Genomic DNA, 115,343 nt, shown 5'->3' with positions numbered 1-115,343 from the left:
TGGAGCTTGCTTGCCCGCAGCGATAAGTAAGGACCATCAGGAATCCGAATACATACTTTTGCAGCGGTCTGTAGTTCCTTGTCCGTGGCACTGGCAGCCAAAGCTCGCGAGCATACAGCTCGGACTGGTCTAGGCAGAGTCTGCTCATCAATATACTCCCACCCCCTAAGCTCCGACAGCCAGCTGTTTGCAGCGTCATTGCTTGATAGTGGCAGCAGCTGCTCGGACAATATGAGAATGCCAGGATCGTCATGAAAGGCAGCGCCCTCGCCATCTGGCAGCAGCAAGCTGGCTTTTTTTAAGGTGCGGGCCATGCTCGGCACTAAGGAAGCGATATATAAGCGCTCCTCTTCTTGAAAAAACGGCTCATTGAGCATTCTAAATAACGTCAAATACCCCCAGCAAGCTCCATCCACCGTAAGTGCTGCCCGTAGTTCGTCTCCAAAGCCGGCAGGCTGCAGCACCTTTGTATATTTGAGGCTGCGGCTTAAATCGCCCTCGGTTGCCCCGCTTAATGTAGCAACAGGCTCCGCAAGCTTGGCAAGCTCCTCATACGAGTTGAAATCTTCCCTTAAATATTCATATTCAAACAATAGATGATGAATGGCCTCTACGCCTTCCTCCGTAACTGCGCCAGTAGACAGCATCGTATGCGGATCGACAAGCGTACAGCATGCGGCTGCAAAAGGCATCGTCGTGCGCAGCTCTGCAAGCAGTCTCTCCCTGTATTCGCTAGAGCGGAGGTTAGCCTCTTCTAATTTGGCGAGCTGTTTCCGTACACGTTCTCTTTGCTTGTTCATTCCAGCTCTCCTGATTACCCACATTTATGGGATAGTGATTTTGAGGCGACCCGATATAATTAACATTAATTACAGCTTACATTTTACAGATTACCCGCTGAAATGAAAAGAGCGGACCATATACAGGTTGAAGGGAGTGCTGTACCAATGAATGAGAAGCAGCAGCAACAGAAGACGATGAGTTGGAATGATCCCCAAGTGGAGGGTTATGGACGAACGATTTCTTTGAAAATACCAGGCTATTTCATGCTGTATGATATGACGGACCGTTTAATGAACGCGATGCTTGGCCCTGAAAGGGAACAGGACATATTAGTCGTTGGCGCAGGCGGCGGGCAGGAGATTGTTACGCTTGGCGGTGCGCATCCAGCGTGGCGCTTTACCGGGGTTGATCCGTCTGCACGCATGCTGGCGATAGCAGAGCAGCGCATCCGAATGGAGCGATTAGAAGCGGGAGTAACGCTGCATGAGGGAACGGCAGACGAGCTGTCGAAGGACAAGCTGTACGATGCAGCGACTTCCCTGCTGGTATTGCATTTTATAAAGGGGCTGGATCAGAAAAGAGAGCTGCTGCGCAGTATAGCCGAGCGTTTGAAGCCGGGAGCGCCGTTATTTATTGCCGCAATAAGCTGTGATCGCCAGGAAGAAGCTTTTGCCGTGCAAATGAGCGCTTGGCAAAGCCACATGCTGGATAATGGCATTCCGCTTGAGGATTGGGAGCGATTTGCCGCGTCTCTTGGCGCCGAATCGGATCCTGTGCCACCAGAGCAGGTGGAAGAGCTGCTTCGGGAAGTTGGCTTTAAGCATGTTTCGAAATTTTTCGGTTCCTACCTTATTACAGGATGGTTTGCTGTCAAAGCAGATGGGGAGCACAACATAGAAGAGAAGAGGCAGGACAAATGAAACAAGACATCGTTGTTATAGGCGGCTACGGCCATGTGGGTGGAGATATAAGCAAGCAGCTCGGAGCAAAGTTTCCAGGTAAAGTGTATGCGGCGGGCAGAAGCCTAGAGCGAGCGAAGCAATTCGCGGACCAGACGGGCGGCCAGGTGAAACCAATGGCATTTAATTTAACCAACTGGAAGCAAGAGATGGATTTCGGACGAGTGAAGCTCGTTGTCATGTGCATGGATCAGACGGATGATGCCTTTGTACAGGCTTGCTTGAGGAGCGGCACGCATTATGTGGATATTTCGGCGTATGGTCCTTTTCTGACCAGCTTAGAGAAGCATACAGAGGAAGCAGCACAGGCACAGGCGACAGCGGTGCTGAGTGTCGGGCTAGCGCCAGGTGTAACGAATTTGCTTGCTCGCAAGGCGCAGCAGGAGCTGGATCAGCTGGATAGCGTAGATATCGCGATTATGCTTGGACTCGGCGATCAGCATGGCAAGGCGGCGATAGAGTGGACGGTAGACAGCATTGGCCGTGCATTTTCCATTGTTGAAAATGGCGGGGTCGCGCAGACGGTCAGCTTTAGCGGCGGCAAACGCACCGACTTTGGCAAGGAGCTGGGCAGCCGCATGGCTTACCGTTTCCCGTTCTCCGATCAGCAGTCGCTGCCAAGAACGCTGAAAGTGCCGACCGTATCGACAAGGCTCTGCTTCGATTCAGGTGTGGTGACCCGCTTGGTCGCATGGATACGCGCAACGGGATTATTCCGGCTGCTGAAGGTTAAATGGATTCGCTCTGCCGCTGTGAGCAGCTTTGGGATGATGCGATTTGGCTCAGACGGCTATGCGGTTAAAGTAGATGGCTGGGGAATGAAAAATGGTGCGAAGAAGCATGTTCAATATTTGGTGGACGGTTCCCATGAGGCGGCAGCGACCGCTAAAGTGGCGACCGCTGTTGCCACCGCTGTGTATGAAGGCGGCCTGCCAGGCGGTGTATTCCATACGGAGCAGCTATTTGAGCTAGTGAAGAGCGGCAAAGGCAAAATTGCCCTGCAAGCCGCTGCGGGCATTACGAAACGACCGCAGATCATTGAAGGCTTGAGATATGACAGCTGGGAGTAAGGCCAAGCTGTTATCACGGTCGTGATAATGAGTTCAAGCCCAAACGGCGCATATCGGCTTGTTGTTCGCTGATGAGCTGCAGTCCAGATTTTTCTGCTGTGGTTTCTGCTGCGCTAGCTTGGGTTCGTTTAGTGCTGGCAGAGGCGGCTGGCTTTGCTTGTTTCTTGCTTTTAGCAGCCGTTGTTGAGAAGGGCGTGTAACCGCGAGCATGCATTTTGCCGATTTTATAGCCTTTGGCGAGCGCAAGCTCGGTAGGGCTTAGCTGCTGCTCCTGCTCAAGCAATCTTGCTAAAATTAACGCTGCCGCTCTCGCATCATCAAGCGCATCATGGTGATTTAACGGAATTTGATAATGGCTAGCTAACACGTTCAAACGATAGGAAAGCATGTTCGGCAGCAGTTTTTTGCTAAGCTGATAGGTGCAGTAATAATGAAAGGCCGGATAAGTCAGGGCCGCATCATCTAGGCAATAACGCAGGACGCTCATATCAAAGGAAGCATTATGCGCGACTACCTGCTTATTTTTTAATAATGGCGCAAGTATAGGCCATAGCTCGGAAAAAGTAGGGCTGTCCGCCACCATAGCCGGAGTGATGCCGTGAATTTCGATGTTCATCCGGTCAAAATGCTGCTGCGGATTAATGAGCCAAACCTGCTCGAAAACGATTTTTCCGCCCTGCACCTCAACGATGCCGACCGCGCAGGCGCTGGAGCGATTGGAGTTGGCGGTTTCAAAGTCAATTGCCACAAAATCCATAGTGCATCCCCTTTAAATTGGTGTAAGTGTTTTAATTCTTACGTTGAATTATACAGGATGTCCGAAGCTTTTTGGACGTCTTCCAACCTTTTTCTTGTCGTGGAGGTATAAACATCCGCAAAACGGACAAAATAAAATTATCGGCGTCGCAAGATGTCGTAGACAACCGCGGAGAAGACTTACGTTCCCCATAAGCTCTTCGTCCGGTTTCTCCTCTCCCATGAATAGAGCGTCCCGAAAGGGGCGCTCGATTTTTTTGTTTTTCCCTTATGTATCAATGGGGTTTCGGGCTTCCTCGTTTTTGTAAAACTTCGAATTGACTACCGATTGACTACCAGATTATATTTTTGTTCCACAAACCACAATGAAATTCAGTTCTTAATGTCGTTGAATGCAGGGGCAGCAGCCTGATTTGTTTTAAATTATGGAGACGATTAAAATCAATCCAGTTTTTAGTGAACTATTGCGGAATATAGGGCATCCCGTCTGGATAGCAAAATATGAATAATGATTTTCCATCGTTCCATTTGTTATGTATTCCAGAGCGTTAGGCTTGTTGTAGTTCATATAATTTACGAAGCCAAACGAGCAGAGTTTCTTACAAAGTGTATTTCGTGTTTTTTTGTTTTTTGGTGGCTTAAGATGAGGAGAGTTAGCCTTCATTTTAGGCCTCATTTGAGCGACATATAGGTGCCCTGCAATAAATTACACGGACCATCCATCTCAGCGCGTGTAGTCCCGTTGTAACGGCTAAAAGAGTTTGTTTAGGAAAACCAATTGTCAAACAATTGGGTCGATATCCGTTGCTACTTCATTGGGACAAGGAAAAGTTGAAAAGGTTATTATTGAGAGTATCGGGGGCTTATTTAATAACAAGGTTTCAATTATTTAGAAGCAGTAAAAGACATGCCTGACGAGTGCAGATTAATTTGGAAACTCAAGAAATAGGTGTTGAATATGGTGGAGATAGGATCAATTAATTATTTGGAAAATAATAATGAAAGAGAAATTAGGATATTCGTCGTCAGAAGAAACAGTCTTTTTGTACTTAGCGATGTACTAGAGGAAAGGTAAGAAATAGAATTTTCCCACAACGAAAAATTGCTATCACCTAGAGAAATGTAATTAAATTCATCGATGAAACAAAAATGAGTACGAAGTAGCGCATTTAGGGGTGAGAGGCATGATGGCTTTGGAACTAGATAACGGTGAGCAATTAGAGTTGTTTCCTAGCGCTACAAAGGAAGATATCCAGGAAGCGAAGAAGCGACTCAATCAGTATCATAAGTGCCAAGCCGTGATTGCTGAATTTGAGCGTCGCGGCTTGGAGACACTTTCGATTCAACAGAGCGCTGTATACGATCAACTTAAAAATAGAGCACTGGATTTAAGCAGCGCAATAAATCTTATTATTGACGTAGAAGTGAAAGAGATAATAAAGTATCGTTATGTCGTAGGGAATAAGCATGCAGTAACGGTTGAACATTTTGCCGAAAGCATGGATGATCGAACCGTGGAGCGTAGGCTTCAAAAGGGTATTGAGTCGGTGGCAGAGTCATTGAAAATAATGAAGGTTATAAAAAGAGTGCAGTTAGATTTCAAGGGATATGACCTTGCCCTAACTGTACTCTTTTTTTGATAAGACAATCAATCACATTTTGAAAATAAAATATCGAAATAACTTGTCTTTATTAAAGTAATTCTATATTGTGGATAAAGTAAATAACTCAAGAAACAGGTGAGCTTTTTGAGAAAATTATTTTCGGGTTACTATAGGCCGCTAGACGAAGAAATAGAAGAATTGTGGGCAAATTGTATTTTTATATTCGATACCAATAGCTTATTGAATTTATATAGATACTCTAAAGAGTCGAGATCGACACTTATAAGTGTTTTGCAAATAATTGAGGATCGAATATGGATACCCTATCAGGTCGCACTAGAGTACCATAAAAACTTGCATAAGGAAATTTTGGATCAAAAGAATGAATACTCAGTTATTAAGAAAACCATTGTAGATTCACTAAATGCAATTGAAAAAGAACTGAATGGAAAAAGACATTCTAATATAAACGCGGAAGTTATCATTAAAGATTTGAAGGAATTCCAAGAAAAGGCCGAGATAGAGTTAAAATCTCAGGAGGAAAAGCATCCTGATCTTGAAAAAATTAAAGAACAGTTAAATGCGATTATCGGCGAAAAAGTAGGTGGAGAGTTTTCACAAGAAAAATTGAATGAAATATTTGCAGAAGGTACTAAAAGATACGATGCGAAGATACCACCAGGCTATATGGATTATAAAAAAGAAAGTAGATCATACTACAGCAATTTAGAATATGAGGATAAGTTTGGTGATTTAGTTTATTGGAAGCAAGTTTTAGAAAAATCAAAAGAAGAAGTTGTAAAATCAATTATACTTATTACCGATGATACAAAAGAAGATTGGTGGTACGAGGTAAAAGGAAAGAAAAAAGGCCCACATCCTCTGCTAGTTCAAGAATTTAAAAATGAAAGTGGCAATAAGCCTTTCTATATGTATAGGACAGAACAATTTTTGAAATGGGCCGAAAAATATTTAAGAATTAATAATATAGAACAGGTTGATAGAGCAGTTAGTGAAATTGAAAAGATTAAAGAAGCAAATGAGGAACATCTTATACAGCTAAGGCTAAATAATGATAATAAACCGTTTCACTCTATACTTTTGGAAGATTTCAAAATGAATCCGCTTGTATCATATAATTATTTGTATAGGGCTTTTTTGAGAATTAATAAGGACATTATTGCTAATAGCCATAGTGGTATTGAATTAGCAGTTAAAATGTTTATTAGTTCTGTTAGAGATTTTTATAATAATAATGAATTTGTTCTAACGTCTATCACTAATAAAGGCATCTCCGTTGAAATTCGTTTTATTACTAACTCAAGTTTAGGTAATACAGGTGATATTATGCGTAATATCGATGACTTAACTACAGTTTTTGATATTGTGTCTTTTGCACAATTGGTTGATAATAAATAATTTGATTTAAAATAATGACGGTAAAATGCCGTTATGTTGCCGCTACGAAAGAGTTTATATAAGGGTACAGTAGAATCACGATAGAGCGAGAAGCTCGGGTGATACCTACTGTACCCTTATTACATGTAGGACTCGGCTGTGCGGTGGGTCTTTGACCTTAGGCATGATTGCCAAACGTGCGGAGATGAGGTGGGGTTGGAAACCCCATGCCAAGAGAGATGTCTCTTGGTCAGTTGGCCGGATCGTTGTGTTCCGACCAACTGACTTATAGATAAAACTGAGGAGTCGCTTCGGCGGCTCTTTTTTGATAGGAGGCGAGCCGGTTGAGGTATACGCGCAAGTTGCCGACGGCGATAAACGATAAGCAGCAACCGGCTCAATGCCGGGGCTGCCCATGGGGTAGGTTCGATGGAGCAAAGCAATTCTGCTCCATGCCAAAATGCAAAAAGGAGGTTGAAGCCCTCCCACAGTGCTAATACTACATAAAACTAGGTTATGTTATAATATTAAAACAATAGAATAAATAACCTTAATAAGGGGAGATATAAATAATGTCAAGAGTTATATTTATTGCGCGTCCTGCAATAGGGGATTTTAAAAGAGAAACAGGAGTTAATGCGGATAGTTTTCCAGATACGTGTCCTGTTTGTAATTTCGCCGGAGAGAGTACATTGGTTTATGCTGTGGAGGTAAAACAATATTGTGGAGAAGCAGCATTTGTATGTAGTCGCAATGATTGTCGTTCTTTATTTATAGCATACTATAATATTCAAAAAGCTGTTCTTATGGATTCTTGGTTTCTAGAAAGAACATCACCAATTTCATATATTTCGCGTGAATTTGAAAATGAAATAACAGAAATTTCATCCGATTTTCCGCTAATATACAATCAGGCATTGAGAGCAGAAAAAGATGGACTTAATCATATTGCAGGTATGGGGTATAGAAAAGCATTTGAGTTTCTCATTAAAGATTATATCATTAATTATCTTAAGGTTGATCGAGATATTGTTGAGAAAAAGCAGCTAGGAAATTGTATTAACGATCATATAATAAGTGATAATGTGAAGTTAATTTCGAAAAGAGCAGTTTGGCTAGGGAATGATGAGACGCATTACGTACGTAAATGGGTAGATAAAGATGTAAATGATTTAAAAAGATTAATTGATGTAACGATTCATTGGATTGTTTCTGAAATAGTAACTAAACGAACAATCGAAGAAATGAAATAAAAAGAGGCTGAAACGCCTTTTTTAATCCAGCTTTAATTATCGTCAAAACCCCAAACGCTTGGGATTTTGACAGAAAAAAGAGCCGGGGATTCTTTCCTAACATAATTTTATTTGGGAGGTGAATCATTATGGAGGGCCCTGCATCAAAAATGTTGAATGATATATTGCCAATATTATGGATTGTTATTCCGATAGGGCTGGCGCGGTTCTTATTTAAGAAACGTCCAGTTCCTATTATAGTAGCAGCAGGTATAGGCATTGTTTGCTATTTGATTTTTAAATAAGGCACCTTAGGGTGCTTTTTCTTTTGCCCATTAGTCAATTTGAGGAGGGGGAGATCATGTGAATACAGTGCAGCCAATCACGGACCCTGAGCTGCTGGAGGATATTTTGGATTTTCTCCGGCAGACCAATTTGCGCAATTATATTTTCTTTTTGACTGGAATTAATACAGGATTTCGGGTGAGTGACTTTTTAAAGTTTCGAGTGCGCGACGTTACTGGCACTCATATTTCGATTAGGGAAAAAAACGGGTAAAGAAAAGAGAATTATGATCACGCCATAACTGAGACGGGCGATTAAAACTTTTGTGGAAGACAAAGAGCCGCATGAATATTTGTATCAGAGTCGTCAAGGAATTAATCGTCCAATTGGCCGGAGCATGGCCTATAAGATCATGCGCGGAATAGCGGAAGAATTTCACTTGGATGAAATCGGATGCCATACGCTCAGGAAGACATTCTGCTATTTCCACTATCGCCAATTTAAGGACATCGTTTTATTAATGCACCATTTCAATCATTCAGCGGAGAAGATCACTTTGTGATATATTGGAGAGCTTCAGGAGACTATGGATTCTTCAATGAAGCACTTCAAATTTCGGTGAAGTCGCCATATTGCGGATAGGTGTAACTCGTTTGATTGGCGTAGGCTCATTCTTACAGCCACAACGGGCTTAAGGTGCATAACGAGATTGACACTTTGTCCATTATGGGTAACTCATTCGTTCACAATTGCTGTAGTTGAGTAAAGGATATGAGAGGTGAAAATAGTGCCTTTAGCAGCTAAGAAATCATGTAGCAAAGTAGGGTGCAGCAATCTTACAAGAGAACGATATTGCGATGAGCACGCCAAGCAAGTACAGCAACGGTATGACAAGGAACGGGGAACAGCCGCACAGCGTGGATATGATAGCAAATGGCGTAAGGCGAGGTTGGGTTTCCTTCGCAAGCATCCATTGTGTGTGTACTGCTTCGCCAATGGGGATGTCATAGAAGCGACTGTAGTCGATCACATCAGACCGCATAAAGGCGACAAGGAGCTGTTCTGGAATCGTGCTAACTGGCAGGCGTTATGCAAGCTATGCCATGATTCTAAGACAGTAAGAGAAGATGGAGGATTTGGAAAAGGACATTTAGTAAAAGAAGGGAATAGACATCCTTTATAGAATACACATAAAACTAGAGTTACAAGTTGGGGGGAGCATTACTTATGAAGGAAATGTTCAAGGCATTTGATAAGCTAAACGATGAACAGTTTGACCAATTGTGGAGTGAATGCATATTTATTTTTGATGCAAATGTACTTTTAAATCTTTACCGATATTCGCTAAAAACAAAAGACACATTTCTTAAGCTAATTGAATTATTGAATTCAAGAATCTGGATACCCCATCAGGTTGCTTTGGAGTATTACTCCAATAGACATACTGTGATACTGGACCAAGTTTCAGCATATAAGAAAGTTAAATCTACAATTAATGCTGTTTCGAACCAGATTACTAATACACTGGAAGAGGAATTGAAAAATTATAAAAAGAGACATCCGATAATTGAAGTAAGCAGTATCGTTGAAAAGATAGCAAAATACATGCGTTTAGTCGATGATGAAATAAGTCTTTTGGAAAGGGAGCATCCCAACTACCTAGAAGAAGATGACGTACTAAAAAGTCTTGAAGTAGCGTTCGAAAGTAAAACTGGTAGCCCATACAATCAAGAACAACTAAATGAGATTTTCAAAGAGGGCGAAAAAAGATATAAAAATCAATTTCCACCCGGTTACAAGGATGCTAAGCGAAAGAAAGATGAGCGTAAATTCTATAAAGGTTTAATAATAGAAGACCAGTACGGTGATCTGATTGTATGGAAACAAATTATTGATAAGGCAGCAGCGGATCAGAGGCCAGTCATCTTTATTACGGATGACGCTAAAGATGATTGGTGGAGAATTGTGCACGGGAGAACACTTGGACCAAGAATTGAATTATTAGATGAGTTCTATACAATTACAAGACAACAAGTGTATCTTTATGAATCTTACAGGTTCATTGAATTTGCTCAACAATTTCTAGAACAAGATATTGATCGTGATGCGGTTCTGGAAGCTCAAAATCTTAAAGAAATTACGTTGCTTCAAAATAGTGAAGATGAAGAACCTGGACAATTGGATTTCTTCGAAGAGTGGGAGCAAGAACTACTTGAAGAAGTTTCAGATTACAATGAAAAGATGAAGAGTACTGGTAAGCAATTAGTTATGAAAAATATGGAGGAGTTTCACAAAGGTGATTTCCTCATGCATTCCAAGTTTGGCTTGGGACATGTAGGTAAAGTTGATGGAAAAGTGCCGGATCAAGTTATTCATGTTTCATTTGCACAACAATATGGGAGTAAACGGCTGTTAGTTGCTTTTGCTCCAGTAGTAAAATATAACCCAATTTCAATCTGAATGGTAAAGGGGCTGTCCAATAAGCCCCTAAAATAAAAAGTTGGGCGGAAAAACGCAATGTTTTCCGTCCAACTTTTTTGTTCTTTTGCTTTTGGTGGAAAATGGCGCGGCGGATGCCTGCCATCTTCAGTAAATTGTGGGCCAAAGCCACAATCCCAAACTCGGTGTGAACCTTCTCTAGTCCTCGCAAGGAGAAACGACGGAACGACCGATTGCCCTTGATGTGACCGAATACGCTCTCGACCTCGACTTTACGCAGAGCATAGATTGCCGTTTTTTCGTCACTTTCAAGGGCTTTGCTGGCTTTTACTTTCATTTCTTCCCATATCGTATTCCAGTGGACCTGGCGGTTTCCCTTTGCCTTGGTGCAGCTGGCCTTGAATGGACATTCCCTGCAATCTTCACATTCATAAACCTTGAAGCTTTGCTCCATGCCAGAAGCGTTCTTTTTCGTTTGGTATTTCTTAAAGCGAACGTAGCGGCCATTCGGACAAACGAACCGATCATCGTGCTCTTCATACGTCTAGTTCGAGGCATGCCGGATGTCCTTTTGGTAACGACGGGTTTTCTCGTTCATATAGGTACCATAAGGAATGAGAAAATCAAAACGCGGCTCTTTTTCTTCGCCCACTGCATACAAATAGTTCTCTTCGCTACCATAACCTGCATCCGCAATCACCGTTTTTGGAAACGGCAAAGAAGACGCGGCCAGTTGCTCCAGATGCGGGATGTAGCAGCGCGTATCTGTGGGACGTTGATGAAGACTGTAAAACAAAATGAATGGGTTCTCGGTTGCCATCTGCACATTGTAGCCCGGCTTCAGTTGCCCATTCTTCATGTGGTCTTCCTTCATCCGCATAAATGTGGCATCCGGATCGGTTTTGGAGTAGCTATTGCGCTCGCCAAAGCAGGCCTTCTGTTGCTCATATCTTGCGAGCCGGGGCAGAAAGCCCTCCCGGATCTGTTTCAGTGGCTGTTTCCAGGTACGACGCTCTTTACGTAAGGCTTTCCTCACTTCGTTGTCGGTTGCCCCAGCTATCTGTTCGGTTACGTTTGCCACTTTTTCTTCCAGTACGACGGCTGCTTCTTCGAGCTGACCCGTAAGCTCATCTGGATTCGCCGCTACGTATTCGCCAGCTTCTTGCTGCGTGAGGGTATGAATATGGGCAAGGGTCTCCTGCACCTTCTCTTTCAGCTTTGCTTCAAAGCGCAGTGTGGATTTTTTCCATACGAACGAATACTTGTTAGCGTCGGCTTCGATCTTCGTGCCATCTAAAAAGTAATGCTCCATCGTAATGTAGTTGTCCGCGATGAGCTTTTGAATCATCGTTTCAAACAACTCGTCCATGCATGCTTTCATACGCACTCCACGAAATTCGTTCAAGTTGCGGAAGTCCGGCTGCTGCATCGCCGACAGCCACATCGCCGGGAGGTTTTCGCGCAGTAGCTTCTCCATCCCTCGGCAGGAGTAAATCTTTTGCGAGTAGCCGTAGAGGATCGCCTTAAGCATCATTTTAAGATGGTAAGAGCTGCAGCCCCCGCCAACATAGTGAGTAAACAACTGCTCGTCCGGGATCGCTTCGATCATCTCATCAATGACACGCGCCACATGGTGAGCAGGGATAAATACCTCCAGATTCAAAATCATCTGAGCCTGCTTGTTGTCGTAGGGCTTGAAGGTAGGAGTCAGCTTTCGTTTCGACACCCTTTTTTCTTCAATATCCTCTAGAGGAAGTGAAAGCTGCATGGTATACTGTTCGGTAGTAGTCGTCAGATTACGCAAAAAAATCGCCCTTTCTGTAGTGGTTGTGTGGTAACTCCCATTCTACAAGATTTTGCGATTTTTTTTTGCTTATTTTTTACATGTCACGAAAATGGGGGGGACCAGAAGTCAGTTTTCACTGACTTTCTGGACAGCCCCTTGTTCTGTTTCTTGTTTTTCCTCTTGATTATCTTCTTCTTCTGGCGCTGATTTTTTTGGATATGAAAACTCCTTGTTAGCTATCCGAGGTTCATCGTCGTCAAAAGCAAAGCTATTAAACATTCTAATTTCCTCCTTTTCCCTTTTAAGCAACCGACACCAGTCTACTACATTAGCCATCTTTTGGCGATATGTGGAAGCGAACAAAAATAATACACGCTTTGAGTTGTTGTCCACCGATTGTCCACCAAATTCACAAAAAAGCGCCTAAAACCACCTAAAACCACCTAAAACCACCTAAAACCACCTAAAACCACCTAAAACCACAACAACCGTTACCCAATAAACCTAGTAAAACCGCACTACACCCACATGCACAATTAGGGTTTTGTGTCCTCTCCCATGAATCGAGCGTCCCGAAAGGGGCGCTCGATTTTTTTTGGCGTTTTATTTTACAGAAGCATCCTGCGCAATAAACCATACACCCGTTTCCTGCGAGGATTTAACGGTGTATACAATGCCATTGCGCTCGGCAGATTTATTTAAGTTATACATATCAACATTGCTGTCCATCATACCTAGCTCCTCAAAAATATCTCCGCTCTCATTGGTTTCCAAATCAGGATTAGTTGCTCCAATTAAAGCTCCGAATGACAGAATCAAATTAGCGCCCGATTGAGCAGTTCCATCACCAGAACCCATAATAAGAAGCTCTTTAATAGCTCCTGTTTCTTTATTTATAAACCCATTGAGGTAGATGGAGTCAGTAAGCTGATGCTGAAAGCCGGAACCTTCTATTTTCAAAGACTTAACGGTAAACTTGGCTCCAAGCGTTTCTGATGCTTTATTGAAAGCTTTACGGAAGCTCTCTACATCTTGAGCAACGACACCTTCAGCTTTTGCCTTTTCGGTCTTAGAAGTTTCTTCCTTCTTAGAGTCTGTTGCTTTGCTCGCTGTTTCAGATGCGGTTTTGGTTTCATTTTTGGAACTTTCTGCGTTTGTAGCAGCTGGAGTAGTGCTTCTATCTTTATTCAAATTACTTACACTTCCTACGATTAGGACGATGATTAACCAGAACCACCATTTTGTATAAAGCGGTTTTCTTTGCTGCATTTTAATTGCCCCTAAGATCTTTTTATACTTTTACAGCTATTCCGACTTGGACGATGCCTTATCGAGCTGGCTTTCATTGCTTTTCACCGAGGCGCTGCCTGCGGCATCCTCATCGCGCAGCTGGCCATTTACAAGACCGGCAAGCAGGATGACGGTGATTACCCAAAACAACCATTTTTTATAAAACGGCTGGCTCTTCATTGTTCATGCTCCTATCGTTTATTCATGTGTGCAGCCTCATTTATTTAACTGTTTAGCTGAAAGGTGACTTCCAGCTTTTTCGAACCGGTTTGGGCTTCGCCTGTACTCGTTAATGCCATTTTACCGGTAGCGAGCGTAGAGTGCGAAGTATCGTTCTGGACGACATCTACAAACACCGAATTGACGATCTGCGATTTAGTAAGTGCGATTGAGCAGGCATGCTGCACAAGCTTTTTAAGCTCTTGTTGATTGGCAGTCAGCGTACTGAGCGTAACATGCCAAATACCAGTGTCATCCATATGTTCATCCGTTATTTCGTAAACAGGCAGCTGCACTTCTGGAGAAGGGGAAAGGATGTCAGTTGCTCCGCACTCGTTGTTATTGAAGGGGGAGCTGGCACCTCATCCGCTATTTGCTGATCTTTATTCCCTGTATAAATGATCCCAACCATACTGCCTGCCAAGAGAGCGACAATGATAAAGCGGGTCTGATTGAATAATAGCTTTCTTCGTTTCAATTGTAACGACTCCTATACTAAAATTTACTTGAATTGCTCGCGAACCCCTTCAAAAGCGGCTTTCATATCATCGCTAGCTGCGGTTGAAATGAATCCAAAGCTGAATTTATCTTCTATAATAAGGCCGATAAATTCCTTATCCCCGTCCCCTTTTACCAAAGTCAGGGTACCCTTCGTTCCGTCTTTTTCATAGTCGACTGTCTCCACAACTTTCGGATTCAAAAAATGATCCTTCTCATCGATAACCGCAGATGCGGCAAATACAAATATGCTTTGAACATCAGGATGCATATGCTCCTGGGCAAATTTCTTTCTGGCTTCTACATCGGTTTCATTATAGTAGGAGTTAATATAACCAAGCGTAAGCTGCTCGCTTACGTTCAAGTCTTTTTCAGGCTCGGCGGTCGGTGCGGCAGTTGCCTCGGTTTCCGGTGAAGGAGATGCCGAAGCTTCAAGCATTGATGAAGGGCTTGGTGATGCAGTAGCCGCTTCTTCCGATGAGCATCCGCTCAGAACGCCAATAGCGACCGCCGTTATTAGGCCATAACTGATCTTTTTGTAAAATGTTTTTCTCGTTTGCAATGTGTCCGCTCCCTTTATCGTTGTTTCGACACCAATATACTACAAAAGTGATGTTTTGGCGATATGTGGAAGGGCGAATAGATAGACTAGCCTAAAATGCCATATAACCCCTTAGTATAATATGAATATTTTTATTTAAACAGTCTGTTTTTTTATGGAATTAAGCAATAAAATGACCTTATAAAACAGCGGGAGATGGTCATGTGAAGGGTTTATTAATTAATTTTACAAAAAGTTTGCTAATATTAAGCTTTCTGGTATCGTTTTTTGTTTTCGAAAAGAGTGCGTTTGCGGCGGTGCCAACAGATAATGGCTTGCTAAATTGTGTGCCATTGAGTCGAAGCACAAATGACAATGATAATACGGTGAAAATCACAGACCTGGCAATGAATGATAATGTTGAGACTGGAAATTCGTATAATGAGATTGGCCGCGATAGTAAAAAAGGCTTTGACATCGTCTGGTATGAATATTCGGAAGCAAAGAGAATTGATTCGTACTACTTAAAAACAAAAAATACTTCAGGTACATTAGCGATGAAGTTTATTGATACAAACGGCATAATTTATGAGATTACTAATTTGAACCGAAATGGTGTGAATACTGCATTTCCAACACCATATGAAAATATCAAAAAGGTAGAACTGATTAATAAAGACCTTGAAGAGGCAAAAATAGCTCAAGTGTATGAATGGGATTTATTCGGAACACCTGTGGCGAGCCAAAGCATTCAAGCGGTTGCTGAAGCAGATGGTATTCAAATATCTTGGGAAAATGTGACGGAAGGGGTTACTTATAAAGTAAATAGAAAGACTACCAGCAGTGGAGCCTATACAACAATTGCATCAGGCGTTGCTGGAACCTCTTATTTGGATACGAGCGCTGTGAAAAATACGATTTATTACTATCAAGTTGTTGCGGTACGTAGCAATGTGGAATGCTCCACCTCATTCGAGGTATCTGCCCAAACTTTGGGGCAAAGCCGTGCTATTCTTGTGATTACGATGACTAACGGTCTTGAGAAAGAATATGATCTGACAGTGGTAGAAGTAAATGCCTTCATTGATTGGTATGATGCGAAGGATGCTGGAGTAGGCAAAGAAAAATACTCCTTCAATAAAACATGGAATAAAGGGCCGTTCCTCAGCCGGACAGATTACGTTATTTTTGATAAAATCTTATTTTTCGATGTAAGTGAATATGAGGATACGACCATTTAAGAGGGGGCAACCCCTCTTTTTTTAATTTATGGGCGATCATCTAGAACGTTCTGCTGTGACCGTAACTCCTCTTTAATATCCCATGGCAATTATGGTACGATAGGCGAGGATAGCGAATAAAGGGGGCATTTGGCAGTGAGAGTCATTGCGGGCGCAGCCAAGGGACGACCGCTGAGGGCGGTGCCTGGCAACAATACAAGACCTACGACCGATAAGGTGAAGGAAGCGATTTTCAGCATGATTGGGCCCTTTTTTGACGGGGGCGTTGCGCTGGATTTGTTTGCTGGAACCGGAGGGCTTGGCATAGAGGCTTGGAGCAGAGGGGCCGAGCGGACGATTTTTATCGATCAGGAGAAAAATAGCATCGACATCATTCGCCACAATACGCAGGCGGCCGGTATGGGGCAGGAAGCAGAAATTTACCGCAACGATGCAGAGCGGGCATTAAAGTTGTTGGAAAAGCGTGGAATCGCTTTCTCGCTTGTTTTTCTGGACCCGCCATACCGAATCATAACGGCGGACAAGCTCATGACTTACATGGCTGACCACGGCATGCTTGAAGATGGGGCAACTATTGTCGTTGAACATGACGCAGCCCATACCTATGAGGAGCAGTGGAGCGGCTTTTTTCAACTGAAAAAAAACAAATATGGCGACACGGCGGTAACTATTTATCGCTACGAGCCGAATGAAGCTCAAAATGGAGGACTTAACGATGCAGACAAATGACCAGATTCGCGTAGCCGTATACCCTGGAAGCTTTGACCCTGTCACTTTTGGGCATTTGGATATTATCCGCCGTTCGGCGAAGCAGTTCGACCATTTAATAGTAGCGGTGCTGAATAATACAAGCAAGAACCCGCTTTTCAGCCTGGAGGAGCGCAAGGAAATGATCACCGAGCTGACATCGGATTTGACGAATGTTTCGGTTGAAAGCTTCCGCGATTTGCTCGTGCGTTTCATGAAGTCCCACAACGCCAACGTGATTGTACGGGGCATTCGCTCGGTAACCGATTTTGAGTATGAGCTTACGCTAGCATCGACGAACCGGCTGCTTGACGAGGACATTGATACGATTTTTATGATGACCGATCCGAAGTATTCTTATCTCAGCTCCAGTATTGTGAAAGAGATCGCGCAGTTTCAAGGTGCGGTGTCTGAGCTCGTTCCGCCCGCGGTGGAGAAGCGTCTGACTGAGAAGTACAAGTCGAAGCAGTAGATGTTAATTGCTCAGCAAAGCTATTTCTGTAGCTGAAACTGAGCATTATTTGGGTATGTCAGCCTCTCTTCGTGCTAGCATATACAGCGCTGCGAGCAGAAGCATGAGCAGCGCTGATGCAGCCAAAGTGTAGGGCCACAGATTAGGGAAATGCTGCGTGTGAAAATAGCCCGGAACCGGGCTGTTCATCCACGCCCCGTTTGATGAAACGGCTGGCAGCGCACTAGCGGCTAGCCGCCAAAAATCAAAAGGGGCGCTGGCGAGCAGCTGCTGCGCCGGCTTCCACAATAGCACCACGAACCAAGCGGCATGGGCGGCATGCAGCAGCTTGGCGCCAGCGAGCGGGAGGAGCTTAAGGTCTGTCCCGCTTGTAGAATAGCCTGCCTGCAGCAGGCCGCTGATGCCGCTCCAAGCGAGTATCGCGGCGGTGATAGCGGCGCTCAGCACAGGTGCGAGGCTCGGTGCTTCCAGCACGGCAGCTGTGTAGGTGCCGATATGGCTTTCCAGCAGCGCGGGCAGGAAGAGCGCTTCCCACCAGCTTCCTGAGCTGATAAAAAGCCAAAGCGGCTGCATAAGCCGGGCGATGACAGCGGTGAAAATAATCAGGCCGCCAATCAGCATCAGCTTCTGCACGCCGCCGGATACGGCTTCGCCGAGCGCCCGCCCGAAGCCGCGGCCGTCGCTTTCCCGCGCGGCGGTGATGGCCTTGGCCGCCCGTTCAATTAAGCGGCCTTCCAGCGCCTGGGCGGCGCGAGCCGGCAAAGCCTCGGACCTGCTGGTCAGCAGCAGCAGCCAGGCTGTCCAAAGCGCAGCCAGCCAGACTGCCGCTGCGATCAACAGCCCCAGCTCCGGCTGATGCATAAAGCCTGCGCCGAGAACGACAAGCATGAAGATGGGATTCGGCATATGTGAAAAGGCGAGCAGCCGCTGGCCTTCTTGGAGCGTAACCTGCCCATGCCTGCGAAGCACGGCTGTCGTTTCGGCACCAGCGGGAAAGCCGGATAGCCAGCCGAATAGCAGGGGGAGCGCTGCCTCTCCGGGAAGCCGGAATAAGCGGCGCATGAGCGGCTGGAGCAGCACGCCGATTCCATGTACGAGGCCAAAGGCGGTAATGAGCTCGAATAGGACGAGAAAAGGCAGCAGCCCAGGAAAAACAATATTCCACCATAGGGTCAATCCTTGAAGGGAAGCTTGAAAGGCTGCTTCTGACTGGTAGATAACAGCTCCGACCAGCAGAATGGACGCTAGCGCTGCGAGCAAGGTTTTAGCCACTGGACGATCAACTCCATTTCAGGTCATCGTAGGGAATTGCATGATTTCGATAAGTGCAAAAACACAAATTTTCAGCTGCGCGTATGGAAATACGGGCTATTTGCAGCGCCTGCATGCCCGTCAATTAGAGCTTTGCAATACAAAGGCTGCTTGAGAGCGCCGGGAAATTACAAATGGCAGCTAGTATAGCGGCTTGTACGATATGTATGCAGCCCCTTGGCCTGATAGAACAAGGGATGAAGAAGGTTTATGAGCAACGAAAGGGGCGCGATTTGTCCTTGAAATCGTCAGGAGTAAGGCAGTTAGGCTTTATTATGATGGCGACCGCTTTATTCATGTATATGCTTTTGTACGCACCAACACCTTATGTCATGTACGAGCCTGGGCTTGCTGCTCCGACGAAGCCAATGGTTCGTTTGGGTGAGGGAGCGGATGATGATGTAGCGGTGAAGCCCTCAGCAAGCCCATCGCCCGCTTCGAAGCCAGAAGAAGGTGCTTTTCTGATGACAGCTGTAAGGCTATCGGATGCGAATTGGTGGGAAACCCTGTCATCTGCATGGGATAAGGATATAGCGACTTACAGCCGCTCATCGATTTTGCGCGGCTATACAGAGCAGGAATACGCGGAGCGAATGACCGTCGTCATGCAAGGCTCGCAAAATCAAGCCATTGAAGCTGCATACCGCTTCGCCCATCTTTCCTATCAATCAGTGGTCGACAGCATTGCAGTGTCGGATGTGTTGCAGGGCAGTGATGGCAGCGGTTGGGAGCCCGGAGATGTTCTCGTTTCGTTAAAAGGCGGCAAGCCATTTGCGGATGCCGAGCAAATCGTCAGCGAGCTTGGTGCCCATAAGCCAGGCGATGAGGCCGTATTTACCGTAAAGCGGGCAGGAGCAGAGCAAGACGTTGCGATTACGCTGGGCGCCTATGAGGCTCCTCTAACGCCTGATAAGCTTCCTGTCGCGCTTGGCGGTGTTCAGCTTGCTGAGCTTCGCAGCCTGGAGCCGGACGATAGCCGCTTTAAGCTGCAAATCGATGCAGGAGCCATTGGCGGCCCCTCCGCGGGGCTGATGTTTGCTCTGCAGTCGCTTGATTTGCTGCTCGACAAGCAGGATTTGACGGGCGGAGCGATTATTGCTGGAACAGGTACAATCGCAGCCGATGGGACGGTTGGGGAAATTGGCGGCATTGCGTTCAAGGTCATTGCGGCAAGCCGCGAGGGAGCAGAGCTGTTTCTCGCCCCGTCCGCCAATTACAAGGAGGCTGCGGACAAGGCGAAGGACATCAAGGCGAGCATGAAGGTCGTCAGCGTGAATAGTCTCAGCGAGGCTAAGCAGATGATTGAGCAGTATATCAGCGAAAAATAGGCGGTTTGAATTATAGCATGATCGGCTTGGCATAATAGTCGCGAAATAAGGCGCCCGGCTGCTGGCCTCCAGCATGAGCGAGCATATAGGCAGCAGTAGCTTGCGTATCAAGCTCTAAATAACGGTAGGGCTGATCAGCAGCCGACGCGCTTAACAGGACAGGCAGCGTCGCGGTTGTGCGCATTTTTCGCAGCAGTCCTTTGCCTTTCTCGCTAAAGCCAAGCACGCGAATATATTGCAGTCCACTGCGCAGCTTGTCCGGTGTGAAATCCGACTTGGCATGTCCAAGCAAAATAGAGAGCAGAGACCGCTGAAGCTTCGTTCGGGTATAACGTTTCGTTTTGAGCTCTGTAAGCAGGTGCTCCACCTGAAGCTGCTTCAGCCGTGGCAGCGTTTTGCGAATGCGATGCTCTAGCCCCTCGGTTATTTCATGCAGTTCGGCCAGCTGCTGCGCTGAACGGGTGACGATGGCGTGCAGGAGAGGAGAAGCGAAGCTGTCCCAGCTTACGGGACTTCGCCCTGCATCCCATTCGCGCGCCAATACGTCATAGGTTGTGTCCGGCACGAAAGGCTTAATGCCTGCAAGCTGCCTCTCCAGCAAAAGCTGTTTGCGAATGGCGGTAGCGCTGGCAATGGCACTGTCCGTAACGTCCTCCTGATTATAAGCAGCTTTCTCGCGGCGAATGGTGAAAGGCTCCATTCGCCCGCCTAGACGCGCAAGGGCAATCAAATAGTGCAGCCCCAACGTATGATTGGGCATGGCAAAAGGAAACGCAGCAGCCTCTGGCTTTCCTATGCTGCCCAAATAAGCGGCTACCGCGCTGCTGTAGGCGCTCGGGTAGCTTATCCCCGTAGCCAGCCGCTCTTTTAGCTGCGAGGCGAAAGCGGGCGGCTCCTGCGCGATGACGGAGGCGGCATCCATAAGCGGAGCCAAATCGCCGCTTTCCGTACCGAAGCAGAAGCCATCGACGACGCCCGTTGCCTCCAGCAGCGCAACGGCGCCGTAGGAGAACCATTCCGCTGCCTGTGTTGCGTAGGCTACTGGCAGTTCAATGACGAGATCGCAGCCCCCGCGCAGCGCGGCTTCCGTACGGCTCCATTTGTCCATTACGGCAGGTTCGCCGCGCTGGAGGAAATGCCCGCTCATTACAGCGACAACGGCATCAGAGCCGCTTGCCAGCAGCGACTGCTCCAAATGATAGCGATGGCCATTGTGAAATGGATTATATTCAACAATTAATCCTACCGTACGCATATAACCGTGCTCCTCAATTGTAAAATGGTTGCATTACAAGCGTAAACGGCTTAAGCTATCCTTGGCGGCAAAGCAGCCGTTTCGCTGGTGGAATATAAGCCTACTATAAGTGTAAAACTTATCATTGCTTATATTTCAAGAATAACATAGCTATGATTAAGATAAAATCGGAGTCATCATTTTCAACCGTTGAAAGCGAAAAAAGCTAATCCTCTGTGAAAATGTTGACAAAACCCTTATAAAATAGCTATAATAAATTTTGTTTGTTTGAGGTGATAATATGCAGTTTCATGTAGAAGAAACGATGTCCAAGAGGTTAAAGCATACAATCAATGAATCCATTGATGTTGCTCCTCTATTTGAAGGACGGGCTGATGTGATTAACACAGGTCCGCTCCATGTCGCGCTTAAGGTAGAAGGAAATGCAGGATCCATCTTGGTTGATGGTGAAATGACTATCGATTGGGAGCTTGCTTGCTCCAGATGCTTGGAAGCCGTTCAGGAGCATACAGTCATTCCTTTCTCCGAGCAGTTCGAGCCTGCGCCGAAACGTGGCAAAGACGAGGATGAGCAGGAAGAGGACGACGACGACAGCGACTTCATTGCGGTATCCGGTGAAAGATTGAATTTGCAGCCTTATGTGGAAGAGGCGCTTCAACTGTTTATGCCGTTTGCCCCGCTTTGCAAGAGTGATTGTAAAGGACTTTGTCACACATGCGGACAAAACTTAAATGAACAGACATGCGGTTGCAACAACGAGAAGCTTGACCATCGTTTTGCAGCACTACAGGATTTGTTCAAGGATCAATAGTGTATCGCTTCGCGAATATTGTGAAGGAGGTGTTAAACATGGCAGTACCTCAAAGAAGAACGTCCAAAACTCGCCGCGACAAACGTCGCACTCACTTTAAGTTGGCTGTACCAGGTATGGTAAAATGCGAGCAATGCGGAGAGCTGAAATTGGCTCATCACGTATGCAAAGTGTGCGGATACTACAAAACGAAAGAAATTATTGCTCAATAATTTCCGGGATCTCACAATGGCACTTCATCGCTTGGTGAGGTGCTGTTTTTTTGCACACGTTTAGCTCCTTATAGCAGCGCTTACCGTTTCTTTGCGGGACGAAGCCGCCTTTAACCAGGCGGAAGTAACCGTCTAGGCTTGACTCGCTGCTTACAGAGGCTTTTTTTATAGAGAAGTTTAGTACCAGGTGATAATAGCAGACGTTGGTCTGTTGGGCCGACGTTTTTATAAAATATATGATTGGTCAAAAAGCATTTTTGCGCCTGCTTACACGCCAGTCCAAGGTGGTGCCGACGATCGAACGAATGCCCAAACGGCAGCGGCATCAGCTGCTTGCCAAACTAATGGAGGAAAATCCGTTCATGACAGACCGGGAGCTTACAAGGCATTTGAAGGTAAGCATCCAAACGATCCGCCTGGATCGGATGGAACTTGGTATTCCCGAACTGCGCGAGCGGCTGAAGCTGATGGCGGAGCGTTCGTACGATACGGTACGGTCATTGCCGCTTCATGAAGTTATAGGTGATATTGTTGATCTTCAGCTGAATAAAAGCGGAATTTCAATCTTTGAAATACGTGAGGAGCACGTTTTCTCGCGAACCGGCATTGCCCGGGGCCATCACGTTTTTGCCCAAGCCAATTCGCTGGCCGTCGCCATTATCGACAATCCCATCGCTTTAACGGTAACGGCGGACATTCGATTTATTCGCCCGGTAAAATTAGATGAAAAATGCATAGCGAAAGCCTATGTGAGGTCGATTTCCGGCGAACGCTCCAAAGCGAAGGTCGAAATTTTCACGTATGTTGGTGAAGAAATGGTTTTTCAAGGGAATTTTGTGATTTTCCGATCCGCGGGGGAGGCGGAGAATGAAGGAGGGGACGAACATGCGGATAGCCATTGATGCTATGGGCGGAGATAATGCGCCTGGCCTCATTGTGAAGGGCGTGCTTGAAGCCGCGCATGAGTGGCCGGATACGGAGCTCGTACTGGTAGGAGATACTGCCATCATCGAGCAGCTGATGGGCGGCAATAAGCCAGCCAATATCAGTCTGTGTCATGCCGATGAGGTCATCGGTCCAGATGATGAGCCGGTAAAGGCTGTTAGGCGTAAAAAAGGAGCCTCCATGGTCGTTGCGGGCCAGCTCGTCCGTGAAAAACGCGCAGACGCAATGCTGTCTGCCGGTAATACCGGAGCATTGATGACGACAGGACTGCTCGTTGTCGGCCGTCTGGATGGCATTGAGCGCCCGGCGCTCGCGCCTATGCTTCCGACGATGGACGATGTCGGCATGCTGGCGCTCGATCTAGGTGCCAATATGGATGCAAAGCCAGAGCATTTATTGCAATACGCAATTATGGGGAGCATTTATCGCTCCAAAGTGCATGGAATGGAAAAGCCGCGTGTCGGGCTGCTCAACGTTGGAACGGAAGCTCGCAAAGGCAATGAACTGACTAAGGCGGCGTACGATCTGCTTGAACATGCGCCGATTCATTTTATCGGGAATGTTGAAGCGAGAGATGTGCTAAGCCGCAGCTGTGATGTTCTTATTTGCGACGGCTTTGCCGGAAATATTATGCTGAAAGCGATGGAAGGCACGGCAGGCTCCCTGTTTGGCTTCATCAAAAACGCTTTTGGCGAAACGCTGCTTACCAAGCTGGCCGGAGCGATTATGCTGCCGAAGCTGCGCAAGCTCAAAAACAAAATGGACTATAAAGAACATGGTAGCGCACCGCTGCTCGGTTTGAACGGACTCGTCATGAAATGCCATGGCTCCTCCGACGAGGTAGCTGTCAAAAGTGCGATTCGCCAGGCGCGAATTGCCATTCAAGGCAAGCTGACCGAATCGATTGCAGCGGAAATAAGCGGGAAGTGAGTGTGTTGTGGTGATTTTGCATCCTGTAGGCATTATTGGTACAGGCAAATATGTGCCTGAACGTATTATAACGAATCAGCAGCTTGAACAAATGGTTGAAACGAATGATGAGTGGATCGTTACCCGCACAGGAATTAGCGAGCGCCGGATGGCTGCACCCGAAGAAGCGACGTCGGACCTCGCTTATGAAGCCTCCAAGGCTGCAATTGCAGCTGCAGGGCTTACGGTAGAGGATATCGATCTCATTATCGTGGCGACGATAACGCCAGACATGGCATTTCCATCGACCTCCTGTCTGCTTCAAGAGAAGCTAGGAGCCAAACAAGCGGCAGCATTCGATCTTTCCGCAGCTTGCTCGGGCTTTATTTATGGCCTTGCAACAGCGACGAGCATGATTTCTTCTGGCTTGTATAAGCATGTGCTTGTTGTTGGCGCGGAGACGCTTTCGCGTATTACGGACTACACAGACCGCAATACATGCATTTTGTTTGGTGACGGTGCTGGAGCGGTTGTGCTTGGCGAGGTAGCAGAAGGAAGAGGCTTTAAGTCTTTCCAGCTCGGTGCAGATGGCGGCGGCGGCGAGCTGCTGAAAGTAAGCGGCGGCGGTTCCCGCATGCCAGCTACGGAGGAAAGTGTCGCATCGCGGCAGCATTTTATCCATATGGCTGGAAATGATGTATTCAAGTTTGCAGTGCGCATTATGGGCAGTGCAGCAGAGGAAGCGCTTCGCAAAGCGGATATGACGAAGGATCAAATCGATCTGCTTATCCCGCATCAGGCGAATATCCGAATCATTCAATCGGCGCTTAACCGTTTGAATTTGCCAGAAGAGAAATGCATGATTAATTTGAACAACTATGGCAATATGTCGGCAGCATCGATTCCGGTGGCGCTGGCAGAGGCGGTTGAACAAAACCGGGTAAAAGAAGGAGACGCTCTCGTATTCGTCGGCTTTGGCGGCGGACTGACTTGGGGAGCTTCTGTATTGATTTGGTAACGGAGGGATTGCAGGATGGGTAAAACCGCTTTTGTATTTCCAGGACAAGGTGCTCAGGCTGTAGGGATGGGCAAGGATGTTTATGAAGCATTCGCGGATTGTCGCCAGATTTTTGAACAGGCGGATGAAGCGCTTGGCTTTAAGCTGAGCGATATTATTTTTGAAGGGCCGGAGGACACGCTCAAGCAGACGGCCAATACACAGCCTGCGCTGCTTACCGTAAGCGTCGCGTTGCTGCAAGCGCTAGAAGGCCGAGGCTTAAAGGCGGACTATGTAGCAGGCCACAGCCTTGGGGAATATAGCGCGCTAGTAGCTTCTGGCGTATTATCCTTTGAGGATGCCGTTCGTACGGTGCGCTCCCGCGGTCTCTTTATGGAGCAGGCGGTTCCGGGTGGACATGGCGCTATGGCAGCCGTGCTTGGCGCAGAGCGTGAAGCACTTGCCGAGCTATGTCGCATGGTGACGGCAGAAGGCCATGTTGTTGAGCTTGCGAACGTGAACTGCCCAGGGCAGATCGTCGTTTCCGGTTCCGCAGCAGGCGTTGGGGCCATTGTCGAGCGCGGCAAGGAAGCCGGATTCAAGCGGGTCATTCCGCTTGAGGTTAGCGGCCCCTTCCATTCATCGCTTATGAAGCCTGCTGCTGAGCAGCTTGACGGCGTATTGGCAGGCGTAAGCATGAGCGATGCAGCTGTGCCGGTTGTAACTAACGTTACAGCCAGTGCAGTTACGGATGCGTCGGCGCTTCGCGCCTTGCTGGTCGAGCAAGTTTACTCGCCAGTATTGTGGGAAGACAGCGTTCGTTATTTAATCGCTGAAGGTGTAGATACTTTCGTGGAAATCGGTTCAGGCACAGTGCTTGCTGGCTTGATCAAAAAAATCGATAGATCCGTCAAGGTGATTTCGCTTAACAGCATCGCAGCATTAGATGCTTTGCAAGCAGCCGAATAGGGGAGGTTTTATCATGTTCGCGAATTTGGAAGGCAAGAAGGCGCTTGTAACGGGCGCTTCCCGTGGGATTGGCAGAGCGATTGCGATCGCGCTGGCAGAAGCCGGGGCAGATGTTGCCATTAACTATTCGGGCAGCGAGGCGGCAGCCGCTGAGACAGCTCAAGCTGTAGAGGCGCTTGGACGCCGTGCCATTGTACTGCAGGCTAATGTAGGCAAGGCAGCTGAATTCGATGCTATGGTCAAGGATGTGCTGGAGCAGTTCGGTGCTATTGATATTTTGGTGAATAATGCCGGAATTACAAGAGACAACCTGATTATGCGTATGAAGGAAGAGGAATTTGACCAAGTTATTGAGACGAACTTAAAGGGCGTATTCAATGGCATCAAAGCAGTTACTCGTTCAATGATGAAGCAGCGTTCAGGCCGCATTATTAATATTTCTTCCGTCGTCGGGGTGCTTGGCAATCCTGGACAAGCTAACTATGTTGCTGCTAAGGCTGGCGTTATTGGCCTAACGAAAGCTAGCGCGAAGGAACTCGCTTCGCGTGGCATTACGGTCAATTGCGTCGCGCCAGGCTTCATTCAGACTGAAATGACGGACAAGCTTCCGGAAGAAATGAAGGAATCGCTTGTTGCTCAAATTCCGCTTGCGCGCCTTGGCAGCTCGGAAGATATTGCAGCAGCTGTACGTTTTCTGGCGTCTGATGCAGCAGGCTATATGACGGGTCAAACCGTTCATGTAGATGGCGGCATGTACATGTAATATAGGGCCGCAAGGGCTTTGCCGGGAATTAAAACGGTTACGTATGGCATTTTAGTTTTAATTCTCGTATAATACCAAAGAGGAGGTGAACCGGATGTCCGAAGTAATAGATCGCGTAAAACGTATCGTTGTAGACCGCCTAGGTGTAGACGAAGCGGAAGTAACGCTTGAAGCTTCATTTAAAGATGACCTCGGCGCTGACTCGCTCGATGTCGTGGAATTGGTCATGGAGCTTGAAGACGAGTTCGATATGGAGATCTCTGATGAAGATGCAGAGAAAATTACAACAGTAGGAGAAGTTGTTAAGTACATACAATCTCTTAACTAAGGAAGCCTGGGTCCCGTTGTCACAAACGGGACTTCTCTCCATCTAGGGCATGTGATTATTTAGAAGAATAAATGAGCGTAAGAGCTATTTATATATAAAAGATACAGCGCAGCAGAGTGTTATCTATATTGCAGTTCATAGAGGTGAATCGAAATGAAGCAAAGAGTTGTCGTTACAGGTATGGGAGTTATGACTTCCCTCGGATATGAGCTGGAGGAGTTTTGGGGCAATTTGCTCGCAGGCAAGTCCGGTGTGTCCGTTGTGGAAGCGTTCGATTTTTCGGAATACCCAACGTACATTGCCGCAGAAATCAAAAACTTCAGTCCGGAGGAATTCGGATTGGACAAGAAGGAAGCGCGCCGTATGGACCGCTTCGTGCAGTTCGCTGCTGTAGCCAGCCAATTGGCGGTTAAGGATGCGGATTTGAAAATCGGTGAAAATGCTGATGAGGAACGCGTTGGCGTTATGATTGGTTCCGGTATTGGCGGCCTGGGCACTTGGGAAGATCAGCATAATATTTTGCTGGAGAAAGGCCCGAAGCGCGTCAGCCCGTTTTTTATTCCAATGATGATCGCGAATATGGCATCTGGTCAAGTATCGATGCTTACAGGTGCGAAGGGCCCGAACAGCACAGCGGTTACCGCTTGTGCGACAGGTACTCATTCCATTGGTGATTCGTATAAAATGATTATGCGCGGCGACGCTGATGTCATGCTGTGTGGCGGTGCTGAGGCGACTATCCGTCCAACGGGCATGGCCGGCTTCTGCTCCATGCGCGCCATGTCCGTTCGCAATGATGAGCCGAGTAAGGCAAGCCGTCCTTTCGATATAGACCGGGATGGTTTCGTTATGGGCGAGGGCGCAGGCGTGCTCGTATTGGAGTCTCTCGAGCATGCTCAAAAACGCGGAGCACGGATTTACGCTGAAATTATTGGCTATGGCATGAGCGGCGACGCGCATCATATGACAGAGCCAGATCCAGACGGCGCAGCGCGCTGTATGGTGAAAGCGCTCAAAGATGCTGGAATTGCTCCTGAAGCAGTTGATTATATTAATGCTCACGGCACTTCAACGCCGGTAGGCGACCGTTCAGAGACGAAAGCGATTAAGAAAGCATTTGGCGACCACGCTTATAAAGTGGCAGTCAGCTCGACGAAGTCGATGACGGGACATCTGCTTGGCGCGGCCGGCGGAGTGGAAGCGGTTATTTTAGGCTTGACGCTGCAAAACGGTATCATTGCACCAACGATTAACTTAGACAACCAAGATCCGGAATGTGATTTGGATTATGTGCCGAATGAGCCGCGCAAAGCGGATGTTCGTATCGCAATGTCCAACTCCTTCGGTTTTGGCGGTCATAATGCGACGATCGTGATGAAAGTTTATGAAGCATGATTCCTTAAGCGAGCTGCAGTCGCGTCTGGGGCTACGCTTCAAACAACATAGGCTGCTGAAGCAAGCTTTCACGCATACGTCGTATGTAAATGAGCATAAGCATGGCACAATCGAGCATAATGAGCGTTTGGAATTTTTGGGCGATGCGGTATTGCAGCTGCTCGTCTCGGAGTTTCTGTTTCGCTCCTATCCACGCCGACCGGAGGGCGAGCTTACGCGTATGCGCGCCTCGGTCGTATGTGAACCGTCACTTGCCCTTTTTGCAGAGCGGCTTGCTCTTGGCGCCTACGTCCTGCTGGGACGGGGCGAAGAGCAGCTTGGCGGCAGACAAAGGCCGGCGCTGCTGGCGGATTTGTTTGAAGCGTTTGTCGGTGCGATTTTTCTTGATGCAGGTATGGACCGGGCCCGTGCTTTTCTCGAAGAGCATGTGTTTCCATTCATTGAATCGAACGATTACGGCCTGCTCGTGAAGGATTTCAAATCCAAGCTGCAGGAGCGCGCCCAGCATCATGGGCTCGGTACGGTAGAATACCGGATTACCGAGGAGCGCGGACCGGCGCATGATCGCGAGTTTGTCGTGGAAGTGATTTTGGGTGATGCCAGATGCGGCAGCGGCAGCGGTCGGACGAAGAAGGAAGCGGAGCAGCGCGCAGCGGAAGAAGCGTGGCACTCCCTTTCCGCTCAGCAGTAAAGAGGAAGCTTAAAGAAGAGGCTATTGGGATTGTTACAAATCCCGGTAGCCTCTTCTTTAAATATGACTATGTATAAGGTGCTAACAACCCTTTTAGATGACCTTCATTACGCTCCAACCAATTATCTCGCTCAATTAATTGATTCGCGATGTAAGCAAAAGCGGTAGAAATGTCCTTTCCTGCCCTATTTTGTCCAATATATATGTGTAGGACCGCAATATGGTACAAACGGGTTAACGTGCGTAGTTGGCTCAATTCCTCAGATGACAAGGTCCGAAACGATGCATACCCTTCAATAAACGCTGCCGCCATTTCAAGTGAACCGCCAGACATCTGGAGTACATGGTTGAGGCTAATTACAAATTCCAAAAATGAGATATCGACCGCCAGGAAATCAAAGTCCAAGACTCCCGTAATGCAGCGGTCTACGGATAATAAGTTGAATACTAATAAGTCGTGATGGACCAACTGCAGGGGTAAGGACAATAAAGCCTCACGATTTGTCTCAACTGAAATCAGTGCTTCGTTATAATAATGTTTTTGCTCGTCTGTAACGGGGAAAGGAGGTTTTTTCCAGAAAGAAGCTATAATTTCTTCCGTAGCAAGTGGATGTAGCTGATACAAGTTAGTAAATGGAATTCCATCATATTTAATATTCTTTGGTCGTTCATATTCACTAAGCCTTGCACTAACTTCACTGACGACGCGGCCAAATAAGTAAGCATCATCAGGTGTTTGAATTGGCGGAGCTGTTCCTTGAAGAAAGGTTACAAGAGCACCTAATGATCCGTCTGATAACGTCACATACAAGTGTCCATTTTGTGTTGGCAGAAACGAAGGGATATTAAAGGAAAGATTTGAGCGTAATAAAAAAGATGTCACATCCATTTCTAAGTGCAAGCTTTCTGGAGTCTTGGTATAAAGGTCATAATGACGTGCTACGTATTTTTGGTCGTTTACCGTTACGAAACAGGTTGTATTAGTTAGCCCGAAGGGCACGGGTTCCGTTTTTACAATATCTAAAGGGAAATAATGCTCGATAATGGCCTGCAATGCGTGTGTCATTAAAGTGACTCCTCCTATCTATATTCCTTATTATTCGACGTTGTATTTTTATATTCCTTGCTATCGTGGTAGGGAAACTGTGTCGGGCTTTTGTCCAGCACGATAGAACCAGACAGGTAAAAGGCAACGAAGCTTTGTCCAGCTTTGTTGTACCGGGGCGTCCATGCCCAAGAACGCATAATGATGTAAGTAAGGATCAATTTTTTCTGCCCTGTGCCTTATTTTCTCATAATGCAACGCGCCGCTAAAGGACGACTCCACCCGTCTCACTTTGGTTGGAAGGAGAGGATGGGGCTATGGAAGTGGAGAGCTTAAAGTGAGGTTATCCGGCGTCTGTATTTTGTGGTACAATAGCGGGTGAGGTGAAAGACAATTTATGTTCCTTAAGCGTATTGAACTAGCAGGTTTTAAATCGTTTGCCGATAAGACGGAGATGGAATTCGTTACGGGGATTACGGCAGTCGTCGGTCCCAACGGCAGCGGCAAAAGCAATATTTCCGACGGCATCCGCTGGGTGCTGGGCGAGCAAAGCGCCAAAAGTCTTCGCGGCGGCAAAATGGAAGATATTATTTTTGCCGGAAGCGACGCGCGCAAAGCAGTCAATTATGGTGAAGTGTCGCTGACGCTCGACAATACGGATGGAGCACTGCCACTGGAGTACAATGAAGTGACAGTAACCCGCCGTGTCCATCGCAGCGGTGACAGTGAATATATGATTAACAAGCAATCATGCCGGCTCAAGGATATTACCGAGCTGTTTATGGATACGGGAATCGGCAAGGAAGCTTATTCGATTATCGGACAAGGCCGAATTGAGGAAATACTAAGTACAAGGTCTGAGGACCGCCGTGGTATTTTTGAAGAGGCTTCCGGTATCGTTAAATATAAATCGCGCAAGCGGGAAGCGCAGAAGAAGCTTGATGAGACGGAGCAGAACCTGCTTCGTATTCACGATTTGGTTACTGAGCTTGAGGACCAGGTTGGTCCGCTCAAGGAGCAATCGGAGAAAGCGATTCATTATAAAGCGCTGCGAGAGCAGCTGCGTACGAAAGAAATTTCCATGTACGTTCATAACATTGATTCGGTCCATAAATCTTGGTCGGAGGCGAATGCGAAGCTTGAGATGCTCAAGCAAAGCGAGCTGGAACTGTCAACGGTTGTGAGCAAGCATGATGCGCATTTGGAGAAGGATCGCCTTGCGCTGCGCGCAATCGAGGAGAAGCTTGACCGTCTTCATGAAGCGATGCTGCAATACAGCGAGGATTATGAGAAATGCGAAGGCTACGGAGAGGTTTTGAAGGAGCGCAAGCGCAATCTGGAGCATAACAAGGCGCAGCTTGCGGAATCCGCCGCGTCTCAGGATGCCCGCATTGGCACGCTGATGCAGGAAGAAGCTGAATTCCGCAGCCGTGCGGCTGGTCTGGAGCTGCAGCTGGCCGATTTGAAAGCAAAGCTGACTGAGGAGGAAGACCGTCTTATTGGTGTTGTTGGCGGGGTTGCTCCTGATGCTGAGGAGACGCTGAAGGGCGAGCTGCTTGATGTGCTTAGCGCGATGGCGGAGCTGCGCAATGAAATTCGTTATGCCCAGCAGCAGAAGGAAGCTGTTGGCCGGCGCATGGAGCGCCTTGGCGAGGATGAGCTGAAGTGGAAAGAGCAGAAGCGGAAAAGTGGGGCTAGACGCGCGCAGCTGGAAGCACAGCTGGAATCGATTTTGAAAGATATCAATGGTGCTCGCAACAAATACATAGATGAGGCTGAAAAAGCGAAGCAGACTGGCCAGTATGTGGATGAAGCGGCTGCAGCGATTCGCAAATGGGAGCAAAAAATCGATGCCAGCATTTCCCGTCGCGATACGATGAAGGAAATGCAGGATGCACTCGACGGCTTTATGCATGGCGTTCGGGAAGTGCTCAAAGCATCGCGCCGCACATCCGGCGGCATTAGCGGCGTTCATGGAGCGGTTGCCGAGCTAGTGCGCGTGCCAGAGCGGATCGAGGTTGCGGTTGAAACGGCACTTGGCGGGGCACTTCAGCATGTAGTCATGGAGGATGAGAAGACAGCGCGTGCGGCAATCGCATTTCTGAAGCAGCGTCAGCTGGGCCGAGCTACCTTCCTGCCTCTCGATGTCATTCGCGCAAGGCAAGTGCCGGAGCATGACAGACGCTTGGCTGAAAACGCAGAAGGTTTTGTAGGAGTTGCTGCTGATCTTGTCTCGTGCGATCCGCAATATAAGTCTATTATTCAAAATTTGCTCGGCAATGTATTGCTTGCTGAAAATTTGGAGCAAGCGAACCGTATTGCCTCTAAATGCCAATATCGCTACCGGGTTGTAACGCTAGAGGGCGATGTTGTAAATGCCGGAGGTTCGATGACAGGCGGAAGCTTGCAGAAGAAAGGCGCAAGCTTGCTTGGACGGCAGCGGCAAATTGAAGGACTCGATCAGGAAATTACGGCAGCCGAGGTAACGATGAAGCAGCTTCGCGACAAGCTCAGCGATCTTCGCAAGGAGCAATCGATCCGATCGCAAAATATGGAGGAGCTGCGTTCTCGTTCGGAGCAATCGCGTATTGACGAGCAGCAGGTGCGGGCCGAGCTTCAACAGATGCTGTCTGAGGAAAAGCAGCTTAATGAGCAGGAACAGCTGTATTCGGCTGATCGCAGCAGCCATCTGGCGGAGCAGCAAACGATGCAGGCTACAACCGAGGAGGCGCAGGCCAAGCTTGAGAAGCTGGTAACAGACGAGGCTAGGCTGCAGGAGGCGATTAAGCTTGCTGAGGAGCGCCGCAAAGCGAGCGAAACGGCGAAGGAAGCGCTGCAAGGCCAGCTGACGGATTTGAAAATCAGCTCAGCCAAGACGGATCAAGAGAAACAGTCGTTTGAAGACCAAGCCGCCCGCGTTCGAGCTGATATTGTAAGGGCGAAGCAGGAGCTTGGCAATGTCCGTTCCCTGCTTGCACAGCAGGAAGAGGAGATTACTCGCCATGCGGAGGAAAGCGTTCAGCAGGTGGAGCAGCTAAATCATTTGAAGCTTAAGAAGCAGGAATGCTCGGAGCAGACGGATTTGCAGCGCTCGGCGAGAGCGGACAGAATCCGCGAGCTGGAACATGGCGAGAGCGAGACGAAGGAGCAGCGCACGCAGCTCCGGCAAATCGAGGAGCAGCTGCGCCAAAATGAAATCGCCGCGAATCGCCTTGATGTGGAGCTTGACAATTTGCTGCGCAAGCTGAGCGAGGAATACGAGCTGAGCATTGAGCTGGCGAGGGAGCAGTACCCTGTGCCTGAGGATGTCATCGGCACACAAAATCTGGTTCGTGATTTGAAACGTCAAATTACGATGCTTGGTGATGTGAATCTTGGCGCTATTGACGAGTATGAGCGCGTCAAGGAGCGTTATGAGTTTTTATCGGAGCAGAAGGATGATCTGGTGGAAGCGAAAACGACGCTTTATCAAGTTATTCGCGAGATGGACGAGGAAATGTCGAAACGGTTCAAGACGACATTTGAAGCAATTAGAGGCCACTTCAGCATCGTATTTGCAAAGCTGTTCGGCGGTGGCCGGGCAGATCTTGTTCTGGTTGAGCCGGATCGTGTGCTTGATACAGGCATTGACATTGTTGCTCAGCCGCCTGGCAAGAAGCTGCAAAACCTGCAGCTGCTCTCTGGCGGCGAGCGTGCGCTTACAGCAATTGCGCTATTGTTTGCTATTTTGCAGGTGAAGCCAGTGCCTTTCTGTGTATTGGATGAGGTAGAAGCAGCGCTTGATGAGGCTAACGTATCCAGGTTTGCCCAATATTTGCGTGAGTTTTCCGAGCTGACGCAGTTTATCGTCGTTACCCACCGCAAAGGCACGATGGAGGAAGCGGATGTGCTGTATGGCGTAACGATGGAGGAAGGCGGCGTATCGAAGCTCGTATCGGTGCGTCTGGAGGAGGAAGCGGAGCAGGCTACCGCGTAGCTTACGGCTTTAAGAATGAGGAAAGAATACAGGATAGTTACGAAGACGGAGGAGCAATCGCGATGAGTTTTTTCAAAAGATTGAAGGAAAGCATCGCTTCCAAGACGGAAGCGGTCACGACGATATTTAAAGAAGGGTTGTCCAAAACCCGTACAGCGTTTGTTGAAAAGGTAGAAGAGCTCATTACGCGCCGGAAAAAGATTGACGAGGAGTTTTACGAGGAGCTTGAGGAAATTTTGATCGGTGCCGATGTAGGCGTCAATACCGTGATGAAGCTGATTGACGAGCTGCGCGCGGAAGTGAAAAAACGCAAAATCGAAGATGCGGCTGATTTGCAGCCGGTATTGTCAGAAAAGCTGGTTGAGCTGCTCAAGGGTGATGACAATGAGAAAACTGCCCTTCGCATGTCAGGCAGCGGCATTACGGTTATTTTGTTCGTTGGCGTCAATGGCGTTGGTAAAACGACGACGATTGGCAAGCTGGCTCACAAGTTTAAAAATGAGGGCAAAAGCGTTCTGCTGGCGGCCGGCGATACGTTCCGCGCCGGCGCCATTGAGCAGCTTGAGGTGTGGGGCCAGCGCGTAGGCGTTGACGTCATTAAGCAGCAGTCTGGCTCCGATCCCGCGGCGGTTATGTTCGATGCGGTGCAGGCGGCGAAGCAGCGCGGCGTAGATGTTTTGCTCTGCGACACCGCTGGAAGGCTGCAAAACAAGTCCAATCTGATGGAAGAGCTCAATAAAATTTTCCGCGTCATTCAGCGTGAAATTCCGGATGCGCCTCATGAGGTGCTGCTCGTGCTCGATGCAACCACTGGTCAAAATGCACTCAGCCAAGCGAAGCTGTTCGGCGAGAAAAGCGGCGTAACCGGCCTCGTATTGACGAAGCTTGATGGAACGGCTAAAGGCGGCATCGTCATTGCTATCCGCAATGAGCTGAATTTGCCTGTCAAGCTGGTTGGCTTGGGCGAGAAGATGACGGATTTGCAGCAGTTTGATTCGGAGCAGTTTGTTCACGCTTTGTTTGCTGGTCTAATTAAAGATCAAGAAGAGCCGGAAGAGGCTGAAACGCAGCAATAAATCAGCTTTTTGAAAATATAAGAATGTATAAGTTTTCCCCTTATACTCCTCTTATATTTCACCGCGAAACGTTAGCTTTACCGCCAGAGGACGGTTTTCGGCCGTTTACGCTTGGCCTGAAATGCATGTATTTCGAGCTGACAAGGTTGAAAGCTTGACAGTGCCTGCTTCAATCGTGTAAGATAAGAGACGTTGCTTAAGGTGTAAAGGATTTACCCTTGACGGGAAGGAGCAAAGGTCATGAATGTTAGTGAACCAGACGCCCTTGCGAAGACGACCCGAATTAATTTATTATTTGACTTTTATGAGCCCTTGCTCACTGAGAAGCAGAGGACTTCACTTAAATATTATTTTCACGATGATTTCTCGCTTGGGGAAATTGCAGCGGAATCCGGCATTAGCAGGCAGGCGGTTTATGAGCATGTGAAGCGCGCGGTGCAGGTGCTTGAAGGCTATGAAGGCAAGCTTCGCTTGCTGGAGAAGCATGAAGCATTGCAGCAGCTTGCCGAACATTTGGGAAATAGCGTAACAGAGCTTTCCCTTGGAACAGCTGCTAAGCAGGGAATTCTAGATATAATTGAGCAATTAATAACGACGAACAACAGGTAAGGAAATAACGGAGGTGATGGATCATGGCGGCATTTGAAAGCTTGTCAAGCCGATTGCAAAACGTTTTTAGCAAGCTGAAGGGCAAGGGGAAAGTATCCGATGCTGATGTGAACGAGGCGATGCGTGAAGTGCGTCTTGCGCTGCTGGAGGCAGACGTTAACTTTAAAGTCGTCAAAGATTTTATCGCCAAAGTAAAGGAACAGGCTATTGGTCAGGAAGTAGAGAAAAGCTTTACTCCAGGCATGGTCATTATTAACATCGTTAATAAAGAATTGACCGAACTGATGGGCGGTACGCAAAGCAAGCTGGCGAAAGCAAATAAACCGCCAACGGTTATTATGATGGTCGGTTTGCAGGGCGCAGGTAAAACAACGACGTCCGGCAAGCTTGCCAAGCTTCTACAGAAGAGCAATCATAAGCCATTGCTTGTAGCCTGCGATATTTATCGTCCAGCTGCGATCAAGCAGCTGCAAGTGCTCGGCGAGCAAATCAATGCACCGGTGTTTTCGCTTGGCGATCAAGCTTCTCCGATAGAAATTGCGAAGCAAGGCTTGCAGCATGCAAAAGAAAATCATAATGACTATGTCATCATTGATACAGCGGGCCGGCTTCATATTGATGAAACGCTGATGGACGAGCTGAAACAAATTCATCAACTGGTTAAGCCTGATGAGGTGCTGCTCGTTGTCGACTCCATGACAGGTCAAGATGCGGTCAATGTAGCCCAAAGCTTCCATGAGCAGCTTGAACTGACCGGTGTCGTATTGACGAAGCTTGATGGCGATACCCGCGGTGGTGCGGCATTGTCCGTTAAAGCTGTAACGGGCCAGCCAATCAAGTTTGCTGCTATGGGCGAGAAGATTGATTCGCTTGAGCCGTTCTATCCTGACCGGATGGCATCGCGTATTCTCGGCATGGGCGACATGCTTTCTCTTATTGAGAAGGCCCAGATGAACATTGATGCAGACAAAGCTGCCGAAATGGAGCGCAAGATGCGCACGGCTGAGTTTACATTTGATGATTTTCTGGAGCAAATGGCGCAGGTGCGTAATTTGGGGCCGATCGATCAGCTGATGGATATGCTTCCAGGGATGGGCAAGGTTAAAGGGCTTAAAGATATGAAAATCGATGAGAAGCAAATCGGCCGTGTTGAGGCGATCGTGCGCTCGATGACGAAGGAAGAAAAGACGAAACCGGAAATTCTCAACCACAGCCGCCGGAAACGGGTTGCTGCCGGAAGCGGAACATCGGTTGCTGAAGTCAATCGACTGATCAAACAGTTTGATGACATGCGCAAAATGATGAAGCAGTTTTCGTCCATGATGGGGCCTAAAGGCCTTAAGGGCGGCAAGAAGGGCCTGAAAGGCATGCTGGGCAAAGGCATGAAATTTCCATTTTAATTTAAATAGGTTTATTAATTGAAGGAGGTGAATTTCACATGGCAGTACGTATTCGTTTGAAACGTATGGGTGCTCACAAAGCCCCTTTTTATCGCGTAGTTGTTTCTAACTCCCGTTCGCCGCGCGACGGTCGCTTTATCGAGGAGATCGGTACTTATAACCCGGTTGCACAACCGGCTCAAGTATCCATCAACGAAGAAAAAGCTTTGAAATGGCTGCAAAACGGAGCGCAAGCTTCGGATACAGCTCGCGACTTGCTTTCCAAAGCAGGCGTAATGAAAAAGTTCCATGAGCTTAAGCAACAGAAATAACTGTTGAACAGCGGAGGGCCTTTATAAATGAAAGAATTGATTCTTGTCATAGCAAAGGCGTTAGTGGATCATCCGGAAGACGTAAGCGTGAAGGAAAGAGACGATGACCGCGGCATCGTATATGAGCTGTCGGTTCATGCGGAGGATGTCGGTAAAATTATCGGCAAGCAAGGTCGCATTGCGAAAGCGATGCGTACAGTTGTGACCTCTGCAGCTGTCAAATCAGAGAAGCGGGTTATCGTGGACATCATATCGTAAAACGAATTCGGAGAGGGTTAGGGTTATTTATCCTAACCCTTTTTCAAAATATAAGAATGTATAAGTATGAAACTTATACATTCTTATATTTCTCGAAATGAAACGCGTGGCACCGCCAAAGGATGGCGACAGCCGTTTCACCTTGAAACATAAAAACAGAATGATATTCGTAATGGATATTTTTCTGTTTTACGCAAAACGGCTGCTGCCGCCTTTTTTCGGGCCGGCGTCAGCCGTTTATGCGTGTATCATGAGGATTTTGCATAAATGGCCTTGAATGGCAGATCAACAGCCTAATAGCATTCTGCATTTTATTGATTTATGCAAAATCCTGATCATAAAAAGAAAACTATATAAGTTGAACGAAAGAAAATTTCAACTTATATAGCAAAGAAAGGATACATGAATAATGAGCGGCAAATGGTTTACAGTTGGAAAAGTCGTTAATACGCATGGTCTGCGCGGCGAGTTAAAGGTGCTTTCCCAGACCGATTTTGGAGATTTGCGTTTTGCAGTCGGCAACAAGCTCGCTATGATACATGAAGAGCATGGCACCAAGCTGGATGTAGAGATTGCGGTTTCCCGTGAGCATAAGGGCAATTATATTCTTAAGCTTAAGGGATATAATGATATTAATGAAGTGGAGAAGTACAAGGGCTGGCTGCTGAAGGTAGCAGAGGAGCAGCTTGGTAAGCTGGATGAAGGGGAATATTATTTCCACGAAATTATCGGCTGCCGCGTTGTGACAGACGAGGGCGAGGAACTGGGCACCATTTCTGAAATTTTGCGACCAGGCGCCAATGATGTATGGGTCGTCGACCGTCCTAAAGGAAAAGGAAGCCAAGTGCTAATTCCTGTGATTGATGATGTGTTGCTTAACGTAGATATTGCTGCGAAGACAGTAACCGTTCATCTTATGGAAGGGTTGATTTAGCGTGAGAGTAGATGTGCTTACGCTCTTCCCTGAAATGTTCGATGGCGTGTTTGGCGCCAGTATTCTTGGCAAGGCACAGGAAAAAGGCATTGTATCGCTGAATGCCATTAATTTTCGAGCTTACTCCGGCAATAAGCATAATACGGTTGACGATTATCCGTATGGCGGTGGAGGAGGCATGGTGCTGAAAGCAGAGCCTGTGTTTTCGGCTGTTGAGCACTTGATGGAGCAGGTCGGAACAGGGGCACGTCCGCGTGTTGTTTTAATGTGCCCACAGGGGGAGACCTTCACCCAGCAGAAGGCAGAGGAGCTTTCGAAGGAAGAGCATCTAATTATGATTTGCGGCCATTACGAGGGCTATGACGAGCGTATACGCGAGCATTTAGTAACGGATGAGCTTTCGATTGGTGACTATGTGCTGACTGGCGGGGAGCTTCCTGCGATGGTTGTCATCGACAGTGTAGCACGCCTGCTTCCCGGTGTCCTTGGCAATGAAACGTCAGCAGTAACGGATTCATACAGCACAGGCCTGCTGGAGCATCCGCATTATACAAGACCTGCTGTATTTCGTGATATGGAGGTGCCGGAGGTGCTGATTTCCGGTCACCACAGCCGCATCGAGACATGGCGCCGCGAGCAATCGCTGCTTCGTACACGGAATAGACGTCCTGACCTGCTGGAGAAGGCTGAATTGACCGCCAAGGAGCGTAAATGGCTTGCTTCTTTGGACAAACAGCAGTGTTAAGCGATAATGTTGGCAAGCCCGGAAAAAGATGTTGAAATTTGGGTTTGAATATGGTATGATTTCAAATGTTGTTCGTATTAATCGGACGGTCCGCTAATGGTAATGACCCAATTTCAAATGGGAAGTTGGAGAGCTATTAAGAACGTCTATGGTGGAAGGAGTGAATCCAAGATGAATCTCGTACAAGCGATTACGCAAGAGCAGCTTCGCAAAGACCTTCCTAACTTTCGTCCCGGTGACACGTTGAAAGTATACGTTAAAGTTATCGAGGGATCCCGCGAGCGGATCCAGCTATTTGAAGGCGTTGTAATCAAACGTCGTGGCGGCGGTATTAGCGAAACTTTTACAGTACGTAAAATTTCCTACGGTGTTGGCGTCGAAAGAACTTACCCGTTGAACTCGCCTAAAATCGATCGTATCGATGTGGCACGTCGTGGTAAAGTACGTCGCGCTAAACTGTACTACCTACGTAACCTTCGTGGTAAAGCAGCTAGAATTAAAGAAATTCGTTAAGTCGAATAAACAAGAGGGGGCTTGGTTAAACAAGCTCCCTTTCGTTATTCTTACAGCTTGTCAGCAAGTATGAATTCGAAGATGGAAAGAAGGCGTTTTTATGGACCAGCAATCACGTAATGATGAAAATGAAGTTGAAATCACATCAGATAGCGCCGAAACGGCTACTCCATCTGCTGAGTCTGACAAAGCAGCGCCTAGCCAAAAAGCTAAAGCGATGAAAGAAACGGTAGAATGGATCAAAGCGCTTGCTATAGCGGTCGTGCTGGTCGTCATTATTCGCAGTTTTCTGTTTGCACCGTTCATGGTTGAAGGCGAGTCGATGCATCCAAACTTTGAAACCGGTGAGCGTCTCATTGTGAATAAAATATTGTACAAATTCCGTGAGCCTGACAGAGGCGAGGTCGTTGTGTTCCATGTTCCGGAACAAGGCAGAGATTTTATCAAACGCGTCATTGGACTGCCAGGAGATACAATCAAGGTTCAAGGCGATGATGTCTTCATTAATGATGTGAAATTGGAAGAGCCCTATATTGCGGATGCTATTAAGCAGGCTCAGGCAAATGGTCAGCTTTATAATAATGAATCAGATTTTCCTAATGAGCGAATAACGGAAGCGACTGTGCCAGAGGATACGATTTTCGCAATGGGCGACAATCGCAGCAACAGCCAGGACAGCCGCGCCCTTGGTTATATTTCGGATAAAGAGCTTGTAGGACGGGCGGAAGTTATTTTCTGGCCGCTGAACAAGCTGAGCTTTATTAAGCATTAATTGGCATTTGAATGAGGTGAGAAATTGACGATTCAATGGTTCCCCGGTCATATGACACGGGCAAAACGACAAATACAGGACAAGCTCAAGCTGATTGATGTAACGATCGAGCTGCTTGATGCGCGTATTCCAATGTCCAGCCGTAACCCAATTGTCGATGAAATTTTGGGTGGTAAGCCGCGGTTGATCGTGCTCAACAAGTCTGACCTAGCAGATGCTAAGGTGACGGAGCAATGGATTACGTATTTTAAGGGAGAAGGCCATGAATGCATCGCGGTCGATTCTTCAACAGGAACGCGTGTAAACGAGGTTCCGCTGAAAGCGAAAGAGCTGCTGCAGGAAAAAATTGACCGCCAAATCGCAAAGGGAATTAATCCGAGAGCGGTGCGTGGGCTCATTGTCGGCATTCCGAATGTTGGGAAATCGACGCTGATCAACCGTCTGGCAGGTCGCAATATTGCGCTTACTGGCGATCGTCCAGGTGTAACAAAAGGCCAGCAGTGGATAAAAGCAGGCAAGGACATGGAGCTGCTTGATACGCCGGGTATTTTGTGGCCGAAGTTTGAGGACGAGCTTGTCGGCTATCGCCTTGCGATGACAGGCGCGATTCGCGAGCAGGTATTGAATATTGAGGATATTGCATTTTTTGCGTTGAAGGAATTGGTTGATCGTTACTGGGGAAGTGTGAAAGAGCGCTTCGAAATCACGATGGAGCAGCCAGATACGAATGAGTCTGATGAAATCGTCAAGGTGATGGAGGAAATCGGACGCAAGAGGGGTTGTCTGCAAAGCGGAGCGCGTGTTGACCTGGAGAAGGTTTCGGGCATTATTTTGCGCGAGCTGCGTGCAGGCAAGTTCGGCCATATTTCGCTTGAAGCACCGTGGAAGCGAAATAACTAGATTTTTGATTGTATGAGTGTTCTCGTATGCCTGAGGATTTGAAGCGGGGGATAGGCGGATATGCTGGAGTATGAACGTAAGCTGTGGAGTGAAGGTTTCCAGGCGATTGCTGGTGTTGATGAGGTCGGTCGGGGCTGCCTGTTCGGCGATGTCGTCGCTGCTGCGGTCATTTTGCCGCCTGATCTGGTCATTGAAGGGGTAAATGATTCCAAGAAGCTCTCGGAGAAAAAGCGGGATCAGCTTTATGATATCATTATCGAAAAGTGTATCGCGTGGTCGGTTACCCGTGTAGACGCTGCTGAAATTGACCGCATTAATATTAAGCAGGCGGCTAGGCTTGCGATGAAGCTTTCCATCGAATCATTGGCGATAGAGCCTGATTATTTGCTCATTGACGCGGAGAAAGTGGATGTGCCAAAGCCGCAGCTTGCGATCATCAAAGGGGATGCCAACAGCCAGACGATTGCTGCTGCATCTATTTTGGCGAAAGTGACGCGCGACCGTTTATGCGTGGATGAATGGGAGCAGCAGTATCCAGAATACGGCATAGCGGTACATAAGGGCTACCCAACCAAGCTGCATCGCGAGCGTCTGCTAGAGTATGGTGCGAGCCCGCTGCATCGCAAAACCTTTCTTGGGAAAATATTTGCGGAGCAGCAGCAATTATTCTAAATGAACAAATCGAGTTGTTGATGATAGAATGAAGCGGTCTGGCGATTGCTTGACTTGCTTAGACAAGCGTAAGCGGCTGTTGCCGTCCTCTGGTGGCAACAGCCGCTTCGCGATGAAATATAAGCCGTTTTTTTAGGGGATATTTATAAATTCTTATATTTTAAAGAAAGACGGCGTGCTGCTGGTGCAGCGCATATGCCGTCTTTTTTTGTATAATTGAGGTTATACAAGGTGGATTGAGACGGCAGCATAAAAGCTGATTCATCATACGAAGGCGACTAGCCGATAAAGGTAATAAAGCATGTTTTGTTAGCGAAGCCGGATGAAGCCTGACAGGCTTAAGCTGAATTTCATCGTAAAACGGGAGCGATGGCAATGAATATTGGACAAATGATGAGAAGCATGCTGGGCGAAGCGTCGGGAACGGATATACGCTTGGCTGAGCTTAAGCCGGGACAAACGGTACGCGCCCTGGTGCTGCAGGTATCGGACAACAATGAGGCATTAGTGCAAATCAACGGCGTGCAGATAAGGGCCACGCTTGAGGTGCCGTTAGCTGCTGGACAAGCAGCGATGCTTCAGGTTGGAGCGCAGGCGGAAGGCGGCCTTATTATGCTGAAGCAAATAGACGCCGCGCTTGCCGAGCTGCCGGAGCAGTCAATCAAGGATTTGCTTAAGCAGTTTGCTTTGCCTGACCAGAAGTGGGCGGCGCAAATCATAAAGAACTTAAACCAGGAAGGCATCCCGCTGAATAAGGATGCCGCGCAGGTGTTTCAGCAAGCGGGGGCAGCTATGCCCGCCGGCGCGGATACGGAGCAATGGATGCAGGCGGCAGCCTCTGCATTCAAGCGTGGTTTGCCTGTGACAGCTGCCACGATTAGTGCGCTGCAGCAGGTGATGTTTGGTCCAGCGGCGCATGAGCTGCTGGACCAGCTGAGCCAGCTGGCGGCGACGGCAGCTGCAGCCGGCGGCAAGGAAGCCGCCGGTGGGCAGGCGCAGGCGGGCGGGAAGGAGGCCCAGCTGGCGCAGCAGCTGGGCAAGCTGCAAGCGCTGCTCGGCGAAGGCGCAGAGCTGCTGCGGGGGCTTGGCGGCGGCGAGAAGCCGGGAGCCGCCGCTGGCGAAGCCGGGCGCGCGAATGCGCTGCAGCCGCGCGGAGCAGAAGCAGGAGCCGCCGCAGCAAGAGCGGCGGAGACGGCAGGCAGTGGGCAGCCCGCGAAGATGAGCGGGGCTGAAGCGGCTGTGGCAGCGAGCAAAGGCGATGCTGCTGCTGGAAACAGTGCCGCCGCTCTGACAGGAGCAGGAGCGGCAGGCAAGGCAGAGGTCAGCCCGGCCAACTGGCTTGGCCAGATGATGAAGTGGCTCGGTGTCGATCACGAGCAGCAGCTTGGTAAGCAACTGCTCGGCATTCAGACACAGCCATCAGCAGGCTCGACTGAGCAAGGGGCCGCAGAACCAGAGGCGGGCGCTGCCAATCAGGCCCGTAGCGGAGCAGAACAGGCACTGCGTGGTGATAACGCAGCTGGGCGCAATGCAAGCTCGGCTCAGCTGCAAGAGCGTTCTGGGGCAGCTGAGCGTCCTCTAGCAGCAGCCCAAGCGCAGCAGCAGGCAGTAGCAGCGAGCGACAAGCTTCCAGAAGGCAGCAAGCTTAGCGCTGACTTGCTGAAAGCCGATTCTTCGGTGAATACGACGCAAGGGCAAAAAGCAGAGCCATTGCCGGCACTTGCTCAAGATCATAAGCAGAGCATTCAAGAATCGCTGAAAAGCGTGCTGCTCGCACTGTCCACTTCCGATGACGCGCCGGCCGCGCTTAAAGAGACGGCGCAGCAGCTGGTGCAGCATATTACAGGCCAGCAGCTGCTAATGTCGCCTGAGCGTAATGGCGCTCTTTTTAGCCATCTTACCGTCTTTGTTCCTTTTAAGGGGGATGACGGCAATCAGACGGCATCGGTTCATATTCAAACGCGCCGAGGCCGCAAAGGCGAGCTGGATGCGGATAATTGCCGGCTGTTATTTGATTTATCGATGAAAACGCTAGGAGATACGGTAGTAGATGTCCATGTTGTGGACAAAATAGTAAGCTTGACGCTGTGGAACAATCATCCGGCAATGGATGGACTAGCCCAGTCTTCCCGAGCAGAAGTAGCAGACAGCTTGAATCAGGCGGGCTACCAATTGCTGTCGCTGCGAACCTCCCCGATTGTTGAGAATGAAGCAAATGCAGCTGAGGGAGCAGCAGAAGGACATATAACTGCCCCGAGGACGTTTCTTTCCGGCCGTTATAAAGGGGTTGACCTGAAAGCATGAGCACAGAAGAAAACAAAAATAACAAGCCTGAACCGATACGGCGGGCGGTTGCGCTCAAATACGAGCCGGGCGTCGGAACAGCTCCTGTCGTCGTTGCGAAGGGCAAAGGGTATTTAGCAGAGCAGCTAATTGAAAAGGCGAAGGAAAACGGCATACCGATGCAGGAGGATGCTTCGCTTGTAGAGGTGTTGTCAAAGCTTGATATCGATCAGACGATTCCACCGGAGCTCTATACGCTGGTAGCGGAAATACTCAGCTTTGTTTATCGCTCCGATCGTAAGGCGAGGGATTTGAATGACTAATAGAAAGCCAGATCAGCCTGATCTAACGAGCAGCAAGCGGGCGGACAAGCGCAAATGGACCGGAAAGCTTGGGGAAGCTGCTGCAGAAGCCTATTTGCTGGATGCAGGCTATACGATTGAGGAGCGCAACTGGCGCTGCCGATCGGGAGAGCTGGATCTCATTGTATACGGGGAAGACAAGCTGGTGTTTGTCGAGGTGCGCACACGCCGGTCAGGCGGGCGGTTCGGGACAGCTGCTGAGTCGGTCGATTGGCGCAAGCAAAAACAAGTGGCGGAGACAGCGCAAGTCTATTTAAAGCTGACTCGGCAGCTAGAGCGCAGCATACGCTTCGATGTCATTGCTATTACGCTGGAGCACGATGATGCCATAAGTGAGCTGAAGCATATAATAGCGGCCTTTTAGTGGAGTATCGTTCAATTGAAATCATTTGATGTGGCGTGTGGGTCCCATCAATTAGTTACTGGAAGCCATTCCACTAAAAATGAAAAGGAGCATCACTGCGAATAGGCGGTGATGCTCCTTGTGTAGTTTGATTGATTACTTGTTTATGTAGGCGATACCCTTATATGCCTAACCCTATTTTGAAAATCTCATAAGCTGAGCTTTCGATATTGAATAGCTTCTGCTATATGCTCTATCTCGATATAAGGGCTGCCTTCAACATCAGCTACAGTTCGCGAAAGGCGCATAATGCGGTCATGGGCACGCATGCTGATAGGGAGCGTCTGGAGCGCGTGCCCAAGCAGCTCAGCAGCATCCTGACGAATCAGCATCGCCCGGTGCAGGGCTGAGCCGGACAAGCTCGCATCCGTGATGATTTTCAGCTGTGCAAAACGTTCCTTCTGCCGTTCACGTGCTTTTTCCACTTGATAGCGCATCACTTCAGAAGACAGAGGTTTTCGATTGCTATCCGTTATCGTGCTGCCAAGGTCAATGGGCTGCGGAACCTCAAGCTGAATATCGATCCGGTCGAGAAGCGGACCGGACAGCTTGGCTTTATAGCGGGCAATTACGGCGTCTGTACAAGTGCAGCGTTTATCTGATGTTTCATGCCCTGAAAATCCGCAAGGACATGGATTAAAGGACACAGCTAAAATCAGTCGCGCTGGAAAATGAAAGACGGCGCTAGTGCGGGCAATCGTCACAATGCCATCTTCCAATGGCTGCCTTAGCACCTCGAGCGTTTGGCGAGAAAACTCAGGCAGCTCGTCCAAATACAGCACCCCATGGTGGGCGAGCGTCACTTCGCCGGGCTTGGGCACAGAGCCGCCGCCTACAAGTCCACCTGCAGAAATCGTATGATGCGGGGCGCGGAAAGGAGCAGCCGCAATAAGGCCTTGATTGTCAGTAGAAAGTTTGCCGGCTGCACTGTATATTTTGGTCACTTCAATCGCTTCCTGCTCGGAAAGAGGCGGGAGAATGCTTGGAAGCCTGCGAATCATCATCGTTTTCCCGGTGCCTGGCGGGCCTGAAAACAGCACATTATGCCGGCCAGCAGCAGCAATAACAAGCGCACGCTTGGCTAGCTGCTGACCGATAACATCGCTGTAGTCGCCGCAGTCAGGCGCAAGCATAGGTTTATTTTCAGCCAACAGCCCTAAATAGCTCTTGCTGCCCTTCTGTTGTTCCGGAGTGTAGCGAATGGCCTCCAGTCCCTCGCCGCCTTGTGGACGCAAATCCATTAAATGCGTGATTCCAAACAGCTCCATACCGGTTATCCAGGCAGCCTCCGGAGCATTAGCGATAGGAAGCAGCACGCGGCGGATGCCTGATTTTTTGGCCTGTTCGATCATCGCAAGCACGCCCGTAACCGGCCTAATAGAGCCGTTAAGCGACAGCTCGCCGAGCATCATCGTGTGATGAAAGTGGGCTGCATTTAATTGTCCACTAGCCGCCAAAATGCCAGCAGCTATTGCAAGGTCGAACGCCGTGCCTTCCTTGCGTAAATCGGCCGGGGCGAGGTTGACGGTAATACGCTCCATCGGGAAGGTGAAGCCGCTGTTTTTAATGGCAGCCCGTACCCGTTCTACGGATTCCCGGACAGCGGGATCAGGCAGACCAACTACCGCAATTTGCGGCAGGCCGCTCGCAATATCAACCTCAACTGCAATTTCTTTGCCTTCGACGCCATAAACAGTCGCGCTCTGCATTAAGCTGAACATAACAAAAAGCACCTCCAATTAGTGGGATGAAGGTGCTTCCTTACGTCCTGCATGTTGCGTGTATGATTTTAAATGAAATGCCGCATTGAATGTTCTTATGGAGTAACAAAAGCCTGCTTGGTGCAAACTAATCATAATGGGCGCTGTCCATTTTTGTCAAATATTGAATGAAAGGATGGTGGAGGGGATCAAAAGGCTGTATATTAGCGGATTTTGACGTTTAATCTCAAATTGAGATTGAATCCATATCAAAAAAGCCGAAGTCTTCTTGCACGAATATAAGGTAACACCAGAGGAAAAATGCTATGATAATAGATGTTTGTGTACATACGACTGATTTTGGTCTATGAAATGGAGGATTTCAACAATGAATATCCATGAGTATCAAGGCAAAGCGTTATTGAAACAGTATGGTGTAGTTGTGCCTGAGGGCAAAGTTGCGTTCACCGTTGATGAAGCGGTTGCAGCAGCAGAAGAGCTTGGTACGAAAGTTGTTGTTGTAAAAGCACAAATCCATGCGGGCGGCCGTGGTAAAGCTGGCGGTGTTAAAGTCGCAAAAAGCTTGGATGAAGTTCGCGCATATGCAGGAGAAATCCTTGGAAAAGTGCTCGTTACGCATCAAACAGGTCCAGAAGGCAAAGAAGTTAAGCGCCTTCTTATTGAACAGGGCTGCGACATCAAGAAAGAATATTATATCGGTGCTGTTCTTGACCGTGGCACAGGCCGCGTCGTCATTATGGCTTCAGAGGAAGGCGGCACGGAGATTGAAGAAGTGGCCGAGCATTCCCCTGAGAAAATTTTCAAGGAAATCGTTGATCCAGCTGTAGGCTTGCAAGTGTTCCAAGCACGTAAGCTTGCTTATGCAATCAATATTCCAACTCCGCTTGTTAACAAGGCTGTTAAATTCATGATCTCCTTGTACAACGCTTTCGTTGAGAAAGATTGTTCTATTGCCGAGATCAATCCGCTTGTTGTAACTGGCGATGGTGAAGTAATGGCACTGGATGCGAAGCTGAATTTTGACTCCAATGCCCTATACCGTCACAAGGATATTGTCGCATTGCGCGATTTGGAAGAGGAAGATGCGAAAGAAATCGAAGCTTCCAAATACGATCTCAGCTATATTGCCCTTGATGGCAACATCGGCTGCATGGTTAATGGCGCAGGCCTTGCTATGGCGACAATGGACATTATCAAATATTATGGCGGCGACCCTGCGAACTTCCTGGACGTAGGCGGCGGTGCAACGAAAGAGAAAGTAACAGAAGCTTTCAAAATCATTTTGTCCGATGAAAATGTTAAAGGTATTTTCGTTAATATTTTTGGCGGCATTATGCGTTGTGACGTTATTGCGGATGGCGTTATCTCGGCAGCTAAGGAAATTGGCTTGGATCGTCCGCTTGTCGTAAGACTAGAAGGCACGAATGTTGATTTGGGTAAAAAAATGCTGAACGAGTCGGGACTGAACATCGTAGCAGCGGACTCTATGTCAGACGGCGCACAAAAAATTGTCGCTCTCGTGAAATAAATACGCGTATGAATTCATGGACGGGGATGTGAGATTCGATGAGCATTTTGGTAAACAAAGATACTAAAGTTATTACGCAAGGGATTACAGGTGCAACAGGCTTGTTCCATGCGAAAGGCGCACTCGATTACGGTACGCAAATGGTAGGCGGAGTAACGCCGGGTAAAGGCGGAACTAACGTTGACATTACTCTTGAAAACGGTTCAACGGTATCGCTTCCAGTGTTTAACACAGTTGAACAAGCGGTAAAAGCGACAGGCGCTACAGCTTCGGTTATTTATGTGCCGCCGGCATTTGCAGCTGATTCGATTCTTGAAGCGGTTGACGCTGGTCTTGATCTTGTTATTTGTATTACGGAAGGTATTCCGGTACTGGACATGGTCAAAGTTAAGCGTTATATGGACGGCAGCAAAACGACGCTGATCGGCCCTAACTGTCCAGGTGTTATTACACCAGATGAATGTAAAATTGGCATTATGCCAGGCTACATTCATACGAAAGGCCATGTAGGCGTTGTTTCCCGCTCGGGAACATTGACTTACGAGGCAGTTCACCAACTGACGACTCGCGGCATTGGACAGTCCTCTGCAGTCGGTATTGGCGGCGACCCAGTGAAAGGCTCCGAGTTTATCGATATTTTGAGCCGTTTCAATGACGATCCTGATACTTACGCGGTTATTATGATCGGTGAAATCGGCGGTACAGCAGAAGAAGAAGCGGCAGAATGGGTTAAAGCCAATATGAAAAAGCCGGTTGTAGGCTTTATTGGCGGCGCAACAGCGCCTCCAGGCAAACGTATGGGCCATGCTGGCGCGATCATTTCCGGAGGCAAAGGAACAGCTGCTGAAAAAATCGCTACGCTTGAAGCATGCGGAATTAAAGTAGCACCAACTCCTTCGGATATGGGCTCCACGCTCGTATCGGTGCTTGAAGAGCAAGGCCTGTTAGAAAAATGTACAACTGCTGCAAAATAATAAAGTTTTAAAAAAAGGTAAGCAACCTTTCGATTCCCGTTAGCGGGAGCTGAAAGGTTGCTTTTTTTTTTATGAAGATGAGAGGGCGACTTGCATTCTTCAGCCATGTAACGCACAATAGGAAAGAATGTAAGGGCGTGCCTCATTATAATGGAGGCCGATTTATATGGACCGTGATCATGACGAATGCAGACAAATTATAATTATGCTTAGCGAAGTGCCAGGCATTGGCTGGCGCACGATTCAGAAGGCAGTAGCCAGCGGCGCGTGGCGAGAGAGCGGCGGTCAGGATGAAGCAGCCTATGTTAAGGCTGGCTTCAGCACCCAGCAGGCACGATCGGCTGTTAAGAGAATAGGGCAAGGACTTGTTGCTCCAGGCTCTTCCTATGAAAAGGCGGCTCAGCTAGGAGCAGCAGTGATTACACCGCTTGATGCGGCCTATCCAAAATATTTGCTGCAAATTCCGCAGCCGCCGTGGGTGTTGTATGCGCTTGGCCGGTTGGAGCTGTTGAAGCGTCCAATTGTAGCAGTCGTCGGAACGCGCAATCCTACCGCATATGGGCGTCATACTGCTTCTATGCTCACTGAGCAGCTTTCGGCAGGCGGAATGACTATTGCGAGCGGTTTAGCCCGTGGAATCGACAGCAAGGCGCATGAAGCGGCTCTGCGTGGAGCTGGAAGCACGATAGCTGTGCTTGCATGCGCCGTAGATTGTTGTTATCCTTCAGAGAATAGAACTTTGTACCGCCAAATAGCGGAAGAGGGGCTATTGCTCTCGGAAACGCCAATCGGCACACCGCTGCATCCAGGCATGTTTCCGCTGCGCAACCGGATTATCGCAGGACTTTCTCTTGGCACACTCGTCATAGAGGGTGCAATTGGCAGTGGTTCTTTAATTACTGCGGCGCAAGCGCTGGATATGAACCGTGATTTATTCGCTGTGCCAGGTCCGATTTCTTCTCCCAAAAGCGAAGGGCCTAATGCGCTAATTCGCCAAGGAGCAAAGCTAGTTAGCGCGGCTGAGCATATTTTCGAAGAATACGCATGGCTTGGCGATGAATGGCTTAAACCTTCGGATTCTTCTGCCTCTTCACAGCGCCAATCGGACAAGGAATTGTCCGCTGATGAACGAAAAATTATCGCACTGCTGCGAGAGCGACCATTATCCATTAATGAATTACACCAGCTGATTGCGGTTCCTTTTGGACATTTAAGCGCTCTTCTGATAAATTTATGTATAAAACGTAGGATCGAGCAGCAGTCTGGATCGCTATATATAGCATTGTAGTAAGCAGTAGAGAGGGGGGCGCCTAACGTGGCAGACTCATTAGTTATCGTCGAATCACCAGCCAAAGCGAAAACAATAGGCAAGTATTTAGGAAGCAAATATATTGTTAAGGCTTCCATGGGCCATATTCGCGATTTGCCGAAAAGTCAGATTGGCGTCGAAGTTGAAAATGATTTCAATCCAAAATATATTACGATTCGCGGCAAAGGCAGCGTATTGAAAGAACTCAAAAGCGCCAGCAAAAAAGTGAAGCATGTTTATCTGGCGGCTGACCCGGATCGCGAAGGGGAGGCTATTGCTTGGCATTTGGCCCATTATTTGGAGCTTGATGCCTCGGATACTTGCCGCGTTGTATTTAATGAAATAACGAAGCAGGCGGTTAAGGATGCTTTTAAGACGCCGCGCAAAATCAATATGGATCTGGTTAACGCGCAGCAGGCCAGACGTATTTTAGATCGTCTTGTCGGCTACAAAATCAGCCCGCTTCTATGGAAAAAAGTCAAAAAAGGCCTTTCCGCTGGCCGCGTGCAGTCTGTATGCGTCAAGCTGATTATTGACCGTGAAAATGAAATCGATGAATTTGTGCCGGAAGAATATTGGTCGATTACTGCAAAGGTATCGCAAAACGGTGTTCCATTTGAGGCCAAATACCATTCCATCGGCGGCGAGAAGCGCGAGCTTGGCAACGAGCAGGAAATGCAAGCCGTGCTGGATGCGATGGAAAGCGGCTCCGATTTTAAAGTAGCGGAAGTGAAGGAAAAGGAGCGTTTGCGCAATCCTGCACCTCCTTTTATTACGAGCTCCCTTCAGCAGGAAGCCGCCCGTAAGCTTGGTTTCAGGGCATCTAAGACGATGTCGGTTGCCCAGCAGCTTTATGAAGGTGTAGAGCTAGGCAAGGAAGGTACGGTCGGTCTAATTACATATATGAGAACGGACTCCACTCGTATATCCCCGATTGCGCAGGAAGAAGCGAAGGAATATATTACGGAACGCTACGGCGCTCCCTATATGCCAGAGCAGCTTCGCGTTTATGCGAAAAAGAACAGCAATGCCCAAGATGCGCATGAAGCGATCAGACCAACGGCAATCATGCGTGACCCGGATACGATGAAGCCGTTTCTCAGCCGTGATCAGTTCCGGTTATATAAACTGGTATGGGAACGTTTCGTATCCAGCCAAATGTCCTCGGCCGTTCTCGATACGATGACCGTTGATATGTTATCTGGCGAAGTGAAGTTCCGTGCGAATGGATCGAAAGTCAAGTTTGCCGGATTCATGAAGGTATATGTGGAAGGCAATGATGATGGGGCAGAGGAAGAGCATAAGTTCCTCCCGCCAATCGAGCCAGGAGATATGATCCCAGCAGAAGCCATTGAGCCTAAACAGCATTTCACCCAGCCGCCGCCGCGTTTTACGGAGGCCAGACTCGTGAAAACGCTTGAGGAGCTCGGCATAGGTCGGCCAAGTACGTATGCGCCGACGCTGGAAACGATTCAGAAGCGCGGATATGTGGCGATAGAAGAGAAGAAATTTGTGCCGACTGAGCTTGGCGACCTCGTTATTCAACTGATGGAAGAGTTTTTCCCGGAAATTCTCAATGCTGAATTTACAGCCAACATGGAAGGGGATCTCGACCATGTGGAGGAAGGCTCGCAGGATTGGGTAAAAGTGCTCGCAACCTTCTACGACTCGTTCGAGAAGCGTCTGGAAGTAGCGGAAGAGGAAATGAAGGAAATTGAAATTCAAGATGAGGTTTCCGATGAAATTTGCGAAAAATGCGGTCTTCATTTGGTTTATAAAATGGGACGCTTCGGTAAATTCCTCGCATGCTCCGGCTTTCCGGATTGCCGCAATACGAAGCCGATCGTTAAGGATATCGGCGTGCCTTGCCCGAAATGTGAGGAAGGCAAAATTATTGAAAGACGCAGTAAAAAAGGGCGAATTTTCTACGGCTGTGATACGTATCCGGCTTGCGATTATGTTTCATGGGATAAGCCTTCAGGCAAACCATGTCCGAAATGCGAAAGCATGCTCGTAGAAAAACGCAATCGCAGCGGTGCAAAGCTGCAATGTCCTACATGCGATTATTCAGAAGAGCTGCAGGATGAAGAACAGGAAGATGCATAGAGCAGCATCATGATGCTGTGCACAGCTCCACATGTTAGTGGACCCGGTCCTCCCTGTATAGGGAGGACAGCTGTGTTTTATCCGTCCTGTAGGTTTGACCCGGAATTTCATGAAAAAAATGATATTTATTTGCGCAAAGCGCGTATTATGATTTGGAGGTAAGTTCATTGTCATCATCATCTTATCCAAAAGTCACCGTTATCGGAGCTGGTCTAGCCGGCAGCGAAGCGGCTTGGCAAATCGCATCTCAAGGCGTCCCAGTTGTACTCTATGAAATGCGGCCTGAGACGAAAACGCCAGCCCATCATACGAATCAGTTTGCTGAGCTGGTATGCAGCAACAGCTTGCGTGCCAACGGACTCGCAAATGCCGTAGGCGTGTTGAAAGAGGAAATGCGCCAGCTGGATTCGCTCATTCTTGGCTGCGCTGATCGTCATGCGGTTCCGGCAGGTGGAGCGCTTGCAGTTGACCGGGATGGATTTTCCGGCGAAGTAACGCGCCTTCTGCATGAGCATCCGCTTGTTGAAGTCCGCAATGAGGAAGTTACGGAAATTCCAACGGACGGAATCGTCATTATTGCGACGGGTCCGCTTACAGCTCCAGCCTTGTCCGCGCAAGTACGCGAGCTGCTGGGTGAAGAATATTTCTATTTCTATGATGCTGCTGCACCGATTGTGGAGAAGGATTCTATCGATATGAGCAAGGTTTATCTCGCGTCCCGCTATGATAAAGGAGAAGCCGCTTATTTGAACTGCCCGATGACGGAAGAGGAATTCGAAATCTTTCATGATGCGCTCGTTAATGCCGAGAAAGCGGAAATAAAAGATTTTGAAAAAGAAGTTTATTTTGAGGGCTGCATGCCCATTGAAGTTATTGCGAGCCGTGGCAAGCAAACGGTGCTGTTTGGGCCGATGAAGCCAGTTGGACTTGTGAACCCGCATACGGGCAAGCTGCCTCATGCCGTTATTCAATTGCGTCAGGACAATGCTGCTGGTACACTGTATAACCTGGTTGGGTTTCAAACGCATTTGAAATGGGGCGAGCAGAAGCGGGTATTCTCGCTAATACCGGGTCTTGAAAATGCCGAGTTTGTGCGTTTCGGTGTTATGCACCGCAATACTTTCATAAATTCGCCACGATTACTGGAGCCGACCTATCAGCTTAAAAATCGCCCTACCTTATTTTTTGCCGGCCAGATGACGGGTGTTGAAGGTTATGTAGAGTCAGCAGCTTCCGGTTTAATCGCTGGATTCAACGCTGCCCGGCTTGCGCGCAATCTTGAACCGCTTGTGCTTCCTGGTGACACGACGCTTGGCAGCATGGCGCAGTATATTACGACGGCGGATTTTAAACATTTTCAGCCTATGAATGCGAATTTTGGGTTGTTCCCGCCGCTTGAAAAACGCTTGAAGAGCAAGAAGGAAAAGAACGAAGCGATTGCAAACCGTGCGCTTGCTGGTGTTGAGAAATTTAAGCAGGAGCATTTCACGCATTTGGTAAACAGCTAGTTATGGTCACGTAGCTATTTTGAAGATTTTGATCAGTACAGGCGCATTTGCATAGAGGAGGCGAAGAGATGGAAATGGAATTTCATGCAACGACGATTTGCGCAGTCCGTCACGAGGGGAAAGGCGCGATTGCAGGGGATGGTCAAGTCACATTCGGCAACAGCATGGTGATGAAAAATAAAGCGAAAAAGGTACGCCGCTTGTATCGCGGGCAAGTCGTCGCAGGTTTTGCCGGCTCAGTTGCTGATGCAATTACGCTTTTTGAGAAGTTTGAGGCGAAGCTTGAAGAGCATCATGGCAATTTGCAGCGCTCAGCTGTAGAACTGGCGAAGGAATGGCGCTCGGATCGCGTGCTGCGCAAGCTGGAAGCAATGATGCTGGTTATGGATCAGACGGGACTTTTGCTAATTTCAGGAAATGGCGAAATTATTGAGCCGGATGACGGCCTCTTGGCCATTGGCTCGGGCGGCAGCTTTGCTTTGTCAGCGGCTAGAGCACTCAAGCGCCATGCCCCTCATCTGGATGCGAAGGAAATGGCACGTTCGGCTCTGGAAATTGCAGCAGATATTTGCGTCTATACGAATCACAATATTATTGTCGAAGAAATCGGCTCTTAAGCGGAGGAGATTAATATGGCAAATGCAGCGTTAACACCAAGAGAGATCGTAGCGGAGCTGGATAAGTATATTGTCGGTCAAAAGCCTGCCAAACGTTCGGTCGCAATCGCTTTGCGCAATCGTTATCGCAGAAGTCAGCTTGATGAAGCGTTGCGTGATGAGGTTGTGCCGAAGAACATTTTAATGATCGGGCCTACTGGTGTTGGTAAAACAGAAATCGCACGCAGATTGGCAAAGCTAGTAAAAGCGCCTTTCGTGAAGCTGGAAGCGACTAAATTCACCGAAGTAGGTTATGTAGGGCGTGACGTTGAATCCATGGTTCGCGATTTGGTTGAAACAGCGATCCGCATGGTGAAAACGGAAAAAACCGAGCAGGTTAAAGATAAAGCGGAGAAGCTGGCAAACGAATTGCTGGTGACGCTGCTTGTTCCTTCGAAAGCAAAGGAAAAGACGCAAAAAAATCCGTTCGAAATGTTGTTCGGTAATCAGCAAAACGACAATTTGCAAGCTGAAGAGCCGGAGCATGATCAGACGATTGTGCAGAAACGGGCTCAGGTGCAGGCAGATCTTGCTGCTGGCAAGCTCGAAAATGAAATGGTCGAGGTTGAGGTTGAAGATGCTGCTCCTAATATGCTGGACATGCTCGCAGGCGGTCAAGGCCCCGAAGGCATGGGTATGAATATGCAGGAGCTGTTCGGACAGCTGATGCCGAAAAAAACGAAGCGGCGCAAGCTGCCGGTTAAGGAAGCGCGTAAAGTGCTTATTCAGGAAGAAGCAAACAAGCTGATCAATATGGATGATGTGATTTCCGAATCGGTTACACGTGCTGAACAGTCAGGCATTATTTTTATCGATGAAATTGACAAAATTGCGAGTTCCTCGCGTGGCAATGGCCCAGACGTTTCGCGCGAAGGCGTGCAGCGTGATATATTGCCGATCGTTGAAGGCTCGACGGTTATGACAAAATATGGTCCGGTAAAAACGGATTATGTGCTCTTTATTGCTGCTGGTGCTTTCCATATTGCGAAACCATCCGATTTGATTCCCGAGCTGCAAGGCCGTTTTCCGATTCGGGTGGAGCTTACATCGCTTACGCTTGACGATTTTGTGAGCATTTTGAAGGAACCGAAAAACGCGCTGACTAAGCAGTACACAGCACTGCTGCAAACCGAAGGCATTGAAATCGAATTTTCAGATGAGGCCATTCATGAGCTGGCATCTATTGCCGCAGAAGTGAATCGAAATACCGAAAATATCGGAGCAAGAAGATTGCATACGATTTTGGAAAAGCTGCTGGAGGATCTGTCCTTCGAAGCGCCTGATATTACGCTGGACCATATGCTGATCACACCGGAATATGTTCGTGAAAAGCTGGGAAGCATTGCGCAAAATAAAGATTTGAGTCAATATATATTGTAGTTGGTATGAGTTTTAGGAGGCAATGGCATGACGCTATTAACAAAAACAAGGACGCTAAACCGCCTGCTGCAGCGGGCGGCTGGCAAACCGCTTATTTTCAGAGAAATGGCGGAGGTGCTGACCAGCACCATTCAAACGAGTGTATTTGTCGTAAGCCGCAAGGGAAAGGTGCTTGGCTGTGCGGCTGTGAATCCGCATGATCATGACTCGCTGCGTTCCATGTCGGCGGAAGAGCTGCGTTTCCCGCAGGAAAGCAATGAGCAATTTCTTGAAATGACAGAATCGGTTACGAATGTGGCGCCGGATGCTGGGGTTTATGAGACTTTTCCATCGCTGGGGCAGCAGGAAATTATGACGGTTGTTCCAATAACAGGTGGCGGAGATCGCTTGGGTACGCTAATCTTGACACGGCATCAAGGTGCTTTTGACGACGATGATTTAGTGTTAGCGGAATATGGATCTACGATCGTCGGTATGGAGATCTTGCGTGAGCGTTCGGTAGAAATTGAGCATGAGGCACGCAGTCGCGCCGTCGTGTCGGTTGCTATTGGTTCGTTATCGTTCAGTGAGCTTGAGGCAGTCGAGCATATTTTTGAACAGCTGGAAGGCAAGGAGGGGCTGCTTGTAGCCTCGAAAATTGCTGACAGGGTCGGTATTACTAGGTCTGTAATCGTAAATGCCCTTAGGAAATTAGAAAGTGCGGGGGTCATTGAGACTAGATCGCTCGGAATGAAGGGAACTTACATTAAGATATTAAATCACCAACTTCTTCAAGAGCTGGAAAAAATTAAATCTTGAAATATGAGTCTATACGACTAAAAAAGCCCTATCTTTTTATAAAGATAGGGCTTTTTTCTTATTGTAATAATTTGGAGAATTGATGAATATAAACATGTCGGCAAATATCGACAGCATGATCTCATTTTTTTAATAATTTAATGTCGAACAAAGCAGGAATGCTACGAAGTGTGTTGAATACCTTATATTAGGATCTTTTAATTATCGAAAGTGGTGATAATAAAGTGAACTTATTAAGCGGATCTTCATTCCAAAGGCTAGAGGGGGCAGTTCATGCAGCAGAAATGCGGCAAAGTGCCATTTCGAATAATATAGCCAATGTGGATACCCCGCATTTTAAACGGTCAGAGGTTGAATTCGAACAGCTTTTGGAACAACAGTTGAGTAATAGCTCACCTAAGCTGAAAGGAAAGCTTACGAATGCAAGGCATATTCCTATAGGTGGGCCGGTCAATCCAACGCCTCAAGTCATAAGCGATAAAGACACCGCCATGAACAATAATGAGAATAATGTGGATATTGATCGAGAAATGTCGTTGCTTGCGAAAAATCAGCTCAGCTATAACGCTTATCTGCAGCAAATCAATCATGAAATCAAAATGATGAGAACAGGAATAGAAGGGAGAGGCTAAAGAGTGAAAATTTCCAGCGGATTTGATGCGAGCGCCTCTGCTCTAACCGCACAGCGCCTGCGAATGGATGTTATTTCTTCAAATATTGCGAATGCGGAAACGACGCGTGCTGGTTATGAGAACGGACAGTTCGTACCTTATAAACGGAAGATGGTCGTTTTGGAGCCGTTGAAATCAAGCTTTTCCAATACGCTGAATGCAAAAATGGGAAAAAATACAACGACTGGTGGGGTAAAGGTCGCGAAAATTATTGATGACACAGCCCCAACGAAGCTTGTATATAATCCTACCCATCCTGATGCCGATTCAAACGGCTATGTAAATATGCCGAATGTAGACGTCGCGAAAGAGATGGTTGATATGATTTCGGCGTCGCGTTCTTATGAAGCGAACGTCACAGCCATTAATTCTTCTAAAGCGATGTTTGTAAAAGCATTGGAGATTGGGAAGTAGCAACAACCATTAAACATTAGTAGAGGAGGAATATAGTGATTCAAGCCATTTCAATGAACCAGGTGCAGCCTTTAAAGACGATAACAGCTGCCCCTGTTGAGCAAGCTACTCCGGCAGAACTTACAAAAACATTTAGCCAGTTTTTAAATAACGCAATTGAGGGTGTTAGTGCCCAAGAACAAAATGTACATAAGCTTAACGATAAGTTTTTAATTGGTGAAGTTGATGTTTCTCAGGTCATGATTGCTGGCGAAAGAGCGCAGCTTAGTCTTCAACTAACCTCACAAATCCGCAACAAGGTTGTAGAGGCATATCAAGAAATTATGCGGATGCAGGTATAATGAACGATAAAAAACCTGGCAAAGAATTTGGGTGAGGTGACAAGGTGAACGAGAAAATCGCCCAATTTAGACTGAGAATTTCGCAATTCTGGAGTCAAATGGGAAAAAAACAGAAAATAGGCTTGGGGGCTTCTGTAGGCGTACTGTTGTTATCTATTATTCTTCTGACTGTCATATTTACTAGAACAGATTATGAATTGGCTTTTCAAGATCTCGATACGACAGACTCAGCAGCGATTATGAACTACTTGGATAGTAATGGTATCCCTTATGAGCTAGGGAGCGGTGGAACTAGTATTTCTGTGCCAAGCGCAGTTGCGGAACGCACGAAAGTAACGATTGGCTCGCTTGGACTTGTGCAAAACGGATCAATCGGCTTTGAGGCTTTTACAAAGAGCTCCTCGACCTTCGGCACAACCGAAAATGAATTTAACGTCAAATATTTAAGTGCCTTAAATGGCGAGATTCAACAATTGCTAAATCGCATGCAAGGTGTGAAAAGCTCTAAGGTGCTTGTGAACTTGCCAGAAGAAAGCGTGTTTCTAACTCCCGAAGAGAAGGATAAAGCATCGGCTTCCATCTCAATGGAGTTTATGGCTGGCTATCGTCCAACTCAAAAGGAGATTGACGGTTATTACAATCTAGTAAAAACAGCAGTTCCAGGAACGACAGTGGACAGCATTACCATCTCTGGTCCGCAAGGTGAGCTTTTATCCTCTGAAGCGGGAGGCACGATTGCCGGTACCGCGGAAGCAGTTGACAGTCAGTTCCAAATTCAACGCAAATATGAAGCGGAATTGAAAAAGAATATTCAACAGTTTCTAGGACCGATAGTAGGTTCTGAAAATTTGGTCATCAGCATCGGAAGCAACTTGAACTTCGACAATAAGAAGACGGAGGAACAGCAGGTTGTGCCGCTTGCTGAAAATAACAATAACGGTATTATTGTAAGTCAAACGGAACAAACCAGTTCTTCTACAGGAGGCAGCTCCAGTGCAGGCGGTGTAGCGGGAACGGGAGAAACAGATGTACCGGGCTACACAGCAACAGATGGTTCTGGAAATTCCACCTCGGAAGAAAGCTCTTCTACTGTTAATTACGATTTTGGAAGAATTAATCGTACCACGATTTCAGGGCCTTTCGTAATTAAAGATCTATCCATTAGTATTGGTGTTGAAGCAAGTCGTCTCACTCCAGAATCTCGTACAGAGATTACGACATTTTTGACAGGTTTAGTGCGTGCACAGCTTGCAGATTCAGGTCAAGATGTAAATAATGACGATTTAATTAATAAAAAGGTTTCACTTATCGGACAAACATTTGCTGAAAGCACCGCTACAAACACGATTGGCGGCTTATCAATGGGATGGGCAATTGGAATTGGAGCAGCAGCACTTGCGATTATTGCCGGTTTGATCATTTTGCTCGTTCGCAGACGCAGACAGCAAGCGGCGGCAGCGGCAGCAGCTGAAGCGCAGGAAGCAGTTGTAGCGTCAACCGCTGTAGAATATCCTACCCTTGATTTTGATAGCTTAAGCAATGACAGCCAGGCACGTAAAAATCTTGAGACACTCGCCAAACGCAAGCCGGATGAATTTGTTAATTTACTTCGGACTTGGCTTGTCGATGAATAGAGGTCGTTTGCATGAGTAAATCGATGAATGGGCTATCCGGAAGGCAGAAAGCGGCAATACTGCTAATTACACTAGGCCCCGAAGTGTCAGCTCAAATTTTTAAACATTTAAGAGAAGATGAGATTGAGCAGTTAACTCTTGAAATTGCGAATGTGCGCAAAGTAGATAGCTCAGAGCGTGAAACGATTTTAGGAGAGTTCAATCAAATTTGTGTAGCTCAGGAATATATTTCGCAGGGTGGTATTACTTACGCCAGAGATATTTTGGAGAAGGCACTAGGCGAGAGCAAGGCGGCGGAAGTGATAAATCGCTTGACTGCTACCTTGCAAGTACGACCATTCGATTTTGCTCGCAAAGCAGAGCCGATGCAAATACTCAATTTTATTCAAAACGAGAACTCCCAAACGATTGCGCTCGTGTTGTCCTATCTCCAATCGGAGCAGTCATCGCACATTTTGTCCTCTCTTCCACAAGAGAAGCAGGCCGAGGTTGCCAGAAGAATTGCGCTTATGGACAGCACTTCGCCGGAAGTTATTTCTCAGGTGGAACGTGTGCTGGAGCAGAAGCTTTCAGCTACCGTCACTCAGGATTACACAAATGCTGGCGGTATTGACGCTATCGTTCAAATTTTGAATGGTGTTGACCGCGGTACGGAACGTACCATTCTCGATTCTTTGGAAATTCAAGATCCAGAACTTGCAGAAGAAATCAAAAAACGGATGTTCGTCTTCGAAGATATTGTCAACATCGACAATCGTTCGATTCAGCGGATTATCCGCGATATCGAAAATGCCGATTTGCAGCTTGCGCTTAAAGTTGCTAGTGAAGAAGTGCGAGATGCTATTTTCCAAAACATGTCGAAGCGCATGGCGGAAACATTCAAGGAAGAAATGGAGTTTATGGGTCCAGTCCGATTGCGTGACGTAGAGGAGGCCCAGACCCGTATTGTCGCAACCATTCGTAGATTAGAGGAATCAGGTGAAATCATTATCGCCCGTGGCGGAGGAGATGATATCATTGTCTAATTTGATTAAATCGACAAGCGTTGTTTCTATCGATCAACTAAGAGAGCTTTACTGGAAGAACAAGCATGCGGCACTCGCAGCAGATGTGAATGGCGATGCTGAAGCTCCAGAGGAAGAACAGCCTGATGAAGAAACGATTACGCTGCGGGATCAAATTATTGCTGATGCCAGGCAGTTTGCAGAAGAAAGATTACGGGAAACGGGCGCTCAATGTGAGCAAATGCTGACCGAGGCTGAAGCGAATGTGGAGGCTTGGTGGCTGGAGAAAAGGCTCGAAGATGAAGCGACGACAGAAGCTGCCCGTAGCGATGGCTATGAACGTGGTTTTGCGGAAGGCATCGAGCAAGCGAATATGCTGGCCAAGCAGGAATGGGAGCAAAAGCTGTTCGAAGCGAATTCGATTCTAGCTTCCGCTTATACGATGCGTGAGCAAATTATTCAGGAAGCAGAACCTTTTCTGGTCGAGCTAAGCTGCGCAGTAGCGGAAAAGGTAATCGGACAGCAGCTTGAGCAAGCTCCAGAAATGGTCATTGAGCTGATTAAAAAATCGCTTGCAAGAAGACGCGAGCAGGGTGTTATTACGCTGTGCGTCGCACCTGGTCAGTTAGCTTTCGTTCAGGCTGCTCAAGAAGAGCTGAATTTGGCGGTTGATTCTCAAGCCGAATTGCAAATTTTGCCGGATGCCACCGTTAAAGATTTTGGCTGCGTTATTCGTTCCGCATATGGAAGCATTGACGCCCGAATCGATACACAGCTATCAGAGTTAAAACGCGAGCTAGTCCAGTTCGCTCATCAATCAAGGGACGAGCGAGGACAGGCTGATGAGCAATAGTTCATTACAGGCAGGCAAATATGTCGAGCATTTGCAAGCAATTGATCCAATAAGAGTAAATGGGAAAGTCACACAGGTCATCGGGCTAACCGTTGAATCGGAAGGGCCGGATGCAAGTATCGGTGATGTGTGCTACATCTATCCGAATAAAGGCGCAAAGCCGATTAAGGCTGAGGTTGTGGGTTTTCGGAACAATAAAGTTATTTTAATGCCGCTTGGCGATCTACATTCCATCAGCTCAGGCTGTGATGTTGTAGGAACAGGCAAGCCGCTTAGTGTGCAGGTTGGCTCCGAATTGCTTGGAAAAGTGTTGGATGGCCTCGGTCAGCCACTTGATGGTTCTTTTTTACCAAGCCGAATGCAGCATTATTCTACTCATAATGAACCAAGCAATCCACTTATGCGCCCACGTGTTCTAGAGCCGCTGGGCATTGGTGTTAGAGCTATCGACGGTTTGCTGACCGTTGGTAGAGGCCAGCGTGTAGGTATATTTGCCGGATCGGGTGTAGGGAAAAGTACGCTGCTCGGCATGATTGCCCGAAACACCTCTGCTGATGTCAATGTCATTGCGCTGATCGGCGAGCGTGGCCGTGAAGTGCTAGAGTTTATTGAGAAGGACTTGGGACCTGAAGGATTAGCACGTTCTGTCGTCATTGTCGCTACCTCGGACCAGCCGGCGCTTATACGGATGAAGGGGGCACTGATTGCCACTTCTATTGCTGAATATTTTCGCGATCGTGGTCTAAACGTCATGCTTATGATGGACTCTGTTACACGTTACGCCATGGCTCTTCGTGAAGTAGGTCTTGCGATTGGCGAGCCGCCAGCCACGAGAGGGTATACGCCTTCGGTATTTGCGAATTTGCCTAAGTTGCTGGAACGAGCGGGGACAGGCCCGAAAGGATCTATCACCGCCTTCTACACTGTTTTAGTAGATGGGGATGATATGAACGAGCCGATCGCGGATGCGGTACGGGGGATTTTGGATGGTCATATCGTTCTGAGTCGTCATCTTGCGCATAAAGGACATTTTCCAGCCATTGATGTTCTGCAATCCGTAAGCCGGGTTATGAAAGAAATTATTACGGAGGAGCAGCAGGATGCGGCTAATCAGTTGAAGCGCCTGTTATCTATTTATAAGGATTCGGAAGACCTCATAAATATTGGGGCGTATCAACGTGGTTCTAATGAAGAAATTGATTTGGCGATGCAATTTATTGATTCGATTCATCAGTTCACGAGACAAAAAACAGATGAAAAAGTCACCTTGGAAGAAGCTCAGGAGCGGCTAATAATTGATTTTTACAGGAGATGAAGCGTTGAATGGGAGCTTTTCGTTATTCCTACCAGAAAATCGTTGATCTGAAGACAAGTGAAAAAACGCAGGCAGAATGGATTCTGTCCTCTTCAATTGGAGAGCTGCAGGCTGCCGAGCTTACCGTCGAGCAATTGCGTGAACGCCGTGAAGAATGGGAGCAGAAGCAGCATCAGTCTTCGCAATCCGGCGTTTCATTGGCTGAGCTTCAGACCATTCAACAATATGTGGATTATTTGGATTCATGTATTGAAGCTAAAATGCTTGAAGTGAAACGGGCGCAAAAGGTCGTCGAGCAAAATCGGATCAAGCTTTCGGACAAAATGCAGGATGAGAAAGTATGGTTGAAGGCAAAGGATAACGAGAAGGAACGTTTCCGGTATGCGATGCAGCTTAAGGAGCAGAACGAGTTGGATGAAATGGCAACTGTCCGTTTCATGGTAAGCGTGCCGTAAACATCCGGCTGCAGCGCAAGGTTAGAGGGAGTGAAATCAGTGGCAGATACAGATGTGGAGAAACAAGGATATAGTGGATTTGAGCGGGCTATGTTTTTTATGACCCCGGTGTTGTTTACGATTGTTGTGCTCGGTATATTGCTGATACTTCTTAATAGCGATATGCGAAATCAGGCGTTAACGATCGGAAATTCGATTCCATTGCTCAAAGATGTGCTGCCAAACCCGCAGTCAGCTAGCGGTGAAAGCACAGATGAAACGCTCAAGGCAGAAAATATGACTCGTAAAATTGCCGAGCTGCAAGCTCAACTGACGGAGAAAGAGGGCCAATTGACGGAGACGTCCACTCTTAAAACGGATCAGGAAAAGGAAATTGCCAGCTTGAAGAGTCAAATTGAGCAGTTGAAACAGTCAAATGCAACACAGGCACTTGAGGATGAGGCGTACACGGCCAAAATTAAAGAGCTCGCCAGCATGTACGCGCGAATTGCGCCGAATAAGGCGGCCCCTATTTTAGAAAGCATGACGCTTGATGAAATGGTGCTCGTGCTTGATGCGATGGCTCCTAATGATCGTGTGAAAGTGTTGGAGAAAATGACGCCGAAAACAGCGGCTGATGCGACGCTGAAGCTGAAGGATGCCGTTTCGGCGAAAGATTTGCAAATTGCGGCGCTGCAATCGCAGCTTAAAAATGCCCAGTCGACGACAGCAACAACGACTACCACGTCTTCTACACTGGATTCGACGCAGCTAGGTGCAACGTTTGCAGCTATGGATGCAAAAAGCGCCGCCAAGCTGCTGATGACGATGTCGGATGTAAGTGCCAGCAAGGTGCTGCGGATTTTGAACGCGGTAGATGACACAACAAGATCCAATATTGTTGGCGAGATGTCGACGTTGAATGATAAAGTAACAGCTCAAATCGTTTCGAAGCTGATGGCGGGTAAATAGAGGGGAGGTGAAAATAAATGGATGTTTTATCATCACCAGCAGCTTCACAGGCGGCGGCTCCTTCCGCTAGTGGGAATGCCCAAGTGAAGGGCACAGGAGATGCGGCTTTTGCCCAAACGCTGAACGGCCAATTAAATAATGGCCAAGCAGGAGCGGGAACAGGTACAACAGCTCTGGCAAACACTACAGATGCGGCAGCACTCGGAACGATTCGAATGACTACGCTAAATGTAGCCGGCTTGCTTGGAGAAACGAACAATCAGGATTTGCTTGCCGCTATTGATGGGCTGCTAGAGCAAATTGATGAGTTGGATACTGCTGATACGGATGAGGCTGCACAAGCCCAATTGGCAGATTTGCAAGCGATGCTGGAGCAGATGCAGGCATTGCTAGCGTTGTTAGGTTCCCCGCTTGTCACTTTGAAGCAGCCTGATGAGCAGCTTTCCTCAGAAGAGCTCGTTCAAGCAGCGGACGCAGGGAATGATCATGTTGCAGTAAAAGCACAAATTGCGCTTGTGAAGCATGATTTGGAAAATGCGTTGATTCAGCTGGCTAATGTGCTTGAGCAGGGATCTGCGAAACGCGTTCAGCAGCAAGAGCCATCGCAGCTGATTGCACAGCAGCTGGAAGCTTTGCAGAAACTGCTGCAGAAGCAGAAGGAAGCAGGCACGGCCGATCGCAATAACAGCAATGTTCAGGCCATATTTGAACCAGCCGCAGCGGATGAGTCTGTTCCACAGCAAACAGCTGCATGGCTTCAGCGTTTGAACCAGCAGTCACAGCATACTATCGCCTTGAAAAGCGCAGTAGCGGAAGCTTTATCAGCCGAAACATTGGTTGAAGAAACGGCAGATACAGCCGATGATGAGTCCGTTCTGGCAGGCAATTTAAATGCAAACTTTGCTCATTCGCTTAAGCAGGCAACGACTAGCGTGACAACGAGAGCAGTCGCTCAGCCTTTCGTACTAGCAGACCAATTTGCGGAATCCATGACGGGGCTTATCGTACAGAAGTTTGATATTTCTTCATTAAACGGGAAGCACGAAGCTAAAATCATGCTGTTCCCTGAACAGCTGGGCCAGGTCGATGTTCGAATCACGATGCAAAATGGTCAATTGACGGCGCTTTTCCATACGGATACGGTAATGGCCAAGGATATGCTGGACAACCAAATGTCGCAATTGAGACAGGCACTGCAATCCCAAGGGTTAACGATTGATAAGCTCGAAGTGACGCAGGGACAAGCTGCATCAGAGCTTTCTAACGGCGGGCAGGGACAAGGTTCCAATCAACAATTTACGAATCGGAACAATAATGGAAAAGGCGGAAGCAGATCGGATGAAGCTGCTTTTGAAGCAGATGTCATCGAGCAAATCGCCATTCAGGATATGGGCTACGGACGGGCGGTTAACGCTACAGTCTAAAAGAGATGTTAGGATCATGAGCAACCATTTGCGGGATGGAGGTGATGGAATTGGCAGTCGTTACGAATAAAGTGATCTGGCCGAATTATGATCAGACCAACGTTAAAATAGCAGGAAAGACCGAGGATGATAAAACATCGCTTAGTAAGGACGCATTTCTCGAATTGCTCGTCACACAGCTTAAAAATCAGGATCCATTAAGCCCGCAGAGCAACACAGAGTTTATTGCCCAAATGGCGCAGTTCACCTCAGTCGAGCAGCTGATGAATATGAATAAGCAGCTTACACAGCTGAACTCGGACATTGGCAGTGCATCTACAATGATTGGCAAGAGCGTAACATGGCAGGAGCTTGATGATAAAGGAAGCACCGTCATGTATACGGATGTTGTGAAGTCGATTGTAGCAACAGACGGGGTATTATATGCCAAGTTTGAAGATAACACGATGATTAAAGTAAGTGATATCGTTACCATTTCTGATCAGACTCCAGCAGAGACGGAGGAGCCTGAAACGGATGCTCCAGCTGAAAGTGCTGGTGATGCTGAAACGCCTGATAGCGAAGCCGCTGCTGACAGCGGGGAGGAACAAACCTCATGAGCGACAGCGTAAAGATTGGGCATTATTTTCCGCTCAAATCCTCGCCATTAAACAATGCGAAGACGGCGGGGCTAAAATCTCAGCAGCCAAGCGAATTTCAGGATTTGCTGGATTCGAAAGTATTGAAATTCAGCCATCATGCTGAAGTTAGGATGAAGCAGCGTGGCATTCAGCTTCAAGCCGATTCATTAACGAAAATTGTAAATGCTGTTGACGAAGCAGCATCTAAAGGCGCGATTGATTCTTTAATCGTTTTTAAGGATATCGCGATGATCGTGAATGTGCCTAGTCGTACAGTGGTTACTGCAATGGACGGCAAGCAAATGCAAAGCAATGTGTTCACGCAAATAGACAGCGCCGTTATTTTAAGCTAGAGCCGGACCAATACGGAGGCTCTTCGGGCTGCTGACCGACAGAGGCAGCCAACTAATCAAAAGGATAAACCTAAATTTAGGAGGGCTTAAATACTATGCTAAGATCAATGTACTCTGGTGTGTCAGGTATGCGTGGCTTCCAAACGAAGCTGGATGTCATCGGCAACAATATTGCGAACGTTAATACGGTGGGCTTTAAAGGCGGCCGCGTCATGTTCAGCGATATTTTGAGCCAAACAACAGCAGGTATTACTGCTTCAGCAGAAGGCGAGCAGGGTGGTGTGAATGCGAAGCAAATCGGACTTGGTGTCAGCATTGCTTCTATCGATACCATTCATACGCCAGGAAGCGCGATGACGACAAACCAACCGACAGATCTTCGCATTGATGGCGATGGATTTTTTGCGGTAACTGCAGCAGATGGTGGAGAAACATTTTTGACTAGAGCCGGCAACTTTACGCTTGATGCGAATCGCCAGCTTGTCAATGCAAACGGGATGTTTGTAATGGCTGCGGATGATGGCGGTATTATTCCTCCGCTTGATCCTGCCATCACATCGTTCACCATTGGTCAAGATGGCATGATTCTAGGTGTTACTGCCGATGGCATTGTGGAAGCGGGACAAATTGGCGTTGTTAAAGTAGTGAACCCAAGCGGTTTGCTGAAAATGGGTGGAAACCTGTATCGTATGACAGCTAACGCCAATCCAGACAGTGAGCTTGTAACTTCACCAGCGAATGATGAAGAAGTTGGAACAGGCGCAATCGTAGCTGGACAGCTTGAAATGTCAAACGTTGACCTGACAGGCGAGTTTACAGAAATGATCGTGGCTCAGCGCGGTTTCCAAGCGAATTCGCGTATCATCACGACTTCTGATGAAATTTTGCAAGAAGTTGTCAATCTGAAACGATAATCGCTAGGCATAACGCAGGTGGGGGGCCATAGCGCCTCCCCCGCGATGTGAGGGGGCAGTTTATGATTACAGTGACTCGTATTAATGGTACTAAGCTCATGATCAATGCTCTGTTGATTGAAGTGGTGGAGGAAGTGCCCGATACCATTATTACCTTGACCACTGGAAAGAAATTTATAGTGGTGGAACGCTCGGACGAGCTTTTGCTGCTGATCCAGAATTATCTTCGTACGATCGGCGTATATGCGGCGGCCCAGAAGAGTGAACAGACGGAGGGTCCTTAAAGATGAAAAAGATGTTGCCATGGTTAGTAACTATACTACTATCGATTGTATTAATTGCTGTTGTGGCCTGGTTTATGTGGCCCACAATAATGGGAAGTACAAAAGAAGGTTCGGCTAACAAAGAGGTTGAAGTCAAGCATCTTAGCGCCGATGAACGCGTTGAGGTGACGTCTGAGCTTAAAGAATTCAAGCGCAACTTGAAAGATTCGAACAAAGTCGTTGTCGTTAGCTTTGCTTTCCAACTGGACAGCAAGAAGACGAAGGAAGATTTTGATAAAATCATTGAAATCGAAGTTAAGCCGATTATTAACCGGGCACTTGCAGATATGACGGCTGAAGAGCTGAATGGCTCTAAAGGCGAGGATTTGCTGGAATCGAAGCTGCTCAATGAAATTAATCCGATTTTGGATAAAGAGCAGAAGCTGGTCAAGGTAGAAATAACAGCGTTTATCATGACCAACATTTAATGCTGGTTGGCGACATTCCTTGAAGGGGGTGAGAAAATTTGGTTGATGTTTTATCGCAAAATGAGATAGATGCGCTGCTGGCGGCCCTTAATTCTGGCGAGATGGATGCCGAGGATTTAAAAAAGGAAGAAGTAACGAAAAAAGTCAGAGTTTATGATTTCAAACGCGCTGTTCGATTTTCGAAGGATCATATTCGCAGCTTGACTCGCATACACGAGAACTTCGCGCGATATTTGACAACCTATTTCTCAGCGCAGCTTCGTACTTTCGTTCAAATCAGTGTAGTTCAGGTCGAGCAGCTTCCTTATGATGAGTTTATTCGTTCGATTCCGAAGATGACGATATTGAATATTTTTGAGGCGGAGCCGCTTGAAGGACGCATGGTGATGGAGGTGCATCCAAATATCGCTTACGCGATGCTGGATCGTATGCTTGGCGGGCAAGGCGTTGCGCCTTCAAAAATCAATAACTTGACTGAAATCGAAACGATTATTATGGAAAAGATTTTTAGCCGGACGTTTGAGAGTTTGCAAGAGGCGTGGAAAACAATCATTGATATATCACCACGGCTGGAAGCACTTGAGACGAATCCTCAATTTATGCAAATCGTATCACCGAATGAAACAATCGCGCTTATATCCTTAAGTACGAAAATCGGTGAAACGACGGGGATGATCAATCTTTGTATTCCCCACGTTGTCATTGAGCCCGTTATGCCTCGTTTGTCGGCGCATCATTGGTTCGTTTCGCAGAAAAAGGAGCGTATTCCAGAGGAAGTTGAAATGCTGGAGCAGCGCGTAAGCAAAGCGAAGCTGCCGATTGTTGCCGAGCTTGGTGAATCTTCCATTACGATACAAGAGTTTCTGGGTCTTAATGTTGGAGATGTCATTTCGCTCAGCAAGCCGGTAGGGGAAGGCCTGCATATTAAGGTAGGCGATAAATTGAAGTTCATCGGCAGTCCAGGCTCCGTGAAAGATCGGTTGGCTATTCAGCTTGATGAAGTTGTGAACGAAGGAGCGGGAGAAGAATATGACGAGTAAAGATTATTTGTCGCAGGAGGAAATTGATGCGTTACTAAATCAATCTTCTGGCAGTACGGATGCTGAACAGCCATCTGCCGATGATGTTCAGTTATCAGATTTCCTCTCAGCTATGGAACAGGATGCGCTTGGTGAAATTGGGAACATTACGTTCGGAAGCGCAGCAACTGCCTTGTCCACATTGCTAGGCGTGAAGGTGGATATTACGACGCCGGAAGTTACCTTTATTCGCAGAGATCAGCTGTCAGATGAATTTCCAAAGCCTCATGTTGCTGTAAGTGTTCAATATGTAGACGGCTTCCAAGGAATAAATTCGCTTGTCATTAAGACGAGAGACGCGCAAATTATTGCTGATTTGATGCTTGGCGGGTCAGGTAATCCTACAGATGAAGAGCTCAATGAGATTCATATCAGCGCCGTCCAGGAAGCGATGAATCAAATGATGGGGTCATCTGCAACGTCGATGTCTACCATTTTCAATCGTTTCGTTAATATTTCGCCGCCAGGCATCGATATTCTCGATGTAGACAACGGTGGGGGAATGGGCCATCTGCCTCCGGTAGATATATTCATTAAAATTTCATTCCGGCTTAAAATTGGAGATTTGATAGATTCGACAATTATGCAGCTACTGCCTGTTTCTTTTGCAAAGCAAATGGTTGCTATTCTTATGGGTGAAGAGACGGGCGAAGAGACTGCTGTAGCAGTCGAAGCACCGCCAGTAGTAGAAGCGCCTCCGGTTGCTCCAGTGCCGCCACAAAGTGCTCCTGAGCAGCCTACGGCTCCATCGTTGCAGAAGCAAGAACAACAACCGCCAGCGGGATATTATGAAGCGCCGATGATGCAGCCGCCTGGCCCAAATACATATGGCCATGCAGCCAATCGCAATGTGAATGTTCAGCCTGTGCAGTTTGCTAATTTCAATAATGTGCCATATATTCAAGGTGAAGAGACAAACCTCAATTTACTGCTCGACATACCACTGAAGGTTACCGTAGAATTAGGAAGGACCCAGAAGCAAATAAAAGATATTTTGGAATTGTCTCAAGGGTCTGTTATCGAGCTGGACAAGCTTGCTGGTGAGCCTGTAGACATTCTGGTTAACAATAAGCTGATCGCAAAAGGCGAGGTTGTCGTTATCGATGAGAACTTCGGCGTACGTGTAACCGATATCGTAAGCCAATGGGACCGAATTCAAAAATTACAATAGCATCCTAGGAGGAAGAAAAAGATGGCAAACCGTATTCTAATCGTAGACGACGCAGCATTTATGCGCATGATGATCCGCGATATTTTATCAAAAAATGGCTACGAAGTAGTTGGTGAAGCACCAGATGGCGCACAAGCAGTGGAAAGATTCAAGGAATTAAAGCCGGACCTTATTACAATGGATATCACGATGCCTGAGATGGACGGCATTGCAGCACTTAAAGAAGTTAAAAAAATCGACCCGAATGCAAAAGTCATTATGTGCTCTGCAATGGGACAGCAAGCAATGGTTATTGATGCCATTCAAGCTGGAGCAAAAGATTTCATCGTTAAACCTTTCCAAGCGGACCGTGTTATTGAAGCAATCAAGAAAACGCTGGGCTAACGGTTGTATGCGATGGTCAAACTTAAAGCTCGTGTAACGCTTATATTGTTTTCAGGAATGGCCGTTCTGCCTGCCGCCGCTTTAGCGGGAGCAGCTCAGACGAGCCAGCCTGAATCGCCATATACTAGCCCGTCCAACATGGCAGGTAGTGTGGTATGGGTTATATTTTCTTTATTGCTAATTATTGGGTTGATCATTGTTGTTATTAAATGGCTCTCGCGGCGCAACCGGGCGTTCGGAGGAACAAATCGTTCGCTTCGTTCGCTCGGGGGCATTTCCTTAGGTCAAAATCATTCGCTTCAAGTTGTTGAGCTTGCAGGCCGTCTATATATTGTAGGGGTTGGTGAGAACATTACCTTACTGGACAAGATTGATGATGAAACACAGGCTGAGGCAATTATTGAGGCAATGGAGAGGCAAGTGCAAGGTGGCTGGTCGCCTGGCGCTTTGACGGACTTGATTTCACGTTTTCGTCAAGGCTCTGGCGAGCAGGAACCACGGGATGAACAGTGGAACGACGCTTCTTCGTTTCAGAATGTGCTCAAGGACAAGATGAATCGTCAGGCGGATCGCAAGCAGCAGCTCGAAGCACTCCTCAAAGACCCTAACCCTAATGAACGGTTGAATGATGATCATGAAAAATAAATGGTGGATAGCTCTTGTTGCGGTACAGTTAGCCGGACTCATATTTCAATCGCATGCTTTTGCTGAACCGCTGCCGAACGTAGAAATTAACTTTGGCAGCACGGGTAGCGATCAGCCGAACCCTAGCGCATTATCGATTTTGTTGCTTATTACTGTACTAAGCATAGCACCTGCTATCCTAGTATTAATGACCAGCTTTACACGCATTATTATCGTGCTTAGCTTTGTTCGGACATCCCTCGGTACGCAGATGATGCCGCCGAACCAGGTACTAATCGGACTAGCGATGTTTTTAACCTTTTTTATTATGGCCCCTACCTTTGGTCAAGTAAACGAGGTAGCCTTGCAGCCATATTTGAAAGGGGAAATTTCCCAAACGGCAGCATTCGAGAAGGCGTCTGTGCCGATGAAGGCGTTTATGTTCAAGCAGACGAGGGAGAAGGACTTAAAGCTGTTTATGGACTACACGAAGACGGAAAAGCCGGCAACATTCGAGGATATTCCACTGACGGTTCTCATTCCGGCATATGCGATTAGCGAAATTAAGACAGCCTTTCAAATGGGCTTTCTAATATTCATACCATTTCTCGTCATTGATATGATTGTAGCGAGTACATTGATGGCGATGGGAATGATGATGCTGCCGCCAGTAATGATTTCATTGCCGTTCAAGCTTTTGCTGTTCGTCATGGTAGATGGCTGGTATTTGATAGTCAAATCCTTGTTATTAAGCTTCAATACCTGACGACTGTATAAGGGGGATGTTCAATGAGTGCCGATTTTATTATCGGTCTGGCCAGCGAGGCTGTATTTGTAGTCTTAAAAGGCAGCGCACCAATGCTCGCTATCGCTCTTGTTGTCGGACTATTGGTCAGTATTTTTCAAGCGACTACCCAGATTCAAGAGCAAACCTTAGCATTTGTTCCGAAAATCGTAGCGGTTTTTGCATCCGTTGTTTTGTTTGGGCCGTGGATTTTAAATACGATCGTCGATTTCACTTATAATCTGCTGGACAACCTGTATAAATATATCGGATAGGCGTGAATCGCAGCGATGGAGCTTATCGAAAAAAGTTTTCCTATTTTTTTGCTTATTTTTTGTCGAATTACATCATTTTTCGTCGTAGCTCCGATGTTTTCAGGTAAAATGGTGCCGAATATTGCGAAACTTGGTTTAGGTTTTTTTATATCCTTTATTGTGTTTCTCACTTATGGCGTGAACCAGACGGTGGCTACGGATGCAAGCTATGTGCTTTACATTGTACAGGAAATATTGATTGGCCTGCTGTTCGGATTTGTTGTTTATTTATTTTTCGTGGTGGTACAGACAGCAGGGGCATTAATGGATTTGCAGATTGGTTTTGCAATGGCGAACGTCGTCAATCCTTTGACAGGTACTTCGGCACCATTGCTGGGCAATTTTAAATACCTTATGCTCATTGTCATTTTCTTCTCCTTGAACGGTCATCATTATTTGCTTAGAGGGTTAATGGACAGTTACAAATGGATGCCGCTTGCTGGAGACTTTTTTGCGAGAATCAGCAGTGGCAGCATTAGCGAGTTTTTAACAAAGGCAGTTGGAAACACATTCCTTCTAGCTTTGCAAGTTGCAGCTCCGCTGGTCATTGCTATGTTTCTAACCGATGTTGGGCTGGGGTTTCTAGCCAAAACAGCGCCCCAATACAATGTTTTTGTAATCGGAATACCGCTCAAGCTCATTATCGGAATGATTTTGCTTGTGCTTTTAATGCCGGGACTTGCCGGATTATATGAACGTCTCTTTTCTATTATGTTCGATAATCTGGAGCAGCTATTCGTTATTTTCAAAGGGCCGGACGGGTAAAGGGGGCTGTAATCGTGCAAATGTATCGTTTAAAGCTCGACCTGCAGCTGTTCAGCCAAGAAAAAACGGAACCTGCAACCCCGAAGAAACGCTCGGAATCACGTCAAAAAGGGCAGGTTTCCAAATCGGCGGACTTTCCCAGTTCCTTTATTTTACTGTTTACGTTTGCTGGGTTTGCTATGTTTGGCGGCTATTACAAAAAGCGTATTATGACGATGTTCGATGATATATTCGAAAATTGGCTGCTGATGGAGCTGACCTCAGAAAATGTTTTCAACTTATTTTATACGCTAATAACCCAAATGTTGATGTTCTTGTTGCCGATATTTACGATAGCCATTTTGGTTGGCATTATCGGTAACGTTGCTCAATTTGGATTCCTGCTTACAGGAGAGCCGCTCAAGATGAAGATCAGCAAGCTTAATCCGCTCCAAGGATTAAAGCAGATATTCTCGATGCGCTCGATTGTCGAAATGCTTAAAAGCATGCTTAAGCTTGCAATCATTGGATTGCTGGTCTATCAGACGATTGCCAGTGATTGGAGCCGGTTGCTTTCGCTCTCAGATCTATCTGTTGAACAAATTTTTGCCTTTGCAGCTGGCTTGACAGTAAATATGGGGATTAAAATCGGTGCTGCACTTGTCATACTCGCTTTTGCCGATTATTTGTATCAGAAGTATGAAAATGAGAAAAGCATGAAAATGTCCAAGCAGGACATTAAGGATGAGCATAAGAAATCAGATGGTGATCCGCTTATTAAAGGCCGCATCCGTGAAAAGCAGCGTCGAATGGCCATCCAGCGGATGATGCAGCAAATTCCGAATGCAGATGTCGTTATTACGAACCCGACGCATTTTGCAATCGCCTTGAAATATGATTCCTCTAATATGGAGGCGCCCGTTATTATTGCCAAAGGCATGGATCATGTGGCGCTGCGCATTAGGGAAATCGCCAAAGAGCACGGCGTTATTACGATGGAAAATAAGCCGCTTGCCAGAGCATTATACGAACGCGCCGAAATCGGAGATGCCATACCGGCAGATTTGTTCCAGGCTGTGGCGGAGGTGCTCGCATACGTTTACAAGTTGAAAGGCCGTGTTAAATCATCGTAATTTAAGGGAGGAGGAAGCGTCATGAAACCAAAAGATCTTATCGTGTTAATCGGGATCATAGGCATCGTGCTCATGATGGTTATTCCCATCCCTATTCTTTTGCTGGATATTTTGCTTATTCTGAATATTTCAGTCGCTTTAATGATATTGCTTATCGCAATGAATACGAAGGAAGCGCTGGAGTTTTCCATCTTTCCCGCAGTTTTGCTTGTTACGACCTTATTCCGATTAGCGCTCAACGTTTCTACAACCCGGAACATTTTGCAGCATGCAGAAGCGGGGGAAGTTGTCGCAACATTCGGTAGATGGGTTGGCGGCGGGCAAATCGCGATCGGGTTTATCGTCTTCCTTATTCTCGTCGTCGTTCAGTTCATCGTTATTACGAAAGGATCTGAGCGGGTCGCCGAGGTTGCAGCAAGGTTTACGCTCGATGCGATGCCCGGCAAGCAAATGAGTATTGATGCCGACTTAAACGCGGGGCTCATTAATGAGCAGCAGGCGCGGGCCCGTCGTTCCAAAATTGAAAGAGAAGCAGATTTCTATGGAGCTATGGATGGTGCCAGCAAGTTTGTAAAAGGGGATGCGATCGCATCCATCATCATTCTCATTATTAACCTGGTTGGCGGATTTATAATCGGGATGGCCATACATGGTTTTCCCTTTGCCGAGGCACTCGAAACTTACTCGATATTAACGATCGGGGACGGTCTCGTCAGTCAAATTCCAGCATTGCTTATTTCGGTAGCAGCAGGCTTAATTGTTACACGAGCTGCATCGGACGGCAACCTGGCGCAGGATTTAACAGCACAGTTATTTAAATACCCTAATCTTTTATACATAGTTTCAGGAACAATAGCTTTGCTTGGTATCGTTTCGCCAATCGGCGTTATGCGTACGCTCCCCTTTGCGGCACTGCTCGCATTTGGAGCGTGGAGAATGAAGAAGCTGCAGGAGAAGCAAGTGGAGCAAGAGGAGATGCTTGTGGAAGAGCAGCAAATTGAAGAGGTTCGCAATCCGGAGAGCGTTATTGGCTTGCTGCAGGTGGATCCAATCGAGTTTGAATTTGGCTACGGCCTGATTCCACTGGCAGACACGCAGCAGGGCGGGGATTTGCTGGATCGTATCATTATGATCAGAAGGCAATGCGCGCTTGAGCTTGGTCTTGTCGTTCCCGTTATTCGAATCCGCGACAATATTCAACTAAGGCCAAATGAATACGTTGTTAAGATTAAAGGGAATACGGTTGCGAAAGGCGAGCTTCTGCTCAATCATTATTTGGCAATGAGTCCAGGCTTCGACGATGAATCGGTACTCGGTATCGAAACAACAGAGCCGGCATTCGGGCTTCCAGCCATTTGGATTGACGAGCAGATGAAGGAAAGAGCGGAAATGTCGGGATACACCGTCGTAGATCCGCCTTCGGTTGTCGCCACGCATTTGACTGAAATTATTAAGCGTCATGCGCATGAGCTGCTTGGCCGTCAAGAGACGAAGGCGCTTATTGAAAATGTCAAGGAATCGTATCCAGCGCTTATCGACGATCTCATTCCATCTGTTCTATCGATTGGCGATTTGCAAAAAGTGCTTGCCAAGCTGCTTCGTGAAAAAGTTTCGATCCGCGATCTGGTGACCATTTTTGAAACGTTGGCCGATCACGGACATTACACGAAAGATCCCGATGTGCTGACGGAATATGTCAGACAAGCGCTGTCAAGGCAAATTACCCAGCAGTTTGCGGCAACGGGAGACAAGCTTAAAGTGATTACAGTCGGGCCGGCGATGGAGAAGAAAATCGCTGAATCCGTGCAGCAGACCGATCAGGGGAGTTACATTGCGCTTGATCCGATCGTCACTCAACAAATTTATTCCAAGCTGAATGAGCAGGTTACCCGGCAAATTCAGTCTGGACAGCAGCCTGTTGTATTGACTTCACCTACAATCCGCATGTATTTGCGCCAGATTGTGGAGCGGACGATGCAGGAGGTTCCGGTCATTTCTTATAGTGAGCTTGAACCTAGCGTTGAAGTTCAGAGCGTTGGGGTGGTGAATTTATGAGAGTGAAACGTTATGTGGTCAATGCCCTTCCCGAGGCGCTGCCAATGATTCGAAGCGATCTTGGCAAAGATGCCGTTATATTGAATACGAAAGAAGTCAAAGTTGGCGGCTTCATGGGCATGTTCCGCAAAAAGAAGATGGAAGTTATTGCCGCCGTTGAGTCAAACGCAGCTGCTCCAGAAAATCCGCCCCAGAAGCGCAAGGCGCCGGATGATGTCAGTGCCGTTATGGCTGCCATTACGGAGACGATGCAGAAGCAGCAGCGTGTAGCAGCGGCAACCGCTGCTGCTACAGCTACGGTTGAACCGCCGGCAAGACCTGCGCCAGTTGCAGTGGCGTCTCCGGTCAGCGATCAGCTGATGGATGAAATTAAAGGGATTAAGCAGTCCCTCCTGCAGCTTTCTTCTCAGAAAGCAGGAAATTCATTTTCGGAAGCTGCACAAGCACTTCATGACCGTCTTCAAGAGCAGGAGCTGGAAGTGGAGTGGATCGACCAGCTAATGGCGATCATCTCTGAGCAGGAAGCGCAGCAAAGGGAGCCATTGACGCGTTCGCAAGTATGGGAGCTAGCCAAACGGCAGCTGCTCGAATGGATGGCTCCATATGCAGCTGGCATGATCGATGAACAGGCTAGAATCGTTCATTTTGTTGGTCCAACGGGCGTAGGCAAAACGACAACAATCGCTAAGCTTGCGGCTAATCAAACGATTAAGCATAACAAAAAAGTAGGCTTTATTACATCGGATACGTACCGAATTGCCGCCGTTGACCAACTGAGAACGTACGCGAATATTTTAAATATTCCGTTGGAGGTTGTTTTTTCTCCTATGGATTTGCCGAAGGCATTCAAGCAGCTTGAAGACCGAGAGCTCATCTATATGGATACGGCTGGCCGCAACTTCCGTAATGAGCTGAATGTGTCAGAAGTGAACAGTCTGCTTCAATCGCACGACCGAAATGAAACGGTGCTTGTGCTGAGTCTTACCGGCAAAACGAAGGATATGACATCAGTAGCCGGAAATTTTGTGAAATACGGCATCGAGAAGGTGCTGTTTACGAAGCAGGATGAAACGGCGGTGTACGGCTCTATTTTCAACCTTGTGCTGAGGTTTGGTTTAACACCGACTTATGTGGCAAGAGGGCAGACGGTGCCGGATGATATCGATCGTTTTGACGCTGCTGCTTATATGAATGACTTGCTGGGGGAAGCGTACGATGAATGATCAAGCTGAAGCGCTGCGACATCTGGTAAAGGCAAGCAGCAGCGAAGGCGGCAAGCGCGAAACGCGCATTTTGGCTGTCACCAGCGGCAAGGGCGGTGTTGGCAAGTCCAACTTTAGTCTCAATTTTGCGCTGATGCTTCAGAAGCTGGGTCAGAAGGTTCTCGTTTTTGATGTCGATATTGGAATGGCGAATATCGATATACTGATGGGCGTACGCTCCTCCTACCATTTATACCATTTGTTCAAGCAGGACAAAACGATTTGGGATGTCGTTCAGGAAGGGCCCGAAGGACTGCATTTTATTGCAGGCGGATCAGGCATCAAGGATTTGCTGGAGCTGTCGGAGAAAGAGCTGACTTTGTTTACGGAGCAGGTTTCCAAGCTTCAAGGTCTGTACGACGTCATTGTGTTCGATACTGGAGCGGGACTTTCCAAGGAAACGGCGAGATTTATCGCTGCAGCTCAGGAAACCATCGTTGTAACGACGCCAGAGCCGACTTCTATAACCGATGCTTACGCCTTGATCAAGATGGTAAAAGCGATGGGCATCCATCCTAATTTCAGACTTATTGTTAATCGGGCAGACAGCAAGCGGGAAGGCCGACTGACAGCAGATAAAATCAATTTGGCTGCCGAGCGCTTCCTAGAAGCCTCCTTGCCATTTCTTGGGCTCGTTCCCGATGATGCTCATGTAGGCAAGGCGGTAAAACGCCAGATACCTTTCACGATTGCCTACCCAGGCAGTGAAGCATCGAAAGCTATGCATGAAATTGCAGTTCGTTTTCTAGAAAACAAGAGACCGGAATCTGATGCTAAAAACGGTGTAAAGGGATTTTTGCATAAATTATTCAAGCTAACGAGATAGTCCTTTTAATCAGGGGAGGGGAAAAGATGGCTCCTTATCGTGTACTCATTGTAGATGATTCTGCATTTATGAGAAAAATATTTAGTGACTTAATTTTAAAGGATTCAATGTTTTCAATAATAGCGACTGCAACCAATGGGGCCGAAGCTGTTAAAGCAGTGGAAAAATGGAAGCCCGATGTTGTGACGCTTGATCTAGAAATGCCTGAAATGAATGGACTTGAGGCTTTGCAAAAGATTATGAAACAAAACCCGACACCGGTCATAATGCTGTCTGGTATTAGTGAGGATAACACGCGGGATACGATCAAAGCCTTGCAATTTGGAGCGTTTGACTTTATACGCAAGCCATCAGGCATTGCAACGAATGACATTATCCAAGTTGGCGAGCAATTGATTGAGAAGCTAAAAACAGCTGTACAGGCGAGGAAGCCTTCTTTCATTGAAGAGAAGATGGAGCTGCCAGTTAAGTCAAAGGAGCTAGAAACGAAAAAGCCCCTAAAAACCGAAGCACCAACAAAAGCAGCATCACGGCTTGCTGCACCTTCTACGGCGAAGAAGAGACCGGAAATTACGCCGCCAATAAAGCCGCCTAGCATTAGCAAAAAGCCGGAACAGCCAGCGGCAGCCAAAGCGGTGGCGCCTTCCTCTACATATAAACCAACTGCTCCGCCGATTATAGCGAGCAAAAAAACGGAAGAGCCCGCCCCACCAAAAAAAGAGCTGCCGAGGTCTACATCGTTTCAGCATATTGTCGCAATCGGCGCTTCAACGGGTGGACCGCGTGCCTTGCATACGGTCATTAGCGCTTTGCCGGGCGATTTAGGTGCACCTGTCCTAGTGGTCCAGCATATGCCTCCAAAATTCACAAAATCGCTGGCTCAGCGTCTCGACAGCTTCAGTGCGCTGCATGTCGTTGAAGCGGCTCAAGGCGACCGAGTTCATCCCGGCGTTGTCTATGTTGCTCCCGGAGGCTATCATTTAGAGCTTAGCAAAGATAGTTCCGGTTATTATATTCATTTAACAGAGCAGCCGCAGCGCAATGGGCATCGTCCATCGGTAGATGTGATGTATGAATCATTGGTTCCTTTCAAGGAGCTTAAGCGTCACGCGGTCATCCTGACCGGAATGGGCAGCGATGGTACGAAAGGTCTTAAACAGCTTGTTGAGAGCGGTGCAGTAACCTCTATAGGCGAGGCGGAGGAAACTTGTATCGTTTACGGCATGCCGCGCAGCGCCTACGAAAGCGGAGCAGTCAAGACCGTGCTCCCGCTTCAGCAAATCGCTGCACGTATAGAAAGCTGTGTACTTAAATAACGATTGAAGCAATCACAAGTCTAGCAGGAGGTGCGATACAATGGATATGAATGCCTATCTGTCGATGTTCATCGACGAATCTAACGACCATCTTCAAAGCTTGAATGAAAACTTATTGCGACTGGAAGGCGAGCCGGAAGATCTATCAATTGTTCAAAATATATTCCGTTCAGCTCATACTTTGAAAGGCATGTCGGCTACGATGGGATATGAGGATCTGGCTGCCTTGACACATGAAATGGAAAATGTGCTTGATCTTGTTCGCAATAGCAAGCTCAAGATGGACAGCTTTATATTTGATACGCTTTTCAAGGGTCTTGATGCGCTGGAGGCGATGGTGCAGGATGTCGTTAACGGTGGTACTGGTAAAGCGGATGTGACATCAATTGTGTCCGCGTTGCAGTCGATTTTTAGCGGAGAGCATAAACAAGCGGAGTCGGATCAAAAGGCCGCAGCTGCAGGCGATTCTACCAATGCGGACAAGCCTATTTTGCTGCTGGATGAGTATCAGACTTCGGTCCTTAAGCAATCCATTGATAGCGGACATCAGGCCTATCATATTCATGTAACGATTCGCGAGGACTGTTTGCTGAAGGCGGTTCGTGCCTATATGGTATTCAACCTGCTGGAAGCACACGGAGAGATTGTGAAATCGGAACCTTCTGTACAGGATTTGGAGCAGGAAAAATTCGATCGTTCCTTCACTGTGTTTACAATTACACAGACGAAGCTGGAAGATCTGCATACGCAAATTATGAATGTATCCGAAGTAGAGTCGGCAGTTGTGACTTTACTTGATGAGGAATCACTTCATCTGCTCAGCACGCCAACAGCGAACCAGCAAGCTGAGGCTGAGGTTAAGAAAGCGAAGGAAGAGGTTGCAGCGGCAATCGCTGTCGTCGAGAAAAAAGAAGAAGCCAAGGCTCCTGCCGCGGTTGCGCCTCGCAAGGAAGCGCCTGCCCAAGCTGCGCCAGCAGCGGTTAATCGGACGATTCGCGTTGATATCGACCGTCTGGATACGCTGATGAATTTGTTTAGCGAGCTGCTAATTGATCGCGTACGACTAGAACAGCTTTCAAGCGAAATTAAGCGCAATGACTTGACCGAGACTGTTGAGCATATGACGCGTGTAAGTACGGATTTGCAAAATATCGTACTCAAGCTGCGCATGGTTCCCGTCGATTCGGTATTCAACCGTTTCCCTCGCATGATTCGCGATTTGGCGAAGTCGCTTGATAAAAAAATCGATTTGGTCATTACAGGCGCGGATACAGAGCTTGACCGTACTGTTATTGATGAAATTGGCGACCCGCTCGTTCACTTGCTCCGCAACTCAGTCGATCATGGCATCGAGACGGTGGAGGAACGCATTGCTGCTGGCAAGTCGGAGGTGGGAACCATTTTCCTGCGCGCTTACCACAGCGGCAACCATGTGTTCATTGAAGTGGAAGAGGATGGACGCGGCATTAACCAAGAGCGTGTGCTGAAGACGGCGATCAAAAACGGCGTCGTTACCGAAGATGAGGCGAAAAAGCTGTCCAGCGACGAAATTAATATGCTGATTTTTGCAGCAGGTTTTAGTACGGCTGAGAAAATCTCGGATATTTCTGGACGTGGTGTAGGACTGGATGTTGTACGTTCCAAAATTACGTCGCTCGGCGGAAATGTGACCATTGACTCGGCGTTTGGCAGAGGAACGAAATTCTCGGTACAGCTTCCGCTGACTTTGTCGATTATTTCGGCCATGCTGATCAAGCTGGGCTCGGAAAAATATGCGATTCCGCTATCCTCCATTGTGGAGACCAGCATTATCCGCAGAACGCAAATTTTGAACGTTCATGGCAATTTAATGATTGAATTCCGCAATACTGTTATTCCTCTTGTATCGCTGAGCCGTGTGCTTGAGACACCTGACTTCAATGATAGCGCCGAGGAAGAAACCGAAATTGTGGTGGTGCGCAAGGGAGAAAAATGGGCGGCAGTCACCGTTGATGAGTTTATCGGCCAAAACGAGATTGTGCTCAAAACGCTTGGCAAATATTTGACCAATATCGAGGCGATTTCTGGAGCGACGATTTTAGGTGACGGCCAAGTGGCATTAATTATTGATCCTAACGCATTAATCAAATAGGAGGTTTTCACAATGGGAGAAGAATTGAAGGTCATTGTTTTCGCGCTAGCTGAAGAGGAATACGGAATTGAAGTAGATAAAGTCAGAACAATAGAGCGGATGTCGCCGATTACTCGCGTGCCTAAAACAGCTGCTTTTATTAAAGGCGTTATGAATTTGCGCGGTGTGGTTGTGCCGGTTGTCGATCTTCGTGGGCGTTTTGGCCTACCTGAGCAGGAACCGACAGATAATTCGCGAATTATAGTAGTAGCGGTAGATGATCTTGAAGTAGGATTTATTGTCGATTCCGCGAATGATGTCATAGATATCGATACGGACAACATCGATTCTCCACCAGAAATCGTAGGTGGCGTTAAAGCGAAATACTTGCATGGCATTGCCAAGCTCGGGGACAGCAGACTGCTTATTATGCTAAATCTAGTTGAGGTGCTGAATAAAAACGAGATCGAACAGCTCATGCAACTGGAGGGATAAAAGTGGCACAATTCAGCAAGTTTGAAGCTTTTGAGCTTGATGTACTAAAGGAAGTCGGCAATATTGGCGCAGGCAATGCAGCTACTGCATTGTCTCGTCTCCTTAACAAGCCAGTCGATATGGGTGTCCCGAAGGTCAGCCTGTTGCCCTTCGAAGAAATTGCCGATCGCGTTGGCGGTATGGAGCAGGTTGTCATTGCAGTGTTTTTAAGAGTGGAAGGCGAAGCGCCAGGCAATATGTTTTTCATTATTCAGGAGGATGCAGCAAAGCGGCTGCTAACTCAACTGCTGTCATTGCCTCACGATGATGAGAACGGCTATTCCGAAATGGAGCTGTCGGCTTTATGTGAAATCGGAAATATTTTGACAGGCTCTTATCTGTCTTCGTTAGCTGATTTTACTCACTTGGCGATGGCTCCATCGGTACCATCCGTTGCACTGGACATGGCGGGTGCTATTTTAAGCTATGGCTTGCTGCAATATGGCGAGATGGGCGATTCCGCGCTGTTGATTGAAACGACATTTCTAGAAGACTGCCAAGACCTGGAAGGCCATTTTTTCCTCATACCCGATCCTGAATCATTCACAAAAATTTTCCGCGCTTTGGGAGTAAACGTCGAATGATACAGCAAAATTTGATTAAGGTAGGAATGGCTGATTTAAATATCGCAACTGAGGGTTCCGTCCTCAAAACAACAGGGCTTGGTTCTTGTGTAGGGCTTACGCTTTATGATCCGTATAATAAAGTAGCCGGAATGGCGCATGTTATGCTGCCTTCCTCCGAAATTGCAAGAGAGTCGACGATTAACTTGGCGAAATATGCGGATACAGCCATTCCTGAGCTTCTAGAACGGATGAAGCATGTGGGTGCACAGCAAAATCGCATAGTTGCGAAAATGGCTGGCGGCGCACAAATGTTCGCTTTTTCAGGTCAGTCGGACTCTATGCGTATTGGTCCAAGAAATGTCGAATCTTGTCTTGAGATCGTGAACAAATTCAAGATTCCCGTTTTTGCACAGGATACAGGCGGCAATTATGGTCGCACCATTGAGTTCGATAGCGGAAGCGGTCTGCTACTCATTCGCAGCGTACAGCTTGGAATAAAGGAGATTTGAATTAATATGATCGGAAATTGGCGATGGAATGTCGGATTAGGACTAACGGGTGTTATATTAACGATTCTTTTCTCACTCGGTAAAAATGCGGTCACAGTCATACTGCTGCGCAGTGTATATGCATTCATCGCCTTTGTTGTCATTGCGTTTATACTGCGTGCGGTGCTTACGTTTATTTTGAAGCCTCCGGCACTACTGGATAACGGCGCTATAGAAGAAGATGGAATAGGATCACAGTTTGATTTGACTACGCCGGACGAAAGCGAAGATTTAAATCAGCTGTTGAAAGACGGACTGGATACTCGCCCTGCACAAGGTGAGGCAGATGGCAAGCAGCAAATGCAGCAAGAGCAAGATCCGTTTCGGCCATTAGCGCCGCCGCAGCTCGTGTCTGCACAAAACAAAGAACCGGAAGAACTGGCTAAAGTAGTACGTCACCTGACAGGAGGGTGAAAAATATGATTGCTTCTTTAAACATTCCGATGTGGCAAGCTTGGAAAGAAGAAGGGGATATTGAAGCGAAGAAGCGGCTTATTGAGCAATATTTGCCGCTTGTTGATTATGTGACCAATCGTATGGCTATTGGCCTGCCTAAAAACGTATCAAAGGATGACCTCGCCAGCAATGGCGTTATGGGATTAATTGATGCGATAGAGAAGTTTGACTATTGTCGGGGGCTGCAATTCGAGACCTATGCTTCCTGGCGCATTCGCGGCGCAATTATTGACGGTCTCCGTCAAGGCGACTGGGTACCGCGATCCGTGAGAGAGAAAGCGAAAAAAGTGGAAGAGGCTTATCAAAAGCTGGAACAACAGTATTTACGCTCGGTTTCCGATGCTGAAATTAGCAATTATCTGAACATAACGGAAAAGGAGTTTACAACGATGCTTCAAGAGATTGCGGTAACGACTGTATGTTCGCTTGAGGATCCTCTTCGAGAGGAAGAATCGGAAACAAGACTTTCTCTGCTCGTGGATGAACGGGCAAAAAATCCTGACCATAAAGTCCATGAAGTATATTTGAAAGATTCACTAGTTAATGGAATAGAGAAGCTGACGGAGAAGGAACGTATCGTCGTTTCCCTTTTTTATTATGAAGAGCTGTCTTTAAGTGAGATTGCAGAAGTGATGTCGCTCTCGCCGTCACGGATTTCCCAGCTCCATTCCAAAGCTATTTTACGTCTTAGAGGAGCTTTATCCAAGCATAAAGATCAACTAATGCAGTACTAGAGTGGAGGCGTGAAATGGAAGGTCAATTATTGGATACCATTATGAGCGTTCAAATATCAGCCGATAAAATGTCAGCATTTTTGACATTTAAACGTTTGACGGATGATTTCGAATGCTCGCTTGAACAATTAGAGCAGTTTGTGCAAAGTAGTGGAGTGAGCGAAGGAATTATACCCGGCGTCCTTCAAAACATTTGTAACAATCCGCTCGCTTTTTATAAAGAGCAAACTTTAATTGCCGAAGGTAAGCCTGCAGAAGTTGGCAAGGACGGTTTTGTTCAATTTATTTACGATATGAAAAACAAGGAACGACGTCCTGCCGAAAATGAGGATGGCACCGTAGATTTTAAGGAAATGACGCAGTTGAAAAATGTGACGCGTGGTCAGCTGATTGCTGAACTGGTAGCCCCTGCTGCTGGAGAGCCGGGTATAACGGTAACCGGAGATGAGGTAGCTTCGAAAGAAGGCAAGGCAGCGCGTTTTAAAATAGGAAAAAATGTTGTGCTGAACAATGAGCAAACTGCCATGTATGCGGCGCTGGACGGACTCATTACGATGACGGATAAGGATAAAATCAATGTATTTCCTATTTACGAGGTAAATGGCGACGTAGATTATAAAATAGGAAATATTGATTTTGTCGGTACCGTAGTCATCCGCGGAAATGTGCTTAGCGGCTTCCGTATCAAATCTGCGGGGGATATTCGCATTATTGGCGGTGTTGAAGGCGCCGATTTGGACGCTGAAGGCTCTATTGAAATATCAGGCGGCATTATGGCGGGAAACAAAGGTTTTGTCAAAGCCGGTAAAAATGTGAAATGTTCCTTTATTCAGGACGGCAATGTTATTGCTGGCGATGATGTGCTCGTATCGCAAAGTATTATGCATTCGAATGTTCGCGCTGGTAAAAACGTTATTTGCTCAGGGGCTAAGGGACTAATGGTTGGCGGGACCATTCAAGCGGGCGAACGGGTTAAGGCTCGCACAATCGGGAATACAATGTCTACAGCTACAGTAGTTGAAGTAGGTGTAAAGCCGGAGCATCGCTCGGAGCTGCTGGAATTGCGCACAAAGCTCAAACAACACAATGAGAGCATGGATAAGGCGGATAAAGCGCTTGTGATTTTGGATCAATTGGCTGCGATTGGGCAGCTGACCGATGACAAAATGGCCATGCGCATCAAGCTGAGCGCGACTAAACGGCAGTCGATGACCGAAGTCGAGCAGTTCCGTGAGCGAATTTTGGATATTGAGCGTACGCTGGAAGATAGCGACCAAGCTGGAGTTGACGTCAATAACACGATTTATGGCGGAATCAAAATTGTAATTGGCCGATATACGAAATATATTAAAGACCCGCTGCAGCGTGTTTCCTTTCAGTATTTAGATGGAGACATCTCACAGGTTAGTTACCGTTCGTAAAAACTTGAGCAAGCTGACCCAAGAGGGAGGTAATCAAGATGGCTTTCAAACCTATTGATTTGCAAATATCGGTTCCTCGCACACCGGAATCCAGCGGACTTCAAGGGCAGATGAATCATAAGCCGTTGTCGGATCAGACGAAGCTTGCCGAGCAGCAAGCTGCCCAGACCGAGCTAGTTCGCCACAAAAATACGGAAGTAGAGCATTCCGTAGGCCTGAACGTTCGTCAGGATCAAGAATCAAGCAAGCAATCAGATGAACGCAAGGGCAAACAAAAAAAACAGGATGGGCAGGATAAGCATGAAGAAAGCCATCCCCCTGTGCATCCCTATAAGGGACATCATGTAGATATTTCGCTTTAAAGGCAGGTGGGAGCAATCATGTCTAACTGGCAATACATAGTTTTGCTTGGCGCAGTAGTCGTTGTTTTTGGGTTGCTTTTACCTAGAAGGAAACAACCTGCAGCTGCTCAAGCCGTCAATAATATGGAAGTTTCGCTGGAACAGTTTATGGAGAACATGGAGCAGGACAATCGGGAGCTTACTGCACTTATCGTGCAATCGCAAGAGGAAGCACGTACTAAGGCGCAGCGCAGCGAGGCGCGTTTAGCGGACCTGGAGCGGAAATACAGCGCTTTGGAGCAGCTTTTGGAGCAGCAGAAGACCTCTGCTGTGTCAATGCCAACTGCTTGGGTACAGCCTGTTAAGGCTGCTGCCGCCGTTCCCCATGTTCCTGCGGTATTGCTCGACGAGCCTGAGGAGCTAGAAGAGCCAGCTCCGCCTGCGAAGCAAACGATCCAGCAGCGCTATCCAGATTTGTTTGAGTTTCATCAGCAAGGCAAGTCTATTGAGGCTATTGCTAAAAAATTGAACATGAACAAGGGCGAGGTTCAGCTTATCCTTCAGCTTGCGAAACAGGAGGAGGGGGCCCGTGTTTAAAAATCGCTTGTTTTTAACCGGGCTTGGCATTGGCATTATTATCGGTGCATTATTGCTCCAAATGATGATAATTGGCGAATCCAGCCAGCAAAAGCTCAGTAACCGCGACAACGCAGGTACAGAGCAAGGGGAAAAGATATATTCGCAAAGTGAAGTCGACGCCATTCTTGAAGCGCAGCGGGCAACGAGCAGCCTAAAAGAAGAAAGCGAAGCAACAGCTGCGCCTTCACCAGCTGCATCACCTAAACCAACTCCATCTGAAAGCGCTGCTCCACTAGCCTCCGCCACAGCTTCTCCAAACCAGGCGGCACCGCCAGCGGAGCATTCTTCACCAGCTGCGGACACGGGGGAGGATACCATTCGCAAAATGGTTCGCATTCAGGCAGGAACGAATTTGACCGCGGCGTCTGTGCTGCTGGCCAAGGAACAGCTTATTACCGATAAAACGGCATTTATCCGCAAAATGAAGCAAGAAAAGAAACTGGTTCGCGCCGGTTATTTTTTATTTACAGGAACCCCTTCGCTTGCAGAAGTTATTACAACCATTACGACGCAGCCAATGACGCCAGAGGAAGTAAAAGCGTTTAAACCACAATAAAATGGCGGAATGCGGTAAATTTCGGGTAGAGATTGTTGCGTATGGCATGCAATTATGGTATATTAATTGACGGTGTTAAAAACACACGCTGATTAATTTCGTTAACGGTGCTTCTGCTTAGGTGGAAGTTTTAGCGAAAGATGACGTCGGCGGAGGGCACTACAAAAAAACCATTATCAGGAGGTGTTGAAGAAATGGCGGTTATTTCCATGAAACAGCTACTTGAAGCTGGGGTACACTTCGGTCATCAGACTCGTCGTTGGAACCCGAAGATGGATCGTTATATCTTCACTGAAAGAAACGGAATTTACATTATCGATTTGCAAAAAACAGTTAAAAAAGTTGACGAGGCTTATAACTTCGTTCGCTCGATCGCTGCAGAGGGCGGCACTATGCTGTTCGTCGGCACGAAGAAGCAAGCTCAAGATTCCGTTAAGGAAGAAGCTGAGCGTTGCGGCAACTTCTACATCAACCAACGTTGGCTCGGCGGTACGCTGACTAACTTCCAAACGATTCAAAAACGTATCGATCGTTTGAAAACTTTGGAAAAATGGGAAGAGGACGGCACTTTCGAAGTTCTTCCTAAGAAAGAAGTTATTATTCTTCGCAAAGAAAAAGATCGTTTGGAAAAATTCCTCGGCGGCATTAAAGGCATGAAATCGTTGCCTAGCGCTTTGTTCATCATCGATCCTCGTAAAGAGCGTATCGCTGTTGCTGAAGCACGCAAACTTGGAATTCCTATCGTAGGTATCGTTGATACAAACTGCGATCCAGACGAAATTGACTATGTCATTCCTGGTAATGATGATGCAATTCGTGCAGTTAAATTGCTTACGTCTAAGATGGCTGATGCAATTGTTGAAGCTAACCAAGGTGAGCAAACAACTGCTTAATTCAATAAACGTAAGCTTTTAGGCGAAGGGCGGTCAGAAGGTGAAAGCCTCTCACCGCCCTTTTCTCACGAATACCTAAATAAATAAATCGAAACCTTCAGGAGGGCTCAAAATGGCAGTTAGTGCGAGCGCAGTAAAAGAACTTCGCGAAAGAACAGGGGCAGGAATGCTCGATTGTAAAAAAGCTTTGGATCATACAGACAATGATATCACGAAAGCGATTGAATTCCTTCGTGAGAAAGGCCTTGCAGCAGCAGCTAACAAAGCTGGCCGTATCGCAACAGAAGGCGTTGTTGAATCCTACATCCACGCTGGCGGTCGTATTGGCGTTCTAGTTGAAGTTAACTGTGAAACAGACTTCGTTGCTAAAACAGACCAATTCCGTGAGTTTGCAAGAGATATCGCGATGCAAATCGCTGCAGCAAACCCTAAATTCGTTCGCCGCGAAGAAGTTCCTGGCGATGAGCTTGAAAAAGAACGCGAAATCTTGCGTGCACAAGCTCTTAACGAAGGCAAGCCTGAGAAAATCGTTGATAAAATGGTTGAAGGCCGTATTTCCAAATACTATGAAGAATATTGCTTGCTTGAGCAAACGTTCATCAAAAACCCAGACCAAACGATTTCCGAGCTTCTTAACGATAAAATCAACAAAATTGGTGAAAACATTTCAATCCGTCGTTTCGTTCGTTATGAGCTGGGCGAAGGTCTTGAGAAAAAAGTTGATAACTTCGTAGAAGAAGTTATGTCGCAAGCTAAACTGTAAACCGATCGCAAAGGCGGGGCGGGGCGTCCGCCTCGCCTGCTTTCGTAAGCGGAGAAACTTTATATTTTGATAACCGGATGCAATCTAAGAGCTTTAGATTCATTCATGGAGGTAAGCAACGTTGGAAAAACCCGTGTTTAAACGTATAGTATTAAAAGTTAGCGGCGAATCGTTGGCAGGAAATAATGGCTACGGTATTGAGGCTTCGATAATTGCTTCTATTGCAGAGCAAGTAAAGGAAGTTGTAGCATTCGGTGTTGAAGTTGCCATTGTTGTAGGCGGCGGTAATATTTGGCGCGGAATCGCAGGAACTGCTAAAGGGATTGATCGCGCAACGGCGGATTACATGGGGATGCTGGCTACAGTTATGAATTCTCTTGCTCTACAGGATGCATTGGAACAAATTGAAGTGCCAACCCGCGTACAATCCTCGATTGCTATGCAGCAAATCGCTGAGCCGTACATTAGACGTCGTGCTATTCGCCACCTGGAAAAGGGACGCGTCGTTATTTTTGCTGCTGGCACAGGCAATCCGTTTTTCTCAACAGACACGACAGCTGCTTTGCGTGCTGCTGAGATTGAAGCTGAAGTCATTTTGATGGCTAAAAATAAAGTGGATGGCGTATACTCTGCTGATCCATTCAAAGATCCAACTGCAGTTAAGTTCGAAGAGCTTACTTACATGGAAGTTTTAAATAAAAATCTGGGTGTTATGGATGCGACAGCATCTTCGCTATGCATGGACAACAATATTCCGCTCGTTGTATTTGCAATTACAGAGCAGGATAACATTAAGAGAGTTGTGCTGGGCGAGAAAATTGGCACCATTGTGAGAGGAAGTGCGAAATAATGCCTCAAGCTATTAAGAAAAATGCCGAAGAGCGTATGGAGAAAGCAATCGGTGCGCTGCGCCGCGATTTGGCCAGCCTACGTGCAGGCCGCGCATCAGCATCTTTGCTTGATCGTGTACAAGTTGAATATTACGGTGCAATGACACCAGTGGCACAACTGGCTAACGTAAACACGCCGGACTCCCGTACGCTGATGATTCAGCCATGGGATAAAACATCTCTTGCAGCTATTGAAAAAGCGATTATGAAATCGGATCTTGGTTTAACGCCAGCTAATGACGGCTCAATGATTCGCATTTCGATTCCGCCGCTTACCGAAGAGCGTCGCACCGATCTTGTCAAAATGACGAAAAGATTCGGTGAAGAAGCGAAGGTTGCTGTCCGCAACATCCGTCGCGATGCGAATGATGATGTGAAAAAGCTGGAGAAAACGGATATTTCAGAAGATGAGTCCCGTCGTCATCAAGATGACATTCAAAAGCTGACAGACCGTTTTGTCGTTGAAGTAGATAAAGTATTGGTAGCTAAAGAAAAAGAAATTATGGAAGTATAATTTCGCTAAAGCCCCTCCGTTAGGTGGGGTTTGGTTTAAATATAAGGCTTTATTTTGTATAATGCCTTATATATCAACGCGAAACGCAAGCTGCCTTCTATTTGGCAGGCGGCAGTCGTTTACGCTTGTTAAATCCGGGTTGGAGGAACGAAGATGATCAGTCGACTTTGGGCTAAATTTAGCAAATCGTCCCCACGTCCGGCAGCGCCGCCACAATTAGACAATGTGCCTAAACATGTTGCCGTTATTATGGATGGAAACGGGCGTTGGGCCAAAGACCGTGGATTACCGCGAATAGCGGGTCATCATTCCGGGATGAAAGCGGTCAGACGCATTACGATGGCAGCAGACCGGCTCGGCGTTAAATATTTAACGCTTTATGCTTTTTCGACGGAAAACTGGAAAAGGCCTAAAGATGAAGTTGATTTTTTAATGAAGCTCCCTCAGCAATTTTTGGAAATTGAAATAGATGATTTAATGGAGAAAAATGTTCAAGTTCGCGTCATGGGGCACAGGGAGGACCTACCTTCCTTTACCATTAAAGCGTTGGACGAAGCAATGAGCAAGACCGCAAATAATACGGGACTCGTACTTACTTTTGCGCTAAACTATGGCAGCCGCAAGGAAATGCTTGAAGCGATCAAGGAGATCGCAGCGGATGTGCAAGAAGGACGACTCACCTGTGACCAAATAGATGATCATGTGATGAGTTCCCATTTACTGACCCGCGACCTTCCAGATCCTGATCTGCTGATTCGCACAAGCGGAGAATTGCGTTTGAGCAATTTTATGCTCTGGCAGCTTGCCTACAGCGAAATGTGGTTTACAGACGTCTATTGGCCTGAATTTTCGGAGACCCATTTGGAAGAAGCGATTGAGGAGTATGGGCGGCGCGCACGGCGATATGGCGGACTATAAGCTTCGATAACGGAGTGTGACCTATACATTGAAACAGCGAATAGTGACGGGAGTAGTAGCAGGCGCATTTTTTATTGCGCTTGCAGTAGCGGGAAGCTGGCTATATGCCGCTTTGCTCGTATTGCTCGCGATGGTAGGCTTTACTGAATATGTCAAGATGAACGGCCAAGCTTGGGCTCATCCGGCTTCATTGCTCGGATACGCGGGTGTGCTGTTTTTTGTGCTACCATGGAACCTGATTGGGGTAGAAACGCCATCCTTCATGTTTGTAACATGGGTGCTGGCATTCCTGCTGCTTGCTTTAACGGTTTTGACCAAAAACAAAACAACGATAGACCATGCGGCACTTATGCTGCTTGGTGCACTGTACGTTGGCCTGGGTTTTGGAGCGATGAATACGGTAAGACAGATGGACGATCATGGCTTGTTTTGGACATTTTTGCTTCTTGGCTGCATATGGTCCTCAGACATTGGCGCCTATTTTGCGGGGAAGGCTTTTGGCAAAAACAAGCTCTGGCCGTCCATTAGTCCAAATAAAACGATTGAGGGGGCGCTCGGAGGCGTTGTGCTGTCGCTTGTTGTGGCGGCTATCGGCGCATTTTTATTCCCCGACTTCATCGTATTTGGCAAAGCGCTTCTTATTGGGCTGCTCGCCGCTGTAGCTGGTCAGTTTGGTGATTTGATTCAATCGGCTTACAAACGAGTACGGGATATAAAAGATACAGGAAATGTACTGCCTGGTCATGGCGGCGTTTTGGATCGTTGCGACAGCTGGATTATCGTGTTTCCATTGATCGTGCTCTCCGGACTGCTTCCTTTATAATTTGTAAAACAGACAAAAAGCACATGTATAATCCGAGTGTCAGAGGAGATTGAGATGAAAAAAATAACGATTCTTGGATCAACAGGCTCCATTGGCACGCAAACGCTGGATGTTATTGCAAACGACCCGGAACGTTTTCAGGTTGTCGGCTTATCGGCGGGCAGCAATACGGACCTGCTTATTTCGCAGGCAATCCGCTTCAAGCCATCCATCGTTTGCTTGTCAACGAAGGAAGCGGCTGAAGCGGTTGCCTCTTCGCTGCCTGCGGGAACTCGGGTCATTTATGGCGAGCAGGGCTTGATTGAGCTTGCCGGAGCAACAGAGGCTGATATCGTCGTTACGGCTCTTGTGGGCAGCAGAGGACTCCCTGCGACGCTTGCAGCAATTGAAGCGGGCAAAACGATTGGCCTTGCGAACAAGGAAACGCTCGTAACAGCGGGTCATATCGTGATGGAGAGAGCTAGGAAAAAGGGTGTGCCGATCATACCGATCGACAGCGAGCATTCGGCTATTTTTCAATGCTTGAATGGAGAAGATCGCAGATCGCTAAACCAGCTTACACTGACGGCCTCAGGCGGCTCATTCCGCGATCGCACGCGCGAGCAATTGAAAGGCGTTACTGTGGCGGAAGCGCTGAATCATCCTAACTGGTCCATGGGGGCCAAAATCACAATCGATTCTGCCACAATGGCCAATAAAGGGCTGGAAGTCATTGAAGCCCACTGGCTGTTTGATGTTACATATGATCAAATTCATGTTCTTGTTCATCCAGAGAGTATTATTCACTCTTATGTGGAGTTTACTGACCATAGCGTAATTGCGCAGCTGGGGCTCCCTGATATGCGCGTGCCGATTCAATATGCGCTGACATATCCGCATCGCTATCCAACGCCTACAGGCCGGCTTGATTTGGCGGCGATTGGCAAGCTTCATTTTCGAGAGATGGACTTTGAACGTTATCCGTGCCTGCGTCTCGCCTTCGAATGCGGCAAAGCGGGACAATCAGCGCCAACGGTATATAATGCGGCAAATGAAGTAGCGGTGGCGCGGTTTCTTGCTGGCGAAATCGAATTTTTGGATATTGAGCGCACGATTGAGGAAGTGCTTTCTCGCCATCCCGTAACGGTGGTCGATACGCTCGAAGCTATCGCTGAAGTCGACAACTGGGCGCGTCAAATGGCTGCTACTGTGTAACTTGAGCTTTGCCTCGCGGTTCTCTTGTAACGGGTAGGAGAATAATGATAATCTATGTACAGGCCGTTACGAACAGGAGGCTCTATATGGAGACGATTCAAATTGTTTTATTAACCGTGCTCGTGTTTTTCGTGATTGTGACGATCCATGAATGGGGCCACTATTATTTTGCCAAACGAGCAGGAATATTGGTCAGGGAATTTGCCATCGGTTTTGGACCTAAGCTCATTTCCATTAAACGCGGTGAAACGCGATTTACGATTCGCCTTGTTCCGGCAGGTGGCTTCGTCCGCATGGCAGGCGAGGATCCGGAAATTGTAGACGTGGCCTCTGGGCAGACGATTGCGATTAAGCTTAAAGACGATAAGGTGACGAGACTGTACCTGGACCGTCTGGATGAGCGCAGCGGCGTCATTCGTGGTGAAGTGACTCAGATAGACCTCGAAAGGGATTTGTTCGTTACGCTCGATATTGAGGGCGAGAAGGAACGTTTTTCCTTGCATCCACAAGCCTTGATGATTACTAAAGGCAAAGAAACGCAAATTGCGCCGCTGGACAGACAGTTTGGCAGCAAATCGGTAGCTGCGCGTGCGCGTGCTATTTTTGCAGGTCCGTTTATGAATTTTGTGCTGGCGTTTGTATTGTGTGGCGCTTATATTCAACTCGCAGGTACACCGGAAAATTTACTTGTTGATTCGATTAGCAAGGGGATGCCAGCTGAAAAGGCCCAATTGCAAAGCGGCGACATGATTCAAGCGATTAATGGTACGCCGATTGGTACGGATTATGATAAAATGATTGAGATTATTGGCGGCTCGCCTGGCGTGCCGATCCAAATGGACATTGTGCGCGGCGGCGTAGCGCAGAAGATAGAGCTGACTCCAGCTTCGGATGACAAAGGAGTCGGTAAAGTCGGCATCACTGCTACTTACAAGACGCGCACGGCAACCATTACAGAAACGGTAACGGGTGCGGGTAAGCTGATGAAGCAGATGACCGTTATTATTTTCGAAGGTCTTAAAAAGCTCGTAACCGGTGATTTTAAACTGGATGATTTAGGCGGGCCTGTGCGTACAGCAGAGGTGACCAGCCAAATTGCCAAGCAGGGAATTGCCGAATTGACGCGGTGGACCGCCATGCTGAGCTTATATTTGGGGATTTTCAACCTGTTGCCCATTCCAGCACTGGATGGAAGCAGACTTATTTTTCTCGGGCTGGAGGCACTGCGTGGCAGACCGATTGACCCGAACCGGGAAAGCATGGTTCATTTCGTCGGCTTTGCGCTCATTATGCTGCTGATGCTGGTAGTAACCTATAACGATATTTTGCGATTGGTGCGAGGGGAGTCTTAATCTTTTATGTCTAAGGATAAAAAATTTGTTTCGGAAATTACGCCGCAAAGCGAGGATTTCTCGAAATGGTATATCGATGTCATCAAAAAAGCCGAGCTTATGGATTATTCGCCAGTGCGCGGATGTATTATTTTTCGCCCGGAAGGTTATGAGATATGGGAAAATATTCAACGTGACCTGGACCGCCGTTTTAAAGAAACCGGCCATCGCAATGCGTATTTCCCGCTCTTTATTCCAGAAAGCTTTTTCCAGAAGGAAAAGGAGCATGTTGAGGGCTTTAATCCTGAGCTTCCTTGGGTAACGGAAGCAGCAGGCGAGAAGCTTGAGGAGCGCCTTGCTATTCGTCCAACCTCGGAGACGATGTTCGGGCATATGTATGCGAAATGGATTCAATCGTACCGAGATCTGCCGCTGCTCATTAACCAATGGGCGAATGTTGTCCGCTGGGAGAAACGGACACTTCCGTTCCTGCGTACAAGCGAATTTTTATGGCAGGAAGGCCATACGGCGCATGAAAATGAAGAGGAAGCGCGTCAGGAAACGATGCAAATGCTGGGCATTTACCGTGACTTCGTTGAGGAGTTTTTGGCCATTCCAGTTGTCGTAGGCCAAAAGACGCCTTCGGAGCGTTTTGCTGGCGCTGTAGATACGTATTCAATTGAAGCGATGATGAAGGATGGCCGTGCCGTACAGGCGGGAACTTCTCATTACTTGGGAACAAAATTTGCCGTAGCGTTTGACATTAAATATTTGGATCGTGAAAATCAGCTGCAATTTGCCCACACGACCTCATGGGGTGTGAGTACCCGTCTCATTGGTGCGATGATCATGGTGCACGGTGACGATCGTGGTCTTGCTTTGCCGCCTAAAGTGGCTCCAACACAAGTGATTATGATCCCAATTGGGCCAGCAAAAACACGCGACCAAGTTGTTGGCCGGGTGGATGAGCTGTATGCCGAGCTTAAAAAAGCGGGCGTTCGCGTCAAGGTTGATGACCGTTCCGACGTAAGCCCAGGCTGGAAGTTCAATGAATATGAAATGCGCGGTATTCCGCTTCGTCTTGAGCTCGGGCCACGTGATATGGAAAATGGACAAGTTGTACTCGTATCCCGCATTAGCGGCGAAAAGAAGGTAGTCGAGCAGGCTAATCTTGTCGCTGAAGTAGAGGCGATGCTTGTACAAATCCATAATGAGATGTTTGAGAAAGCGAAGCAGTTCCGTGAGGATCATTTCTATTCGGTAGATACGCTGGATGAAATGAAGGCATCGCAAGAGGAGCAGCGCGGCTTTGTGCTTGCGGGCTGGTGTGGTTCGGACGCATGCGAGAAGCAGGTCAAGGAAGAGACGGGCGCCACAAGCCGCAACATTCCTTTCGAGCCTGCCGAGAAAAAGAGTACATGCCTCGTTTGCGGCGATGCCGCCGAGCATACGGTCGTTTTCGCTCGCGCTTACTAGAAAGAGTATTATATTTTATGGTTCTGTATTGTGTTTCAATGTGTTATGCTAATTTCAAAGCAATTTCAAGGCAGGGAAATGGAATCAACCATTTCCCTGCTTCTATGAGAAGTGCTGGTTTAGCGAGCGCTTATACAACGGTTTTTGCGGTGGGGAGAGCGAGGTTAAGGGGGCAAGCGGAGTGAAAGGTTTGAGCTGGAGAAGCGTTAGCGTTCGCTTTTGCCCTTGTAATTGTACCGCTGAGCGGTTTATTCCAACAATTCCAAGGGCAATGGCGATCGTAAGCCAAACCTTTCACGCAGCGTTGATCCCCCTTAACCGAGCCGATCCATATCTCTCGCTATACAATACCGAAAATAAGCCAGCGAGCGTTAGGAGTGGATAAATTCATGAGCCAAACCGACAATAAGAGGCAGCGCTTTGAGCTGCTGCTGCAGCAGTCGGAATTACCGCAGGAAATGATACAATCCTTTTTTCAGGATGGTTATATAGATCAGGTTGTAGTCGCCAAAAACAACCGCAAGTGGACGTTTTGCATTCGCAAAACGTCTTTGGTTCCTTATAAGACCTATAGTGGACTATGCCAGGCGGTCAAGCAAAAGTTTGCCCATATTGCCGATACCTCTTTCCAATTTATATACGATGAACAGCTTTCTTCAGAGGAGCTTGCGAGCGAATATTGGCCGCTTTTCAAAGAGTGGGCGCAGCAGGAAATTGCTTCGGTTAACGGTTGGCTGCTCAAAGCAACGATTACGACGGAAGGCGATGTTATTACGCTGCTGATGCTCGATGAAATGGGGCTTGAGCTGGCACGCAAAAAGCGAATGGACGAAGAAATCACTCGATTTTACGAGCAGCAATTTAGCCGCAGCTATAAAGTAAAGCTTGCCGTTGGCGAAGCAAAAGCAGAGGTTTACGAAGAGTTTGAGCAGCGGCGGGTAGCCGAAGAACGCGAGGTCATTCAGCAAATTATGGCCAGCGCGGCAGCTGAGGAATTGGGTGATGACGGCGAGCCGCCAGCAAAGCTAGCGGTTGGATATGACATTCGCGAAGAACCAGTTCCGTTGATGAACATTCGCGAGGAAGAGAAGAAAATAACGGTGCAAGGCGCCGTTTTCGGACTAGATAAGAAGGAGCTGCGCAACGGAAGCACGCTCTTTACCTTCAACCTGACCGATTTCTCTGATTCCTTGTCTCTAAAAATGTTCGCCAAAACAAAAGATGATGTCAAGGTGCTGGATCTATTGTCCAACGGCAAATGGGTGAAGGCGCGAGGCAGAGTCGAATACGACCGCTTTATGCAGGAGCCTGAGCTTGTCATGATGCCGAATGATTTGCATGAGGTTCATGCGCCAGCGGAGCGCAAAGACAATGCGGAGGAGAAGCGGGTAGAGTTCCATCTGCATACGACGATGAGCGCGATGGATGCGGTGGCTCCCATTGACGCTTATGTAAAGATGGCAGCCAAATGGGGACATAAAGCAATGGCGGTCACTGATCACAGCAATGTGCAATGTTACCCGGAAGCAGCGAAAGCAGCGAAAAAGAATGGCATTCAGCTATTATTCGGCCTAGAGGCTAACGTGGTTAATGATGCGGTCCCGATGGTGCTTAATTCGCGGGAGCAGCCGCTTGCTGGCTCTGAATATATCGTTTTCGATATTGAGACGACGGGACTTTCGGTTATTAACAACAAAATTATCGAGCTTGCTGGCGTGAAAATGAAAGATGGCAAAGAAATAGCGACATTCGCTACCTTCATTAATCCGCATGAGAAAATTCCTTATCATATTCAGCAATTGACGAATATTAACGATGAAATGGTGCAGGATGCGCCGGAGCTTGCACCGAAGCTGCGCGAATTTATTGAATTTATTGGCGATACTGTACTCGTTGCCCATAACGCCCGCTTTGATATTGGGTTTTTGCAAGCTAACTGCAAATCGCTTGGACTGCCCGAGATTAAAAACCCGGTCCTCGATACGTTGGAGCTGGCGAGATTTTTGCATCCAAGCTTGAAAAACCATCGTCTCAATACGCTGTCGGCTAAATACAAAATCAGTCTGGAAAACCATCACCGGGCGATTGATGACTCCATTGCCTTGGGCGGCGTATTATTCGGCTTGATTGGCGATGCGGCAGAACGAAATGTGACAGGCCTTCATCAATTAAATGATTATGTTGGTATCGATTTATCGAACAGCCGCCCGTTTCACTGCTGTATTTATGCACTGAACGCGGTCGGCAAGAAAAATTTATATAAGCTCGTGTCGCTTTCCCATACCAAGCATTTTAAACGGGTAGCAAGCATCCCAAGGACGAAGCTGGTGGAACTGAGAGAAGGACTGCTCGTCATATCCGGCTGTGAAAAAGGCGAGTTTTACGAAACGGTGCTGAATAAATCCTATGAGGAAGCAGTAGAAGTCGCGCGGTTTTATGATGTGCTGGAAATTCAGCCGATTGATTTTTACATGCATTTAGTAGACAAAGGTCTAGTTGGCAGCCGTGCAGAAATTGAGCAAGCGCACCGTCGTGTGTGCCAAATTGCCGATGAGCTGGGCAAGCCGGTTATTGCAACAGGCAATGTCCATTATTTGAACCCGAGGGATAAGCTGTTTCGTGACATTGCCATTCATGGCATAACGGGCTTTAGCCCGCTCAAGGATATGCGCAAGCCAGATGCCCATTTCCGTACAACCGATGAAATGCTTAAGGAATTTGCATTCCTTGGAGACGCGCGGGCGTATGAGGTTGTTGTGACCAATACGGTGCAGCTCGCAGAACGCTTTGAACCGTTTGACCTGTTCCCACCAGAGCTGTTTACGCCGATTATGGAGGGAGCGGAGGAGGAAATTCGTACCACCTGCTACAATACAGCCAAAGGATTTTATGGCGAGGATTTGCCGCAAGTCGTCATAGACCGTCTGGAGAAAGAGCTCGTGCCGATTATCAAATTCGGATTTGCCGCGAACTATTTAATTTCCGAGCGGTTGGTGAAAAAATCGAATGAGGACGGTTATTTGGTCGGTTCCAGGGGCTCGGTTGGTTCCTCCGTCGTAGCTACATTTCTCGGCATATCCGAGGTTAACCCGCTGCCAGCGCATTATATGTGCAAAAATCCAGCGTGCAAGCATAGCGAGTGGTTTCTCGATGGCAGCATACCAAGCGGTTTTGACCTACCCGACAAAATATGTCCAAAATGCGGAGAGCCGCTAAAGGGCGAAGGTCAGGACATTCCGTTCGAAACGTTCCTTGGCTTCAAAGGCGATAAAGTTCCCGATATCGATCTTAACTTTTCTGGCGAATACCAGCCGATTGCCCATAATTACACGAAGATCATGTTTGGGGAAAAAGCGGTATTCCGGGCCGGGACGATTGGTACGGTAGCGGAGAAAACGGGCTTTGGCTTTGCCAAGAAATATGAAGAAGCGAACGGTAAAAAATGGCGCGGCGCCGAGCTGTCCAGACTGGCTGCCGGCGTAACGGGCGTCAAGCGCAGCACGGGCCAGCATCCGGGCGGGATCGTCGTTGTTCCGGATTATATTGAGGTAGAGGATGTCACACCTGTTCAATATCCGGCCGATGACGTAAATGCGGAATGGAAAACGACCCATTTTGACTATCATGCCTTTGAGACCAATTTGCTCAAGCTCGATATACTCGGACACGATGATCCGACAATGATGCGCATGCTTCAGGATTTGACTGAGGTTGATCCAACAACGATTCCAATGAACGATTCTAAAGTGATGAGCATGTTCAACTCGACCAAAGCGCTTGATGTTTCTCCAGAGAAAATTCGCACGCCTGTCGCGACCTACGGTGTTCCAGAGATGGGGACGAAGTTCGTTCGGCAAATGCTGCAGGAGACGCAGCCGTCTTCTTTTGCCGATTTGCTGCAGATTTCCGGCTTGTCGCACGGAACCGGCGTTTGGCTAGGCAATGCGCAGGAGCTCATTAAGAAGGGAACCTGCAATATCAAAACCGTTATCGGCTGTCGGGATGATATTATGCTTTATTTAATTTACAAGGCGGGCATGGATGCGGGTCTAGCCTTTAAAATTACCGAGAGCGTGCGTAAGGGCAAGGGGCTTTCCGACGAATGGATCGAAGAGATGAAACGCTGCAAGGTGCCGCAGTGGTACATTGACTCTTGCCTACGCATTGAGTATATGTTTCCAAAGGCGCATGCCGCAGCCTATGTTATTTCGGCGGTGCGCACAGCCTACTTCAAGCTGTATTATCCGATTGCTTATTATGCGACCTACTTTACCGTTCGCGCCGAGGATTTCGACCTTGAAATTTTGTGCCAAGGTTATGATGCAATCAAACGCAAGCTGATTGAAATTGAAGAAAAAGGCTTTGCGGCGCTGCCTAAGGAGAAAGCGAGCATCTCGCTGCTCGAGATGGCCCTTGAGATGACAGCGCGCGGGTTTTCTTTTAAACCGATTGATTTGTACCGTTCGGATGCGACAAAATTCCAAGTCGATGGCGATTCACTCGTGCCTCCGTTTGCGGCGATTCCGGGCATTGGAGAAAATGCCGCACGCAATATAGCGGCTTCCCGCAACGATGGCGAGTACTTGTCGATTGAGGATTTCCAGCAAAGGTCGAAGGCAAGTAAAACGATTGTTGAGGTGCTAAACGGGATGGGCTGCTTCCGCGGATTGCCGGAATCAAACCAGCTGTCGCTGTTCTAAAACGTGGTATATCGGCATTTGTACAGCATTTCAACTTGAAAAGTTTTCTTGTCACTACTTATGCGGTTATGTTATAATTTTCGTGGCAATGATGTTGATAAGCGTTTGATGCAGAAGAGTGGGGAAACCCACTCTTTACGTTTTGTTTTCGGGTCTTTAAGGGTCTGAAAGGCCAAATCAATCGTTTGGACCGAACGGGAGGTAGCAGCAATTTGAGCATTTCCAAAATCAAAACCGACGTGGAAGAAATGGTTACACCGTTTCTAAGCGAAAATGGATTTGAACTTGTTGATATTGAGTACGTCAAGGAAGGAAGCAACTTCTTCCTCCGGGTTTCAGTAGACAAGGAAGGCGGCATTGATATTGACGAATGCGGCCGTATTAGCGAATTTTTAAGTGAACAGCTGGACAAGAACGATCCGGTAACGGATGCTTATTTTCTTGAAGTGTCGTCGCCTGGCGCCGAAAGGCCGCTTAAGAAAGCCGAAGATGTGCGCAAAGCCGTCGGCAAGCACGTATATATCACAACCTATGAGCCGATTAACGCATCCAAGGAATTTGAAGGTGACCTTATTTCGTTCGATGGAGAAGAGCTTGTGGTCAAAGTCGGCAAGAAAGAGCATGCCATTCCTTATGCTAAAGTGGCGGGAGCACGCCTCGCTATCGTTTTTTAAACAACGTTTGTTATTATTGAAGGGGGGACTAGAGTTCCAATGAGCATGGATTTTATTGAAGCATTATCGGAAATAGAGAGGGATAAAGGGATAGCCAAAGAAGTGCTGATTGATGCGATCGAAGCAGCGCTGATTTCAAGCTACAAGCGGAACTTTAACGCTGCGCAAAATGTGCGTGTCGATATTAACCGCTACACGGGTGTTATTAAAGTATATGCCCGCAAGACGGTGACGGACGAAGTGCTTGATCCCCGTTTGGAAATTACAGTAGAAGCGGCGCGTGAAGTGAATCCGCATTACCAGCTGGATGATGTGGCGGACATTGAAGTGACGCCTCGTGATTTTGGACGTATTGCAGCACAAACTGCGAAGCAGGTCGTGACGCAGCGCATTCGTGAGGCAGAGCGTGGCCTGATCTACAATGCTTTTATCGACAAAGAAGAGGATATTGTGAATGGTATCGTGCAGCGCCAGGACGTTCGCAACCTGTTTATCGATTTGGGCAAAGTAGAAGCGGTTATGCCGCTTACAGAGCTGATGCCGACTGATAAATTCAAGCACGGAGACCGCGTGAAATCGTATATTACGAAAGTGGAGAATACGACAAAGGGTCCGCAAATTATTTTGTCCCGTACGCATCCAGGTCTGCTTAAACGTTTATTTGAGCTAGAAGTTCCGGAAATTTACGATGGAGTCGTTGAGATTCGCTCGGTTGCGCGCGAAGCTGGCTTCCGTTCGAAAATTGCCGTTTTCTCGCGCAATGATGAGGTTGACGCTGTAGGCTCATGCGTAGGTCCGAAGGGCATGCGTGTACAAACGATTGTTGGCGAGCTGAAAGGCGAGAAGATCGATATCGTTTGCTGGTCTGAAAATGTCGAGGAATACGTTGCGAACGCGCTTAGCCCATCTAAAGTGCTCGAAGTTATCGTATTTGAGCAGGAAAAAATGGCTCGTGTCATCGTGCCGGATTACCAGCTTTCCCTTGCAATCGGGATTAAAGGGCAAAACGCTCGTCTAGCGGCGAAGCTGACTGGCTGGAAAATCGACATTAAGAGTGAATCGCAAGCTGAGCAGGAGTACGGTCGTCCGAAAACGATGACGGCAGTTATGCCGCAAGATTCGGTTTCCATTGATCTGGCTTAACTAATATATCGGCTGCGTTCATCAACGGGTAAAGGGGGGATGTGCGATGAGACCGAGAAAAGTGCCGCTACGCAAATGCGTAGCCTGTCAGGAAATGAAACCGAAGAAAGAGCTTATTCGGGTCGTTAGAACGCCTGATGAGGAGATTCTAATTGATCTTACTGGCAAAAAAGCCGGTCGGGGCGCTTATTTGTGTGGGAAAGTCAGCTGCTTTAAGCTGGCCAAAAAGACAAAAGCACTGGATCGAGCTTTGAAGCAACCTGTTGGCGTAGCCATTTACGACCAGCTTGAACAGGATTTCATTGCGGTAGAGGAAGAGTTTCTGGCAGAAAAGGAGCGGGTAAGCGATGAAGATGAATAAAGGCTTGTCCTCGCTCGGCATGGCCATGCGGGCTGGAAAATTGGTTACTGGCGATGAAATTGTGCTCAAGGCGGTACGTAAGGGAGAGGTGCATCTCGTCATTATTGCGGGTGACGCATCTCCAAATACGAAAAAAAAGTTTCAAGATAAATGCAGCACCTATGGGGTAGAGCTCGCCGAAGCGTTCGACCGCGATCAACTTGGAAAAGCTATAGGAAAGCTGGACCGAGTCGTACTGGCGGTAACTGACGCAAAGTTCGGAAAAATGATTGCGGGTCATCTGAATCAAAATTCGGAGGTGGATCATATTGAACAAACCACAGGACAGCAAGGACAATAAAGATAAGCTGCGTGTATACGAATATGCGAAATCCCTCAGTATGAGCAGTAAAGAAATTATAACGATTCTTAAACGGCTGGATATGCCCGTTAACAACCATATGAGTGTGATGGAAAACGAAATGGTTAATAAAGTGGAAGGCTTCTTCCGCGATATTAAAGCTAACGCAGCAGCGAAGCGGGCGAAAGAATCAAGCGGAGCAACCGTATCTTCTACATCGCAGGCGCCATCTAGGCCCGCTCAGCCGAAGCAGCAACCAGTACCACAGCAAGAAGCCATTAAACCGGAGCTTGAAGCTTCCGCATTAAACAATAAAAAAATTACGCAAGATAGACAGGAGCCTATGAATTCTATTAAAACGACAACGCAAAACAACCAACAGCAACGTCCGTCCCAATCGTCCCCAAGCAGCAACAACAGGTCCGCAGCACCTAGCGGCAGCCGTCCAGCGCAAGGTTCTGGCCAATCGCAAAGCAGCAGCCGTCCTAGTCAAGGCGGTCAAACGCAAAATAGCCGTCCGAGCCAAGGTGGACAATCGCAAAACAGCCGTCCGAGCCAAGGATCAGGCCAAGGCAACCGTCCAAGCAGTGGCGGCCCATCGCGTCCACCAGCTTCACAAGGAGCTAATCGTCCATCTGGAACAGGTCCGTCCCGTCCGGCAGGCGATGCTTCGAGAAGCACAAGCGGCAATTCGAATAACAAGCCAGGCGCAAGAAAACCAGGTGCAAACCAAGGGCAAAAACGGTTTGAAGATGGCAGACCAGGCGGTTTTGGTCGCAACAATAACAATAATCGCGGTGGCAGAGGACGCAACCAACGCAATCAGCCGCAAGTATTCCGTGAGAAAATCGACAATACGCCTAAAAAAATCATCGTACGCGGTACGTTGACTGTTGGCGAATTGGCGAAATTGCTTCATAAAGATGCTTCAGAAGTTATTAAAAAGCTGATCGTTCTTGGCGTGATGGCTACCATTAACCAAGAAATCGACATGGATGCGATCCTTCTGCTTGCCGGTGAATATGGCGTTGAAGTAGAAGTGAAAATTCCGGTTGAAGAGGATACGTTCGAAACGGTTGAAGAAACGGATGAGGAAGCTGATTTGTTGCCTCGCCCTCCGGTTGTAACGATCATGGGTCACGTTGACCATGGTAAAACAACATTGCTCGATGCGATTCGCAAAACGAATGTAACGGGCGGAGAAGCTGGCGGTATTACCCAGCACATCGGTGCTTACCAAATCGAAGCTAACCATAAAAAGATTACGTTCCTCGATACACCTGGTCACGAAGCGTTTACACTCATGCGTGCCCGTGGTGCACAGGTAACGGATATTACAATTATCGTTGTTGCAGCCGATGACGGCGTTATGCCGCAAACGGTTGAGGCAGTCAACCATGCGAAGGCAGCGGGCGTTCCAATTATCGTTGCGGTTAACAAAATCGATAAGCCAGATGCTGATGCAGATAAAATCAAGCAAGCTTTGACCGAGTATGAGCTGGTTCCGGAAGAGTGGGGCGGGGATACAATCTTCGTTAACGTTTCAGCGAAACAGCGTATTGGTCTGGAAGAACTGCTCGATATGATTTTGCTTGTAGCTGAAGTCAATGATTTCAAAGCTAACCCTGATAAGCGTGCACGCGGTACAGTCATTGAGGCTGAGCTCGATAAAGGTAAAGGTCCAGTTGCTCGTGTACTCGTACAGCATGGTACGCTCAAAATCGGAGATGCTTTCGTTGCGGGCAACTGCTTCGGCCGTATCCGGGCTATGGTTAATGACAAGGGCCGTCGCTTAAAAGAAGCTGGACCTTCGACACCAGTCGAAATTACTGGTTTGACAGAGGTTCCACTTGCTGGCGATCCGTTCATGGTATTTGAAGACGAGCGTAAAGCGAGAGCAATTGCTGACCGCCGTGCGATTAAGCACCGTCAATCCGAGCTTGGCGCAAACTCCCGCGTAACGCTTGATGATTTGTATAAGCATATTAAAGATGGCGAGATCAAGGATCTCAACGTTATTATTAAATCCGACGTTCAAGGTTCGGCAGAGGCGCTGAAAGGCTCGCTCGCGAAAATTGATATCGAAGGCGTACGTGTCAAAATCATTCATAGCGGTGTAGGTGCGATTACCGAATCGGATATCAACCTGGCTTCTGCTTCGAATGCAATCGTTGTCGGCTTTAACGTTCGTCCGGAGCCGCAGGCTGATCTGGCCGCGCAGCAGGAGAAAGTTGATGTTCGTATGCACCGCGTTATTTATAACGTAATTGAAGAGATTGAACAAGCGATGAAAGGGATGCTTGATCCAATCTTCAAAGAGGTAATTATCGGCCATGCTGAAGTCCGCAACGTATTTAAAGTAAGCAAAGTCGGAGCAATCGCTGGTTCCATGATTACTTCTGGTAAAATTACTCGTTCTTCTGAAGCGCGGATCGTTCGCGGCGGCATCGTTGTTTTCGAAGGTAAAATCGATACGCTCAAACGCTTCAAGGATGATGTCAAGGAAGTTGCTCAGGGCTACGAGTGCGGAATTACGCTTGAGCGGTTTAGCGACTTCAAAGAAGGGGATATTATTGAAGCCTTCGTAATGGAGTCAGTAGAGAGGTGAATAAAGCATGGCTAAAATTCGTGTAGGTCGGGTAGGCGAGCAAATTAAAAAAGAGCTCAGCCAAATTATCCAGACAGAAATTAAAGATCCACGCGTCGGTTTTATTACAGTGACTGGCGTTGAAACGAGTAATGATTTGTCCCAAGCCAAAGTATATTTGAGCGTGCTGGGCAGCGAAGAGCAAAAGGAAGAAACGCTCAAAGCAATCGGCCGTGCAACAGGCTTTATCCGTTCTGAGCTTGGCAAGCGGATGCGTTTGCGCCATACGCCAGTGCTGATCTTTAAATTCGACAGCAGCATTGAGTATGGAAGCAGGATTGAAGGAATCCTCGAGGAAATTAACGGGGAGAACAAAGGATCATGACGGCTGCTGCGACCTATTTGCAGCAGTTGGATGAAGCACTTGTTTTTATGCGCGGTGGAGACGACTTTTTGGTCGTCTCCCACGTGCAGCCAGATGGCGATGCCATTAGTTCGACGGTTGTCGTCGGTTGGCTGCTGGAGAAGCTTGGGAAAAAATCTACGCTGATTAACGAAAGTGAGCTGCCCTCAAGGCTTGCTCATTTGCGCTCATTCGATACGATTATTAATTATGCGAAAGCACAGCCAACACAATCGTATGCTCGCGTTATTGCGGTCGATTGCGCTGATTATCGCCGGATGGGTAAAGTGGAGAGCTTGTTTGCTCCGGGAGTGGAACTGCTCAATATTGATCATCATCCGACTAATGATGGCTTTGGTACGGTTCAATTGATTCGTCCGAATGCAGCAGCTACGGTTGAGATTTTATATGATTTAATTGAACGTGCGGGCATTTCCATTGATTTGGAATGCGCGACGGCTATATATACAGGGCTCATTACAGATACTGGCGGTTTCCGCTACTCCAATACGACACCACATGTGATGAATATTGCTTCGCGCATGCTGTCGATTGGTGTACCGGGTCACAAACTGGCCGATCAGCTGCTCGAAAAAATGACGATGTCAAAGCTTAAGCTTCTGCAGCGCTGCCTTAGCAGACTTACTTTTAGCGATAATCAGCAAATTGGCTGGCTATATGTCAATAAGGATGATTTTGCTGAGACAGGTGCGGTATCGGAAGATATGGAAGGCATCGTCAATTATGCACTGAATATTGACGGCGTAGAAGTCGGCATTATGTTTAAAGAGACGGAAGATGGCGGAGTGAAAGCCAGCTTGAGATCAGCAGGGACGGCGGATGTTGCCGCGATTGCCCAATCTTTTGGCGGTGGTGGACATGTCCGTGCTGCTGGCTGTCGTATTGATGCGCCGCTTCAAGAAGCAATCGCCCAGTTGGTCGATGCGGTCAGAAAGGCGTTGAGCTAACAGATGGACGGTATTATCGCAGTATGGAAGCCTGCCGGCTGGACCTCGCATGATGTCGTAGCCAAGGTGAGAAGACTGCTGAAGATGAAGCGTATCGGCCACACGGGAACGCTGGACCCGATGGTGACAGGTGTTCTGCCACTATGTCTCGGCCGGGCTACCCGTGTAGTCGAATATGTACAGGAGCGTCCCAAGGCTTATGAAGCTGTTATCCAGCTTGGCCTTGCAACGGATACAGAGGATTTGACAGGGGCGGTCACGCAGGAGCAAACAGGTGTGCAGGTAACACGTGAAGATATTATTCGCGTGCTGCGCGGCTTCGTTGGCGTTATCGAACAAGTTCCGCCGATGTTCTCTGCTGTAAAGGTAGATGGAAAACGTTTGTATGAACTGGCACGTGAAGGCAAGACGGTAGAGCGCAAAGCGCGGCAAGTAACGATTCATCAAATTGAGCTGCTCGATCTGGAGCTTGATTTGGAGTTTCCGCGTTTTTCATTTTCGGTTGTCTGTTCCAAAGGAACGTATATACGCACATTATGTGTAGATATCGGCCAGGCGCTAGGCGTTCCAGCAGCGATGGCGGAGCTTACCCGGACGATGTCCGGAGGTTTTACGAAGGAGCAATGCGTAAGCCTAGAGCAGATTGAAGCTCTTGGCACGGAGGGGATTGGGCCGTTTATTTTGCCTGCTGAGCTGGGTATCCAGCATTTGCCTCGCGCTACGGTCGATGCTCATTCGGCCTCGCTTGCCCTGAAAGGACAGAAGCTCCCGCTTCGTTTGCTTGCTGAAGAGCTAGAAACGGACCAGCAGATACGTCTTTTTGATGAAAATGAATTGTTTATTGGTATTTTCGAGGCCGATTATGCTTTATCGGTGCTCACGCCTATCAAGGTGTTCTCGTAACTGGGCTTATACTTGGTTATCGGAAAGTCATATAGGAATTGCAGGTGCATCAGCGTTGGAAATGATTTCATTGGAATATCCGGCAATTGAGCTGCCGGAACAGCTGCGAAATAAATCGCTTTCTATTGCAATTGGACATTTTGACGGTGTACATCGCGGACACCGCAATGTCATTGAGCAAGTTGTTGCAGCAGCCAAGAGAACCGGAGGATTGTCGGCGGTTATGACGTTTAACCCGCATCCGAAGGAAGTGCTTGGCCGTGGCGATCAATATTACAACTGTTTGACGCCGCTTGCGGTCAAACAGTCGCTATTTGCTGAATTAGGTGTCGATTTGGTGCTAGTCGTCAAATTTGATCATGATTTTGCAGCGATTATGCCGGAGCAGTTTGTTGACGAAGTGCTTCGCCGTTTAGGAGCTGCACAAATTGTAGTTGGTTTTGACTTTAATTTTGGCTACAAGGGCCAAGGAAATGCTGCCGCAATGAAGGCGTTATGCGAGCCGGACATTCAGGTCGAAATTGTTGAGCCGCTGTACGATAATGGCTTGAAGGTGAGCAGCACTTATATTCGACAGGCGCTTAGCGACGGTGATATTGAGCTTGCGACAAAGCTGCTTGGGCGTCCCTTTGAGATAGCAGGAACGGTTGTGCACGGTGATGGCAGAGGCAGCAGCATTGGCTTCCCGACGGCTAATGTGGATGTTTCCTTGCCTTATGTCATGCCGCGCCTCGGCGTTTTTGGCATTTCAGCGGTCGTACTCGGCAAGTCGTATTATGGCGTATTAAATCATGGGATGAAACCGACCTTTAATAAAGAAGATATTCGTCCGGTGCTGGAAGCCCATTTATTCGACTTTCATCAAGCTATTTATGATGAGCCCATTAAATTGCAATTTCATTCTTTTATCCGTCCTGAGCAGCGTTTTAGCAGCGTGGATGAGCTTATCCGGCAAATCCATGCGGATGCTGAGCAGGCGAAGCGTCAGTTTGGCGTGGAATAACTACCTATTGGCATTTACTTTTGCTATAGGCTTGTGATATACTAAAACACGTTGCGATTCTACTTTTTGTCAGAATACGCAGCTGCAATTGGAACCTTAGCTTGGATGTCCGCTCTCACCGACGGCGCCTGGGCTAATGGCGATTATTGAATATAAGTTCAAGGAGGTGACTTTAGGATGGCAATTACACAAGAGCGTAAACAAGAATTGATTGATACGCACAAAACGCATGCGAGCGATACGGGTTCACCGGAGGTTCAAGTAGCTATCCTAACGGAAAACATCGTTAACTTGACGCAACATTTCCGGGAGCACAAGAAAGACCACCACTCCCGTCGTGGTTTGCTCAAGATGGTAGGTCAACGTCGTAAGCTGTTGAGATACCTTAAAAACAAAGATGTTAGCCGTTATAGCGCATTGATCGAAAAACTCGGCCTTCGCCGCTAAAACATGTTTCAAGAGAAGCAACCTGGTTGTTTTGCTGTCCGGCATTACGGACTTGGCAAAATCGGGTTGCTTTTTGTAATATGCGAGAGTTAAGCAGGATATAGAGGTCCTGCTGGCGAATGTTATGTTTGTCAATCGTTTAAAATTATTATTGAAACACAGGAGGGATACGTTTGCAACAGGTTGAAATGATTTTGGGTGGACGGAAGCTTGTTCTGGAAACAGGCAGACTTGCGAAGCAAGCGAATGCTGCTGTAACCGTACGTTATGGCGACACCGTTGTACTCTGTACAGTGACCGCTTCTAAAGGTCCTAAGGATTTAGATTTTTTCCCGCTTACCGTGAACTATGAAGAACGTCTGTATGCAGTTGGCAAAATCCCTGGTGGATTTATTAAGCGTGAAGGACGTCCAAGTGAGAAAGCGATTTTGTCAAGCCGTCTGACGGACCGTCCGATTCGTCCGTTGTTCCCTGAAGGCTTCCGTAATGATATTCAAATCGCGAATATCGTCATGAGCGTGGATCAGGATTGCTCGCCTGAAATGGCTGCAATGATTGGTACCTCCGCAGCGCTGGCGATTTCTGATGTGCCATTTAACGGGCCAATCGGCGGTGTGAGCGTAGGTCGTGTTGATGGCCAATTCGTGATCATTCCAACCGTTGAGCAAGAGCAGAAAAGCGATATTTTCGTTGTCGTAGCTGGTACGAAAGATGCCATTATGATGGTGGAAGCAGAGGCGAATGAAGTTCCTGAGGATGTTATGCTGGAAGCGATTATGTTCGGGCATGATGAAATCAAGAAAATCGTTGCTACTATCGAGCAACTGCAGGCTGTTGCCGGCAAAGAAAAAATGGAAGTTAAGCTTCATGCAGTCAACGAAGAAGTAAATGCCGCAGTTCGCGCGTTTGCATCTGCTCGTTTGGTTGAAGCGATTCGCATTCCTGAGAAGCATGAGCGTCAAGATGCCATTGATGCCGTTAATGCGGACACGGTTGCGCATTTCGAAGAAGTATATGCGGAGACGCCTGAGCTGCTTGGCGATGTCAAAGAAGTACTTTATGATATCGTTAAAGAAGAAGTTCGCCGCCTGATTACACATGAGAAAATTCGTCCTGATGGCCGCGCGCCAGAAGAAATTCGTCCAATTGAATGTGATGTGGCGATATTGCCGCGTACACACGGATCTGGACTGTTCACACGTGGACAAACACAAGCACTCAGCATTTGTACGCTTGGACCGCTTGGGGATGTGCAAATTCTTGACGGCATCAGCCCGGAAGAAACGAAACGTTTTATGCATCACTATAATTTCCCGCCATTCAGCGTAGGTGAAGCAAGACCGCTTCGTCCTCCAGGTCGTCGTGAAATTGGACATGGTGCTCTCGGCGAGCGCGCATTGTCGAAAGTTATTCCATCTGAGGCTGATTTCCCGTATACGATTCGTCTTGTATCCGAGGTGCTTGAATCCAATGGATCGACTTCGCAGGCTAGTATTTGCGCGAGTACACTTGCTATGCTGGACGCAGGCGTTCCGATTAAAGCTCCGGTTGCTGGTATTGCGATGGGTCTGATTAAAGATGGCGAGCATTTCTCCATTTTGTCCGATATTCAAGGGATGGAAGATCATCTCGGCGATATGGACTTTAAAGTAGCGGGTACAGCAGAAGGTGTAACGGCCATTCAAATGGATATCAAAATTAACGGTATCGATCGTTCGATTTTGGAGCAGGCGCTTGAGCAAGCACGCGAAGGACGCATGCATATTCTAGGTAAAATGACAGAGATTATATCTGTTGCTCGTCCAAACCTTTCACAATATGCGCCTAAAATTCTCACGCTTCGCATTAATCCGGACAAAATCCGTGATGTTATCGGCTCCGGCGGTAAAATCATCAACAAGATTATTGAAGAAACCGGCGTGAAAATCGATATCGAGCAGGACGGCATGGTTTACATTGCTTCTTCTAATGAAGAGATGAACCAAAAAGCCAAAGCGATTATCGAAGGCATTGTGAAGGAAGTTGTAATTGGCGAAATTTATTTAGGTACGGTTAAGCGGATCGAGAAATTTGGGGCATTCGTTGAAATTTTACCGAACAAAGACGGTCTTGTGCATATTTCCCAGCTGGCGAATGAACGTGTCGCTAAAGTGGAAGATGTCATTGCGATCGGCGACCAAATTACAGTTAAAGTAACGGAAATTGATCAGCAGGGCCGTATTAACTTGTCCCGTAAAGCTGTATTGACGCCAACTGTACCAGCACAATAACGGCTGCAGCGTTACAAGGTAGGGGCACCGCAAGGTGCTTTCTCAAAATATAAGCGTGCAGAGGTTTTCTCTTATTTTTACGAGTCTATTTCTGCGCCAAACGGATTGTTGCCGCAAAAAAACGGCAACGCCGTTTATACTTGTTTTATAAACGAAGCAAAGAGCCAGATTCCATCTGTCTCTTTTTATTTTGCCGTCAAAAATTCCTCTCCTATAAAAGTCGGCAATTTCTCTCTAACATAATCTCGTCCTATTATTCATACATATGGAGCAATGAGGGACGAGGTGAATGAAGGTGCTGAGAAAAATAGGAGCAGCCATAGGCTGCATGCTGATTATGGTCGTGTTTATTCGCGTGAACGCGGGAGGGACTGCCGATTATATCAGCGCAATTAAACGGGAAAGCGGTATGATGACGCAGACGGATGAGTCGATTCTGGATGAAAATAAAGCGAAGCTGCGTGCTGCTGTCACAGCGGAAGCTGAGAGCCGCTCCATTAAGCCAGTCGATGCCCGTATTGACCGCGTATGGAAGGCGATTCCTGGTTATAATGGGCTGGAGGTAGACATCGAGAGCACGGTGGAGAAGACGATAGCGTCGGGTTCACTCTCGCCGATTTTATATGTGTACAAGGAAACGGCCCCGCGCATTAAGCTGACAGATTTAGGTCCGCTTCCGGTATACAAAGGCAATCCGAACAAAAAAATGGCTTCGCTAATGATCAATGTTGCGTGGGGCAATGAATACATAACGCCGATCCTTCAAACCTTGAACAAGGAAGAGGTAAAGGCAACTTTTTTTCTCGATGGCTCGTGGCTGAAGAAATATCCGGAAATTGCCAAACAGATTCAGGCGGAAGGGCATGAAATGTCCAATCATGCGTATACGCATCCGAAGATGAGCGAGCTCAGCCGCAATGCTGCCTATTTGCAAATTTCCCGCACGGAGGAACTGCTCAAATCGACGCTTGGCGTTAGGAATAAGTGGTTTGCCCCGCCTTCGGGCGATTTTAACCAAATGACGGTGCAGGTGGCGGCGGAGCAGAGGCTTCGCACGGTGTTATGGACGATAGATACGGTCGATTGGACGAAGCCGAATGCGGACTGGATCATTCGGCGCATTTCAACGCGGCTGGAGCCAGGCGCACTTATTCTGATGCATCCAACAGCGTCCTCGCGCGATGCTTTAACCGGAATGATTCGTGAAATCAAACGCCAGGGCTATGCGCTTGGCACCGTAAGCGAGACGCTGTCGGAGGCGCGGATTCCCGCTAATGTTGAGCCGCAACCATAATTTTGATATAGTGTTTACATTCATGCTTACAGGAGGACCCTTCGTGAAAAAATATACGCTTAGCAACGGTTTAAGAGTCGTAGTTGAATATATTCCCACCTTCCGCTCGGTTTCATTTGGCATTTGGGTAAAAACAGGCTCCCGCAATGAGACGCCGGAAAATAACGGGATCTCCCATTTTATCGAGCATATGCTTTTCAAGGGGACAGATCAGCGCAGTGCCAAAGACATTGCCGACCTGTTCGATGGTATCGGGGGCAATGTAAATGCGTTTACCTCGAAAGAGTATACCTGCTATTATGCCAAGGTGCTGGATGAGCATTTGCCGCTCGCTGTAGATGCGCTTTCGGACATGTTTTTCAATTCCAAGCTGGACGAGGCGGATTTGGCGAAAGAGCGTAATGTTATTTTAGAAGAAATTTCGATGTATGAGGACACGCCAGATGACAAGGTGCATGATGAAGCATCGCGTGCGGCATATGGCGATCACCCCCTCGCTTATTCGATTCTGGGCCTAGAGGAGCGTCTTGCCGAAATGACGCCTGATACACTGCGCGCTTATATGAACGATTATTATACGATTGACAACACCGTTGTCAGTGTCGCAGGTAATGTGGAAGAGGGCAAGCTGCTGGAGCTGCTGGAGCAGTATTTTGGCAAGTTTGATCGCAAAGGTAC

117 protein-coding genes and 2 pseudogenes (2 of these 119 only partly in view) are annotated in these 115,343 nt (G+C 47.6%); 106 read left to right on the top strand and 13 right to left on the bottom strand.

The window, feature by feature from the left end; translation table 11 throughout:
* A protein-coding gene (locus tag ACSR9A_RS21505; protein ID WP_473759392.1) for a helix-turn-helix transcriptional regulator crosses the window boundary here: on the bottom strand, nt 1-800 show its 5' portion. Its footprint begins 286 nt before the window's first position; only the first 800 of its 1,086 coding nucleotides appear in the window; the start codon lies at nt 798-800; the stop codon falls past the left edge of the window.
* Nucleotides 801-947: 147 nt separating this feature from the next.
* On the opposite strand from ACSR9A_RS21505, the gene ACSR9A_RS21500 reads away from it, so the two are divergent.
* Nucleotides 948-1,703, top strand: coding sequence for a class I SAM-dependent methyltransferase (locus ACSR9A_RS21500; RefSeq protein ID WP_473759391.1), 756 nt, complete (start codon nt 948-950; stop codon nt 1,701-1,703).
* Nucleotides 1,700-2,812, top strand: a complete 1,113-nt coding sequence (locus tag ACSR9A_RS21495; protein WP_473759390.1) for a saccharopine dehydrogenase family protein — start codon at nt 1,700-1,702, stop codon at nt 2,810-2,812. The genes ACSR9A_RS21500 and ACSR9A_RS21495 overlap by 4 nt, the downstream gene beginning before the upstream one ends.
* 13 nt (nt 2,813-2,825) lie before the next feature.
* Here ACSR9A_RS21495 and ACSR9A_RS21490 read toward each other — a convergent pair whose 3' ends face one another.
* Nucleotides 2,826-3,569: a 3'-5' exonuclease gene (locus ACSR9A_RS21490; protein WP_473759389.1), complete on the bottom strand. Its 744-nt coding sequence runs from the start codon at nt 3,567-3,569 to the stop codon at nt 2,826-2,828.
* A 1,183-nt stretch (nt 3,570-4,752) separates the two neighbouring features.
* On the opposite strand from ACSR9A_RS21490, the gene ACSR9A_RS21485 reads away from it, so the two are divergent.
* The 7 genes and pseudogenes from ACSR9A_RS21485 to ACSR9A_RS21455 all read left to right on the top strand — a co-directional run bounded on the left by ACSR9A_RS21485 (nt 4,753) and on the right by ACSR9A_RS21455 (nt 10,547).
* Nucleotides 4,753-5,208: a hypothetical protein gene (locus ACSR9A_RS21485; protein ID WP_473759388.1), complete on the top strand. Its 456-nt coding sequence runs from the start codon at nt 4,753-4,755 to the stop codon at nt 5,206-5,208.
* 108 nt (nt 5,209-5,316) lie between these two features.
* Complete coding sequence (locus tag ACSR9A_RS21480; protein ID WP_473759387.1) at nt 5,317-6,591, top strand: PIN-like domain-containing protein; 1,275 nt, start codon at nt 5,317-5,319, stop codon at nt 6,589-6,591.
* A gap of 551 nt (nt 6,592-7,142) precedes the next feature.
* The gene (locus ACSR9A_RS21475) at nt 7,143-7,823 is read left to right on the top strand and encodes a hypothetical protein (RefSeq protein WP_473759386.1); all 681 of its coding nucleotides are present in this window, start codon (nt 7,143-7,145) and stop codon (nt 7,821-7,823) included.
* Nucleotides 7,824-7,951: 128 nt separating this feature from the next.
* A complete protein-coding gene (locus ACSR9A_RS21470) occupies nt 7,952-8,107 on the top strand; it encodes a hypothetical protein (protein WP_473759385.1) in 156 nt (51 codons plus the stop codon).
* A gap of 58 nt (nt 8,108-8,165) precedes the next feature.
* Nucleotides 8,166-8,649 (top strand): annotated as a pseudogene (locus ACSR9A_RS21465) (tyrosine-type recombinase/integrase).
* A 216-nt stretch (nt 8,650-8,865) separates the two neighbouring features.
* The gene (locus ACSR9A_RS21460) at nt 8,866-9,270 is read left to right on the top strand and encodes an HNH endonuclease (protein ID WP_473759384.1); all 405 of its coding nucleotides are present in this window, start codon (nt 8,866-8,868) and stop codon (nt 9,268-9,270) included.
* 44 nt (nt 9,271-9,314) lie between these two features.
* Nucleotides 9,315-10,547, top strand: coding sequence for a PIN-like domain-containing protein (locus ACSR9A_RS21455; RefSeq protein ID WP_473759383.1), 1,233 nt, complete (start codon nt 9,315-9,317; stop codon nt 10,545-10,547).
* Here ACSR9A_RS21455 and ACSR9A_RS21450 read toward each other — a convergent pair.
* The 7 genes and pseudogenes from ACSR9A_RS21450 to ACSR9A_RS21420 form a co-directional block, all read right to left on the bottom strand.
* Nucleotides 10,456-12,195: pseudogene (locus ACSR9A_RS21450) on the bottom strand (IS1182 family transposase). The gene ACSR9A_RS21455 and the pseudogene ACSR9A_RS21450 sit on opposite strands and share 92 nt — an antisense overlap.
* Nucleotides 12,196-12,438: 243 nt before the next feature.
* On the bottom strand, nt 12,439-12,591 hold the full coding sequence (locus ACSR9A_RS21445) for a hypothetical protein (protein WP_473759382.1): 153 nt from the start codon (nt 12,589-12,591) through the stop codon (nt 12,439-12,441).
* A 324-nt stretch (nt 12,592-12,915) separates the two neighbouring features.
* Entirely contained in the window at nt 12,916-13,581 is a 666-nt protein-coding gene (locus tag ACSR9A_RS21440) for a hypothetical protein (protein ID WP_473759381.1), read from the bottom strand.
* A 36-nt stretch (nt 13,582-13,617) separates the two neighbouring features.
* The gene (locus tag ACSR9A_RS21435) at nt 13,618-13,782 is read right to left on the bottom strand and encodes a hypothetical protein (RefSeq protein WP_473759380.1); all 165 of its coding nucleotides are present in this window, start codon (nt 13,780-13,782) and stop codon (nt 13,618-13,620) included.
* A gap of 44 nt (nt 13,783-13,826) precedes the next feature.
* The gene (locus ACSR9A_RS21430; protein WP_473759379.1) at nt 13,827-14,081 is read right to left on the bottom strand and encodes a hypothetical protein; all 255 of its coding nucleotides are present in this window, start codon (nt 14,079-14,081) and stop codon (nt 13,827-13,829) included.
* Between the two features lie 11 nt (nt 14,082-14,092).
* Nucleotides 14,093-14,299 (bottom strand): hypothetical protein, encoded by a 207-nt coding sequence (locus ACSR9A_RS21425; RefSeq protein WP_473759378.1) that lies wholly within the window; start codon nt 14,297-14,299, stop codon nt 14,093-14,095.
* Between the two features lie 24 nt (nt 14,300-14,323).
* Nucleotides 14,324-14,881, bottom strand: a complete 558-nt coding sequence (locus ACSR9A_RS21420; protein ID WP_473759377.1) for a hypothetical protein — start codon at nt 14,879-14,881, stop codon at nt 14,324-14,326.
* A gap of 203 nt (nt 14,882-15,084) precedes the next feature.
* Here ACSR9A_RS21420 and ACSR9A_RS21415 point away from each other — a divergent pair, with 203 nt between their 5' ends.
* The 3 genes from ACSR9A_RS21415 (at nt 15,085) to coaD (ending at nt 17,320) form a co-directional block, all read left to right on the top strand.
* Nucleotides 15,085-16,101: a hypothetical protein gene (locus ACSR9A_RS21415; protein WP_473759376.1), complete on the top strand. Its 1,017-nt coding sequence runs from the start codon at nt 15,085-15,087 to the stop codon at nt 16,099-16,101.
* A 135-nt stretch (nt 16,102-16,236) separates the two neighbouring features.
* Nucleotides 16,237-16,830: a 16S rRNA (guanine(966)-N(2))-methyltransferase RsmD gene (rsmD, locus tag ACSR9A_RS21410; RefSeq protein WP_473759375.1), complete on the top strand. Its 594-nt coding sequence runs from the start codon at nt 16,237-16,239 to the stop codon at nt 16,828-16,830.
* A complete protein-coding gene (gene coaD / locus ACSR9A_RS21405) occupies nt 16,817-17,320 on the top strand; it encodes a pantetheine-phosphate adenylyltransferase (RefSeq protein WP_473759374.1) in 504 nt (167 codons plus the stop codon). The genes rsmD and coaD overlap by 14 nt, the downstream gene beginning before the upstream one ends.
* Before the next feature lie 45 nt (nt 17,321-17,365).
* Here coaD and ACSR9A_RS21400 read toward each other — a convergent pair whose 3' ends face one another.
* Nucleotides 17,366-18,592 (bottom strand): nucleoside recognition domain-containing protein, encoded by a 1,227-nt coding sequence (locus ACSR9A_RS21400; protein ID WP_473759373.1) that lies wholly within the window; start codon nt 18,590-18,592, stop codon nt 17,366-17,368.
* A 173-nt stretch (nt 18,593-18,765) separates the two neighbouring features.
* On the opposite strand from ACSR9A_RS21400, the gene ACSR9A_RS21395 reads away from it, so the two are divergent.
* A complete protein-coding gene (locus ACSR9A_RS21395; RefSeq protein ID WP_473759372.1) occupies nt 18,766-19,959 on the top strand; it encodes a YlbL family protein in 1,194 nt (397 codons plus the stop codon).
* A 10-nt stretch (nt 19,960-19,969) separates the two neighbouring features.
* On the opposite strand, the gene ACSR9A_RS21390 is transcribed toward ACSR9A_RS21395, so the two are convergent.
* Nucleotides 19,970-21,214 carry a nucleotidyltransferase gene (locus ACSR9A_RS21390; protein WP_473759371.1) on the bottom strand — a complete coding sequence of 415 codons (1,245 nt, stop codon included), beginning with the start codon at nt 21,212-21,214 and terminating at the stop codon, nt 19,970-19,972.
* Between the two features lie 280 nt (nt 21,215-21,494).
* Here ACSR9A_RS21390 and ACSR9A_RS21385 point away from each other — a divergent pair, with 280 nt between their 5' ends.
* The 10 genes from ACSR9A_RS21385 to rnc all read left to right on the top strand — a co-directional run bounded on the left by ACSR9A_RS21385 (nt 21,495) and on the right by rnc (nt 29,234).
* The gene (locus tag ACSR9A_RS21385; RefSeq protein WP_473759370.1) at nt 21,495-22,025 is read left to right on the top strand and encodes a YceD family protein; all 531 of its coding nucleotides are present in this window, start codon (nt 21,495-21,497) and stop codon (nt 22,023-22,025) included.
* Between the two features lie 38 nt (nt 22,026-22,063).
* Nucleotides 22,064-22,237 (top strand): 50S ribosomal protein L32, encoded by a 174-nt coding sequence (gene rpmF / locus ACSR9A_RS21380; protein WP_042160385.1) that lies wholly within the window; start codon nt 22,064-22,066, stop codon nt 22,235-22,237.
* Between the two features lie 305 nt (nt 22,238-22,542).
* Nucleotides 22,543-23,139, top strand: coding sequence for a transcription factor FapR (fapR, locus tag ACSR9A_RS21375; RefSeq protein WP_338556715.1), 597 nt, complete (start codon nt 22,543-22,545; stop codon nt 23,137-23,139).
* The gene (gene plsX, locus ACSR9A_RS21370) at nt 23,123-24,112 is read left to right on the top strand and encodes a phosphate acyltransferase PlsX (protein WP_473759369.1); all 990 of its coding nucleotides are present in this window, start codon (nt 23,123-23,125) and stop codon (nt 24,110-24,112) included. Before fapR ends, plsX begins: the two co-directional genes overlap by 17 nt.
* A 10-nt stretch (nt 24,113-24,122) precedes the next feature.
* Entirely contained in the window at nt 24,123-25,109 is a 987-nt protein-coding gene (locus tag ACSR9A_RS21365; protein WP_473760214.1) for a beta-ketoacyl-ACP synthase III, read from the top strand.
* Nucleotides 25,110-25,124: 15 nt separating this feature from the next.
* On the top strand, nt 25,125-26,057 hold the full coding sequence (fabD, locus tag ACSR9A_RS21360; RefSeq protein ID WP_473759368.1) for an ACP S-malonyltransferase: 933 nt from the start codon (nt 25,125-25,127) through the stop codon (nt 26,055-26,057).
* A gap of 13 nt (nt 26,058-26,070) precedes the next feature.
* On the top strand, nt 26,071-26,820 hold the full coding sequence (gene fabG / locus ACSR9A_RS21355) for a 3-oxoacyl-[acyl-carrier-protein] reductase (protein ID WP_341282446.1): 750 nt from the start codon (nt 26,071-26,073) through the stop codon (nt 26,818-26,820).
* Nucleotides 26,821-26,914: 94 nt separating this feature from the next.
* On the top strand, nt 26,915-27,148 hold the full coding sequence (acpP, locus tag ACSR9A_RS21350) for an acyl carrier protein (protein ID WP_046230681.1): 234 nt from the start codon (nt 26,915-26,917) through the stop codon (nt 27,146-27,148).
* Nucleotides 27,149-27,301: 153 nt separating this feature from the next.
* On the top strand, nt 27,302-28,543 hold the full coding sequence (gene fabF, locus ACSR9A_RS21345) for a beta-ketoacyl-ACP synthase II (RefSeq protein WP_473759367.1): 1,242 nt from the start codon (nt 27,302-27,304) through the stop codon (nt 28,541-28,543).
* Entirely contained in the window at nt 28,533-29,234 is a 702-nt protein-coding gene (gene rnc / locus ACSR9A_RS21340; RefSeq protein WP_473759366.1) for a ribonuclease III, read from the top strand. Before fabF ends, rnc begins: the two co-directional genes overlap by 11 nt.
* 67 nt (nt 29,235-29,301) lie before the next feature.
* On the opposite strand, the gene ACSR9A_RS21335 is transcribed toward rnc, so the two are convergent.
* Nucleotides 29,302-30,300 (bottom strand): phosphotransferase enzyme family protein, encoded by a 999-nt coding sequence (locus ACSR9A_RS21335; protein ID WP_473759365.1) that lies wholly within the window; start codon nt 30,298-30,300, stop codon nt 29,302-29,304.
* 376 nt (nt 30,301-30,676) lie between these two features.
* Between ACSR9A_RS21335 and smc the strand changes: the two genes are divergently transcribed.
* The 15 genes from smc to ACSR9A_RS21260 all read left to right on the top strand — a co-directional run bounded on the left by smc (nt 30,677) and on the right by ACSR9A_RS21260 (nt 45,454).
* Nucleotides 30,677-34,255, top strand: coding sequence for a chromosome segregation protein SMC (gene smc / locus ACSR9A_RS21330; RefSeq protein ID WP_473759364.1), 3,579 nt, complete (start codon nt 30,677-30,679; stop codon nt 34,253-34,255).
* A gap of 62 nt (nt 34,256-34,317) precedes the next feature.
* Entirely contained in the window at nt 34,318-35,331 is a 1,014-nt protein-coding gene (gene ftsY / locus ACSR9A_RS21325; RefSeq protein WP_473759363.1) for a signal recognition particle-docking protein FtsY, read from the top strand.
* 240 nt (nt 35,332-35,571) lie between these two features.
* Nucleotides 35,572-35,940 carry a YlxM family DNA-binding protein gene (gene ylxM, locus ACSR9A_RS21320; RefSeq protein ID WP_473759362.1) on the top strand — a complete coding sequence of 123 codons (369 nt, stop codon included), beginning with the start codon at nt 35,572-35,574 and terminating at the stop codon, nt 35,938-35,940.
* 23 nt (nt 35,941-35,963) lie between these two features.
* On the top strand, nt 35,964-37,340 hold the full coding sequence (gene ffh / locus ACSR9A_RS21315) for a signal recognition particle protein (RefSeq protein ID WP_473759360.1): 1,377 nt from the start codon (nt 35,964-35,966) through the stop codon (nt 37,338-37,340).
* Nucleotides 37,341-37,378: 38 nt separating this feature from the next.
* Nucleotides 37,379-37,651, top strand: a complete 273-nt coding sequence (rpsP, locus tag ACSR9A_RS21310) for a 30S ribosomal protein S16 (protein WP_046230688.1) — start codon at nt 37,379-37,381, stop codon at nt 37,649-37,651.
* Between the two features lie 27 nt (nt 37,652-37,678).
* Nucleotides 37,679-37,909, top strand: coding sequence for a KH domain-containing protein (locus ACSR9A_RS21305; protein ID WP_046230689.1), 231 nt, complete (start codon nt 37,679-37,681; stop codon nt 37,907-37,909).
* 409 nt (nt 37,910-38,318) lie between these two features.
* Nucleotides 38,319-38,843: a ribosome maturation factor RimM gene (gene rimM, locus ACSR9A_RS21300; protein ID WP_341282453.1), complete on the top strand. Its 525-nt coding sequence runs from the start codon at nt 38,319-38,321 to the stop codon at nt 38,841-38,843.
* Nucleotide 38,844: 1 nt separating this feature from the next.
* Nucleotides 38,845-39,588 carry a tRNA (guanosine(37)-N1)-methyltransferase TrmD gene (trmD, locus tag ACSR9A_RS21295; RefSeq protein WP_473759359.1) on the top strand — a complete coding sequence of 248 codons (744 nt, stop codon included), beginning with the start codon at nt 38,845-38,847 and terminating at the stop codon, nt 39,586-39,588.
* 171 nt (nt 39,589-39,759) lie between these two features.
* Nucleotides 39,760-40,101, top strand: coding sequence for a 50S ribosomal protein L19 (rplS, locus tag ACSR9A_RS21290; RefSeq protein ID WP_056039073.1), 342 nt, complete (start codon nt 39,760-39,762; stop codon nt 40,099-40,101).
* A gap of 100 nt (nt 40,102-40,201) precedes the next feature.
* Nucleotides 40,202-40,873 (top strand): signal peptidase I, encoded by a 672-nt coding sequence (gene lepB, locus ACSR9A_RS21285; RefSeq protein WP_341282455.1) that lies wholly within the window; start codon nt 40,202-40,204, stop codon nt 40,871-40,873.
* A 24-nt stretch (nt 40,874-40,897) separates the two neighbouring features.
* Nucleotides 40,898-41,773 (top strand): ribosome biogenesis GTPase YlqF, encoded by an 876-nt coding sequence (ylqF, locus tag ACSR9A_RS21280; protein WP_473759357.1) that lies wholly within the window; start codon nt 40,898-40,900, stop codon nt 41,771-41,773.
* A 60-nt stretch (nt 41,774-41,833) separates the two neighbouring features.
* Nucleotides 41,834-42,445, top strand: a complete 612-nt coding sequence (gene rnhB / locus ACSR9A_RS21275) for a ribonuclease HII (RefSeq protein WP_473759355.1) — start codon at nt 41,834-41,836, stop codon at nt 42,443-42,445.
* 375 nt (nt 42,446-42,820) lie between these two features.
* On the top strand, nt 42,821-44,749 hold the full coding sequence (locus ACSR9A_RS21270) for a hypothetical protein (protein ID WP_473759354.1): 1,929 nt from the start codon (nt 42,821-42,823) through the stop codon (nt 44,747-44,749).
* Nucleotides 44,746-45,051 (top strand): EscU/YscU/HrcU family type III secretion system export apparatus switch protein, encoded by a 306-nt coding sequence (locus ACSR9A_RS21265; RefSeq protein ID WP_341282459.1) that lies wholly within the window; start codon nt 44,746-44,748, stop codon nt 45,049-45,051. The genes ACSR9A_RS21270 and ACSR9A_RS21265 overlap by 4 nt, the downstream gene beginning before the upstream one ends.
* Entirely contained in the window at nt 45,044-45,454 is a 411-nt protein-coding gene (locus ACSR9A_RS21260) for a YraN family protein (protein WP_473759353.1), read from the top strand. Before ACSR9A_RS21265 ends, ACSR9A_RS21260 begins: the two co-directional genes overlap by 8 nt.
* Before the next feature lie 188 nt (nt 45,455-45,642).
* Here the strand turns inward: ACSR9A_RS21260 and ACSR9A_RS21255 are convergent, their stop codons facing one another.
* Nucleotides 45,643-47,214: a YifB family Mg chelatase-like AAA ATPase gene (locus ACSR9A_RS21255; protein WP_473759352.1), complete on the bottom strand. Its 1,572-nt coding sequence runs from the start codon at nt 47,212-47,214 to the stop codon at nt 45,643-45,645.
* A gap of 367 nt (nt 47,215-47,581) precedes the next feature.
* On the opposite strand from ACSR9A_RS21255, the gene sucC reads away from it, so the two are divergent.
* The 68 genes from sucC to ACSR9A_RS20915 all read left to right on the top strand — a co-directional run.
* Complete coding sequence (gene sucC, locus ACSR9A_RS21250) at nt 47,582-48,742, top strand: ADP-forming succinate--CoA ligase subunit beta (RefSeq protein WP_341282462.1); 1,161 nt, start codon at nt 47,582-47,584, stop codon at nt 48,740-48,742.
* A gap of 38 nt (nt 48,743-48,780) precedes the next feature.
* Nucleotides 48,781-49,716 carry a succinate--CoA ligase subunit alpha gene (gene sucD, locus ACSR9A_RS21245; RefSeq protein ID WP_341282463.1) on the top strand — a complete coding sequence of 312 codons (936 nt, stop codon included), beginning with the start codon at nt 48,781-48,783 and terminating at the stop codon, nt 49,714-49,716.
* A 166-nt stretch (nt 49,717-49,882) separates the two neighbouring features.
* Nucleotides 49,883-51,004 carry a DNA-processing protein DprA gene (gene dprA / locus ACSR9A_RS21240; protein ID WP_473759351.1) on the top strand — a complete coding sequence of 374 codons (1,122 nt, stop codon included), beginning with the start codon at nt 49,883-49,885 and terminating at the stop codon, nt 51,002-51,004.
* Between the two features lie 27 nt (nt 51,005-51,031).
* On the top strand, nt 51,032-53,131 hold the full coding sequence (gene topA / locus ACSR9A_RS21235) for a type I DNA topoisomerase (protein WP_473759350.1): 2,100 nt from the start codon (nt 51,032-51,034) through the stop codon (nt 53,129-53,131).
* Nucleotides 53,132-53,298: 167 nt separating this feature from the next.
* Nucleotides 53,299-54,639, top strand: coding sequence for an FADH(2)-oxidizing methylenetetrahydrofolate--tRNA-(uracil(54)-C(5))-methyltransferase TrmFO (gene trmFO / locus ACSR9A_RS21230; protein ID WP_473759348.1), 1,341 nt, complete (start codon nt 53,299-53,301; stop codon nt 54,637-54,639).
* 68 nt (nt 54,640-54,707) lie between these two features.
* Nucleotides 54,708-55,256, top strand: a complete 549-nt coding sequence (gene hslV / locus ACSR9A_RS21225) for an ATP-dependent protease subunit HslV (RefSeq protein WP_473759347.1) — start codon at nt 54,708-54,710, stop codon at nt 55,254-55,256.
* Between the two features lie 15 nt (nt 55,257-55,271).
* Complete coding sequence (gene hslU, locus ACSR9A_RS21220) at nt 55,272-56,675, top strand: ATP-dependent protease ATPase subunit HslU (RefSeq protein WP_473759345.1); 1,404 nt, start codon at nt 55,272-55,274, stop codon at nt 56,673-56,675.
* 27 nt (nt 56,676-56,702) lie between these two features.
* Complete coding sequence (codY, locus tag ACSR9A_RS21215) at nt 56,703-57,473, top strand: GTP-sensing pleiotropic transcriptional regulator CodY (protein WP_341282468.1); 771 nt, start codon at nt 56,703-56,705, stop codon at nt 57,471-57,473.
* A gap of 224 nt (nt 57,474-57,697) precedes the next feature.
* Entirely contained in the window at nt 57,698-58,105 is a 408-nt protein-coding gene (gene flgB / locus ACSR9A_RS21210; protein WP_473759343.1) for a flagellar basal body rod protein FlgB, read from the top strand.
* Nucleotides 58,106-58,108: 3 nt separating this feature from the next.
* Nucleotides 58,109-58,558 (top strand): flagellar basal body rod protein FlgC, encoded by a 450-nt coding sequence (flgC, locus tag ACSR9A_RS21205; RefSeq protein ID WP_341282470.1) that lies wholly within the window; start codon nt 58,109-58,111, stop codon nt 58,556-58,558.
* A 53-nt stretch (nt 58,559-58,611) separates the two neighbouring features.
* A complete protein-coding gene (gene fliE, locus ACSR9A_RS21200; protein ID WP_473760212.1) occupies nt 58,612-58,899 on the top strand; it encodes a flagellar hook-basal body complex protein FliE in 288 nt (95 codons plus the stop codon).
* 44 nt (nt 58,900-58,943) lie between these two features.
* Nucleotides 58,944-60,533 carry a flagellar basal-body MS-ring/collar protein FliF gene (gene fliF, locus ACSR9A_RS21195; RefSeq protein ID WP_473759342.1) on the top strand — a complete coding sequence of 530 codons (1,590 nt, stop codon included), beginning with the start codon at nt 58,944-58,946 and terminating at the stop codon, nt 60,531-60,533.
* A gap of 11 nt (nt 60,534-60,544) precedes the next feature.
* The gene (fliG, locus tag ACSR9A_RS21190) at nt 60,545-61,558 is read left to right on the top strand and encodes a flagellar motor switch protein FliG (protein ID WP_341282473.1); all 1,014 of its coding nucleotides are present in this window, start codon (nt 60,545-60,547) and stop codon (nt 61,556-61,558) included.
* Nucleotides 61,551-62,390, top strand: coding sequence for a FliH/SctL family protein (locus tag ACSR9A_RS21185; protein WP_473759341.1), 840 nt, complete (start codon nt 61,551-61,553; stop codon nt 62,388-62,390). The genes fliG and ACSR9A_RS21185 overlap by 8 nt, the downstream gene beginning before the upstream one ends.
* Nucleotides 62,380-63,705: a flagellar protein export ATPase FliI gene (fliI, locus tag ACSR9A_RS21180; RefSeq protein WP_473759340.1), complete on the top strand. Its 1,326-nt coding sequence runs from the start codon at nt 62,380-62,382 to the stop codon at nt 63,703-63,705. The genes ACSR9A_RS21185 and fliI overlap by 11 nt, the downstream gene beginning before the upstream one ends.
* An 8-nt stretch (nt 63,706-63,713) precedes the next feature.
* Nucleotides 63,714-64,160, top strand: a complete 447-nt coding sequence (gene fliJ / locus ACSR9A_RS21175; protein WP_473759339.1) for a flagellar export protein FliJ — start codon at nt 63,714-63,716, stop codon at nt 64,158-64,160.
* Between the two features lie 39 nt (nt 64,161-64,199).
* Nucleotides 64,200-65,111, top strand: coding sequence for a MotE family protein (locus ACSR9A_RS21170; protein ID WP_473759338.1), 912 nt, complete (start codon nt 64,200-64,202; stop codon nt 65,109-65,111).
* Nucleotides 65,112-65,128: 17 nt separating this feature from the next.
* The gene (locus tag ACSR9A_RS21165; protein ID WP_473759337.1) at nt 65,129-66,535 is read left to right on the top strand and encodes a flagellar hook-length control protein FliK; all 1,407 of its coding nucleotides are present in this window, start codon (nt 65,129-65,131) and stop codon (nt 66,533-66,535) included.
* A gap of 50 nt (nt 66,536-66,585) precedes the next feature.
* A complete protein-coding gene (locus ACSR9A_RS21160; RefSeq protein ID WP_473759335.1) occupies nt 66,586-67,134 on the top strand; it encodes a flagellar hook capping FlgD N-terminal domain-containing protein in 549 nt (182 codons plus the stop codon).
* The gene (locus ACSR9A_RS21155; protein ID WP_473759333.1) at nt 67,131-67,508 is read left to right on the top strand and encodes a TIGR02530 family flagellar biosynthesis protein; all 378 of its coding nucleotides are present in this window, start codon (nt 67,131-67,133) and stop codon (nt 67,506-67,508) included. Before ACSR9A_RS21160 ends, ACSR9A_RS21155 begins: the two co-directional genes overlap by 4 nt.
* Before the next feature lie 95 nt (nt 67,509-67,603).
* Nucleotides 67,604-68,422 (top strand): flagellar basal body rod protein FlgG, encoded by an 819-nt coding sequence (gene flgG, locus ACSR9A_RS21150; RefSeq protein WP_046230719.1) that lies wholly within the window; start codon nt 67,604-67,606, stop codon nt 68,420-68,422.
* A gap of 62 nt (nt 68,423-68,484) precedes the next feature.
* Nucleotides 68,485-68,706 (top strand): flagellar FlbD family protein, encoded by a 222-nt coding sequence (locus tag ACSR9A_RS21145; RefSeq protein WP_341282482.1) that lies wholly within the window; start codon nt 68,485-68,487, stop codon nt 68,704-68,706.
* A 2-nt stretch (nt 68,707-68,708) separates the two neighbouring features.
* Nucleotides 68,709-69,173 carry a flagellar basal body-associated FliL family protein gene (locus ACSR9A_RS21140; RefSeq protein WP_341282483.1) on the top strand — a complete coding sequence of 155 codons (465 nt, stop codon included), beginning with the start codon at nt 68,709-68,711 and terminating at the stop codon, nt 69,171-69,173.
* A 38-nt stretch (nt 69,174-69,211) separates the two neighbouring features.
* Entirely contained in the window at nt 69,212-70,213 is a 1,002-nt protein-coding gene (gene fliM / locus ACSR9A_RS21135; RefSeq protein ID WP_046230722.1) for a flagellar motor switch protein FliM, read from the top strand.
* Nucleotides 70,203-71,423, top strand: a complete 1,221-nt coding sequence (gene fliY, locus ACSR9A_RS21130; RefSeq protein ID WP_473759332.1) for a flagellar motor switch phosphatase FliY — start codon at nt 70,203-70,205, stop codon at nt 71,421-71,423. The genes fliM and fliY overlap by 11 nt, the downstream gene beginning before the upstream one ends.
* Nucleotides 71,424-71,444: 21 nt before the next feature.
* Nucleotides 71,445-71,807: a response regulator gene (locus tag ACSR9A_RS21125; protein WP_338555945.1), complete on the top strand. Its 363-nt coding sequence runs from the start codon at nt 71,445-71,447 to the stop codon at nt 71,805-71,807.
* Between the two features lie 12 nt (nt 71,808-71,819).
* Nucleotides 71,820-72,452, top strand: a complete 633-nt coding sequence (locus ACSR9A_RS21120; protein WP_473759331.1) for a flagellar biosynthetic protein FliO — start codon at nt 71,820-71,822, stop codon at nt 72,450-72,452.
* Nucleotides 72,442-73,197, top strand: a complete 756-nt coding sequence (gene fliP, locus ACSR9A_RS21115) for a flagellar type III secretion system pore protein FliP (RefSeq protein WP_473759330.1) — start codon at nt 72,442-72,444, stop codon at nt 73,195-73,197. Before ACSR9A_RS21120 ends, fliP begins: the two co-directional genes overlap by 11 nt.
* Nucleotides 73,198-73,220: 23 nt before the next feature.
* Nucleotides 73,221-73,490, top strand: a complete 270-nt coding sequence (fliQ, locus tag ACSR9A_RS21110; protein ID WP_473759329.1) for a flagellar biosynthesis protein FliQ — start codon at nt 73,221-73,223, stop codon at nt 73,488-73,490.
* A gap of 15 nt (nt 73,491-73,505) precedes the next feature.
* Nucleotides 73,506-74,294: a flagellar biosynthetic protein FliR gene (gene fliR / locus ACSR9A_RS21105; protein WP_341282488.1), complete on the top strand. Its 789-nt coding sequence runs from the start codon at nt 73,506-73,508 to the stop codon at nt 74,292-74,294.
* Between the two features lie 20 nt (nt 74,295-74,314).
* Nucleotides 74,315-75,406 (top strand): flagellar biosynthesis protein FlhB, encoded by a 1,092-nt coding sequence (gene flhB, locus ACSR9A_RS21100; RefSeq protein ID WP_473760211.1) that lies wholly within the window; start codon nt 74,315-74,317, stop codon nt 75,404-75,406.
* A gap of 21 nt (nt 75,407-75,427) precedes the next feature.
* Nucleotides 75,428-77,461, top strand: a complete 2,034-nt coding sequence (flhA, locus tag ACSR9A_RS21095; protein ID WP_473759328.1) for a flagellar biosynthesis protein FlhA — start codon at nt 75,428-75,430, stop codon at nt 77,459-77,461.
* Nucleotides 77,458-78,684: a flagellar biosynthesis GTPase FlhF gene (gene flhF / locus ACSR9A_RS21090; RefSeq protein WP_473759327.1), complete on the top strand. Its 1,227-nt coding sequence runs from the start codon at nt 77,458-77,460 to the stop codon at nt 78,682-78,684. The genes flhA and flhF overlap by 4 nt, the downstream gene beginning before the upstream one ends.
* The gene (locus tag ACSR9A_RS21085; RefSeq protein WP_473759326.1) at nt 78,677-79,549 is read left to right on the top strand and encodes a MinD/ParA family protein; all 873 of its coding nucleotides are present in this window, start codon (nt 78,677-78,679) and stop codon (nt 79,547-79,549) included. The genes flhF and ACSR9A_RS21085 overlap by 8 nt, the downstream gene beginning before the upstream one ends.
* A gap of 26 nt (nt 79,550-79,575) precedes the next feature.
* The gene (locus ACSR9A_RS21080) at nt 79,576-80,865 is read left to right on the top strand and encodes a protein-glutamate methylesterase/protein-glutamine glutaminase (protein WP_473759325.1); all 1,290 of its coding nucleotides are present in this window, start codon (nt 79,576-79,578) and stop codon (nt 80,863-80,865) included.
* 40 nt (nt 80,866-80,905) lie between these two features.
* Nucleotides 80,906-82,996, top strand: coding sequence for a chemotaxis protein CheW (locus ACSR9A_RS21075; protein ID WP_473759324.1), 2,091 nt, complete (start codon nt 80,906-80,908; stop codon nt 82,994-82,996).
* 12 nt (nt 82,997-83,008) lie between these two features.
* Nucleotides 83,009-83,470 (top strand): chemotaxis protein CheW, encoded by a 462-nt coding sequence (locus ACSR9A_RS21070; RefSeq protein WP_338555967.1) that lies wholly within the window; start codon nt 83,009-83,011, stop codon nt 83,468-83,470.
* Between the two features lie 2 nt (nt 83,471-83,472).
* Nucleotides 83,473-84,093 carry a chemotaxis protein CheC gene (locus tag ACSR9A_RS21065; protein WP_046230734.1) on the top strand — a complete coding sequence of 207 codons (621 nt, stop codon included), beginning with the start codon at nt 83,473-83,475 and terminating at the stop codon, nt 84,091-84,093.
* A complete protein-coding gene (locus ACSR9A_RS21060) occupies nt 84,090-84,584 on the top strand; it encodes a chemotaxis protein CheD (RefSeq protein ID WP_341282495.1) in 495 nt (164 codons plus the stop codon). Before ACSR9A_RS21065 ends, ACSR9A_RS21060 begins: the two co-directional genes overlap by 4 nt.
* Before the next feature lie 6 nt (nt 84,585-84,590).
* Entirely contained in the window at nt 84,591-85,037 is a 447-nt protein-coding gene (locus ACSR9A_RS21055; protein WP_473759323.1) for a hypothetical protein, read from the top strand.
* 5 nt (nt 85,038-85,042) lie between these two features.
* A complete protein-coding gene (locus tag ACSR9A_RS21050) occupies nt 85,043-85,813 on the top strand; it encodes a FliA/WhiG family RNA polymerase sigma factor (RefSeq protein WP_341282497.1) in 771 nt (256 codons plus the stop codon).
* Nucleotides 85,814-85,827: 14 nt separating this feature from the next.
* Entirely contained in the window at nt 85,828-87,234 is a 1,407-nt protein-coding gene (locus tag ACSR9A_RS21045; protein WP_473759322.1) for a flagellar assembly protein A, read from the top strand.
* A gap of 38 nt (nt 87,235-87,272) precedes the next feature.
* Nucleotides 87,273-87,596 (top strand): hypothetical protein, encoded by a 324-nt coding sequence (locus tag ACSR9A_RS21040; RefSeq protein WP_473759320.1) that lies wholly within the window; start codon nt 87,273-87,275, stop codon nt 87,594-87,596.
* 18 nt (nt 87,597-87,614) lie between these two features.
* On the top strand, nt 87,615-88,172 hold the full coding sequence (locus ACSR9A_RS21035; protein WP_473759319.1) for a hypothetical protein: 558 nt from the start codon (nt 87,615-87,617) through the stop codon (nt 88,170-88,172).
* Entirely contained in the window at nt 88,165-88,770 is a 606-nt protein-coding gene (locus tag ACSR9A_RS21030) for a hypothetical protein (RefSeq protein WP_473759318.1), read from the top strand. Before ACSR9A_RS21035 ends, ACSR9A_RS21030 begins: the two co-directional genes overlap by 8 nt.
* 194 nt (nt 88,771-88,964) lie before the next feature.
* Nucleotides 88,965-89,663, top strand: a complete 699-nt coding sequence (rpsB, locus tag ACSR9A_RS21025) for a 30S ribosomal protein S2 (RefSeq protein ID WP_046230742.1) — start codon at nt 88,965-88,967, stop codon at nt 89,661-89,663.
* A 112-nt stretch (nt 89,664-89,775) separates the two neighbouring features.
* Entirely contained in the window at nt 89,776-90,426 is a 651-nt protein-coding gene (tsf, locus tag ACSR9A_RS21020; protein ID WP_056038172.1) for a translation elongation factor Ts, read from the top strand.
* 121 nt (nt 90,427-90,547) lie between these two features.
* A complete protein-coding gene (gene pyrH, locus ACSR9A_RS21015) occupies nt 90,548-91,276 on the top strand; it encodes a UMP kinase (RefSeq protein ID WP_341282502.1) in 729 nt (242 codons plus the stop codon).
* Nucleotides 91,276-91,830 carry a ribosome recycling factor gene (gene frr / locus ACSR9A_RS21010; protein WP_473759317.1) on the top strand — a complete coding sequence of 185 codons (555 nt, stop codon included), beginning with the start codon at nt 91,276-91,278 and terminating at the stop codon, nt 91,828-91,830. Before pyrH ends, frr begins: the two co-directional genes overlap by 1 nt.
* Before the next feature lie 153 nt (nt 91,831-91,983).
* Nucleotides 91,984-92,748: an undecaprenyl pyrophosphate synthase gene (uppS, locus tag ACSR9A_RS21005; RefSeq protein ID WP_341282503.1), complete on the top strand. Its 765-nt coding sequence runs from the start codon at nt 91,984-91,986 to the stop codon at nt 92,746-92,748.
* Nucleotides 92,749-92,776: 28 nt separating this feature from the next.
* Nucleotides 92,777-93,571: a phosphatidate cytidylyltransferase gene (locus tag ACSR9A_RS21000; protein ID WP_341282504.1), complete on the top strand. Its 795-nt coding sequence runs from the start codon at nt 92,777-92,779 to the stop codon at nt 93,569-93,571.
* Between the two features lie 54 nt (nt 93,572-93,625).
* On the top strand, nt 93,626-94,765 hold the full coding sequence (locus tag ACSR9A_RS20995) for a 1-deoxy-D-xylulose-5-phosphate reductoisomerase (protein WP_473759316.1): 1,140 nt from the start codon (nt 93,626-93,628) through the stop codon (nt 94,763-94,765).
* Nucleotides 94,766-94,851: 86 nt separating this feature from the next.
* Nucleotides 94,852-96,117, top strand: coding sequence for an RIP metalloprotease RseP (gene rseP / locus ACSR9A_RS20990; protein WP_473759314.1), 1,266 nt, complete (start codon nt 94,852-94,854; stop codon nt 96,115-96,117).
* A 6-nt stretch (nt 96,118-96,123) separates the two neighbouring features.
* Entirely contained in the window at nt 96,124-97,572 is a 1,449-nt protein-coding gene (gene proS / locus ACSR9A_RS20985) for a proline--tRNA ligase (protein ID WP_473759313.1), read from the top strand.
* A gap of 389 nt (nt 97,573-97,961) precedes the next feature.
* Nucleotides 97,962-102,272 (top strand): PolC-type DNA polymerase III, encoded by a 4,311-nt coding sequence (locus tag ACSR9A_RS20980; protein ID WP_473759312.1) that lies wholly within the window; start codon nt 97,962-97,964, stop codon nt 102,270-102,272.
* 212 nt (nt 102,273-102,484) lie between these two features.
* Complete coding sequence (gene rimP / locus ACSR9A_RS20975; protein WP_341282509.1) at nt 102,485-102,946, top strand: ribosome maturation factor RimP; 462 nt, start codon at nt 102,485-102,487, stop codon at nt 102,944-102,946.
* A 39-nt stretch (nt 102,947-102,985) separates the two neighbouring features.
* Nucleotides 102,986-104,089 (top strand): transcription termination factor NusA, encoded by a 1,104-nt coding sequence (gene nusA, locus ACSR9A_RS20970; protein WP_056038147.1) that lies wholly within the window; start codon nt 102,986-102,988, stop codon nt 104,087-104,089.
* Between the two features lie 46 nt (nt 104,090-104,135).
* Nucleotides 104,136-104,450, top strand: coding sequence for an RNase P modulator RnpM (gene rnpM, locus ACSR9A_RS20965; protein WP_046230754.1), 315 nt, complete (start codon nt 104,136-104,138; stop codon nt 104,448-104,450).
* On the top strand, nt 104,443-104,790 hold the full coding sequence (locus ACSR9A_RS20960; RefSeq protein WP_056039066.1) for a L7Ae/L30e/S12e/Gadd45 family ribosomal protein: 348 nt from the start codon (nt 104,443-104,445) through the stop codon (nt 104,788-104,790). Before rnpM ends, ACSR9A_RS20960 begins: the two co-directional genes overlap by 8 nt.
* 40 nt (nt 104,791-104,830) lie before the next feature.
* The gene (gene infB, locus ACSR9A_RS20955; RefSeq protein ID WP_473760208.1) at nt 104,831-107,398 is read left to right on the top strand and encodes a translation initiation factor IF-2; all 2,568 of its coding nucleotides are present in this window, start codon (nt 104,831-104,833) and stop codon (nt 107,396-107,398) included.
* A 7-nt stretch (nt 107,399-107,405) separates the two neighbouring features.
* Nucleotides 107,406-107,762 carry a 30S ribosome-binding factor RbfA gene (rbfA, locus tag ACSR9A_RS20950; protein ID WP_046230756.1) on the top strand — a complete coding sequence of 119 codons (357 nt, stop codon included), beginning with the start codon at nt 107,406-107,408 and terminating at the stop codon, nt 107,760-107,762.
* Nucleotides 107,759-108,748 carry a DHH family phosphoesterase gene (locus ACSR9A_RS20945; protein ID WP_473759311.1) on the top strand — a complete coding sequence of 330 codons (990 nt, stop codon included), beginning with the start codon at nt 107,759-107,761 and terminating at the stop codon, nt 108,746-108,748. Before rbfA ends, ACSR9A_RS20945 begins: the two co-directional genes overlap by 4 nt.
* Before the next feature lie 3 nt (nt 108,749-108,751).
* Complete coding sequence (gene truB, locus ACSR9A_RS20940) at nt 108,752-109,651, top strand: tRNA pseudouridine(55) synthase TruB (protein ID WP_473759310.1); 900 nt, start codon at nt 108,752-108,754, stop codon at nt 109,649-109,651.
* 61 nt (nt 109,652-109,712) lie between these two features.
* A complete protein-coding gene (locus tag ACSR9A_RS20935; RefSeq protein WP_473760207.1) occupies nt 109,713-110,654 on the top strand; it encodes a bifunctional riboflavin kinase/FAD synthetase in 942 nt (313 codons plus the stop codon).
* 177 nt (nt 110,655-110,831) lie between these two features.
* Nucleotides 110,832-111,101, top strand: coding sequence for a 30S ribosomal protein S15 (rpsO, locus tag ACSR9A_RS20930; RefSeq protein ID WP_046230760.1), 270 nt, complete (start codon nt 110,832-110,834; stop codon nt 111,099-111,101).
* Nucleotides 111,102-111,289: 188 nt separating this feature from the next.
* The gene (gene pnp / locus ACSR9A_RS20925; RefSeq protein ID WP_473760206.1) at nt 111,290-113,371 is read left to right on the top strand and encodes a polyribonucleotide nucleotidyltransferase; all 2,082 of its coding nucleotides are present in this window, start codon (nt 111,290-111,292) and stop codon (nt 113,369-113,371) included.
* 289 nt (nt 113,372-113,660) lie between these two features.
* A complete protein-coding gene (locus ACSR9A_RS20920) occupies nt 113,661-114,665 on the top strand; it encodes a polysaccharide deacetylase family protein (protein WP_473759309.1) in 1,005 nt (334 codons plus the stop codon).
* Between the two features lie 43 nt (nt 114,666-114,708).
* A protein-coding gene (locus ACSR9A_RS20915; protein ID WP_473759308.1) for a M16 family metallopeptidase crosses the window boundary here: on the top strand, nt 114,709-115,343 show its 5' portion. The gene runs 631 nt beyond the window's last position; only the first 635 of its 1,266 coding nucleotides appear in the window; it begins with the start codon at nt 114,709-114,711; its stop codon lies beyond the right edge, outside the window.

Source organism: Paenibacillus sp. R-74696, assembly GCF_055814915.1.
Note: the sequence above shows the minus strand (reverse complement) of the source record. Positions and strands in the feature narration are given on the sequence as shown.

Excerpts from the sequence above, each read along its gene's own strand:
- ACSR9A_RS21500 (WP_473759391.1), top strand. The coding sequence starts at position 948 with ATGAATGAGAAGCAGCAGCAACAGAAGACGATGAGTTGGAATGATCCC.
- ACSR9A_RS21495 (WP_473759390.1), top strand. The coding sequence starts at position 1,700 with ATGAAACAAGACATCGTTGTTATAGGCGGCTACGGCCATGTGGGTGGA.
- ACSR9A_RS21490 (WP_473759389.1), bottom strand. The coding sequence starts at position 3,569 with ATGGATTTTGTGGCAATTGACTTTGAAACCGCCAACTCCAATCGCTCC.
- ACSR9A_RS21485 (WP_473759388.1), top strand. The coding sequence starts at position 4,753 with ATGATGGCTTTGGAACTAGATAACGGTGAGCAATTAGAGTTGTTTCCT.
- ACSR9A_RS21475 (WP_473759386.1), top strand. The coding sequence starts at position 7,143 with ATGTCAAGAGTTATATTTATTGCGCGTCCTGCAATAGGGGATTTTAAA.
- ACSR9A_RS21470 (WP_473759385.1), top strand. The coding sequence starts at position 7,952 with ATGGAGGGCCCTGCATCAAAAATGTTGAATGATATATTGCCAATATTA.
- ACSR9A_RS21455 (WP_473759383.1), top strand. The coding sequence starts at position 9,315 with ATGAAGGAAATGTTCAAGGCATTTGATAAGCTAAACGATGAACAGTTT.
- ACSR9A_RS21445 (WP_473759382.1), bottom strand. The coding sequence starts at position 12,591 with ATGTTTAATAGCTTTGCTTTTGACGACGATGAACCTCGGATAGCTAAC.
- ACSR9A_RS21440 (WP_473759381.1), bottom strand. The coding sequence starts at position 13,581 with ATGCAGCAAAGAAAACCGCTTTATACAAAATGGTGGTTCTGGTTAATC.
- ACSR9A_RS21435 (WP_473759380.1), bottom strand. The coding sequence starts at position 13,782 with ATGAAGAGCCAGCCGTTTTATAAAAAATGGTTGTTTTGGGTAATCACC.
- ACSR9A_RS21430 (WP_473759379.1), bottom strand. The coding sequence starts at position 14,081 with ATGGATGACACTGGTATTTGGCATGTTACGCTCAGTACGCTGACTGCC.
- coaD (WP_473759374.1), top strand. The coding sequence starts at position 16,817 with ATGCAGACAAATGACCAGATTCGCGTAGCCGTATACCCTGGAAGCTTT.
- ACSR9A_RS21395 (WP_473759372.1), top strand. The coding sequence starts at position 18,766 with ATGGCAGCTAGTATAGCGGCTTGTACGATATGTATGCAGCCCCTTGGC.
- ACSR9A_RS21390 (WP_473759371.1), bottom strand. The coding sequence starts at position 21,214 with ATGCGTACGGTAGGATTAATTGTTGAATATAATCCATTTCACAATGGC.
- ACSR9A_RS21385 (WP_473759370.1), top strand. The coding sequence starts at position 21,495 with ATGCAGTTTCATGTAGAAGAAACGATGTCCAAGAGGTTAAAGCATACA.
- rpmF (WP_042160385.1), top strand. The coding sequence starts at position 22,064 with ATGGCAGTACCTCAAAGAAGAACGTCCAAAACTCGCCGCGACAAACGT.
- fapR (WP_338556715.1), top strand. The coding sequence starts at position 22,543 with ATGCCCAAACGGCAGCGGCATCAGCTGCTTGCCAAACTAATGGAGGAA.
- plsX (WP_473759369.1), top strand. The coding sequence starts at position 23,123 with ATGCGGATAGCCATTGATGCTATGGGCGGAGATAATGCGCCTGGCCTC.
- fabD (WP_473759368.1), top strand. The coding sequence starts at position 25,125 with ATGGGTAAAACCGCTTTTGTATTTCCAGGACAAGGTGCTCAGGCTGTA.
- fabG (WP_341282446.1), top strand. The coding sequence starts at position 26,071 with ATGTTCGCGAATTTGGAAGGCAAGAAGGCGCTTGTAACGGGCGCTTCC.
- acpP (WP_046230681.1), top strand. The coding sequence starts at position 26,915 with ATGTCCGAAGTAATAGATCGCGTAAAACGTATCGTTGTAGACCGCCTA.
- fabF (WP_473759367.1), top strand. The coding sequence starts at position 27,302 with ATGAAGCAAAGAGTTGTCGTTACAGGTATGGGAGTTATGACTTCCCTC.
- rnc (WP_473759366.1), top strand. The coding sequence starts at position 28,533 with ATGAAGCATGATTCCTTAAGCGAGCTGCAGTCGCGTCTGGGGCTACGC.
- ACSR9A_RS21335 (WP_473759365.1), bottom strand. The coding sequence starts at position 30,300 with ATGACACACGCATTGCAGGCCATTATCGAGCATTATTTCCCTTTAGAT.
- smc (WP_473759364.1), top strand. The coding sequence starts at position 30,677 with ATGTTCCTTAAGCGTATTGAACTAGCAGGTTTTAAATCGTTTGCCGAT.
- ftsY (WP_473759363.1), top strand. The coding sequence starts at position 34,318 with ATGAGTTTTTTCAAAAGATTGAAGGAAAGCATCGCTTCCAAGACGGAA.
- ylxM (WP_473759362.1), top strand. The coding sequence starts at position 35,572 with ATGAATGTTAGTGAACCAGACGCCCTTGCGAAGACGACCCGAATTAAT.
- ffh (WP_473759360.1), top strand. The coding sequence starts at position 35,964 with ATGGCGGCATTTGAAAGCTTGTCAAGCCGATTGCAAAACGTTTTTAGC.
- rpsP (WP_046230688.1), top strand. The coding sequence starts at position 37,379 with ATGGCAGTACGTATTCGTTTGAAACGTATGGGTGCTCACAAAGCCCCT.
- ACSR9A_RS21305 (WP_046230689.1), top strand. The coding sequence starts at position 37,679 with ATGAAAGAATTGATTCTTGTCATAGCAAAGGCGTTAGTGGATCATCCG.
- rimM (WP_341282453.1), top strand. The coding sequence starts at position 38,319 with ATGAGCGGCAAATGGTTTACAGTTGGAAAAGTCGTTAATACGCATGGT.
- rplS (WP_056039073.1), top strand. The coding sequence starts at position 39,760 with ATGAATCTCGTACAAGCGATTACGCAAGAGCAGCTTCGCAAAGACCTT.
- lepB (WP_341282455.1), top strand. The coding sequence starts at position 40,202 with ATGGACCAGCAATCACGTAATGATGAAAATGAAGTTGAAATCACATCA.
- rnhB (WP_473759355.1), top strand. The coding sequence starts at position 41,834 with ATGCTGGAGTATGAACGTAAGCTGTGGAGTGAAGGTTTCCAGGCGATT.
- ACSR9A_RS21270 (WP_473759354.1), top strand. The coding sequence starts at position 42,821 with ATGAATATTGGACAAATGATGAGAAGCATGCTGGGCGAAGCGTCGGGA.
- ACSR9A_RS21265 (WP_341282459.1), top strand. The coding sequence starts at position 44,746 with ATGAGCACAGAAGAAAACAAAAATAACAAGCCTGAACCGATACGGCGG.
- ACSR9A_RS21260 (WP_473759353.1), top strand. The coding sequence starts at position 45,044 with ATGACTAATAGAAAGCCAGATCAGCCTGATCTAACGAGCAGCAAGCGG.
- ACSR9A_RS21255 (WP_473759352.1), bottom strand. The coding sequence starts at position 47,214 with ATGTTCAGCTTAATGCAGAGCGCGACTGTTTATGGCGTCGAAGGCAAA.
- sucC (WP_341282462.1), top strand. The coding sequence starts at position 47,582 with ATGAATATCCATGAGTATCAAGGCAAAGCGTTATTGAAACAGTATGGT.
- sucD (WP_341282463.1), top strand. The coding sequence starts at position 48,781 with ATGAGCATTTTGGTAAACAAAGATACTAAAGTTATTACGCAAGGGATT.
- dprA (WP_473759351.1), top strand. The coding sequence starts at position 49,883 with ATGGACCGTGATCATGACGAATGCAGACAAATTATAATTATGCTTAGC.
- hslV (WP_473759347.1), top strand. The coding sequence starts at position 54,708 with ATGGAAATGGAATTTCATGCAACGACGATTTGCGCAGTCCGTCACGAG.
- hslU (WP_473759345.1), top strand. The coding sequence starts at position 55,272 with ATGGCAAATGCAGCGTTAACACCAAGAGAGATCGTAGCGGAGCTGGAT.
- codY (WP_341282468.1), top strand. The coding sequence starts at position 56,703 with ATGACGCTATTAACAAAAACAAGGACGCTAAACCGCCTGCTGCAGCGG.
- fliE (WP_473760212.1), top strand. The coding sequence starts at position 58,612 with ATGAACCAGGTGCAGCCTTTAAAGACGATAACAGCTGCCCCTGTTGAG.
- fliG (WP_341282473.1), top strand. The coding sequence starts at position 60,545 with ATGAGTAAATCGATGAATGGGCTATCCGGAAGGCAGAAAGCGGCAATA.
- fliI (WP_473759340.1), top strand. The coding sequence starts at position 62,380 with ATGAGCAATAGTTCATTACAGGCAGGCAAATATGTCGAGCATTTGCAA.
- fliJ (WP_473759339.1), top strand. The coding sequence starts at position 63,714 with ATGGGAGCTTTTCGTTATTCCTACCAGAAAATCGTTGATCTGAAGACA.
- ACSR9A_RS21165 (WP_473759337.1), top strand. The coding sequence starts at position 65,129 with ATGGATGTTTTATCATCACCAGCAGCTTCACAGGCGGCGGCTCCTTCC.
- ACSR9A_RS21155 (WP_473759333.1), top strand. The coding sequence starts at position 67,131 with ATGAGCGACAGCGTAAAGATTGGGCATTATTTTCCGCTCAAATCCTCG.
- flgG (WP_046230719.1), top strand. The coding sequence starts at position 67,604 with ATGCTAAGATCAATGTACTCTGGTGTGTCAGGTATGCGTGGCTTCCAA.
- ACSR9A_RS21145 (WP_341282482.1), top strand. The coding sequence starts at position 68,485 with ATGATTACAGTGACTCGTATTAATGGTACTAAGCTCATGATCAATGCT.
- ACSR9A_RS21140 (WP_341282483.1), top strand. The coding sequence starts at position 68,709 with ATGAAAAAGATGTTGCCATGGTTAGTAACTATACTACTATCGATTGTA.
- fliY (WP_473759332.1), top strand. The coding sequence starts at position 70,203 with ATGACGAGTAAAGATTATTTGTCGCAGGAGGAAATTGATGCGTTACTA.
- ACSR9A_RS21125 (WP_338555945.1), top strand. The coding sequence starts at position 71,445 with ATGGCAAACCGTATTCTAATCGTAGACGACGCAGCATTTATGCGCATG.
- ACSR9A_RS21120 (WP_473759331.1), top strand. The coding sequence starts at position 71,820 with ATGGTCAAACTTAAAGCTCGTGTAACGCTTATATTGTTTTCAGGAATG.
- fliP (WP_473759330.1), top strand. The coding sequence starts at position 72,442 with ATGAAAAATAAATGGTGGATAGCTCTTGTTGCGGTACAGTTAGCCGGA.
- fliQ (WP_473759329.1), top strand. The coding sequence starts at position 73,221 with ATGAGTGCCGATTTTATTATCGGTCTGGCCAGCGAGGCTGTATTTGTA.
- fliR (WP_341282488.1), top strand. The coding sequence starts at position 73,506 with ATGGAGCTTATCGAAAAAAGTTTTCCTATTTTTTTGCTTATTTTTTGT.
- flhB (WP_473760211.1), top strand. The coding sequence starts at position 74,315 with ATGTATCGTTTAAAGCTCGACCTGCAGCTGTTCAGCCAAGAAAAAACG.
- flhA (WP_473759328.1), top strand. The coding sequence starts at position 75,428 with ATGAAACCAAAAGATCTTATCGTGTTAATCGGGATCATAGGCATCGTG.
- flhF (WP_473759327.1), top strand. The coding sequence starts at position 77,458 with ATGAGAGTGAAACGTTATGTGGTCAATGCCCTTCCCGAGGCGCTGCCA.
- ACSR9A_RS21085 (WP_473759326.1), top strand. The coding sequence starts at position 78,677 with ATGAATGATCAAGCTGAAGCGCTGCGACATCTGGTAAAGGCAAGCAGC.
- ACSR9A_RS21080 (WP_473759325.1), top strand. The coding sequence starts at position 79,576 with ATGGCTCCTTATCGTGTACTCATTGTAGATGATTCTGCATTTATGAGA.
- ACSR9A_RS21075 (WP_473759324.1), top strand. The coding sequence starts at position 80,906 with ATGGATATGAATGCCTATCTGTCGATGTTCATCGACGAATCTAACGAC.
- ACSR9A_RS21070 (WP_338555967.1), top strand. The coding sequence starts at position 83,009 with ATGGGAGAAGAATTGAAGGTCATTGTTTTCGCGCTAGCTGAAGAGGAA.
- ACSR9A_RS21060 (WP_341282495.1), top strand. The coding sequence starts at position 84,090 with ATGATACAGCAAAATTTGATTAAGGTAGGAATGGCTGATTTAAATATC.
- ACSR9A_RS21055 (WP_473759323.1), top strand. The coding sequence starts at position 84,591 with ATGATCGGAAATTGGCGATGGAATGTCGGATTAGGACTAACGGGTGTT.
- ACSR9A_RS21050 (WP_341282497.1), top strand. The coding sequence starts at position 85,043 with ATGATTGCTTCTTTAAACATTCCGATGTGGCAAGCTTGGAAAGAAGAA.
- ACSR9A_RS21045 (WP_473759322.1), top strand. The coding sequence starts at position 85,828 with ATGGAAGGTCAATTATTGGATACCATTATGAGCGTTCAAATATCAGCC.
- ACSR9A_RS21040 (WP_473759320.1), top strand. The coding sequence starts at position 87,273 with ATGGCTTTCAAACCTATTGATTTGCAAATATCGGTTCCTCGCACACCG.
- ACSR9A_RS21035 (WP_473759319.1), top strand. The coding sequence starts at position 87,615 with ATGTCTAACTGGCAATACATAGTTTTGCTTGGCGCAGTAGTCGTTGTT.
- rpsB (WP_046230742.1), top strand. The coding sequence starts at position 88,965 with ATGGCGGTTATTTCCATGAAACAGCTACTTGAAGCTGGGGTACACTTC.
- tsf (WP_056038172.1), top strand. The coding sequence starts at position 89,776 with ATGGCAGTTAGTGCGAGCGCAGTAAAAGAACTTCGCGAAAGAACAGGG.
- frr (WP_473759317.1), top strand. The coding sequence starts at position 91,276 with ATGCCTCAAGCTATTAAGAAAAATGCCGAAGAGCGTATGGAGAAAGCA.
- uppS (WP_341282503.1), top strand. The coding sequence starts at position 91,984 with ATGATCAGTCGACTTTGGGCTAAATTTAGCAAATCGTCCCCACGTCCG.
- ACSR9A_RS20995 (WP_473759316.1), top strand. The coding sequence starts at position 93,626 with ATGAAAAAAATAACGATTCTTGGATCAACAGGCTCCATTGGCACGCAA.
- rseP (WP_473759314.1), top strand. The coding sequence starts at position 94,852 with ATGGAGACGATTCAAATTGTTTTATTAACCGTGCTCGTGTTTTTCGTG.
- proS (WP_473759313.1), top strand. The coding sequence starts at position 96,124 with ATGTCTAAGGATAAAAAATTTGTTTCGGAAATTACGCCGCAAAGCGAG.
- ACSR9A_RS20980 (WP_473759312.1), top strand. The coding sequence starts at position 97,962 with ATGAGCCAAACCGACAATAAGAGGCAGCGCTTTGAGCTGCTGCTGCAG.
- nusA (WP_056038147.1), top strand. The coding sequence starts at position 102,986 with ATGAGCATGGATTTTATTGAAGCATTATCGGAAATAGAGAGGGATAAA.
- rnpM (WP_046230754.1), top strand. The coding sequence starts at position 104,136 with ATGAGACCGAGAAAAGTGCCGCTACGCAAATGCGTAGCCTGTCAGGAA.
- ACSR9A_RS20960 (WP_056039066.1), top strand. The coding sequence starts at position 104,443 with ATGAATAAAGGCTTGTCCTCGCTCGGCATGGCCATGCGGGCTGGAAAA.
- infB (WP_473760208.1), top strand. The coding sequence starts at position 104,831 with ATGAGCAGTAAAGAAATTATAACGATTCTTAAACGGCTGGATATGCCC.
- rbfA (WP_046230756.1), top strand. The coding sequence starts at position 107,406 with ATGGCTAAAATTCGTGTAGGTCGGGTAGGCGAGCAAATTAAAAAAGAG.
- ACSR9A_RS20945 (WP_473759311.1), top strand. The coding sequence starts at position 107,759 with ATGACGGCTGCTGCGACCTATTTGCAGCAGTTGGATGAAGCACTTGTT.
- truB (WP_473759310.1), top strand. The coding sequence starts at position 108,752 with ATGGACGGTATTATCGCAGTATGGAAGCCTGCCGGCTGGACCTCGCAT.
- ACSR9A_RS20935 (WP_473760207.1), top strand. The coding sequence starts at position 109,713 with ATGATTTCATTGGAATATCCGGCAATTGAGCTGCCGGAACAGCTGCGA.
- rpsO (WP_046230760.1), top strand. The coding sequence starts at position 110,832 with ATGGCAATTACACAAGAGCGTAAACAAGAATTGATTGATACGCACAAA.
- pnp (WP_473760206.1), top strand. The coding sequence starts at position 111,290 with ATGATTTTGGGTGGACGGAAGCTTGTTCTGGAAACAGGCAGACTTGCG.
- ACSR9A_RS20920 (WP_473759309.1), top strand. The coding sequence starts at position 113,661 with ATGAAGGTGCTGAGAAAAATAGGAGCAGCCATAGGCTGCATGCTGATT.